Origin of the sequence: Serratia sp. CY31944 (assembly GCF_052169175.1) — a bacterium.
In the GTDB taxonomy this organism is placed as follows: Bacteria; Pseudomonadota; Gammaproteobacteria; order Enterobacterales; family Enterobacteriaceae; genus Serratia; species Serratia sarumanii.
This window is the reverse complement of the sequence record NZ_JBJNLG010000001.1, coordinates 223,227-335,905: the sequence shown is the minus strand read 5'-3', so window position 1 is coordinate 335,905 and position 112,679 is coordinate 223,227. Positions and strand designations below refer to the sequence as shown.

Annotated in this window: 107 protein-coding genes (1 of these 107 only partly in view); 70 read left to right on the top strand and 37 right to left on the bottom strand. The window is 60.7% G+C overall.

Annotation, left to right across the window (positions count from 1 at the left end; all coding sequences use genetic code 11):
• Nucleotides 1–46 precede the first annotated feature (46 nt).
• The 5 genes from ACJ8IN_RS01630 to flgA all read right to left on the bottom strand — a co-directional run bounded on the left by ACJ8IN_RS01630 (nt 47) and on the right by flgA (nt 2,517).
• Nucleotides 47–349: a helix-turn-helix domain-containing protein gene (locus ACJ8IN_RS01630; RefSeq protein WP_033653634.1), complete on the bottom strand. Its 303-nt coding sequence runs from the start codon at nt 347–349 to the stop codon at nt 47–49.
• Entirely contained in the window at nt 346–717 is a 372-nt protein-coding gene (locus tag ACJ8IN_RS01625; RefSeq protein WP_033647787.1) for a type II toxin-antitoxin system RelE/ParE family toxin, read from the bottom strand. The genes ACJ8IN_RS01630 and ACJ8IN_RS01625 overlap by 4 nt, the downstream gene beginning before the upstream one ends.
• Nucleotides 718–947: 230 nt before the next feature.
• Nucleotides 948–1,382, bottom strand: coding sequence for a flagella synthesis protein FlgN (locus ACJ8IN_RS01620; RefSeq protein ID WP_033634998.1), 435 nt, complete (start codon nt 1,380–1,382; stop codon nt 948–950).
• Between the two features lie 40 nt (nt 1,383–1,422).
• Entirely contained in the window at nt 1,423–1,734 is a 312-nt protein-coding gene (gene flgM, locus ACJ8IN_RS01615; protein WP_033653635.1) for a flagellar biosynthesis anti-sigma factor FlgM, read from the bottom strand.
• Nucleotides 1,735–1,863: 129 nt separating this feature from the next.
• Nucleotides 1,864–2,517, bottom strand: a complete 654-nt coding sequence (flgA, locus tag ACJ8IN_RS01610; protein WP_033634996.1) for a flagellar basal body P-ring formation chaperone FlgA — start codon at nt 2,515–2,517, stop codon at nt 1,864–1,866.
• 160 nt (nt 2,518–2,677) lie between these two features.
• On the opposite strand from flgA, the gene flgB reads away from it, so the two are divergent.
• The 9 genes from flgB (at nt 2,678) to flgJ (ending at nt 9,878) form a co-directional block, all read left to right on the top strand.
• A complete protein-coding gene (gene flgB / locus ACJ8IN_RS01605; RefSeq protein ID WP_033634995.1) occupies nt 2,678–3,091 on the top strand; it encodes a flagellar basal body rod protein FlgB in 414 nt (137 codons plus the stop codon).
• 5 nt (nt 3,092–3,096) lie between these two features.
• A complete protein-coding gene (gene flgC / locus ACJ8IN_RS01600) occupies nt 3,097–3,501 on the top strand; it encodes a flagellar basal body rod protein FlgC (RefSeq protein ID WP_004934826.1) in 405 nt (134 codons plus the stop codon).
• A gap of 12 nt (nt 3,502–3,513) precedes the next feature.
• Nucleotides 3,514–4,191, top strand: coding sequence for a flagellar hook assembly protein FlgD (gene flgD / locus ACJ8IN_RS01595; protein ID WP_033634994.1), 678 nt, complete (start codon nt 3,514–3,516; stop codon nt 4,189–4,191).
• A 54-nt stretch (nt 4,192–4,245) separates the two neighbouring features.
• Nucleotides 4,246–5,469, top strand: a complete 1,224-nt coding sequence (gene flgE / locus ACJ8IN_RS01590) for a flagellar hook protein FlgE (protein WP_033634993.1) — start codon at nt 4,246–4,248, stop codon at nt 5,467–5,469.
• A 12-nt stretch (nt 5,470–5,481) separates the two neighbouring features.
• The gene (locus ACJ8IN_RS01585) at nt 5,482–6,237 is read left to right on the top strand and encodes a flagellar basal body rod protein FlgF (RefSeq protein ID WP_033647783.1); all 756 of its coding nucleotides are present in this window, start codon (nt 5,482–5,484) and stop codon (nt 6,235–6,237) included.
• A gap of 18 nt (nt 6,238–6,255) precedes the next feature.
• Nucleotides 6,256–7,038 (top strand): flagellar basal-body rod protein FlgG, encoded by a 783-nt coding sequence (gene flgG, locus ACJ8IN_RS01580; protein ID WP_004934819.1) that lies wholly within the window; start codon nt 6,256–6,258, stop codon nt 7,036–7,038.
• Nucleotides 7,039–7,121: 83 nt separating this feature from the next.
• Nucleotides 7,122–7,823, top strand: a complete 702-nt coding sequence (gene flgH / locus ACJ8IN_RS01575; protein ID WP_004934817.1) for a flagellar basal body L-ring protein FlgH — start codon at nt 7,122–7,124, stop codon at nt 7,821–7,823.
• A gap of 10 nt (nt 7,824–7,833) precedes the next feature.
• On the top strand, nt 7,834–8,934 hold the full coding sequence (locus tag ACJ8IN_RS01570) for a flagellar basal body P-ring protein FlgI (protein ID WP_004934816.1): 1,101 nt from the start codon (nt 7,834–7,836) through the stop codon (nt 8,932–8,934).
• Nucleotides 8,934–9,878, top strand: coding sequence for a flagellar assembly peptidoglycan hydrolase FlgJ (gene flgJ, locus ACJ8IN_RS01565; protein ID WP_033634991.1), 945 nt, complete (start codon nt 8,934–8,936; stop codon nt 9,876–9,878). The genes ACJ8IN_RS01570 and flgJ overlap by 1 nt, the downstream gene beginning before the upstream one ends.
• Here flgJ and ACJ8IN_RS01560 read toward each other — a convergent pair.
• Nucleotides 9,875–10,093, bottom strand: coding sequence for a hypothetical protein (locus tag ACJ8IN_RS01560; RefSeq protein WP_308325831.1), 219 nt, complete (start codon nt 10,091–10,093; stop codon nt 9,875–9,877). The two genes, flgJ and ACJ8IN_RS01560, sit on opposite strands and share 4 nt — an antisense overlap.
• Here ACJ8IN_RS01560 and flgK point away from each other — a divergent pair.
• Together flgK and flgL are read left to right on the top strand one after the other, a co-directional pair.
• Nucleotides 10,086–11,735, top strand: coding sequence for a flagellar hook-associated protein FlgK (gene flgK / locus ACJ8IN_RS01555; protein ID WP_033634988.1), 1,650 nt, complete (start codon nt 10,086–10,088; stop codon nt 11,733–11,735). The two genes, ACJ8IN_RS01560 and flgK, sit on opposite strands and share 8 nt — an antisense overlap.
• Before the next feature lie 59 nt (nt 11,736–11,794).
• A complete protein-coding gene (flgL, locus tag ACJ8IN_RS01550; protein ID WP_041035613.1) occupies nt 11,795–12,754 on the top strand; it encodes a flagellar hook-associated protein FlgL in 960 nt (319 codons plus the stop codon).
• A 186-nt stretch (nt 12,755–12,940) separates the two neighbouring features.
• On the opposite strand, the gene ACJ8IN_RS01545 is transcribed toward flgL, so the two are convergent.
• From ACJ8IN_RS01545 to fliF, 16 genes are all read right to left on the bottom strand, one after another.
• Nucleotides 12,941–13,267 carry a hypothetical protein gene (locus ACJ8IN_RS01545; protein WP_049234836.1) on the bottom strand — a complete coding sequence of 109 codons (327 nt, stop codon included), beginning with the start codon at nt 13,265–13,267 and terminating at the stop codon, nt 12,941–12,943.
• Nucleotides 13,268–13,281: 14 nt separating this feature from the next.
• Nucleotides 13,282–13,548 carry a hypothetical protein gene (locus ACJ8IN_RS01540; protein ID WP_039565514.1) on the bottom strand — a complete coding sequence of 89 codons (267 nt, stop codon included), beginning with the start codon at nt 13,546–13,548 and terminating at the stop codon, nt 13,282–13,284.
• A gap of 358 nt (nt 13,549–13,906) precedes the next feature.
• A complete protein-coding gene (gene sra / locus ACJ8IN_RS01535) occupies nt 13,907–14,041 on the bottom strand; it encodes a stationary-phase-induced ribosome-associated protein (protein WP_086556932.1) in 135 nt (44 codons plus the stop codon).
• 361 nt (nt 14,042–14,402) lie between these two features.
• Complete coding sequence (fliR, locus tag ACJ8IN_RS01530; protein WP_033647774.1) at nt 14,403–15,185, bottom strand: flagellar biosynthetic protein FliR; 783 nt, start codon at nt 15,183–15,185, stop codon at nt 14,403–14,405.
• A 2-nt stretch (nt 15,186–15,187) separates the two neighbouring features.
• Entirely contained in the window at nt 15,188–15,457 is a 270-nt protein-coding gene (gene fliQ, locus ACJ8IN_RS01525; protein ID WP_004934803.1) for a flagellar biosynthesis protein FliQ, read from the bottom strand.
• Between the two features lie 21 nt (nt 15,458–15,478).
• Complete coding sequence (gene fliP, locus ACJ8IN_RS01520; RefSeq protein ID WP_025303257.1) at nt 15,479–16,240, bottom strand: flagellar type III secretion system pore protein FliP; 762 nt, start codon at nt 16,238–16,240, stop codon at nt 15,479–15,481.
• Nucleotides 16,237–16,641 (bottom strand): flagellar biosynthetic protein FliO, encoded by a 405-nt coding sequence (gene fliO, locus ACJ8IN_RS01515; protein ID WP_033647771.1) that lies wholly within the window; start codon nt 16,639–16,641, stop codon nt 16,237–16,239. The genes fliP and fliO overlap by 4 nt, the downstream gene beginning before the upstream one ends.
• On the bottom strand, nt 16,641–17,057 hold the full coding sequence (gene fliN / locus ACJ8IN_RS01510) for a flagellar motor switch protein FliN (RefSeq protein ID WP_004934799.1): 417 nt from the start codon (nt 17,055–17,057) through the stop codon (nt 16,641–16,643). Before fliN ends, fliO begins: the two co-directional genes overlap by 1 nt.
• Entirely contained in the window at nt 17,050–18,054 is a 1,005-nt protein-coding gene (gene fliM / locus ACJ8IN_RS01505; RefSeq protein WP_033634981.1) for a flagellar motor switch protein FliM, read from the bottom strand. Before fliM ends, fliN begins: the two co-directional genes overlap by 8 nt.
• Before the next feature lie 5 nt (nt 18,055–18,059).
• Nucleotides 18,060–18,545 carry a flagellar basal body-associated protein FliL gene (fliL, locus tag ACJ8IN_RS01500; protein WP_039565519.1) on the bottom strand — a complete coding sequence of 162 codons (486 nt, stop codon included), beginning with the start codon at nt 18,543–18,545 and terminating at the stop codon, nt 18,060–18,062.
• Nucleotides 18,546–18,710: 165 nt separating this feature from the next.
• Nucleotides 18,711–19,940, bottom strand: a complete 1,230-nt coding sequence (locus tag ACJ8IN_RS01495) for a flagellar hook-length control protein FliK (RefSeq protein ID WP_308325830.1) — start codon at nt 19,938–19,940, stop codon at nt 18,711–18,713.
• Entirely contained in the window at nt 19,937–20,383 is a 447-nt protein-coding gene (gene fliJ / locus ACJ8IN_RS01490) for a flagellar export protein FliJ (protein ID WP_047571550.1), read from the bottom strand. Before fliJ ends, ACJ8IN_RS01495 begins: the two co-directional genes overlap by 4 nt.
• Nucleotides 20,384–20,404: 21 nt before the next feature.
• Complete coding sequence (fliI, locus tag ACJ8IN_RS01485; protein WP_033634977.1) at nt 20,405–21,766, bottom strand: flagellar protein export ATPase FliI; 1,362 nt, start codon at nt 21,764–21,766, stop codon at nt 20,405–20,407.
• Nucleotides 21,766–22,470 carry a flagellar assembly protein FliH gene (fliH, locus tag ACJ8IN_RS01480; RefSeq protein ID WP_308325829.1) on the bottom strand — a complete coding sequence of 235 codons (705 nt, stop codon included), beginning with the start codon at nt 22,468–22,470 and terminating at the stop codon, nt 21,766–21,768. Before fliH ends, fliI begins: the two co-directional genes overlap by 1 nt.
• The gene (gene fliG / locus ACJ8IN_RS01475) at nt 22,463–23,455 is read right to left on the bottom strand and encodes a flagellar motor switch protein FliG (RefSeq protein ID WP_033634975.1); all 993 of its coding nucleotides are present in this window, start codon (nt 23,453–23,455) and stop codon (nt 22,463–22,465) included. Before fliG ends, fliH begins: the two co-directional genes overlap by 8 nt.
• A complete protein-coding gene (gene fliF / locus ACJ8IN_RS01470) occupies nt 23,452–25,158 on the bottom strand; it encodes a flagellar basal-body MS-ring/collar protein FliF (protein ID WP_060387917.1) in 1,707 nt (568 codons plus the stop codon). The genes fliG and fliF overlap by 4 nt, the downstream gene beginning before the upstream one ends.
• Nucleotides 25,159–25,472: 314 nt before the next feature.
• On the opposite strand from fliF, the gene fliE reads away from it, so the two are divergent.
• Entirely contained in the window at nt 25,473–25,787 is a 315-nt protein-coding gene (gene fliE, locus ACJ8IN_RS01465; RefSeq protein ID WP_033638515.1) for a flagellar hook-basal body complex protein FliE, read from the top strand.
• An 80-nt stretch (nt 25,788–25,867) separates the two neighbouring features.
• On the top strand, nt 25,868–26,068 hold the full coding sequence (locus ACJ8IN_RS01460; protein ID WP_039565525.1) for a hypothetical protein: 201 nt from the start codon (nt 25,868–25,870) through the stop codon (nt 26,066–26,068).
• A gap of 180 nt (nt 26,069–26,248) precedes the next feature.
• On the opposite strand, the gene ACJ8IN_RS01455 is transcribed toward ACJ8IN_RS01460, so the two are convergent.
• Complete coding sequence (locus tag ACJ8IN_RS01455) at nt 26,249–26,848, bottom strand: FMN-dependent NADH-azoreductase (RefSeq protein WP_197846278.1); 600 nt, start codon at nt 26,846–26,848, stop codon at nt 26,249–26,251.
• A 128-nt stretch (nt 26,849–26,976) separates the two neighbouring features.
• Between ACJ8IN_RS01455 and ACJ8IN_RS01450 the strand changes: the two genes are divergently transcribed.
• Nucleotides 26,977–27,897 (top strand): LysR family transcriptional regulator, encoded by a 921-nt coding sequence (locus ACJ8IN_RS01450; protein ID WP_060423666.1) that lies wholly within the window; start codon nt 26,977–26,979, stop codon nt 27,895–27,897.
• Nucleotides 27,898–28,378: 481 nt separating this feature from the next.
• On the opposite strand, the gene ACJ8IN_RS01445 is transcribed toward ACJ8IN_RS01450, so the two are convergent.
• The 4 genes from ACJ8IN_RS01445 to fliD all read right to left on the bottom strand — a co-directional run bounded on the left by ACJ8IN_RS01445 (nt 28,379) and on the right by fliD (nt 31,769).
• Nucleotides 28,379–29,233 (bottom strand): helix-turn-helix transcriptional regulator, encoded by an 855-nt coding sequence (locus tag ACJ8IN_RS01445; protein WP_060423663.1) that lies wholly within the window; start codon nt 29,231–29,233, stop codon nt 28,379–28,381.
• Nucleotides 29,234–29,541: 308 nt separating this feature from the next.
• Nucleotides 29,542–29,910, bottom strand: a complete 369-nt coding sequence (gene fliT, locus ACJ8IN_RS01440) for a flagella biosynthesis regulatory protein FliT (RefSeq protein ID WP_004934765.1) — start codon at nt 29,908–29,910, stop codon at nt 29,542–29,544.
• Entirely contained in the window at nt 29,910–30,320 is a 411-nt protein-coding gene (gene fliS / locus ACJ8IN_RS01435; protein ID WP_033634970.1) for a flagellar export chaperone FliS, read from the bottom strand. Before fliS ends, fliT begins: the two co-directional genes overlap by 1 nt.
• 33 nt (nt 30,321–30,353) lie before the next feature.
• Complete coding sequence (gene fliD / locus ACJ8IN_RS01430) at nt 30,354–31,769, bottom strand: flagellar filament capping protein FliD (RefSeq protein WP_033647758.1); 1,416 nt, start codon at nt 31,767–31,769, stop codon at nt 30,354–30,356.
• Between the two features lie 281 nt (nt 31,770–32,050).
• Between fliD and ACJ8IN_RS01425 the strand changes: the two genes are divergently transcribed.
• The 7 genes from ACJ8IN_RS01425 (at nt 32,051) to tcyN (ending at nt 38,206) form a co-directional block, all read left to right on the top strand.
• A complete protein-coding gene (locus ACJ8IN_RS01425; protein WP_047571555.1) occupies nt 32,051–33,286 on the top strand; it encodes a flagellin FliC in 1,236 nt (411 codons plus the stop codon).
• A 182-nt stretch (nt 33,287–33,468) separates the two neighbouring features.
• A complete protein-coding gene (locus ACJ8IN_RS01420; protein WP_004934752.1) occupies nt 33,469–34,191 on the top strand; it encodes an RNA polymerase sigma factor FliA in 723 nt (240 codons plus the stop codon).
• Nucleotides 34,192–34,246: 55 nt separating this feature from the next.
• The gene (fliZ, locus tag ACJ8IN_RS01415; protein WP_033647756.1) at nt 34,247–34,756 is read left to right on the top strand and encodes a flagella biosynthesis regulatory protein FliZ; all 510 of its coding nucleotides are present in this window, start codon (nt 34,247–34,249) and stop codon (nt 34,754–34,756) included.
• A 123-nt stretch (nt 34,757–34,879) separates the two neighbouring features.
• Nucleotides 34,880–35,872 carry a D-cysteine desulfhydrase gene (locus ACJ8IN_RS01410; protein ID WP_025303239.1) on the top strand — a complete coding sequence of 331 codons (993 nt, stop codon included), beginning with the start codon at nt 34,880–34,882 and terminating at the stop codon, nt 35,870–35,872.
• 115 nt (nt 35,873–35,987) lie between these two features.
• On the top strand, nt 35,988–36,788 hold the full coding sequence (gene tcyJ / locus ACJ8IN_RS01405; RefSeq protein WP_103772290.1) for a cystine ABC transporter substrate-binding protein: 801 nt from the start codon (nt 35,988–35,990) through the stop codon (nt 36,786–36,788).
• A complete protein-coding gene (tcyL, locus tag ACJ8IN_RS01400) occupies nt 36,788–37,450 on the top strand; it encodes a cystine ABC transporter permease (RefSeq protein ID WP_033634963.1) in 663 nt (220 codons plus the stop codon). The genes tcyJ and tcyL overlap by 1 nt, the downstream gene beginning before the upstream one ends.
• A 3-nt stretch (nt 37,451–37,453) precedes the next feature.
• Nucleotides 37,454–38,206 carry an L-cystine ABC transporter ATP-binding protein TcyN gene (gene tcyN, locus ACJ8IN_RS01395; RefSeq protein ID WP_033647754.1) on the top strand — a complete coding sequence of 251 codons (753 nt, stop codon included), beginning with the start codon at nt 37,454–37,456 and terminating at the stop codon, nt 38,204–38,206.
• A 318-nt stretch (nt 38,207–38,524) separates the two neighbouring features.
• Here the strand turns inward: tcyN and putA are convergent, their stop codons facing one another.
• A complete protein-coding gene (gene putA / locus ACJ8IN_RS01390) occupies nt 38,525–42,496 on the bottom strand; it encodes a trifunctional transcriptional regulator/proline dehydrogenase/L-glutamate gamma-semialdehyde dehydrogenase (protein WP_047571556.1) in 3,972 nt (1,323 codons plus the stop codon).
• 571 nt (nt 42,497–43,067) lie between these two features.
• Between putA and putP the strand changes: the two genes are divergently transcribed.
• The 6 genes from putP to lpxO all read left to right on the top strand — a co-directional run bounded on the left by putP (nt 43,068) and on the right by lpxO (nt 50,748).
• Nucleotides 43,068–44,552, top strand: a complete 1,485-nt coding sequence (gene putP / locus ACJ8IN_RS01385) for a sodium/proline symporter PutP (protein WP_033647752.1) — start codon at nt 43,068–43,070, stop codon at nt 44,550–44,552.
• A 237-nt stretch (nt 44,553–44,789) separates the two neighbouring features.
• Nucleotides 44,790–45,635 carry an iron uptake transporter permease EfeU gene (efeU, locus tag ACJ8IN_RS01380; RefSeq protein ID WP_060423658.1) on the top strand — a complete coding sequence of 282 codons (846 nt, stop codon included), beginning with the start codon at nt 44,790–44,792 and terminating at the stop codon, nt 45,633–45,635.
• Between the two features lie 20 nt (nt 45,636–45,655).
• Nucleotides 45,656–46,792: an iron uptake system protein EfeO gene (efeO, locus tag ACJ8IN_RS01375; protein ID WP_033647749.1), complete on the top strand. Its 1,137-nt coding sequence runs from the start codon at nt 45,656–45,658 to the stop codon at nt 46,790–46,792.
• Between the two features lie 11 nt (nt 46,793–46,803).
• On the top strand, nt 46,804–48,102 hold the full coding sequence (efeB, locus tag ACJ8IN_RS01370) for an iron uptake transporter deferrochelatase/peroxidase subunit (RefSeq protein ID WP_308325828.1): 1,299 nt from the start codon (nt 46,804–46,806) through the stop codon (nt 48,100–48,102).
• A 719-nt stretch (nt 48,103–48,821) separates the two neighbouring features.
• The gene (phoH, locus tag ACJ8IN_RS01365) at nt 48,822–49,610 is read left to right on the top strand and encodes a phosphate starvation-inducible protein PhoH (protein WP_015378226.1); all 789 of its coding nucleotides are present in this window, start codon (nt 48,822–48,824) and stop codon (nt 49,608–49,610) included.
• A gap of 235 nt (nt 49,611–49,845) precedes the next feature.
• Nucleotides 49,846–50,748, top strand: a complete 903-nt coding sequence (lpxO, locus tag ACJ8IN_RS01360) for a lipid A hydroxylase LpxO (protein ID WP_308325827.1) — start codon at nt 49,846–49,848, stop codon at nt 50,746–50,748.
• Between the two features lie 37 nt (nt 50,749–50,785).
• On the opposite strand, the gene chaA is transcribed toward lpxO, so the two are convergent.
• A complete protein-coding gene (gene chaA, locus ACJ8IN_RS01355; protein WP_033647747.1) occupies nt 50,786–51,889 on the bottom strand; it encodes a sodium-potassium/proton antiporter ChaA in 1,104 nt (367 codons plus the stop codon).
• A gap of 294 nt (nt 51,890–52,183) precedes the next feature.
• Nucleotides 52,184–53,002 carry a siderophore-interacting protein gene (locus tag ACJ8IN_RS01350; RefSeq protein ID WP_308325826.1) on the bottom strand — a complete coding sequence of 273 codons (819 nt, stop codon included), beginning with the start codon at nt 53,000–53,002 and terminating at the stop codon, nt 52,184–52,186.
• A gap of 130 nt (nt 53,003–53,132) precedes the next feature.
• Here ACJ8IN_RS01350 and chaB point away from each other — a divergent pair, with 130 nt between their 5' ends.
• The 9 genes from chaB (at nt 53,133) to ACJ8IN_RS01305 (ending at nt 62,437) form a co-directional block, all read left to right on the top strand.
• A complete protein-coding gene (gene chaB / locus ACJ8IN_RS01345) occupies nt 53,133–53,360 on the top strand; it encodes a putative cation transport regulator ChaB (RefSeq protein WP_033647745.1) in 228 nt (75 codons plus the stop codon).
• Nucleotides 53,361–53,613: 253 nt separating this feature from the next.
• On the top strand, nt 53,614–54,309 hold the full coding sequence (locus ACJ8IN_RS01340) for a gamma-glutamylcyclotransferase (protein WP_161764519.1): 696 nt from the start codon (nt 53,614–53,616) through the stop codon (nt 54,307–54,309).
• Nucleotides 54,310–54,611: 302 nt separating this feature from the next.
• On the top strand, nt 54,612–55,565 hold the full coding sequence (gene cbl, locus ACJ8IN_RS01335; RefSeq protein ID WP_033634950.1) for an HTH-type transcriptional regulator Cbl: 954 nt from the start codon (nt 54,612–54,614) through the stop codon (nt 55,563–55,565).
• A gap of 175 nt (nt 55,566–55,740) precedes the next feature.
• Nucleotides 55,741–57,309 carry an ABC transporter substrate-binding protein gene (locus tag ACJ8IN_RS01330; protein WP_308325824.1) on the top strand — a complete coding sequence of 523 codons (1,569 nt, stop codon included), beginning with the start codon at nt 55,741–55,743 and terminating at the stop codon, nt 57,307–57,309.
• A complete protein-coding gene (locus tag ACJ8IN_RS01325; protein WP_033647742.1) occupies nt 57,309–58,364 on the top strand; it encodes an ABC transporter permease in 1,056 nt (351 codons plus the stop codon). Before ACJ8IN_RS01330 ends, ACJ8IN_RS01325 begins: the two co-directional genes overlap by 1 nt.
• On the top strand, nt 58,361–59,230 hold the full coding sequence (locus ACJ8IN_RS01320; protein ID WP_060427404.1) for an ABC transporter permease: 870 nt from the start codon (nt 58,361–58,363) through the stop codon (nt 59,228–59,230). The genes ACJ8IN_RS01325 and ACJ8IN_RS01320 overlap by 4 nt, the downstream gene beginning before the upstream one ends.
• Complete coding sequence (locus ACJ8IN_RS01315; RefSeq protein WP_308325822.1) at nt 59,220–60,062, top strand: ABC transporter ATP-binding protein; 843 nt, start codon at nt 59,220–59,222, stop codon at nt 60,060–60,062. Before ACJ8IN_RS01320 ends, ACJ8IN_RS01315 begins: the two co-directional genes overlap by 11 nt.
• Complete coding sequence (locus ACJ8IN_RS01310; protein ID WP_308325821.1) at nt 60,059–60,730, top strand: ABC transporter ATP-binding protein; 672 nt, start codon at nt 60,059–60,061, stop codon at nt 60,728–60,730. Before ACJ8IN_RS01315 ends, ACJ8IN_RS01310 begins: the two co-directional genes overlap by 4 nt.
• Nucleotides 60,731–60,862: 132 nt before the next feature.
• On the top strand, nt 60,863–62,437 hold the full coding sequence (locus ACJ8IN_RS01305; RefSeq protein WP_308325820.1) for an ABC transporter substrate-binding protein: 1,575 nt from the start codon (nt 60,863–60,865) through the stop codon (nt 62,435–62,437).
• Nucleotides 62,438–62,749: 312 nt separating this feature from the next.
• Here ACJ8IN_RS01305 and ACJ8IN_RS01300 read toward each other — a convergent pair whose 3' ends face one another.
• Entirely contained in the window at nt 62,750–63,508 is a 759-nt protein-coding gene (locus ACJ8IN_RS01300; protein ID WP_308325819.1) for a prepilin peptidase, read from the bottom strand.
• Between the two features lie 429 nt (nt 63,509–63,937).
• Between ACJ8IN_RS01300 and ACJ8IN_RS01295 the strand changes: the two genes are divergently transcribed.
• Complete coding sequence (locus ACJ8IN_RS01295) at nt 63,938–65,449, top strand: YchO/YchP family invasin (protein WP_080377032.1); 1,512 nt, start codon at nt 63,938–63,940, stop codon at nt 65,447–65,449.
• Here ACJ8IN_RS01295 and narL read toward each other — a convergent pair.
• Nucleotides 65,446–66,096: a two-component system response regulator NarL gene (narL, locus tag ACJ8IN_RS01290; protein ID WP_016927346.1), complete on the bottom strand. Its 651-nt coding sequence runs from the start codon at nt 66,094–66,096 to the stop codon at nt 65,446–65,448. The genes ACJ8IN_RS01295 and narL overlap by 4 nt on opposite strands.
• Before the next feature lie 10 nt (nt 66,097–66,106).
• Nucleotides 66,107–67,891 (bottom strand): nitrate/nitrite two-component system sensor histidine kinase NarX, encoded by a 1,785-nt coding sequence (gene narX / locus ACJ8IN_RS01285; RefSeq protein WP_308325818.1) that lies wholly within the window; start codon nt 67,889–67,891, stop codon nt 66,107–66,109.
• Between the two features lie 351 nt (nt 67,892–68,242).
• On the opposite strand from narX, the gene ACJ8IN_RS01280 reads away from it, so the two are divergent.
• The 27 genes from ACJ8IN_RS01280 to ACJ8IN_RS01150 all read left to right on the top strand — a co-directional run bounded on the left by ACJ8IN_RS01280 (nt 68,243) and on the right by ACJ8IN_RS01150 (nt 100,811).
• Complete coding sequence (locus tag ACJ8IN_RS01280) at nt 68,243–69,637, top strand: NarK family nitrate/nitrite MFS transporter (protein ID WP_047571564.1); 1,395 nt, start codon at nt 68,243–68,245, stop codon at nt 69,635–69,637.
• Between the two features lie 771 nt (nt 69,638–70,408).
• On the top strand, nt 70,409–71,308 hold the full coding sequence (locus ACJ8IN_RS01275; protein WP_033653666.1) for a winged helix-turn-helix domain-containing protein: 900 nt from the start codon (nt 70,409–70,411) through the stop codon (nt 71,306–71,308).
• A gap of 180 nt (nt 71,309–71,488) precedes the next feature.
• On the top strand, nt 71,489–72,451 hold the full coding sequence (locus tag ACJ8IN_RS01270) for an NAD-dependent epimerase/dehydratase family protein (RefSeq protein ID WP_308325817.1): 963 nt from the start codon (nt 71,489–71,491) through the stop codon (nt 72,449–72,451).
• Between the two features lie 174 nt (nt 72,452–72,625).
• On the top strand, nt 72,626–73,675 hold the full coding sequence (wecA, locus tag ACJ8IN_RS01265; RefSeq protein WP_033647732.1) for a UDP-N-acetylglucosamine--undecaprenyl-phosphate N-acetylglucosaminephosphotransferase: 1,050 nt from the start codon (nt 72,626–72,628) through the stop codon (nt 73,673–73,675).
• A gap of 45 nt (nt 73,676–73,720) precedes the next feature.
• A complete protein-coding gene (locus ACJ8IN_RS01260; RefSeq protein ID WP_033647730.1) occupies nt 73,721–74,854 on the top strand; it encodes a polysaccharide export protein in 1,134 nt (377 codons plus the stop codon).
• A 27-nt stretch (nt 74,855–74,881) separates the two neighbouring features.
• A complete protein-coding gene (locus ACJ8IN_RS01255) occupies nt 74,882–77,062 on the top strand; it encodes a polysaccharide biosynthesis tyrosine autokinase (protein ID WP_308325816.1) in 2,181 nt (726 codons plus the stop codon).
• 4 nt (nt 77,063–77,066) lie between these two features.
• Nucleotides 77,067–78,365, top strand: a complete 1,299-nt coding sequence (locus ACJ8IN_RS01250; RefSeq protein ID WP_039565578.1) for a flippase — start codon at nt 77,067–77,069, stop codon at nt 78,363–78,365.
• Nucleotides 78,346–79,194, top strand: a complete 849-nt coding sequence (locus tag ACJ8IN_RS01245; RefSeq protein ID WP_033647726.1) for an ATP-grasp fold amidoligase family protein — start codon at nt 78,346–78,348, stop codon at nt 79,192–79,194. The genes ACJ8IN_RS01250 and ACJ8IN_RS01245 overlap by 20 nt, the downstream gene beginning before the upstream one ends.
• Before the next feature lie 6 nt (nt 79,195–79,200).
• Nucleotides 79,201–80,355 (top strand): hypothetical protein, encoded by a 1,155-nt coding sequence (locus ACJ8IN_RS01240; protein ID WP_049234809.1) that lies wholly within the window; start codon nt 79,201–79,203, stop codon nt 80,353–80,355.
• A 3-nt stretch (nt 80,356–80,358) separates the two neighbouring features.
• Nucleotides 80,359–81,264 carry a glycosyltransferase family 2 protein gene (locus ACJ8IN_RS01235; RefSeq protein ID WP_033647723.1) on the top strand — a complete coding sequence of 302 codons (906 nt, stop codon included), beginning with the start codon at nt 80,359–80,361 and terminating at the stop codon, nt 81,262–81,264.
• 1 nt (nt 81,265) lies between these two features.
• A complete protein-coding gene (locus ACJ8IN_RS01230) occupies nt 81,266–82,321 on the top strand; it encodes a glycosyltransferase family 4 protein (protein ID WP_308325814.1) in 1,056 nt (351 codons plus the stop codon).
• A 7-nt stretch (nt 82,322–82,328) separates the two neighbouring features.
• On the top strand, nt 82,329–83,072 hold the full coding sequence (locus ACJ8IN_RS01225) for a glycosyltransferase family 2 protein (protein ID WP_033634927.1): 744 nt from the start codon (nt 82,329–82,331) through the stop codon (nt 83,070–83,072).
• Nucleotides 83,073–83,083: 11 nt separating this feature from the next.
• Nucleotides 83,084–84,943 carry a carbohydrate-binding protein CenC gene (locus ACJ8IN_RS01220; RefSeq protein ID WP_373275764.1) on the top strand — a complete coding sequence of 620 codons (1,860 nt, stop codon included), beginning with the start codon at nt 83,084–83,086 and terminating at the stop codon, nt 84,941–84,943.
• A 292-nt stretch (nt 84,944–85,235) separates the two neighbouring features.
• Nucleotides 85,236–88,997, top strand: a complete 3,762-nt coding sequence (locus tag ACJ8IN_RS01215; protein ID WP_308325811.1) for a nitrate reductase subunit alpha — start codon at nt 85,236–85,238, stop codon at nt 88,995–88,997.
• Nucleotides 88,994–90,538 (top strand): nitrate reductase subunit beta, encoded by a 1,545-nt coding sequence (gene narH, locus ACJ8IN_RS01210; RefSeq protein WP_308325810.1) that lies wholly within the window; start codon nt 88,994–88,996, stop codon nt 90,536–90,538. The genes ACJ8IN_RS01215 and narH overlap by 4 nt, the downstream gene beginning before the upstream one ends.
• On the top strand, nt 90,535–91,257 hold the full coding sequence (gene narJ, locus ACJ8IN_RS01205; protein ID WP_033647718.1) for a nitrate reductase molybdenum cofactor assembly chaperone: 723 nt from the start codon (nt 90,535–90,537) through the stop codon (nt 91,255–91,257). The genes narH and narJ overlap by 4 nt, the downstream gene beginning before the upstream one ends.
• Nucleotides 91,258–91,259: 2 nt before the next feature.
• Nucleotides 91,260–91,937 (top strand): respiratory nitrate reductase subunit gamma, encoded by a 678-nt coding sequence (gene narI / locus ACJ8IN_RS01200; protein WP_308325809.1) that lies wholly within the window; start codon nt 91,260–91,262, stop codon nt 91,935–91,937.
• 276 nt (nt 91,938–92,213) lie between these two features.
• A complete protein-coding gene (locus ACJ8IN_RS01195) occupies nt 92,214–93,221 on the top strand; it encodes a 3-oxoacyl-[acyl-carrier-protein] synthase III C-terminal domain-containing protein (protein WP_308325808.1) in 1,008 nt (335 codons plus the stop codon).
• Nucleotides 93,218–94,234, top strand: coding sequence for an NAD-dependent epimerase/dehydratase family protein (locus ACJ8IN_RS01190; RefSeq protein WP_308325807.1), 1,017 nt, complete (start codon nt 93,218–93,220; stop codon nt 94,232–94,234). The genes ACJ8IN_RS01195 and ACJ8IN_RS01190 overlap by 4 nt, the downstream gene beginning before the upstream one ends.
• Complete coding sequence (locus tag ACJ8IN_RS01185) at nt 94,227–95,033, top strand: MBL fold metallo-hydrolase (RefSeq protein ID WP_308325806.1); 807 nt, start codon at nt 94,227–94,229, stop codon at nt 95,031–95,033. Before ACJ8IN_RS01190 ends, ACJ8IN_RS01185 begins: the two co-directional genes overlap by 8 nt.
• On the top strand, nt 95,030–96,316 hold the full coding sequence (locus tag ACJ8IN_RS01180; RefSeq protein WP_308325805.1) for a F390 synthetase-related protein: 1,287 nt from the start codon (nt 95,030–95,032) through the stop codon (nt 96,314–96,316). Before ACJ8IN_RS01185 ends, ACJ8IN_RS01180 begins: the two co-directional genes overlap by 4 nt.
• Complete coding sequence (locus ACJ8IN_RS01175) at nt 96,313–96,930, top strand: phosphatase PAP2 family protein (protein WP_060423497.1); 618 nt, start codon at nt 96,313–96,315, stop codon at nt 96,928–96,930. The genes ACJ8IN_RS01180 and ACJ8IN_RS01175 overlap by 4 nt, the downstream gene beginning before the upstream one ends.
• Complete coding sequence (locus ACJ8IN_RS01170) at nt 96,927–98,060, top strand: sterol desaturase family protein (RefSeq protein WP_308325804.1); 1,134 nt, start codon at nt 96,927–96,929, stop codon at nt 98,058–98,060. The genes ACJ8IN_RS01175 and ACJ8IN_RS01170 overlap by 4 nt, the downstream gene beginning before the upstream one ends.
• Nucleotides 98,053–99,135, top strand: coding sequence for a fatty acid desaturase family protein (locus ACJ8IN_RS01165; RefSeq protein WP_308325803.1), 1,083 nt, complete (start codon nt 98,053–98,055; stop codon nt 99,133–99,135). The genes ACJ8IN_RS01170 and ACJ8IN_RS01165 overlap by 8 nt, the downstream gene beginning before the upstream one ends.
• Nucleotides 99,132–100,217 (top strand): acyl-CoA desaturase, encoded by a 1,086-nt coding sequence (locus tag ACJ8IN_RS01160; protein ID WP_060424024.1) that lies wholly within the window; start codon nt 99,132–99,134, stop codon nt 100,215–100,217. Before ACJ8IN_RS01165 ends, ACJ8IN_RS01160 begins: the two co-directional genes overlap by 4 nt.
• A gap of 106 nt (nt 100,218–100,323) precedes the next feature.
• Nucleotides 100,324–100,548 (top strand): hypothetical protein, encoded by a 225-nt coding sequence (locus ACJ8IN_RS01155; RefSeq protein WP_004934623.1) that lies wholly within the window; start codon nt 100,324–100,326, stop codon nt 100,546–100,548.
• Nucleotides 100,545–100,811, top strand: coding sequence for a hypothetical protein (locus ACJ8IN_RS01150; protein ID WP_308325802.1), 267 nt, complete (start codon nt 100,545–100,547; stop codon nt 100,809–100,811). The genes ACJ8IN_RS01155 and ACJ8IN_RS01150 overlap by 4 nt, the downstream gene beginning before the upstream one ends.
• 9 nt (nt 100,812–100,820) lie before the next feature.
• Here ACJ8IN_RS01150 and ACJ8IN_RS01145 read toward each other — a convergent pair whose 3' ends face one another.
• The 3 genes from ACJ8IN_RS01145 to ACJ8IN_RS01135 are packed head-to-tail and all read right to left on the bottom strand — an operon-like array spanning nt 100,821 to nt 103,398.
• Nucleotides 100,821–100,973, bottom strand: a complete 153-nt coding sequence (locus tag ACJ8IN_RS01145) for a DUF2474 domain-containing protein (RefSeq protein WP_071605360.1) — start codon at nt 100,971–100,973, stop codon at nt 100,821–100,823.
• Between the two features lie 14 nt (nt 100,974–100,987).
• Nucleotides 100,988–101,995, bottom strand: a complete 1,008-nt coding sequence (gene cydB, locus ACJ8IN_RS01140; RefSeq protein WP_033634913.1) for a cytochrome d ubiquinol oxidase subunit II — start codon at nt 101,993–101,995, stop codon at nt 100,988–100,990.
• A 2-nt stretch (nt 101,996–101,997) separates the two neighbouring features.
• Complete coding sequence (locus ACJ8IN_RS01135) at nt 101,998–103,398, bottom strand: cytochrome ubiquinol oxidase subunit I (protein ID WP_033647706.1); 1,401 nt, start codon at nt 103,396–103,398, stop codon at nt 101,998–102,000.
• 144 nt (nt 103,399–103,542) lie between these two features.
• On the opposite strand from ACJ8IN_RS01135, the gene ACJ8IN_RS01130 reads away from it, so the two are divergent.
• Nucleotides 103,543–104,961, top strand: a complete 1,419-nt coding sequence (locus ACJ8IN_RS01130; RefSeq protein WP_033647705.1) for an aminotransferase-like domain-containing protein — start codon at nt 103,543–103,545, stop codon at nt 104,959–104,961.
• A gap of 15 nt (nt 104,962–104,976) precedes the next feature.
• On the opposite strand, the gene ACJ8IN_RS01125 is transcribed toward ACJ8IN_RS01130, so the two are convergent.
• A complete protein-coding gene (locus ACJ8IN_RS01125) occupies nt 104,977–105,951 on the bottom strand; it encodes an alpha/beta hydrolase (protein WP_043147591.1) in 975 nt (324 codons plus the stop codon).
• 655 nt (nt 105,952–106,606) lie between these two features.
• Here ACJ8IN_RS01125 and ACJ8IN_RS01120 point away from each other — a divergent pair.
• The 5 genes in view from ACJ8IN_RS01120 to astE are tightly spaced (at most 52 nt apart) and all read left to right on the top strand, a layout consistent with a single transcriptional unit that may run on beyond the window.
• Nucleotides 106,607–107,821 carry an aspartate aminotransferase family protein gene (locus ACJ8IN_RS01120; protein WP_033647702.1) on the top strand — a complete coding sequence of 405 codons (1,215 nt, stop codon included), beginning with the start codon at nt 106,607–106,609 and terminating at the stop codon, nt 107,819–107,821.
• A 52-nt stretch (nt 107,822–107,873) separates the two neighbouring features.
• Nucleotides 107,874–108,908: an arginine N-succinyltransferase gene (gene astA, locus ACJ8IN_RS01115; RefSeq protein WP_060423482.1), complete on the top strand. Its 1,035-nt coding sequence runs from the start codon at nt 107,874–107,876 to the stop codon at nt 108,906–108,908.
• A complete protein-coding gene (gene astD, locus ACJ8IN_RS01110) occupies nt 108,908–110,380 on the top strand; it encodes a succinylglutamate-semialdehyde dehydrogenase (RefSeq protein ID WP_060423778.1) in 1,473 nt (490 codons plus the stop codon). The genes astA and astD overlap by 1 nt, the downstream gene beginning before the upstream one ends.
• 52 nt (nt 110,381–110,432) lie before the next feature.
• Nucleotides 110,433–111,773 carry an N-succinylarginine dihydrolase gene (gene astB / locus ACJ8IN_RS01105; protein WP_101427031.1) on the top strand — a complete coding sequence of 447 codons (1,341 nt, stop codon included), beginning with the start codon at nt 110,433–110,435 and terminating at the stop codon, nt 111,771–111,773.
• 10 nt (nt 111,774–111,783) lie between these two features.
• Nucleotides 111,784–112,679, top strand: partial view of a succinylglutamate desuccinylase gene (gene astE, locus ACJ8IN_RS01100; protein ID WP_308325801.1) — the 5' portion only. It continues 88 nt past the right edge of the window; 896 of the gene's 984 nt are visible here — the first part of the coding sequence; its start codon is at nt 111,784–111,786; its stop codon lies off the right edge, out of view.

Sequence of the window (112,679 nt, the reverse complement as noted above, 5' to 3'; positions counted from 1 at the left end):
ACGGCTGCCGACCTCATCCGATGAGCGAAGTGGCGGGAGGGGCGCCTCAGGCCAGGATCGCCAGGCCGTTGCGTTCCACCAGCGTCAACAGCTTCATCGCGGCGGAGTTCGGTTGCGCTTCGCCGCGCTCCCATTTCTGCACCGCCTTTTTGCTGACGTTGAGATACAGTGCAAACACCGGCTGACTGACGTTTTCGCGTTCGCGCAATGCGCGGATCTCGGCCGGCCCGAACTGTTTTACCGGCCGCAGGCACAGCATGTCGAAGGTGCGCATGGTCACGTCGTCGACGAAACCGGCGCGGTGCAGGCCCTGAACTTCCTGGTGGATCGATTTCAGCATCTTGCTCATAGTTGTAACCTTATTAATTCCCCGCAGTTGACCAGCTGATACAGTCTGAATGGTGAATAATCCAGATACAGCGCCGCCAAATGCCGCCAGGAAATTAACTCATCCTGATTGATGTTGTCTCTTTCGTTTTTGGCAAAGCCATACATGAAAAAGATCCTGCCTTCATCTGCCGTTGCGATTAAGACCCGATACCCGCGCCGTTTTCCACTCCCCATCCGGGCGATGCGTTTTTTGTAAACGCAACCACCGAGATTGGCGTCGTACAACTGATTTTGCATCTCTCGCGCCGCTTTCACTATCGTGGCGTCACTGATGCGTTCGTCGCCGGCAAATGTCTGGAAGGCTTTTGTGAGATAAATGTCGGTCATTCACTCTCCGTGTGAAAATATACCCTTGATGGGTACAGATCAAGATGTTTAACGACCGAGCTAAGATGACGAAATAGGGAGTGATGGGGAACAGGAAAATATCCGTTCTGCGCAGCCTGGCGCATAGCGTTAAGGGAATTCAGAAAGCGGTAAGAAGAAAATGCGAGAGGCTGCGCATAACCGGGGAAACCCGCGCCCGGCGGTGCGTTCACCGGGCGAAATGAGTCAGGTCAGACGCCGATTTTTCTGCCGAGCAGGCTGCCGGCGTGCGACTGGCCGTCCGGGCCATACAGCGATTTATTGTTCTTGCTCAGGATCGCCAGCGCCTGAGCGTTATGGTCGATCTGCTGATTGAGCAGCAGGCCATTGTGCTGATTCTTTTCGCGCAGCGTTTGGCTCAGCAGTTGAACGCGTTGCCAGCGATCGGCCAGGGGCGCATGGCTGGCGTAGGGCGCGCGTTGCCCGCAGGCTTTTTCCTGCCCCAGGCGCTGTTGCTCGAGGTAGGCGACCGTCGCCAGCAGCTGGCTTTTGGCATCGGTGACGCGCTGCAGCGCCACGCCGGGCAACTGGCCGGAACACAGCAAGTCGTGCTCTTCTTCCAGCACGCCATTGAGCGCCTGCAGCGTTTCCAACAGTTTATCCAGCAGTTGTGCCAGGTTTTCCATAGTGATGACTTATCCTTTACCGCTACTCGCCGCCGCGCCGTCAGTCGCGCCCGGCGATCCATTGAATGTCGCTCTGCGCGTCTTGCAGCAGCGCGTCGGCGATTTTGCCGGCGTCCATCTTCAGTTCGCCGCTGCGGATCGCCTGCTTGATGGCCTCGACCCGGCCCATATCGATATCCTGGGTGCCCGGCTGCATCAGGCGCGCCTGCGCCTCGCTCAGCTTGACCTGCGTGCCGCTGACGGCCGTTTCGGCCACGGCGGCCTTACGCGGTTGGAGCGGGTTGTCGGCCGGGGTTTCACGCGGTTGCACAGTGGAAACCGGCTGTAACCGCTGGGTGCGATCGATACTCATGGTCCATCTCCGTTTACGCCGTGACCGCTCTCGGGCGACGACGCTGCAATGAAAGTGTTGCGGCCCTGCTGGCCGATAAAATGCTGCTTGATTTGTCTTATCGGCAAGGTTTGCGGAACCTTTACTTTTTTATAACGTAATGCGGATCGCGCCGTCGTCCCCGACCACGCCGCTGACGATCTGCCCGGACGCCATGCGCACCCGCACGCTGTCTTCGGCGGCGGCGTTGTTCATCGCCTTACCCGAACCGCTGATGTTGAATCCTTCGCCCTGCGCGTTGACCTGTACCGATTGCCCGGCCTTGATAATCCAGGCCCGGCGCAGCATGGCGAGGGTCAGCGGTTGGCCGGGGCTGATGTTGCGCAGGCTGACGGCGCCCAACGCTTTGCCCGCTTCGGTCAGCGCGCGCGGCGGCAGGGTATCGAGCCGGCCTTCTTTCAACGTCAGATCCGCCGCGGTCAACCGGCTGCCGGCGCTGATGCCGCGCGCCGAAACCAGATAGCGGCCGAACACCTGCACCTGCGTTTGGATAAAACGCCGCTCCTGGCCACAGCGCGCCGAAATGCTGACGTTGCCGCCGATCCGCGCGTTGGGCGGCAGCGACAGCTGCGGCAGTTCGCAGGCGGGCCATTGGGCCGGCGGCGTGCGCACCCGCACTTTCACCTGCACCGGTTCGCCGCTGAACTTGCCTTGGATGAAGCTTTCGATTTGCGTCGCCAGATCGTCGGCGCGCGCGTTCAGACTGCACAGCAGGCCGATAAGCAGCAGCATTTTACCTTTCATCGTCATCTTCTCAAGCCTCATCGGGATACGCGTAAGTGTACCCGCAGCGCGCGCAGGCTAAGCAGATAAATAGCGCCCCATTTTGCGTTTATTCCCGCGATAGGGTGGCGCAGCGGGCGTTTATGCTGTCGACTCCAAATTCTAACCTCGCGGAGGGAGCATGCTCGACAAACTGGACGCGGCTCTGCGCTTTGGCCAAGAGGCGCTGAACTTGCGCGCCCAGCGGCAGGAAATTCTGGCCGCCAACATCGCCAACGCAGACACACCGGGTTATCAGGCGCGGGATATCGATTTCGCCAGCCAATTGAACAAAGTGCTGGAACAAGGGCGCGTCAACGGCAACGGCATGTCGCTGAACCTGACGGCGGCGCGCCACATCCCGGCGCAGACCCTGCAGCCGCCGCAGCTCGATCTGTTGTACCGGGTGCCGGACCAGCCATCGATGGACGGCAACACGGTGGACATGGATCGCGAACGCACCAACTTTGCCGATAACAGCCTGAAATATCAGACCGACCTGACGCTGCTCAACGGGCAGATCAAAGGGATGATGTCCGTGCTGCAACAAGGATAAGGCGCATGTCTTTACTGAACATTTTTGATATCTCCGGCTCGGCGCTATCGGCGCAATCCCAGCGCATGAACGTCAGCGCCAGCAACATGGCCAACGCCGACAGTGTGACCGGCCCGGACGGCGAGCCTTACCGCGCCAAGCAGGTGGTGTTCCAGGTCGCGGCGGCGCCCGGGCAGCCGACCGGCGGCGTGCGCGTCGCCCAGGTGGTGGACGATCCGGCGCCCGAACGTCTGGTGTATCAGCCGGGCAACCCGCTGGCGGACGCCAAGGGCTACGTGCGCATGCCGAACGTCGACGTGGTGGGGGAAATGGTCAATACCATCTCTGCTTCCCGCAGCTACCAGGCCAACGTCGAGGTGCTCAACACCACCAAGTCGATGATGATGAAAACCCTGACGCTGGGTCAGTAACCGGAGGTTCCCATGGCTATCGCCGCAACCACCAACGAGTCGTTGGACAACACCGTCATCGGTAACAACAGCAAAAATACCAACAGCCAGGATCTGCACAACAGCTTCCTGACGCTGCTGGTGGCGCAGTTGAAAAACCAGGATCCGACCAATCCGATGCAGAACAACGAACTGACTTCGCAGCTGGCGCAGATCAACACCGTTCAGGGCATCGAAAAGCTCAACACCACGCTGGGGTCGATCTCCGGCCAGATCAACAGCAATCAGTCGCTGCAGGCGACTGCGCTGATCGGTCACGGCGTAATGGTGCCGGGCAACAATATTCTGGTCGGCAGCAAGGACGGCAAGGTCAGCACCACGCCGTTCGGCGTGGAACTGGAGCGCGCCGCCGATCAGGTGACCGCCACCATCACCAACGCCAGCGGGCAGGTGGTGCGCACCATCGAAATCGGCGGCCTGACCGCCGGCGTACACGCCTTCACCTGGGACGGTTCGCTGGATGACGGCACCACCGCGCCTGACGGCGCCTACAAAGTGGCGGTTAACGCCAAAGGCAACGGCGAGCAGCTGGTGGCGCGCAGCCTGCACTTCGGGCTGGTCAACGGCGTGATCCGCGACGGCAACGGCGCCAAATTGGATCTCGGCCTGGCGGGCAACGCCACCCTGGAAGACGTGCGACAGATCTTATAACCCTAAGCATCAGGCTCAATCGGACGATAGCCTGACCACTATTCGGAGAATAACATGGCCTTTTCTCAGGCAGTCAGCGGCTTGAACGCGGCAGCAACCAATCTGGACGTGATCGGTAACAACATCGCCAACTCCGCGACCGCGGGCTTCAAATCCGGCAGCGTCTCCTTCGCCGACATGTTCGCCGGTTCGCAGGTCGGGCTGGGCGTCAAGGTGTCCGGCATCACCCAGAACTTCAAGGGCGGCACCACCACCGGCACCAGCCGTGCGCTGGATATCGCCATCAACGGCAACGGCTTCTTCCGCATGCAGGATAAAGACGGCGGTATCTTCTATACCCGCAACGGCCAGTTCAAGCTGGACGAGAACCGTAACCTGACCAACATGCAGGGCCTGCAGCTGACCGGTTATCCGGCGGCCGGTTCCCCGCCGACCATCCAGCAGGGCGCCAACCCGGTGCCGCTGAGCATTCCTGAAGGCATGATGAACGCCAAGGCGTCCACTTCCGGCGAGATGGTGACCAACCTGAAGTCCACCCATAAGGTGCCGGAGAACAAGACCTTCGATCCGACCAAACAGGACAGCTACAACTACGTCAACACCATCACCGCTTACGACTCGCTGGGCAACGCGCACAACATCAACGCCTACTTCGTCAAGACCGACGACAACAAGTGGCAGGTCTATACCCAGGATGGCAGCGCCGCGCCAGTGAACGCCGGCACCATGGAGTTCAGCACCAGCGGCAACCTGGTGAAAACCACCAGCACCAACGGCGCGCCGGGCGAGTTCAGCATGGTGATCCCGATGACTGCCAAAGACGGCGCACCGGCGCAAAACTTCACCCTGAGCTTCGCCGGCAGCATGCAGCAGAACGTGGGCAGCGACTCGGTGAGCAAAGTGGCGCAGGACGGCTATGCCGCCGGTGAATACACCAACTTCCAGATCAACAACGACGGCACCGTCGTGGGCATCTACTCCAACCAGCAGACCCAGGTGCTGGGCCAGATCGTCATGGCCAACTTCTCCAACCCGGAAGGGCTGGCGTCGCAGGGCGATAACGTTTGGCAGGAAACCGGCGCGTCCGGTCAGCCGCGCGTCGGTCTGTCGGGCGGTGGCGGCTTCGGTAAGCTGACCAGCGGCGCGCTGGAATCTTCCAACGTCGATCTGAGCCAGGAACTGGTGAACATGATCGTCGCGCAGCGTAACTACCAGTCCAACGCCCAGACCATCAAGACGCAGGACTCCATCCTGCAGACGCTGGTTAGCCTGCGCTAATAGGGCCGAGTTATGGATCACGCGATTTATACCGCGATGGGCGCGGCGCGCCAAACGCTGGAGCAGCAGTCCATCACCGCCAACAACCTGGCCAACGCGTCGACGCCGGGCTTTCGCGCCCAGCTCGCCGCATTGCGCGCGGTGCCGGTCGACGGGCCGAGCCTGGCGACGCGCACCTTGGTGACCGCGTCGACGCCGGGCGCCGACATGAGCCAGGGGGCGCTGAACTACACCGCGCGTCCGCTGGATGTGGCGCTGCAGCAGGACGGTTTCCTGGCGGTGAGCCTGCCGGGCGGCGGTGAAGCCTATACCCGCAACGGCAACATTCAGATCTCCTCCACCGGGCAGTTGACGGTGCAGGGGCTGCCGGTGATGGGCGACGGCGGCCCGATCGAGGTGCCGCCGTCGGCGGAGATCACCATCGCGGCCGACGGCACCATTTCGGCGCTGAACGCCGGCGATCCGCCGAACACCATCGCGCAGATCGGCCGCCTGAAGCTGGTGAAGGCCGATGCGCGCGAAGTGATGCGCGGTGACGACGGGCTGTTCCGCCTGACGCCGGAAACCCAACAGCAGCGCGGCAATCAGTTGCAAAACGATCCGCAGGTGCGGGTGATGCCGGGCGTGCTGGAGGGCAGCAACGTCAAGCCGATGGAGACCATGGTCGACATGATCGCCAACGCCCGCCGTTTTGAAATGCAAATGAAGGTCATCCACAGCGTGGATGAAAACGAACAGCGTGCCAACTCACTGCTCTCATTGAGTTAAGCAGCAAGGAAATAACCGATGATTCCATCCTTATGGATTGCCAAAACCGGTCTGGACGCGCAGCAGACCAACATGGACGTGATCGCCAACAACCTGGCGAACGTCAGCACCAACGGCTTCAAACGCCAGCGTGCGGTATTTGAAGATCTGCTGTACCAGACCATGCGTCAGCCGGGGGCGCAGTCCTCCGAGCAGACCACGCTGCCTTCCGGCCTGCAGATCGGCACCGGCGTCCGTCCGGTGGCGACCGAGCGTTTGCACAGCCAGGGCAACCTGTCGCAGACCAACAACAGTAAAGACGTCGCCATCAAGGGGCAGGGTTTCTTCCAGGTGATGCTGCCGGACGGCACCCAGGCCTATACCCGCGACGGGTCGTTCCAGATCGATCAGAACGGCCAACTGGTGACCTCCAGCGGTTTCCAGGTGCAGCCGGCGATCACCATTCCGGCTAACGCGCTGTCCATCACCGTCGGCCGCGACGGCATCGTCAGCGTCACCCAGCAGGGGCAAACCGCCGCCCAGCAGGTGGGCCAACTGACGCTGACCACGTTCGTCAACGACAGTGGTCTGGAGAGCGTGGGCGAGAACCTGTACCAGGAAACCGAAAGCTCGGGTGCGCCGAACGAGAGCACCCCGGGGCTGAACGGCGCCGGTTTGCTGTATCAGGGTTACGTGGAAACCTCCAACGTCAACGTGGCGGAAGAGCTGGTCAACATGATCCAGACTCAGCGCGCGTACGAGATCAACAGCAAAGCGGTATCGACCTCCGATCAGATGCTGCAAAAGCTGACGCAACTGTAATCTGTCATTGACGGGTCCGGCTTGCCGCGCCCGTCATTCTCTTTCGTGAAACAAAGGCGATACCCGTGGTAACCACATATTCGATGGCAATCCTGCCGCGGCAGGGACAACGCTGGCTGGCGGGCATGGTGATGCTGACGCTGAGCGGCTGCGCCTATATCCCGCACAAACCGCTGGTGGACGGCGCGACCACGGCGCAACCGGCGCCGGCCAGCGCGCCGATGCCGAACGGCTCGATCTTCCAGACGGTGCAGCCGATGAACTACGGCTACCAGCCGCTGTTCGAAGACCGCCGTCCGCGCAACGTCGGCGACACCCTGACCATCGTGCTGCAGGAAAACGTCAGCGCCAGCAAAAGCTCCTCCGCCAACGCCAGCCGCAACGGCGCCAGCAAGTTCGGCGTCGCCACCTCGCCGCGTTACCTTGACGGCCTGCTGGGCAATGCGCGCGCCGATATGGACATTTCCGGCGACAGCACCTTCGGCGGCAAGGGCGGCGCCAATGCCAACAACACCTTCAACGGCACCATTACGGTGACGGTCAACCAGGTGCTGGCCAACGGCAACCTGCACGTGGTGGGGGAAAAGCAGATCGCCATCAACCAGGGCACCGAATTCATCCGTTTCTCCGGCGTCGTCAACCCGCGCACCATCAGCGGCAACAACTCGGTGACCTCGACGCAGGTGGCAGACGCGCGTATCGAATACGTCGGCAATGGCTATATCAACGAAGCGCAGACCATGGGCTGGCTGCAGCGCTTCTTCTTAAATGTTTCACCGTTCTAAGGATTGACTGATGCTGAAAAAATGGTTTATCGCGCTGTGCGTCGGGCTGGTGTGCTTGCCGGCGGCGGCGGAGCGCATCCGCGATCTGGTGACGGTGCAGGGCGTGCGAGACAACGCCCTGATCGGCTACGGCCTGGTGGTGGGGCTGGACGGCTCCGGCGACCAGACCATGCAGACGCCGTTCACCACCCAAAGCCTGAGCAACATGCTGTCGCAGCTGGGCATCACCGTGCCGCCGGGCACCAACATGCAGCTGAAAAACGTGGCGGCGGTGATGGTGACCGCCAAACTGCCGCCGTTCTCGCGCGCCGGGCAGAACATCGACGTGGTGGTTTCTTCGATGGGCAACGCCAAGAGCCTGCGTGGCGGCACCCTGCTGATGACGCCGCTCAAAGGCGTGGATAACCAGGTTTATGCGCTGGCGCAGGGCAACGTGCTGGTCGGCGGCGCGGGCGCGGCGGCCGGCGGCAGCAGCGTGCAGGTCAACCAGCTGGCGGGCGGGCGCATCAGCAACGGCGCCACCATCGAGCGTGAGCTGCCGACCACCTTCGGCAGCGGCGGCGTTCTCAACCTGCAGCTGAACGACGAAGATTTCACGCTGGCGCAGCAGATCAGCGACGCCATCAACCGCCAACGCGGCGGCGGCACCGCGACGCCGCTCGACGCCCGCACGATCCAGGTGCTGGTGCCGCAGGGCAACAGCTCTCAGGTGCGCTTCCTGGCGGAGATTCAAAACATTACCGTCAACGTCGGCGCGATGGACGCCAAAGTGATCATCAACTCGCGCACCGGTTCGGTGGTGATGAACCGCGATGTGATCCTCGACTCTTGCGCCGTCGCCCAGGGCAACCTGTCGGTGGTGGTCGATCGGCAGAACACCGTCAGCCAGCCGACGACGCCGTTCGGCGGCGGCCAGACGGTGGTGACGCCAAACACCCAGATCTCGGTGCAACAACAGGGCGGATCGCTGCAGAAGGTGAACGCCAGCGCCAACCTGAACAACGTGATCCGCGCGCTGAACGCGCTGGGTGCCACGCCGATCGATCTGATGTCGATCCTGCAGGCGATGCAGAGCGCCGGCTGCCTGCGCGCCAAGCTGGAAATCATCTGATGGCCGGCGATCTGATGGCGATGTCGGGCGCGGCCTATGACGCCCAGGCGCTGAACGGCCTCAAGCGCGACGCGGCGGCCGACCCGCAGGGCAACCTCAAGCAGGTGGCCCAGCAGGTGGAAGGCATGTTCGTGCAGATGATGCTGAAAAGCATGCGTTCCGCCTTGCCGCAGGACGGGGTATTGAGCAGCGATCAAACGCGGCTCTATACCTCGATGTACGACCAGCAAATCGCCCAGCAGATGTCGCAAAAAGGGCTGGGGCTGGCGGACATGATGGTCAAGCAGATGAGCAACGCCAACGCGGTGCCGAGCGAAACGGCGGGCCTGTCGCCGATGGCGCTGGACAACGAGGTGCTGCAAACGCTGCCGAACCAGGCGCTGGAGCAGATGGTGCGCCGCGCGATGCCGAAAGCCCCGCCGGCCGCTGCGCCGCTGTCGCTCAACAACGGCAACTTCGTCGCTCGTCTGTCGATTCCGGCGAAGGTGGCCAGCCAGCAGAGCGGCATTCCGCATCAGCTGATCGTCGCGCAGGCGGCGCTGGAGTCCGGCTGGGGGCAGCGCGAGATCCCGACCTCAGACGGCACGCCGAGCTACAACCTGTTCGGCATCAAGGCCGGCGGCAGCTGGAACGGGCCGGTGACGGAGATCACCACCACCGAGTTCGAACAGGGCGCGGCGAAGAAGGTGAAGGCGAAGTTCCGCGTTTACGGTTCGTATGTCGAAGCGATCGCTGATTACGTCAAACTGCTGACCAACAACCCGCGCTACGCCGACGTGGCCGCCGCGCGCAGCCCGGAGCAGGCGGCGCATGCGTTGCAGCGCGCCGGATACGCCACCGACCCGCAGTACGCCAGCAAACTGGTCAGCGTGATCCAGCAGATGAAGAGCGCGGGGGAACAGGCGGTCAAAGCCTATACCCACGATTTGAAAGAGTTGTTCTAAATCCCCGTCATGCTTGTCGCCTTGCTGCGGTGCCAATTATTGAGGGGATAGGCGGTAATGAAGGCTGGCTGGAGGCTGACCGCATTGCCGCTTTTTTTCCTCAAGTTCTTCTCATTTTTGCCGATAACCGAGACAGGCTGAGCGAACAGGCTCAGCAGCTCAATTTGAACCCTGTGGGCCACCGGCGCCGCAGCATAAGGAATTCCGATGTCCAATAGCTTAATCAATACCGCGATGAGCGGGCTGAATGCGGCTCAGGTGGCGCTCAGTACCGTCAGCAACAACATCTCCAACTACAACGTGGCGGGCTATAACCGCCAGACCGCGATCCTGGCGCAGAACGGCGGCATGGCCACCATGAGCGGCTTTATCGGCAACGGCGTCACCGTCACCAGCGTCAACCGCGAGTACAACCAGTTCATCACCAACCAGCTGCGCGGCGCACAGAGTTCGTTCGGGGCGCAAAACGCCTATTACGAGAAGATTTCGCAGATCGACAACCTGTTGGCGAGCAAAACCAACCCGCTGTCGACCAACATGCAGGATTTCTTCACCAACCTGCAGAACCTGGTGAGCAACGCCGGTGACGACGCCGCGCGCCAGACGGTGCTGGGCAAGGCCAACGGCCTGGTGAACCAGTTCAACAACACCGACAAATTCCTGCGCGACATGGACAGCGGCGTCAATCAGCAGATCAGCGATACGGCGCAGCAGATCAACAGCTACAGCCAACAGATCGCCAAACTGAACGACGAGATCACCCGCTTGCGCGGCAGCGCCGGCGGCGAGCCGAATGCGTTGCTGGATCAGCGCGATCAGCTGGTTACCGAGCTGAATCAGCTGGTGGGCGTACAGGTCACGCAGCAGGACGGCGACGCCTATACCGTCTCCTTCGCCAACGGTTTGACCCTGGTACAGGGCAGCAACACCTATCAGGTGGAAGCCGTGCCTTCCAGCAGCGATCCTTCCCGTCTGACCATCGGTTATAACCGCGGCAACGGCGCCAGCGAAGTGCCGGAAGGCCAGATCACCAGCGGCACGCTGAGCGGCGTGCTGAAATTCCGCAGCGAGACGCTGGACGGCGTGCGCAATCAGCTGGGCCAGTTGGCGTTGGCGATGGCGGACAGCTTCAACCAGCAGCATCGCGCCGGTTTCGACCTGAACGGCGACGCGGGCGGCGACTTCTTCAGCTTCAGCGGCGGCCGGGTGGTGGATAACACCCGCAACACCGGCGATGCGTCGCTGTCGGTCGCTTACACCGACACCGGCAAGGTGAAGGCCAACGATTATCGCGTCGAGTTCGACGGCAGCAACTGGCAGGTCAGCCGCCTGCCGGACAACGTGAAAGTCAACGCCACGCCGGGCACCAGCGCCGACGGCAAACCGACGCTGAACTTCGACGGGCTGGAAGTGAGCATCGACGGCAATGCGCAGGCCAAAGACAGCTTCACCGTGAAGCCGGTCAGCGACGTGGCGGGCAATCTGAAAGTGGCCATCACCGACTCGTCCAAGATCGCCGCCGCCGGTAAAGACGACAGCGGCCGCGGCGATAACGAAAACGCCAAGAAGCTGCTGGATCTGCAGACCAAAAACCTGGTGGACGGTAAGGCGACCCTGAGCGGCGCTTACGCCGGCATCGTCAGCGGCGTCGGCAACCAGACCGCTGCCGCCAAGGCCATCGCCACGTCGCAGGCCAAGATCGTGACGCAGCTGGGCGCGCAACAGCAGTCGATGTCCGGCGTCAACCTCGACGAAGAGTACGGTGAGCTGCTGCGTTTCCAGCAGTACTACATGGCCAACGCGCAGGTGATCCAGACCGCCAGCTCGCTGTTCGATGCGCTGCTGAATATTCGTTGATTTTATTGTTAACCGGCGCCGATAACGGCGCCGGCCGCTCAGAGTAAGGAACCCACAGCATGCGCATGAGCACCAGCATGATGTACCAACAGAACATGAACGGCATCACGGGCAACCAGTCGCTGTTCATGAAGGCCGCCGAGCAGCTTTCCTCGGGCAAGCGGGTGATCAACCCGTCCGACGATCCGCTGGCGGCGTCGCGCGCGGTGATGTTGTCGCAGTCGCAGGCGGAAAACAGCCAATACACGCTGGCGCGCACTTTCGCTCGCCAAAGCGTGTCGATGGAAGAAACGGTCTTGGCCGGCGCAACGTCCACCATCGCGGACATGAAGGCGCTGATCGTCAGCGCCGGCGGCACCGAAAGCGATAACGACCGTCAGTCGCTGGCCACCCAGCTGCAGGGGCTGAAAGATCAGCTGCTGAACCAGGCCAACAGCACCGACGGCAACGGCCGCTATATGTTCGGCGGATACGTGAACGACAAGGCGCCGTTCGTCGATAACGGCGGCACCGTCAGCTATCAGGGCGGCGACAAGACGGTTCAGCAGAAAGTGGACGCCAACCGCACCATGACCATCGGCCATACCGGCAACGCGGTGTTCATGTCATTGACCAGCAATCCCAAGCCTGAGCCGGACGGCAGCGCGCCGGTCAGCAATGTGTTCGAGAGTATCGATATCGCGCTGAACGCGCTGAAAACCCCGCTGCAGGGCGCCGATGAGGCCACCAGGCAGCAGGTGAACGATGCGCTGGCGAAAGCCAACCGCGGCCTGGACAACTCTTACAACAACGTGCTGAGCGTGCGCGCCGAGCTGGGCAGCCAGCTGCAGGAAATGGATCAGCTGGACAGCATCGGCAAAGAGCGCGACATGACCAACCAGGTCCAGATGAGCGCGTTGACGGATGCCGATCTGGCCGAGTCTATTTCGTCTTACTTTATGCAGCAGGCGGCGCTGCAGGCGTCGTATAAAACCTTCAGCGATATGCAGGGCATGTCGCTGTTCCAGATGAATCGTTAAGAGCAATACCCCGTTGCCTGACCGCGACGGGTTTCCCTTTAGTGCGCTTAGAAAATACCCTCTCCGCCCCGCGGGGAGGGAGGCTTCTTGAAACCGGGCGCACTCGTTTGGCGCGTCGCTTGTTCTCCCACTACTGACTGAGCGACGCGCCTTTTTTTGTCTGCGTGTTCCCATTCACCCTAAGCGTCAGCGGAAAGGCACGCCGCGATCGTTGCCGGACCCTTTAGTGCATTGACTGCCTATGTTGACAAAGGCTGAGGCCGCCGCCGTGCCAATCGCACTGCCGTTACGGCTGGCCAGTGCGCCAGCCATGGCAATGGCACCGGTAACCACAGCGCCGGTACAAGGATCCTGAAATAGCCCATAGCCTTTCGCCGCCCAATTAGGCTGGAAGCCGTTCGCCTGCGCACCGTAGGAGCTTCGGCTATAGTCGCGATCTCGGTCGCCGCCGTTATTGCCGTCGCCGGCGCCGCCCATCCGTTGCATTTCTTCTCTGGTCAGTTCTCTCAACATAGGTCGATCTCCTGTTAACGCGACTTCGCGCTATTTTTAGGGTTGTTGTTTTTGATTTGAGGCTTGGGGCTTGCATTGAGCAGCCACCGTATGGGTTTGCAGATATACTCGGCCAGTTTTAATGACCCGAACAAAGTAAACAGGATGATGACAAACCTATCGACGCCAGGCGGCAGAACAAACAAACCCCATGAAAAGCCCAACGTGTTTAAAATGGTGCTCATGATCAAGAGGGCAATGCCGGAGATAAATAAATCACTCAGCTGAAATTGTATCTTCATATTTACACCGATTATATTTTGGTGAGGTTTGCAGCGTGCTGTCTGCAAGGTCATTCTCAATATAACGCTGGTGGAATAAGGGGCGAAATCGATTTTTCTTGTCAGCGGATAAATAAGAGGTGTGAGTAAATCAAATTATTAATGCATTATCTCTAAATTTAGCGTGGCAGCGAGGGCGACGTGCTGCATTATTTCATTCCTGACAATGAAATGCACAGGATGTCGACATGGCTTGCCGACGGGTGATCAATGCCGGTTACGGCAGAAGCCGGGTTGCCGTCCCGGTGCAGCGTCGAATGGCGCAGCAGAGGCCGGATACGGGCGCAACCCGGAGTGTTTTGCTAAAAACCGTACGGTATTATTTCTTTTTCTTCACCACTTTCCATTTGCCGCCGTCGGCCGTCTCGGTAAAAGAAACTCTAAACTTGTTGCTTTTCCAGTGGGTCAAACCGAATAACCGGCGTGCCTTGCGGTTGCTTTTCGCTTTAATCATGATCTCGCTCCTGTGGTTAGCAAAGGTCGATGCTGCGCCCTGCAGCCGGCAGGCGCCGGACGCATTTATTCAGGGTGTCAGTTATCTGCCGCGCATTTAACAATGCGTGACGGAGTTGTTTTTATTTTTTTTCTCGAGATAAACGTATTTTATCGCCGCGGAAAATCAAGGTGATGCAAGGCGATATTTTTTTGTTACCGGGTCTATTCTAGGCCGGGGTTTTATTTATTCAAGCCGCCGGAGACATTTGAACCTTAATCCGGATAAAAGACGTTTCTCAGGCTTTTGTTCCAGGAAAGCGTTTTTATTGCCATTTTGTCTCAGAGGGAAGCGAGAGGGAAGGAAGGGGTGGAGCAGGGATTCAGAAGGTCATGCCGCCGATCACCGCCGCCAGCCGATCGAAGATTTCACCGAACAGATGTTCGCAGAACGGCGCCAGCATCGGCATCATCATGCCCAGCGTCATGATGCCGAAGGTCATGGTGACCGGGAAACCGATCACGAAGACCGACAGCTGCGGCGTCATGCGGTTGAGCAAGCCGAGCGCCATGTTCAGCGTCAATAGCAGGCAGATCAGCGGCAGCGCCAGCATCATGCCGTTGATGAAGATCAGCGAGCCGACCTGGGTCAGCACCAGGAAGCCGTTGCCGTTCAGCGGCTGCGTTTGGACAGGTAGGGTGTGGAAGCTGTCCGCCAGCAGCGAAATCAGCCACAGATGGCCGTCGAAGCTGAGGAACAGCAGCATCGCCAGCAGGTTGAGCAGGCGCGCCAGCACCGGCATGTTCGGGCCACCGCTGGGATCGAAGAAGGTGGCGAACGACAGGCCCATCTGCATGCCGATCACTTCGCCCGCCAGGCGCACCGCCGCGAAGGCGAACTGCATGGTCAATCCCAGCGCCACGCCGATCAGAATCTGTTGAATCGCCAGCCACAGGCCGGCGGCGGAGAAGATCGGGATATTACTGGCGGGCAGCGTCGGCGCGATCAGGATGACGATCAGCCCGCCAAGGCCGATTTTGACCTTTTTGCTGATTTGCTTTTCGCTGAATACCGGCGCGGTGCTTATCAGCGCCAGAATGCGCAGCAGCGGCCAAAAATAGTGGCTGAGCCAGACGGTGAGCTGCGCGCTGTCGAAGGTGAGCACGGTTAGCCGATCAGGGTGGGCAGGTTGCTGAACAGGGTGCGCATGTAGTCCAGCAGCAGGTTCAACATCCAGGGGCCGGCGATGATGATGGTGGCCACCACCGCCAGAATTTTGGGGATGAACGACAGCGTCATTTCGTTGATTTGGGTGGCGGCCTGCAGCAGGCTGACCACCAGGCCGCTGATCAGCGCCGCCAGCAGCAGCGGGGCGGCCAGCGCCAGCGCCACTTTCATCGCTTCGGTGCCGAGCGCCATAACCGATTCAGGTGTCATCTCGCGTTCTCCGGTCGGGGGTTACGAATAGAAACTCTGCGCCAGCGAGCCGAGCAGCAGCTGCCAGCCATCGACCAGCACGAACAGCATCAGCTTGAACGGCAGCGAGATGGTGGCCGGCGGCACCATCATCATCCCCAGCGCCATCAGCACGCTGGCGACCACCAGGTCGATAATCAGGAACGGAATGAACACCGTAAAGCCGATCTGGAAGGCGGTTTTCAGTTCGCTGGTGACGTAGGCGGGCAGCAGGATGCGCATCGGCACTGCTTCCGGGCCGGCCAGCGGCGGCTGATTGGCCAGCCTGGCGTACAGCGCCAGATCGGTTTCGCGCGTTTGGCGCAGCATGAATTCGCGCAGCGGCTGCGCGCCTTTATCCAGCGCGACCTCCAGCCCGATCTTGTCCTGGCTGAACGGCAGGTAGGCGTCCTGATAGACCTTATCGAACACCGGCGACATGATGAAGAAGGTCAGGAACAGCGCCAGCCCCAGCATCACCTGGTTCGGCGGCGCCGACGGGGTGCCCAGCGCGTTGCGCAGCAGCCCGAGCACGATGATGATGCGGGTAAAGCTGGTCATCATCAGCAGCATGGCGGGCAGGAAAGTCAGCGAGGTCAACAGCACCAGCGTCTGCACCGGCAGCGACCAGCTTTGGCCGCCGTTGGCCAGCGGCTGGCTGATCAGCCCCGGCAGTTGCGCCAAAGCCGCCGGGCTGATGAACAGCAGGGCGGCAGGGAGCCAAACCGCCGGACGGCGGACGAGGGTATGAAGAGTCGAGGTCATGCCGATTTTTCCGGGCGTTTCAGAACTTTTTGCATCAGTTGGCGGAAGTCCGCCGGCGTCGCCGCGTCGGCCGCGCCCTCGTCTTTCGGCGGGGCGGGCAGGGTGTGCAGCGGGGTGATCTGCTGGGCGGTGACGCCCAATACCAGCAAGGTATCGTCGACTTCCACCACCACCACGCGCTCGCGCTGCCCGACCTGGCAACTGGCGCGCAGGTTGAGCAGCTTGTTGTTGCGCGCCTGCGGGGCGAAGCCCAGCCGGCGGAACAGCCAACCGGCCAGCAGGATCAGCAGCAGAATGCCGCCGAGCGCGCTGCTGACCTGCATCAACACCGAACCGGCCGGCAAGGCCGGCGCGGCGGGTGGTTGGCTGCTTTGGACGGTAACGGGCGCCGCGACGGTCATCAGCGGCTCAGTCGGCGCATGCGTTCGGACGGGGTGATGATGTCGGTGATGCGCACGCCGAACTTGTCGGCCACCACCACCACTTCACCTTGTGCGATCAGGTAACCGTTGATCAGGATGTCCAGCGGCTCGCCGGCCAGGCCGTCCAGCGCTACCACCGAGCCTTGCGACAGGCGCAGCAGCTCTTTGATGGTCATCTTGGTGCGCCCCAGTTCCACGGTCAGCTTGACCGGAATATCCAGGATCAGGTCGATATCCTGCAGGCTGCCGAGCGCATCCTGAGCTTCCAGCGACTTGAACACCCCTTCGGTGCTCGCGCCGGACTTCTCTGAGGACTGCTGCTCGTTAAACGCATCAGCCCACAGATCGTCTACGGATTCCTTTCCTTCGCCAGACGGTTGCTTAGGATCACTCATTGGGCTGTTCCTCACTCAGAGCATTCAAAATAGGGTTAATCAAATGTTCAACACGCAGGGCATATTGCCCGTTCAACGTGCCGTATTGGCTGGTCAGCACCGGTACGCCGTCCACATGGGCAATCAGGCGTTCCGGCTTGTCTATCGGTAATACATCGCCCGGCTGCAGCTTCAGGACTTTCGACAGCCGCATCGGGATATCGACGAAGTTGGCGATCAGTTCCAGTTCGGAGTGTTGCACCTGCTTCACCAGGGTTTCGCGCCAATGGCTGTCTTCCTGCCGCGAGTTTTCCAGCGGCGGGTTGGTCAACAGCTCGCGCAGCGGCTCAATCATGGCGAACGGAATGCAGATGTTGAACTCGCCGGTCAGCGCGCCGATCTCCACCTGGAACGGCGTGGTGACCACGATATCGTTCGGCGAAGTGGTGATGTTGGTGAACTTCACCTGCATTTCGGCGCGCACGTACTCCACGTCGATCTTGTAGATGGCGCTCCAGGCATCGCCGTAGGCGTCCAGCGCCAGGCGCAGCATGCGCTTGATCACCCGCTGTTCGGTCGGGGTGAACTCGCGGCCTTCGACCTTGGTCGGGAAGCGGCCGTCGCCGCCGAACAGGTTATCGACGGCGATGAACACCAGGCTCGGCGCGAACACGAACAGGGCGGTGCCGCGCAGCGGGTTCAGATGCACCAGGTTCAGGTTGGTCGGCACCGGCAGGTTGCGGGCGAACTCGTGATACGGCTGGATTTTGATCGGGCCGACGGTAATGTCCGGGCTGCGGCGCAGCAGGTTGAACAACCCCATGCGGAACTGCCGGGCAAAACGTTCGTTGATGATTTCCAGCGCGTGCAGACGCTCGCGCACCACGCGGCGCTGGGTGGTCGGATCGTAAGGCTTGACCTCGCTCTCTTTGCCGACTATCGCTTCGGGTTCATCACCCGCGCTGTCGCCGTTGAGCAAGGCGTCGATCTCTGCCTGTGAAAGAATGCTGTCGCCCATAGTGATTACCGCAGTATGAAGGCGGTGAACAGCACATCGCTGACCACCTGCTTCGGTTGTCCCTTAACCAGCGGCGGGCTGAGCACGTCCTTAATCTGCGCCACCAACCGTTGCTTCCCTTGTTCATTGGCCAGCTGGCTCGCTTCCTGGCGGGAGAGCAGCATCAGCAGACGGCTGCGCACTTCCGGCAGAAAATCGTTCAGCTGACGGCGGGTACTTTCGTCCGGCAGACGCAGTGTGAGGCCGATGTACAGCACGCGATCCGGGTTGTTGTCCGGCGTCACCAGGTTGACGGTAAAGGTGTCGAGCGGCATGAACACCGGCGCGGCCGGCGGTTGCTGTTTGGCGGCGGCCGGTTCGGCGCCGTTTTTATGCTGTTGCAGCAGCCACCAGCTGTAGCCCGCGGCGCCACAGGCGACGACGCTGATCAACACCAGCAGGATGACCAGAAGGGGGCGTTTCGGTGCTGCGGGAAGGGTGTTCTGAGACATAGCCAAATCTAATTCCTGTTGTTCCACCCGCGGCCGGCGAGGCGGCGGGCATAGCGCGCGGCAAAGCCGCACGCATGACATGTAAAGGTATTATCGCGTCTATTGCGGTGTGCAATAGCCTGAATAGACGCGCAAATGGGTGCCAGCTTGGGCGTTTGCGGAGGCTCAGGCGAAAATATCGACGCCGTTGACCGCACTGGCCATGCGCTGCAGCGCCACCGGTGCGCTGACGCCCTCGGCGGCCGCAGCGTCACCGCCATGATGTTCCGCATAGCTGGCACGCCCCTGGCCGTTGGAAGCCTGCTGTTGCGCCTGCTGCTGCCATTGCGGCGTGGACTCGCCGCCCACGCTGCTTTGCCCCAGGTTGATACCGCTCTCCGCCAGCGCGTGCCGCAGCTGCGGCATCGCCGCTTCCACCGCCGCACGCACTTGGCCGTGAGCGGAGGCGATGTGCAGTTGCGCCTGCTGATCGTCCAGCTTCAGCGTGATCTGCAGGGCGCCCAGTTCCTGCGGGTGCAGGCGCAGCTCGGCGCTTTGCTGGCCGTTGCGGTGGAACATCAGCACCTGTTGGCTCAACGCCTGCTGCCACTCCGGGCTGCCCAGCTGCGCGTTGAGCTGCGGCGCAGGCGGCGCGGTCACCAGTGCGCTGGCCGGGGCGGCGGTTTGCGTCGGGCTGGCGGCGGCCAGGGCGACGGCGTGATTGAGCGGCGGCTGTGGCGTATCGCCCGCCTGTAGCGGTTGTGCGGTGCTTGCGCGTTCGCCGTTGGTCGGTTGCGGGAGCGCCGCCGTGGCATTGTCGCCGTCGGCGGCAGGCGTTTTCGCGCCCGTCGGCGACGGAGCAGGGGATGCCGATGAATGTGTGGCGGTTTTATCACCGGCCGCCGCGATGTTCAGCAGGCCGTTGCCGGGCTGCAACGCAGTCGCCTCGTCAGCGCTTTCCACCGGCAGCGAGCGTTGGCCTTCGGCTGGCTGAGTCTGGGCGACGATCGCGGCCGGCAGCATGGCGTACAGCGCCTGCAGCGTAGCGGCATCCAGCTCTTTGGCGGCGGCGATCGGCGGCTGCGCCGGTTTGTCGCCGGCGGCGGGCGCTTCGCCCTCGGCGCCCTCAGGCGAAAGCGCGTTGGCTACGGTTGTCGGGTTCTGCAGCAGGCCGCCGCGCTCGCCGAAGGTGGCCAGCAGCTGATTGAGCTGGTTGCGGCTCAGGGCCGGGGCGCGTTCTTCGTCCGCGCTCAGCGCGACCGGCGGCTGTTTGCCGTCGGCGGCGGGTGCGAAACGGGCGCCGAGCAGCTGGGCGAAAGCGGACGACAGCTGGCTTTCATCCAGCGCCGAGGTCAGTTCGGCCAGGCCGCCGGCGTCGCCGGGTAAGGCCAGGCCGGGCAGGGCGTTCAGATTCATGGGTTGATATTCCTTTGTGCACTGCGTTGAGCGAACTCATCCATCAGTTTTTGATCCCGTTTGTTCTCCTGCTGCTGCTCCGCCGTTATGGCGCGGGTATGCAGGGTCTCGAAAGCGTTCAACCGCTGTTGTTTGTCTTGCCATTGCTTCACCGCATGATCCACTTTCTGCCCCCACTGCAGCAGCTGCTGGCGGTGCTGGTCGATGGCCTGTTCCAGCGTGCCGATAAACTGCTGGTAGTTTTGCCAGCGTGAGCTGTCCATGCCGTCGCAGAGCGTATGATTCAGCTTCTGGCGGTATTCGTCCTGATAGTTGAGCAGCATCGACAGCTGTTGCTCCGCCGCCTGCTGCGCCTGCCGTACCTGGCCCAGCTGTTGCGCGGCCTGTTCCACCGCATCCTGCGCCAGATCGCGCAGGGTAATCAGGGGTGACTGTGATTTCATCGCTGTGCGCCTCTGGTGACGTTAAACAATCAACTGCTGCAGCTGTTGACAGGCTTCATCGTAGCCGCTGCGTTCAAAGATGCCCTGTTGCAGGTAAGCTTCCATTTGCGGATACAGCGTCATCGCTTTGTCCAGCAACGGATCGCTGCCCGCCGCGTAGGCGCCGACGCTGATCAGATCGCGGTTGCGCTGATAGCTGGCCAGCATCTGTTTGAAGGTGCGCACCCGGCGGTAATGCTCTTCGTCGATCAGCGACGTCATGGCGCGGCTGATTGACGCTTCGATGTCGATCGCCGGGTAGTGGCCGGCTTCCGCCAGGCGCCGGGACAGCACCACGTGACCATCGAGGATGGCGCGCGCCGAGTCGGCGATCGGGTCTTGCTGATCGTCCCCTTCGGTCAACACGGTGTAGAAGGCGGTGATGGAACCGCCGCCGCTGATGCCGTTGCCCGCGCGTTCCACCAGCGCAGGCAGCTTGGCGAAGACCGACGGCGGGTAGCCTTTGGTCGCCGGCGGCTCGCCGATGGCCAGGGCGATCTCACGCTGCGCCATGGCGTAGCGGGTGAGGGAATCCATGATCAGCAACACATGCTGCCCGCGATCGCGGAAATCTTCGGCGATGCGGGTGGCGTAGGCCGCCCCCTGCATGCGCAGCAGCGGCGAGACGTCCGCCGGCGCGGCGATCACCACCGATCGCGCCCGGCCTTCGGCGCCGAGAATGTTCTCGATAAAGTCTTTGACCTCGCGGCCACGCTCGCCGATCAGGCCAACGACGATCACATCCGCCTGGGTATAACGGGCCATCATGCCGAGCAGCACGCTCTTGCCGACGCCGGAGCCGGCGAACAGGCCCATGCGCTGGCCGCGGCCGACGGTCAGCAGGCCGTTGATGGTGCGCACCCCCACGTCCAGCACCTGCTCGATCGGCGTGCGCTGCAAGGGGTTGAACGGTGCGGTGATCAGCGGCGCGCGGTAACCGGTTTCCGGTGAAGGCAGGCCGTCGAGCGGTTTGGCGCTGCCGTCCAGCACCCGCCCCAACAGGGCCGGGCCGAGCGGCAGCTGTTTGCCGGCGCTTTGGCCTTCCGGCGCGATGCGAGCGTAAACCCGCGCGCCCGGCACGATGCCCTCCACCTCTTCCAGCGGCATCAGGAACAGCCGCTGGCCGTTGAAGCCGACCACTTCGCTTTCCACTTCCTGCACCTCACCGGCGTCGTGCCGTTCGATGAGGCAGGTCGCGCCGAGCGGCAGCTGCAGGCCGGTGGCTTCTAACACCAATCCGGTGGCGCGGGTCAGGCGACCGTAGCGGCGCACCATCGGCGCGCGCGCGATGCGTTTTTCCAGCGTATCCAGAGAGCTCAGCCAGCGGCCGAGACGCGCGGTCATCAGACTTCTCCCGGTGCCGCCAGGCGGCACAGTTCATGCCAGCGCGTCGCCAGGCTGGCGTCGAGATCGCCTTCCTCGGCGCTGACCTTGCAGCCGCCCGGATGCAGTTCGCCGTCCGCCAACAGGCGCCAGCCGTGCAGGCTGAGGGTGACCCCCAACTGCTGCTCGACCCGCGAGTAGTCGTCCGGGTGCACCCGCAGCTGCGGCTTGCCGTTGAACATCGGTTCCTGCTGGATCAGCTGTTGGATCTGCGCCAGCAGGGCGGTGCCGTCGCACACCGGCGGCTGGCCCAGCACCTGCTTGGCGGCGGTCAGCGCCAGTTGCATCAGCCGCGAAGCGATCACGCTGTCGAGCGCGTCCAGCGTGTGCTGGAATTCGGTGATCAGCTGCTGCCAGTGGGCGGTCAGCGGCTGTTGCTGCTGTTGCGCTTCCAGCAGCCCTTGCTGGCGGCCTTCCTCCAGTCCGGACTGAAAACCGGCCTCATAGCCTTTTTGCTGGCCGTCGGCATAGCCCAACTGCTGGCCCTGTTGCTCCGCCTGCAGGCGCAGCGTCGCCAACTGCTGCTGCAATTCGGTCTGTGCGTCCGGCGACGGATCGTCAAGTTCGAGATCCGGCAACTGCGGCAGTTCGATCGCCGGTTTCTGTTCGCCCAGATCGTTGAGCGACCAGGGCTGCCAGGGCAGGGTGTTAATGCGATCAGACATAGGTGTCCTCGCCGCCGCCGATGATCATTTCGCCGCTTTCCGCCAGGCGTCTCACCACCAGCAGGATGGCTTTCTGCTCGTTCTCCACCTGCGACATGCGCACCGGCCCACGGTTGGCCAGATCGTCGCGCAGGATGTCGGCGGCGCGTTGCGACATGTTCTTGAGGAACTTCTCGCGCAGCGGCTGCTCGGCGCCTTTCAAGGCGATCAGCAGCGACTCGCCTTCCACTTCCTGCAGCAGGCGTTGGATACTGCGATCGTCGACTTCCACCAGGTTTTCGAACAGGAACATCTCGTCGATGATCTTCTGCGCCAGCTCGCCGTCGTATTCGCGCATCGCGTCGATGACCGCTTCTTCCTGCTGGGTTTTCATCAGGTTGATGATCTCGGCGGCGGTGCGCACCCCGCCCATTTTGCTGCGTTTGAGGTTCTGGCCGTCGAGCAGGTTGTTCAGCACTTCGGTCAGCTCCGCCAGCGCCGCCGGCTGCACGCCGCCGAAGGTGGCGATACGCAGCATGACGTCGTTGCGCAGGCGTTCGTCGAACAGGGCCAGGATATCCGCCGCCTGGCCGCGTTTGAGGTGCACCAGGATGGTGGCGATGATCTGCGGGTGTTCGTCGCGGATCAGATCGGCGGCGCTCTGCGGCTCCATAAAGTTGAGCGTTTCCATGCCGGTGGTGGTCTCGCGCGATTCGAGAATGTCTTCCAGCAGGCTGGCGGCGCGCTCTTCGCCCAGCGCCTTGACCAGCACCGAACGCAGGTAGTCGCTGGCGTTGACGCTCAGCGCCGCGTATTGCTCGGCGTCGTCTTCGAACTCGGTCAGTATTTCGCCGAGCTGTTTGTGTGAAACCTGGCTCATGCCGGCCATGGTGCCGCTCAGCAGCTGTACTTCGCGCGAGGAGAGGTGTTTGAACACCTCCGCCGCGCGATCTTCACCCAGCGTCATCAGCAGGATGGCGCTTTTGTCGGTTCCGGTCAGGCTCATATCTCGTTACTCATCCATTGGCGGATTACCAGAGCGACCACGCGTGGGTCTTTGTCAGCCAGATCGCGGATCCGCTGGCTCTGGACTTCTGCGCTGACGCGCTGCTGCGATTTACGACGCTGCGCCAGCTCCTCGTTGCTCGGTTTGCTGCTGTCGACCGCTTTGGCGGCAGGGGCGTTGGCGGCGGCGACGGCGGCCTGTTGCGCCGCCTGGCGCTGTTGCAGCTGCGGCCGCACCAGTTTGCGCCACAGCAGCCAAGCCACCAGCAGCACCAGCAGATAGCGGCCCGCGTCGATCAGGCGATCGATAAACGACTGGCTTTGCCAGAACGGCAGTTCGCCACCGGTCACCTGAGTGTCGGTAAACGGCGTGTTGACCACGTTCAGGGTGTCGCCACGGCTGCTGGAGTAGCCCATCGCTTCACGCACCAGCGCTTCGATCTGCGCCAGCTGCTCTTTGCTCATCGGCTGCGGTTTGCCGTCTTTATCGGTGCCCAGATAGTTGACCACCACGGCGACCGACAGACGCTGCACGGTGCCTGCTTTTTGCTGGGTGTGACGAATGGTGCGGTCAAGCTCGTAGTTGGTGGTCGCGTCGCGACGGGTATTTTGCGGCACGCCGTTGGCCGCCGCGCTGCGGGTGGTCGCGGCGTTTTGTGCGGTCGCGTTGGCATTGGCATTGTTGCCTGCCGCGGTGGCCGGCTTGGCGGTCTCAATCGGCGCGGTGGCCGGCGCGCTCGGCTGATTGGACAGTGCGCCTGGCACGCCGCCCACCTGTGGCCCGCCGATCTGCTCGCTCAGGCTGGTTTGCTGAGAGCGGATAGCGGCTTTGTCCGGTTGCTGGTTCGGCTGGTACTGCTCATCGGTTTGTTCGCGAGTGGCGAAGTCGATCTGTGCCGTGACCTGCGCACGCACGTTGGCGCTGCCGACTACCGGGGCGAGGATCGCTTCGATGCGGCGCTGGAAGCCGTTTTCCACTTCGTTGGCGTATTTCAGCTGCGAGGCGTTGAGATCGCGCCCGGTGCCGTCGGACTGCGTCAGCAGGCGCCCGGCCTGATCGACCACGGTCACGTTGCCCGGCGGCAGGCCGGCGACGCTGCTCGACACCATATAAACGATGGCGTTGATCTGGCCGTCGTCCAGCGCACGGCCGGGTTGCAGGGTCAGCGTCACCGAGGCGGAAGGGGATTTCTGTTCGCGCACGAACAGCGAAGGTTTAGGCAGCGCCAGATGAACGCGGGCGTTTTGCACCGGCCCCAGCGATTCGATAGTGCGCGACAGCTCGCCCTCAAGGGCGCGCTGATAGTTGATCTGTTCGCTGAATTGGCTGATGCCGAATTTTTCCTGATCCAGCAGTTCGAAGCCGACGGCGCCGCCCTTCGGCAGCCCTTGCTGCGCGAGGCGCAGGCGGGTTTCATGCACCTTTTCCGCCGGGATCAGCAGCGCTGCGCCATTCTCGGCGAAGCGGTAAGGGATATTCATCTGCGTCAGCTGGGTGACGATGGCGCCACCGTCGCGGTCGTTCAGATTGCTGTACAGCACGCGGTAGTCAGGGCTTTTCACCCACAACAGCAGCGCGACAACGATGGCGATCGCGGCGGAGGCGGCGACCAGCAACGGAATTTTCGGGTTGGCGCGCAGACGATTCCAGGTGGCCTGCAGGCCGTTGTCGCGGCTTTCGCCGGCGGTTATCGAAGCACTCATTTTAGGTCTCGTCCTTCAATGGCGCTCACGATCCCGTATGGGCCGCTGAGCAGCTCCCTGCCAGGCTGATGAACGGTATGGTTAGCGTTGTGTGACAAAACAGACTCCCTGATACACATATCTTCTAAATAGCGGCGCTCCCATTTCTGGGCAGGCCATTATTCGCCTTATCAGACGATTCCGATTGCCCGATAAGCCGGGTTTTTTGCAGTTAATTAGCCGCTTTAGGTCTGAAAACGCTGTGCTAGGGTGTGCATCATTGGAGAAGTGCAGGGTGAAACGTCACCCGGCGAGACGAGATGATTGAGGACCAGATGGCGATTCAGGGCATTGAAGGGGTGCTGCAGCAGATGCAGACCATGGCGGTTCAGGCCGGCAAGATGGGGCAGAATACGGCGCCGCAGGGCGTCAGCTTCGCCAGCGAACTGACCGCGGCGCTCGGCAAGATCAGCGAGACCCAGCAAACGGCGCGCAAGCAGGCGCAGGATTTCGAACTGGGCGTGCCGGGCATCAGCCTGAACGATGTGATGGTCGATCTGCAGAAATCATCGGTCTCGCTGCAGCTGGGCGTGCAGGTGCGCAACAAGCTGGTCGCGGCCTACCAGGACATCATGAATATGCCGGTGTGATGAACGTGCCGGTCATTTTGCAGTGACATTGGGGTCGGCGCTGTTACCCTATAGCGACGGTTAATTATCAGGATAGGATGATGTGCAAATCGCTGTATCTTGCTGTGGGCATCATGGCGCTGTCCGGATGCGCCGGGCAAAACGATGACTATTCATCGGCCCAAAAAAACGCGGCTCATCAGGAAGCCGGCAAGGAATGGAAAGCGTTTGTCGCGCCGCTGTCCGTCAAAACGCAGTCGCCCGGCGAGCGAGAAATGAAACGCGCTGCCCGCCACGATTGAACCCGCGGCTCCGGTAGCATTTCATTATCGCAGGCAAAAAAAACCAGCTATCGGAATAGCTGGCTCAAAGTGCGATAAAACTTTATGTGATGTAGGAGCGTCGACACCTCATCGAGGTGGCGTCGACGTGGTCATCATATTTGTTATGTTATAACAAATCAATGCTACCGTGCGTTTGCTTCAGCCCACCAACGCCACGATCCGCTGGTGGGCATTCGCCAGCCCCTGAGTGAGGCCGTGCGGTTTCATATCCAGCCCTTCGGCATAGATAAACTGCACCTCACCGATCCCCATCAGCCCCAGTACCGAGCGCAGGTAGGGCGTCACGGCGTCGGTCGGCTGGCCGGCGTGTACGCCGCCGCGTGAACTGAACACCACTGCATTGACGCCTTCCACCAGCCCGACCGGGTAGGTGGTGGTATAGTTGAACGTCAGCCGGGCGCGGGCCACCAGATCGAACCAGTTTTTCAGCTGGGTCGGGACGTTGAGGTTGTACATCGGCGCGCCGATCAGCAGCAGATCGCTCCCTTTCAGTTCGGCGATCAACCGATCGGAAAGCGCCACCGCCGCTTTGGCGCGTGGGCTGATGTTATCTGCGCCGCGCAGCGCACTGAACAGCTCGCCATCCAATACCGGCAGATCCAACGCCGTCAGATCGTGTTCGACGATCTGATCTTCATATCCTTTGGCCCGACGTTCCGCCAGATAGCGGTCAATCAGGTTGTTGGTCTGCGAGTCGTTTCCCATAATGCTGGATTTGAGCACCAGTATTTTTTTCATGCTGTTGTCCTCAGACGGTAATTGGCGGTTTCACCGGGCATTCCGGAATGACTGCAGGTTATCATTGCTCGATCTTCACCAGTGGTGATAGGTTTTCACTTCATTGATTCCAATTTGGAAGCATTAAGATGAAAAGCGATCTCAGCGCGCTGCCGGCCTTTGTCGCCGTGGCGGAAGGCGGCAGTTTTGCCGCCGCCGCAGAAAAACTGCATCTGACGCGCTCCGCGGTCAGCAAAATCGTGTCGCGGCTCGAGGCGCGGCTTGGCGTGATGTTGTTTATGCGCACTACCCGCAGCCTGAGCCTGACGGATGAAGGGGCGCTGTACTATGAGCACTGTCGGCAGGCGTTGGCGAACGTTCAGGCGGCGGAAAACCAGCTGGACAGCGGCAAGATGCAGGTCAGCGGCCGGCTCAGGATCTCGATGCCGGTGTTGTTCGGCCATCTGTGCATTGCGCCCTTGATGACGGCGCTGGCGAATGAGCATCCGTTACTGTCGTTGGAAATTTCGTTCAGCGACCGCAGGATCGATCTGATCGACGAGGGGTTCGATCTGGCGGTTCGCATCGGCGAACTGGCGGACAGCGGCAGTCTGGTTGCCCGACGCCTGGGCGAACACGGCATGCTGCTGTGCGCTTCGCCCGACTACGTGCAGCGCTGCGGCGCACCGAATTCGGTGGAGGCGCTAAGCCGGCATCAGGCGGTGGGGTATCTGCACGCCGGCGCCGTGTTGCCCTGGCAGCTTCGCGGTGAAAACGGCGAGCTGCGGCCGTTCAGGCCACCGGCCAAGATGATGATGGATGACATGCAGGGGATCGTCGATGCCGTTTCCGCCGGCGCCGGTATTGCCTGGCTGCCGGAGTGGCTGGTACGCGATCGGCTGATGGCCGGGACGCTGGCGGAGATCATGCGCGGTGAGTCCAGCCTCAGTTTTCCGGTGAATGCAGTGTGGCCCTATATGCCTTACCAACCGCTCAAGGTGCGGCTGGCGGTGGACAAACTGGTGGCGGAGCTGCCGGGAAAATTGGCGTTTGCTGCGCCGCTCCGGTAATGGCCGGTGCGACAGCCGACAGGAAATGGGCGCTAATGTACCGAATAGAGGGACGAAAACGGCGCTGTCAGGCTTATTGGGTGCGCAGGCAGCCGTTTATTATGGCCTGATTAGTAGGGTTATTATTCGAGGCAGGTCAATGAGCACTAAAAGCGAATCCAGATGGCGTCTGATCAGTATTTTAATGCTGACGGTACTCGTCGTGTTAATTGGCGTTCTGGTTAAACTGGACTGAAGTCTGGCCAGGCGATAAAAAGCCTGGCCGTTTTATTGTGCGGTAAGCAAACGCACCCTCTCTTCTTCATACGGCAATACCAACAGCCACAGCACCAACAAACGTGATTGGCAGAGAAAAATAATCGCTTTTCATTACGCATCATTTAATTCGCTCTTCGGCGGATCGACGTTGCGTTGCATGTCGCAGCATTGTGACAATCGTTAGGGACCTGTGCCAAATAAAACCATTTTGTTACGCGTCTATTTAGGTTTCTCCGGTGGCCATCGTTTCGACTCCCTGGGAGGTTGGCTCCATAATCCTTTGGTGACCGCGAATGGCGGTCGGGGCGAAACCGAAGCGTTTGCGAAAACGTTCGGCGAAACGTGACGCGCTTTCATAGCCGACATGTTGCGCGATGGCGGAAATCGGCCAGTCGGTCGACTGCAGCAGGGCCAGTGCGCTACTCATGCGCACGTCGATCATCAGGTTGCGCAACGCGGTATTTTCCATCGACAGTTTGCGGCGCAACATCACTTCGCTCATCGACAGGCTTTCCGCCACTTTCGCCGCCGTCCAAATGCTGTGCGGGTCGGTCGCCAGGCAGCGGCGCACGCGCTGCGTCAGGTCTTTGGCTTCGTTGTGGATGAAGCGAATGCCAAACTGGGCCAGCCACAGCAGAATTTCCAGCATCTTGTGCCGCACGATGATGGTGGGAAAGCGCTGCCGGAGCGCCAGCGCCAGGCTGGTGGTCTCGAAACTGTGCTTCAGGGCGCAGGGCAGGCTGCGCAGCGCCAGGACGGCATCAAACGGCATCGGCGCGTCCTCGGCCGGAGGCTGAACGGTGAGCAGCAGTGGGTCGCAGGTCAGCAACTGGCAACTGAAAACGCCTTCTTCGGATGGGCCGTTAATAATATCCACCGTTTGCCCCCCGTCGATTATCAACAGCTCGCCGGCATGAGCCACCACCTCGCGTTGTTGCCAGCGTACGCGCTTATGGCCCTGTTGTATCAGATACAGATGTGGTTGCTCAAAATAGACTGAAGGGAATAATAATTCAGTATGCTGAATGATGTGCGCTGAGGCGCCAATTCCTGGACAGAGATTAATTGTACGTTCCATCGATATTCATTTCGCAGCCATTATCTGAGAATATCTTTACGCTTTGATCCGCGTTGGAGCAACATTTTTCCATGGGCCGTGAAACACAGCGGCGTGTTTTATCTATCAAAAATCAATTTCCTGCTGAACAGAAAACGTCCGTGTCGGGATAATGTTTATCCATTAAAGTGAGAGCCAGGCTCGAAGCGCGCATTTTACCAATTACCCATAAACTGAATAATTCAAATGCCATAGATTAATATCCTAACGTAACCCGAGAGTAATAGCGCATAGTGCTATTTAATCCATTTTCGTCAGTATTGTCGATCTTATCGGACCTGTGGCTCCCCCAGCAACAGCGCACGGTCATGAAACTGGCCGTAGGTATTGTTGACCACGTTCTGGCGCGTGGACTGTTCGATCAGCATTTTCAGCTCATCCATGCGCTGCTGTAACAGACGTTTGAGCTCGGTTTCGTTGTCGAGGATCTGTTGCAGCTTATTGCGCAGCATCTCCTGCAACGCCATTGACGGGCCGGCTTGCCCGGTAAAGGCGGCGGTTTTTTCCACCGCCGTTACGTAAGCGAATTCGAGCTCGACGAGCTCCTCCCAGCGCCCGGTTTGCGCCAGCGCGATCATCTGGCTGCTCAGGCTGTAAATTTGTTGATAAGCGGCTAACAGCTGCTGTTGACGTTCCATTACACGGCGTCCTGCGAAGGTTGGTAGTTGGGGCCGATCTGGCGCCAGGCATCGGCGATGTTTTCCAGCAGTTTGACCACTTCGGCGATCGCCGCTTCGTCGTTGTTCAGGTTGGCCTGCATCAGGCGCCGCTTCATATAGTCGTACAACGCCGCCAGGTTTTCGGCGATTTCGCCGCCCTGTTGAGGGTCCAGGCCGCCTTTCAGGCCGTTGTCGATGATGTTGATGGCTTTGGACAGCGCCATACCTTTGCCGGCGATATCGCCCTGGTTCATCAGGATGCGTGCGCGAAGCAGGGCGCTGAGCGCCCCGTCGAACAACATCACGATTAACTGGTGCGGGCTGGCGCTCATGGCGCCGCTTTCCAGACTGACCTGTGCATAGGCCTGAGTGCCGCTTCTGTTATACATGTTGTTTCTTTTACCTGTTACCTGGTTAAGGGATCACTTTGTCGAGAATTGCTGTTGTAAATAGTTACCCGTGCTGCTCAATTTGGACATCATGGTATCCAACTGAACGAACTGCTGCTTATAGCGGTCGATGGTGTTCTGAATGCTGGCCGTGACCGTGGTGATCTGAATGTTCAGGCGATCGAGGTTGGTGTTGATGCTCTTGGTCGAGTTCTCGATGATGCCGCCGGATTTGACGTAGTTCTGGATCTCGTTGTGGATTTCGGTGGCCATGCCGGTGTCTTTACCGTTGCCGGCGAAGAAGTTGGCAACCTGATCCGGTTTCTCGTCGATGGCTTTGTTCAGCTTGGTGCTGTCGATTTCCAGCTTACCGGTTTTGACGTTGGTGGTGATGCCGAGGTTGCCCAGGCCTTTCAACTCCGGGTTGTCCTGTGCCGAACTGAGGGCGCTCTTGATCGAAGACTGGATGCCGCGCAGGGTGTTGTCGCCCAGCAGCGCGCCGTTTTTGGCATTCTGCGCTTCACCGCTTTTAACCGGCGTGTATTTGGTCAGCGAATTGAAGGTGTCCAGCAGCGAGTTGTAGTTATCTACCCACTCTTTAATCTTGTCGGCGCTGCCGCTCTTGTCGATGCCGATCACCAGGTTTTGCGGTTCGCCGGGCTTGGTGGTGGTTTTCAGATCGAGCGTTACGCCCTGCAGAGCATCGGCGATCGAGTTGGTGCTGCGCTTGATTTTCGTGCCGTTGACGACGATTTCCGCATCCTGGCCGGGCACGGTTTGCTTCATCGCGGCGCTGCCATCTTTAGGCGGATTTTTAGGATCGTAGTTGAGGATGGCGCCGAGCTTGTCGTCGTTATTGACCTGCACCGAAATGGTGTTTTTTTCGCCTGGCGTGGTGGAGCTTAATGCCAGTTGATAGTCATTGTCGCCGACGCGCATGATGCTGGCGGTGACGCCGGATTTCGATTTATTGATGGCGTCGCGCATCTCGACCAGTGAGGTCTGATCGTCACCGAGCGGGATCTTGGTCTCTTTCGGCGGATTGCCTGCCGTAATAGAGATGGAACGATCGCTGCTGCCCGGCGTGCCCAGTTTGGCCTGCTGGTCGGCAATCGGCGTCTGAGTGGTCAGCGTTTGCGGCTGCGCGAGCTTCAACACCTCGATCGAGTAGTTGCCCGGCACCGATTTGTCGGTGGTGGTCACGGTAAACTGATCGTGCTTGGTGGCGGTAGTGTTGTTGAAAAACTCTGGCTTGGCCAGGTCTTTGCTCAGATTGTCAAACTTCTCCAGCGAGCTTTTCAGCGTACCGTAAGCGGTCAACTGGGCGTTATAGCTGGTCTGCTGGGTGGTGTACGGCGTCAGACGCTGTTGTTCCGCTTTGGTCAGCTTGTCCAGCAAACCGTTAAGGTCGAGTCCTGAGCCGATGCCTAATGAACTGATCGATGCCATTCGTGCTTCTCCTTGATAATGACTTTATTCGCTTTACGCGTTATCGGCCCAGCGGTGAAAAAGTTTACTGAAAAAAACAAAAAAACGATGGCGCAATAGAAGAGGGAAAAACCGCGTTATTTCTGCCATTGCCGGCGGCGCAAAAAATTTTAAAAAATTGCTAAAGGTTGTTAGGGGAGGGCCGATACCTGAGGGGACGGTGGTTGACGCCGTGGGCAAACAAGCCCGAACCTTTTAACTGTGTTGCGAAGAACGCAACTGACTCGTAAGGAAAGCAAACAATGGCACAAGTAATCAACACTAACAGCCTGTCGCTGATGGCGCAGAACAACCTGAACAAATCTCAGTCTTCTCTGGGCACTGCGATTGAGCGTCTGTCTTCCGGTCTGCGTATCAACAGCGCGAAAGACGATGCTGCGGGTCAGGCTATCTCCAACCGTTTCACTGCAAACATCAAAGGCCTGACTCAGGCTTCTCGCAACGCCAACGACGGTATCTCTCTGGCGCAGACCACTGAAGGCGCACTGAACGAAGTTAACGACAACCTGCAGAACATCCGTCGTCTGACCGTACAGTCTCAGAACGGTTCCAACTCTGCCAGCGACCTGCAGTCCATCCAGGACGAGATCTCTCAGCGTCTGTCTGAAATCAACCGCATCTCCGAGCAGACCGATTTCAACGGCGTGAAAGTGCTGAGCTCAGATCAGAAACTGACCATCCAGGTTGGCGCGAACGACGGCGAAACCATCGATATCGAACTGAAAGACATCAACGCTAAAACGCTGGGTCTGGAAAAGTTCAGCGTGGCTGATGGCATTGATAAATCCAAAGTAGCTGCAACCGCACCTGCTACCGTGAAAACCGGCACCAGCGTGGCTATCAACACCGGCACCGTTAAGGCTGATACTAAAGACATCACCGGCTACGAAAAAGTGGGTGACGATGTATTCGCTATCAACACGGATGGTGACTACTACAAAGCAACTTTCGATAAAGCGACCGGCGACCTGAAATCTGTTGCCACCAAAGAAGCCACTAAACCAACTGGCGGCACTGCGGTAACCAGCATTGAGAAAGAAGTGGCTCCTACTGGCCCTGATGCGGCTAACCTGCGCTCTTACGACAGCGGTAAATCTTACGTGATCCAGGAAGGTACCGGTGCCGATGCCAAATATTTCAAGGCGACCGTAGACGCTTCCGGTAAAGTGACCAAGGGCGCTGAGCAGTCCACCGAGCCAAAAACTGCCGACCCGCTGGCAACCCTGGACAAAGCGCTGTCTCAGGTTGACTCCCTGCGTTCTTCCCTGGGTGCGGTACAGAACCGTTTCGATTCTGTTATCAACAACCTGAACAGCACCGTTAACAACCTGTCCGCTTCTCAGTCCCGTATCCAGGATGCCGACTACGCGACCGAAGTGTCCAACATGAGCCGCGCCAACATCCTGCAACAGGCTGGCACCTCTGTTCTGGCACAGGCTAACCAGTCTACTCAGAACGTTCTGTCCCTGCTGCGTTAATCGTCTCTCCCGATTAACTGTCGCAAAGAAACCCCGCTTCGGCGGGGTTTTTTTATGCTCGCGCACCGCACGGTTATTACATGGCGCAAATAAAGCCCGTTTTGTGCGACTGTTCAGCCGATTGGCATTCCGCCCCCTACGCATAATAGCGCTGACTCTCTTATCCGCAGGTTTAAGACATAGTGAGCGATCTGTATACCGCCGAAGGCGTGATGGACAAAAATTCTCTCTGGCTGCGCTACGTCCCGTTAGTGCGCCACGAGGCGTTGCGCCTGCAGGTCAGGTTGCCCGCCAGCGTGGAGCTTGACGACCTGCTGCAGGCCGGGGGAATCGGGCTACTGAACGCCGTTGAGCGTTATGACGCCCTACAGGGAACCGCCTTTACCACCTATGCGGTGCAGCGCATTCGCGGCGCGATGCTCGACGAGCTGCGCAGCCGCGACTGGGTGCCGCGCAGCGTGCGGCGCCATGCGCGCGAGGTCGCGCAGGTGATGCGGCAGCTGGAACAGCGTTACGGCCGCCCGGCGAGCGAGACGGAAGTGGCGCAGACGCTGAATATCTCGCTGGATGAGTACCGTCAAATTCTGTTGGACACCAATAACAGCCAGCTTTTCTCCTACGACGAATGGCGCGAGGAGCATGGCGAGAACGCGGAACCGATGCTGGAAGGGCATGAAGAGGCCAACCCGCTGCATCACCTGTTGGAAGGCAGCCTGCGCCAGCGAGTGATCGACGCCATCGAGGCGTTGCCGGAGCGCGAAAAAATGGTGCTGACGCTGTATTACCAGGAAGAGTTGAATCTCAAGGAGATCGGCGCCGTGCTGGACGTCGGGGAATCCCGCGTCAGCCAACTGCACAGTCAGGCGATCAAGCGCCTACGCGCGCGGCTGGCGAACGATACCTGACGGCGGCCCGCCGCCCCTCAACTCGATGACTCATGCGACAATCGGACTGCCCCTTATGCCAGGAATACTGTTGAAGAAACGGCCGCTTAGCCGTTACCTGAAAGATTACAAGCACAGCCAGACGCATTGCTCCCAGTGCGGTAAGCTGTTGGACCGCATGGCGCTGGTGTTTCGCGGCAAAATCATCAATAAAGAAGCCATCGCGCGCATGGATCAGCCGATCGACGATGCGGTCTGGCAAAACGTGCAGCATGAGCTGACCGCACTGTGCCGCTTTTGCAGCGAGATTTCCTGCAACAGCCACCCGAGCTATTTCGACATCATGGCGTTCAAGCAATATCTGTTCGAACAGACCGAGATGAGCCACAGCACCATTCGCGAGTACGTGGTGCGGCTGCGCCGGCTGGATGAAATGCTGGTGGCGCGCAATTACCCGGCGGACAAATTCGCCAACTGCGCCAGCCATCAGCGCATTATTGACGATCTGCCTAGCGCGGCGCACAACAACTACCGCATTGCGCTGCGCAAATACGATCAGTATCTCGCCTGGCAGCGCAGCTACTGAGACTTTCCCCGGCCGCTGGCCGAGATCTGCGGCTCCCCCCGTGATAAAGGATGATTATTCAGTTCACATCTGCTAAATCTATCGGTTATCAGATGTCGATATTCGATTCCCTGGGGGGAAGTAGTGAACCTGCAACAACAACTGGCGCAATTTCCGCGTCTGGATCTGGTTGGCACCGCCACACCGCTGGAAAAACTGTCCCGTCTCTCCGATTACCTCGGCCGTGAAATTTACCTCAAACGTGACGATGTCACCCCTATGGCGATGGGCGGCAACAAGCTGAGAAAGCTGGAGTTTTTGGCCGCAGATGCGCTGCGTCAAGGCGCTGATACGCTGGTCACCGCCGGCGCCATTCAATCCAACCACGTGCGCCAGACGGCGGCGGTGGCGGCGAAACTGGGCCTGCACTGCGTCGCGCTGCTGGAAAATCCCATCGATACCCGTGCGGAAAACTACCTGACCAACGGCAACCGCCTGTTGCTCGGCCTGTTCAACGCCGAGGTGGTGATGTGCGAAGCGCTGCACGATCCGCAGCAGCAGTTGGCGGAACTGGCGACGCGCCTCGAGGCACAGGGCTTCCGGCCTTACGTGGTGCCGGTGGGCGGCTCCAATGCCCTGGGCGCGTTGGGATATGTGCAGTGCGCATTGGAAATCGCCGAACAGAGCCAACGCAGCAACGTGGCGTTCAGTTCGGTGGTGGTGGCGTCCGGCAGCGCCGGCACCCATGCCGGGCTGGCGGTGGGGCTGCAACAGCTGCTGCCCGAAACCGAGTTGATCGGCGTGACGGTCTCGCGCACCGTGATCGATCAGCTGCCGAAGGTGGAGCAGATCCAGAAAGCCCTGGCCTGTTCGCTGAATATCGACGAACTGGCGCCGATCGCGCTGTGGGACGATTACTTCGCGCCGCAGTACGGCATGCCGAACGAAGAGGGCATGGCGGCGGTGCAGCTGCTGGCGCAGCAAGAAGGCGTGTTGCTGGATCCGGTATACACCGGCAAAGCGATGGCCGGTTTGATCGACGGCATCGCCCAGCGGCGTTTCCGCGACGAAGGGCCTATCCTGTTCGTTCACACCGGCGGTGCGCCGGCGCTGTTCGCCTACCATCCGCAGGTGTAAATACCGCTTGTTATTCCATTTTGAACTATATTTATAAGGTTATATTCCTTTATGCGGGCGGTCGCACTGTTAAAGTGCTGATATCAAAAAAGATAAATAACACACAGGGGTGTTTATGATGTTTGCGAAAGTTCGTCGTCAATGGCTGTTGGGCGTGGTGGGCGTCGCGTTGGCCGCCGGTTTGGCAACTCAAGCCTACGCCGCCGACAATCTGCTGCAGCAGGTGAAACAGCGCGGCACGCTGATCGTCGGTCTGGAAGGCACCTATCCGCCGTTCAGCTTCCAGGGTGAAGACGGCAAATTGACCGGTTTCGAAGTGGATTTCGCCAACGCGCTGGCGGAACATTTGGGCGTGAAGGCCAAGCTGAACCCGACCAAGTGGGACGGCATGCTGGCTTCGCTGGAATCAAAACGCATCGATGTGGTGATCAACCAGGTGACCATTTCTGATGAGCGCAAGAAGAAATATGATTTCTCCACCCCTTACACCGTTTCCGGTATTCAGGCGCTGGTGAAAAAAGGCAACGAAGGCACCATCACCAAGCCGGAAGACCTGAAGGGCAAGAAGGTCGGCGTTGGTCTGGGCACCAACTATGAGCAATGGCTGCGCGAGAATGTGCAGGGCGTGGACGTGCGTACCTACGACGACGACCCGACCAAGTATCAGGATTTGCGCGTCGGCCGCATCAACGCCATTCTGGTGGATCGCCTGGCGGCGCTGGATCTGGTGAAGAAAACCGGCGATACGCTGGCGGTAGCCGGCCCGGCGTTCTCCCGCCAGGAGTCCGGCGTGGCGCTGCGCAAGAACAACCCGGAGCTGTTGGCCGCGATTGACCAGGCGATCGCCGAGATGCAAAAAGATGGCACGCTGGCGAAGATCTCCGAGAAATGGTTTGGCGCGGACGTAACTAAATAATGCACGAAAGTATTCAACTGGCGCTGGATTCAGCGCCATTTTTATTGAAGGGCGCAATACTGACGCTTCAGCTTAGCCTGGGCGGTATGGCGTTCGGCCTGTTGCTTGGTTTTCTGCTGGCGCTGATGCGCCTTTCGCCGCTTTGGCCGCTGGCGTGGCTGTCGCGCATTTACGTGTCGCTGTTCCGCGGCACGCCGTTGATCGCCCAGCTGTTTATGATCTATTACGGTCTGCCGCAGTTCGGCATCGAGTTCGATCCTTTCCCGGCGGCGCTGATTGGCCTGTCGCTCAATACCGCCGCCTACACCTCGGAAACGCTGCGCGCGGCGATTTCGTCGATCGACAAAGGGCAGTGGGAAGCCGCCGCCAGCATCGGCATGACCCGTTGGCAAACCCTGCGCCGGGTGATCCTGCCGCAGGCGGCGCGCACCGCCCTGCCGCCGCTGGGCAACAGCTTCATCGGCCTGGTGAAAGACACCTCGCTGGCCGCTACCATTCAGGTGCCGGAGCTGTTCCGCCAGGCGCAGCTGATCACCTCGCGCACGCTGGAAGTGTTCACCATGTACCTGGCGGCATCGCTGATTTACTGGGTGATGGCGACCCTGCTTTCCGCACTGCAAAACCGTCTGGAAGCCCACGTTAATCGCCAGGATCAGGAGTAGCGCATGAGTGCCATTGAAGTTAAGCAATTGACCAAGCAGTTCAAGGGTCAGACGGTGCTGCATGGGATCGATCTGGCGGTGGACGCCGGTGAAGTGGTGGCGATCATCGGCCCGAGCGGTTCGGGGAAAACCACCTTGTTGCGCTGCATCAACCTGCTGGAGGAGCCGGATTCCGGCACCATTCGCGTCGGCGACATCCTGATCGACGGCAGCAAGCCGTTGAGCAAACAGAAAAATCAGGTGCGCGCGCTGCGTCAGCAGGTCGGTTTCGTGTTCCAGAGCTTCAACCTGTTCCCGCATCGTTCGGTGCTGGAAAACATCATCGAAGGGCCGGTGGTCGTCAAGGGCGAGGCGAAAGCCAGCGCGGAACAGCGCGCCCGCGCGTTGCTGGCCAAGGTGGGGCTGAGCGGCAAGGAGCAGGCTTATCCGCGGCGGCTGTCCGGCGGCCAACAGCAGCGAGTGGCTATTGCGCGCGCGCTGGCGATGCAGCCGGAGGTGATTTTGTTCGATGAGCCGACGTCGGCGCTCGATCCTGAGCTGGTAGGGGAAGTGCTCAATACCATGCGCTCACTGGCGGAAGAGAAACGCACCATGGTGATCGTCACCCATGAGATGAGTTTCGCCCGCGACGTGGCCGACCGGGTTATCTTTATGGATCACGGCCGCATCGTCGAACAAGGCCCGGCCAAAGCGCTGTTCGCCAACCCGCAGCACCAGCGCACTCAGCAATTCCTCGACAAGTTCCGGAATCAATAAGGCGGCGGGGGGAGCTTCCCCCGCCCGCATTTACTCCGCTTTCAACAATTCGTTTCGCGCTGCAGCTGCCGTATCCCGGATGTTGCCGAACCCGAGAGTCAATGCGAATCGTAGCGGTCTGCTGCGGCTTTCAAGCAAACTAATCCGTTCTAAGCTCACCCTATTGTTACCGCCCATGAGGCGACACATCCTCATGCAAGGATAACAAGACGCTAACGGCTGGCCGGGCTGCGGGCAATAAAAAAACCCTGCACGAGTGCAGGGTTTGCGTAGCGGTGAGCCAATCAGGCGGCAATGTATGGCCGCCTTGACGATGCGTTAACCGATGGTCATCAGGCTGGCGTTACCGCCGGCGGCGGCGGTGTTGACGCTCAACGAACGTTCGATCAGCAGGCGCTCCAACAGGATGTTGGTTTCACCGTGGGCGAAGCCTTGCACCGAGACGATGGCGCCGCCGCGCTGCGCGATCTGCTCGCACAGGGTGCGCAGCTGGTCGGCATCGCCGTGGTAGATGGCGGCGTCGAACTCGACCTTGTCCTGCTGCCAGTCTTTGCTGAAGGCGATGCGCGCCTGCACATCGTTCGGCAGGCGGCGGAACAGATTGCGCTGCAGTTCCGCTTCCGGCCACAGCGCGCTGCTGCCGACCGCCAGCACGGCGGCCAACTGGATCAGTGCGTCGGCTTCGTTATCCGCCAGGCACAGCACGCGTTCACGCGGCAGCAGGGCATAGGTATTGCGCTCGCCGGTCGGGCCCGGCAGCGGGCGTACGGTGCCGCCCTGGCCCAGTTCCGCATAGCGCTGCGCCAGTGCCGCCAGTTCGCCTTGTTGGCTGGTGACCGCCCATTTCTCCAGCGATTGCAGCGCGCCCAGCAGCTGCGGCCGCGCGGTGGCTTCCATCGGGCGCTCTTCGTCCTGACGGTGCAGCGTACGTTGCAGCGCGTCGTCCGGGCGGTTGGCCAGCAGACGGTACAGGTACAGCGGGCCGCCGGCTTTCGGGCCGGTGCCCGACAGGCCTTCGCCGCCGAACGGCTGCACCCCGACCACCGCGCCAACCATGTTACGGTTGACGTACAGGTTGCCGACCTTGGCGCGTTCGGTCACCCGGGCGATGGTTTCATCGATACGGGTGTGAATGCCCAGCGTCAGGCCATAACCGGCGGCGTTGATCTGATCGACCAGCGCGTCCAGATTGTTGCGCTGGAAGCGCACCACGTGCAGCACCGGGCCGAAGATCTCTTTTTGCAGCTCGTCGAAGCTGTCGAGTTCGATCAGCGTCGGCTTGATGAAGGTGCCGCGCGCCCACTCTTTCTCATCCTGCGCGCTGCCTTTGGCGGCCTGGTACACCTTGCGGCCTTTGGCGCGCATCGCCTGGATGTGGCGTTCGATGCCGGTTTTGGCGTCGGCGTCGATCACTGGGCCCACGTCGGTGGACAGGCGCTCCGGGTTGCCCATGCGGCATTCGGCCATCGCGCCGCGCAGCATTTGCAGCGTGTGCTCGGCCACGTCTTCCTGAATGCACAGGATACGCAGCGCGGAACAGCGCTGGCCGGCGCTGTCGAAGGCGGAGGCCACCACGTCGGTCACCACCTGTTCGGTCAGGGCGGAAGAGTCGACGATCATGGCGTTCAGGCCACCGGTTTCGGCGATCAGCGGCGTCGGGCGGCCCTGCGGATCCAGGCGACCGGCGATGCTGCGCTGCAGAATACCGGCGACGTCGGTGGAGCCGGTAAACATCACGCCGCGTACGCGGGCGTCGTTGACCAGCGTTGAGCCGACGGTTTCACCCTGGCCCGGCAGCAGCTGCAGCACGCCTTGCGGAATGCCGGCTTCCAGCAGAATACGCACCGCCTGCGCGGCCACCAGCGGCGTTTGCTCGGCCGGTTTGGCCAGCACGCTGTTGCCGGCCGCCAGCGCGGCGGCGATTTGGCCGGTGAAGATCGCCAGCGGGAAGTTCCACGGGCTGATGCAGACCACCGGGCCCAGCGGGCGGTGGCTGTCGTTGGCGAAATCGTCGCGCACCTGGCCGGCGTAGTAGTGCAGGAAGTCGACCGCTTCGCGCACTTCGGCGATGGCGTTGTTGAAGGTTTTACCGGCTTCGCGCACCAGAATGCCCAGTAGGCTTTGCAGCTGGCTTTCCATCAGCTCGGCGGCGCGTTCGAGGATCGCGGCGCGCTCCGTCGGCGGTGTCGCGAACCAGATTGGGCCGGCGGCCGCGGCGGCGTCGAGCGCACGGCTGACTTCGTTTTCGGTGGCTTCACGCACGTAGCCGACCACATCGCCCGGCTCGGCCGGGTTGATCACCGGCTGTTCCACGCCCTGATCCAATTCGGCGTCGATGATAGGCTCCGCGCGCCACGGATGGCTGGCGCTGGTGAGCAGGGCGCTGGAGAGCGAAGCCAGACGCTGTTCGTTGGACAGATCCAGACCGCTGGAGTTGGTGCGCTTCTCGCCGTACAGCTCGCGCGGCAGCGGAATGCGCGGATGCGGCAGGCCAATCTGGCCTTCGCTGGCCGCCAGCGCTTCCACGGCGCTGACCGGATCGGCCACCAGCTCGTCGAGCGGCAGGGTGGCGTCGGCGATGCGGTTGACGAACGAGGTGTTGGCGCCGTTTTCCAGCAGGCGGCGCACCAGGTAAGCCAGCAGCGTTTCATGGGTGCCGACCGGCGCATAGATGCGGCAAGGGCGGTTCAGTTTGCCGTCGGCCACTTTACCCACCACCTGTTCGTACAGCGGTTCACCCATGCCGTGCAGGCACTGGAACTCATACTGGCCAGGGTAGTAGTTGTTGCCGGCCAGGTGATAGATGGCGCTCAGGGTATGGGCGTTGTGGGTGGCGAACTGCGGATAGATCAGGTTCGGCACCGACAGTAGCTTGCGGGCGCAGGCCAGGTAGGAAACGTCGGTATAGACCTTGCGGGTGTAGACCGGGTAGCCTTCCAGGCCGTCCATCTGGGCGCGTTTGATTTCGCTGTCCCAGTAGGCGCCCTTCACCAGACGGATCATCAGGCGACGGCGGCTGCGTTGCGCCATGTCGATCACCGCGTCGATGGCGAACGGACAACGTTTTTGGTAGGCCTGGATCACGAAGCCGATGCCGTTCCAGCCGGCCAACTGCGGCTCGAAGCACAGCTTCTCCAGCAGATCGAGCGAGATCTCCAGGCGGTCGGCCTCTTCGGCGTCGATGTTGATGCCGATATCGTACTGGCGTGCCTGCAGGGTCAGCGACAGCAGGCGCGGGTAGAGTTCTTCCATGACGCGTTCGTACTGCGCGCGGCTGTAGCGCGGGTGCAGGGCGGACAGCTTGATGGAGATGCCGGGGCCTTCATAGATGCCGCGGCCGTTGGAGGCTTTGCCGATGGCGTGGATCGCCTGCTGGTAGGAAACCAGGTAGGCCTGGGCGTCGGCCTCGGTCAGGGCGGCTTCGCCCAGCATGTCGTAGGAGTAGCGGAAGCCTTTATCTTCGAGCTTGCGCGCGTTGGCCAGCGCTTCGGCGATGGTTTCGCCGGTCACGAACTGTTCGCCCATCAGGCGCATCGCCATGTCCACGCCTTTGCGGATCAGCGGTTCGCCGCTCTTGCCGATAATGCGGTTCAGCGAACGGGACAGATTGGCTTCGTTATGCGTGGACACCAGTTTGCCGGTGAACAGCAGGCCCCAGGTAGCGGCGTTGACGAACAGCGACGGGCTGCGCCCGAGGTGCGAGTGCCAGTTGCCGTTGCTGATCTTGTCGCGGATCAGGGCATCACGGGTCGGTTTGTCCGGAATGCGCAGCAGCGCTTCCGCCAGGCACATCAGCGCCACCCCTTCCTGCGAGGAGAGGGAGAACTCTTGCAGCAGGCCTTGCACCATGCCGGCGCGGCCGTTTGCACTTTTTTGGTTACGCAACTTCTCGGCGATGCCATAGGCCATTTTGTGAGTGGCCTGTGCAAGATCGGCGGGTAATCGCGCCTGTTCGAGCAACATCGGCACCGCTTCGGTCTCCGGGCGACGATAGGCGGCGGTGATGGCGGCGCGGGTGACCGACTGCGGCAGAATTTGTTCGGCGAAATCGAGGAATGGCTGGTGTGACTCTTCCTGCGCTTGCGGCATAATGTCGTCCGCTTCAGGCTGGCCCGCAGCGGCCAGCGCTGGAATTTCAGGAATATCGGTACCGCTCTCGAGACGCTCGAGGTAATTAAAGATGGCCTGCTTGATGAGCCAGTGCGGCGTGCGATCGATGCGCTGCGCGGCGCTCTTGATCCGGTCGCGTGTTGCCTCGTCGAGTTTCACGCCCATTGTGGTAGTGCCCATGCCAATCCAACTCCTGTGTTTAGAACCTATCCCATCAGGCTAGACAAACAGCAGGCCGGAAAGCCTGTTGGGATAGGTTCGTGAGATGTGTGGGGTTAAGAATGCAGACAATATCCTGCATGTTGCAACTTTGTGCAACCTTGTTAAATCAGGCTGATGAGCGAAGTGTGAGTTTCATCGATTTTTTAACATCGGCAGTTGGCATGAATGTTGCGTTATTGAGCGAACGCGGCGGGGTTTATGCGGCCGCAGGCGTTTTACCTTGCGGTATATAAGGGTAATGAACGGGTGCAACTCATTTTGCTTGTCGTGAGTGCAACCTTTGAGCTCGGTAAATGTGACGCAGGGTAAACTTTGTGTAACTTTGTTGTTAAATATCTTGTTGGTTGATGAAAGGCTCATCTAGGATAACCGACGGTCAACAATTACGGGCAGAAACTATTTTACCTGCACTCGCTCGCAGGCTGCGCCACGTTCCGGCGCGGCGGCCAGTGAAATGCATTGCGCGTGGGTTTACCGGCGCCGGCGTGGCCGGAGCGAAACGCGAATAATAATGAAAGTGGAGAATTAAATGACAATGAGCACACCTATGCTGGTGACCTTCCTGGTGTACATTTTCGGGATGGTGCTGATCGGCCTGCTTGCCTACCGGGCAACCAACAACTTTGATGACTATATTCTCGGCGGCCGCAGTTTGGGCAGCGTGGTGACCGCGCTGTCCGCCGGCGCTTCCGACATGAGCGGCTGGCTGCTGATGGGCCTGCCGGGCGCCATCTTCCTCTCCGGCATCTCCGAAAGCTGGATCGCCATCGGCCTGACCATCGGCGCTTACCTGAACTGGAAGCTGGTGGCAGGAAGGCTGCGCGTGCATACCGAAGCCAACAACAACGCCCTGACGCTGCCGGACTATTTCACCAGCCGCTTTGAAGACAACAGCAAGCTGCTGCGGGTGATCTCGGCCATCGTCATCCTGGTGTTCTTCACCATTTACTGCGCCTCCGGCATCGTGGCCGGCGCGCGCCTGTTCGAAAGCACCTTCGGCATGAGCTACGAAACCGCCCTGTGGGCCGGCGCCGCGGCGACCATCCTGTATACCTTTATCGGCGGTTTCCTGGCGGTGAGCTGGACCGACACCGTGCAGGCCAGCCTGATGATTTTCGCGCTGATCCTGACGCCGGTGATCGTGATTTTCGCCGTCGGCGGCATCGATACCTCGATGCTGGTGATTCAGGCGCAGAACCCGGCCAACCTCGACATGCTGAAGGGGCTGAACTTCGTCGCCATCCTGTCGCTGCTGGGTTGGGGCCTGGGCTACTTCGGCCAGCCGCACATCCTGGCGCGTTTCATGGCGGCGGATTCTCACCGCACCATCCGCAGCGCGCGCCGCATCAGCATGACCTGGATGATCCTGTGCCTCGCCGGCACCATCGCCGTCGGTTTCTTCGGCATCGCTTACTTCGCCAATAACCCGGATCAAGCCGGCAACGTGTCGCAGAACGGTGAACGCGTGTTCATCGAGCTGGCGATGCTGCTGTTCAACCCATGGGTGGCGGGCGTGCTGCTGTCGGCGATTCTGGCGGCGGTCATGAGTACGCTGAGCTGCCAGCTGCTGGTGTGCTCCAGCGCGATCACCGAAGACCTGTATAAGGCGTTCCTGCGCAAAGGCGCCAGCCAGCGTGAGCTGGTGTGGGTCGGCCGCGTGATGGTGCTGGTGGTGGCGTTGATCGCCATCGCGCTGGCGGCCAACCCGGAGAACCGCGTGCTGGGCCTGGTGAGCTACGCCTGGGCCGGTTTCGGCGCCGCCTTCGGCCCGGTCGTGCTGATCTCGGTGCTGTGGTCGCGCATGACCCGCAATGGCGCGCTGGCCGGCATGCTGGTCGGCGCGGTGACGGTTATCGTCTGGAAACAGTACGAATGGCTGGGCCTGTATGAAATCATCCCGGGCTTTATTCTGGGCTGCCTCGCCATCGTGGTAGTGAGCCTGATGGGCCGCCGGCCATCCGCCACCATGACCGAGCGTTTCGATCAGGCGGAAGCCGAGTATAAAACGGTATAACGCCGTTCGATGTCAGTCAGCAAGGGGCGCGTAACGCGCCCTTTTTTTCGCCTGCCGATCGCCGTCATCCAACACCTGGTGACATTTGATTAGAAAAAATCACGCTGGCGCCTCTTGTATTTCTTCTTGGCAGAATGATAATCACTCTCGTTGCATTTTACGTTTCTTTACAGAGTTGCGCAGCGCATGTCGAGCCAGCTTTCTCTGCCGCCGCGGTCTTTTCAGGGGTGATTATTTATGTTCGTTCCCTTTCTTATCATGTTCCGTGAAGGGCTGGAGGCCGCGCTGATCGTCAGCCTGATCGCCAGCTACCTGAAACGCACGCAGCGCAGCCAATGGCTGGGCGCGGTGTGGATCGGCGTGATTGTCGCCGCGGCGCTGTGTCTGGCGCTCGGCATCTTCATCAATGAAACCACCGGCGAGTTCCCGCAGAAGCAGCAGGAGCTGTTCGAAGGCATCGTCGCGGTGGTGGCTGTGGTGATCCTCACCTATATGGTGTTCTGGATGCGCAAAGTGTCCAAGTCGGTCAAGGTGCATCTGGAAGGGGCGATCGATCAGGCGCTCAGCGCCGGCAAAGGGCAGGGTTGGGCGCTGGTGGCGATGGTGTTCTTCGCCGTGGCGCGCGAAGGGCTGGAGTCGGTGTTCTTCCTGCTGGCGGCTTTCCAGCAAGACGTGGGCGCCGCGGCGCCGATCGGCGCGGTGCTCGGCCTGGTGGCCGCCATCGTGCTGGGCATGATGATTTACTGGGGCGGGGTGAAGCTGCACCTGGCCAAATTCTTCAAATGGACCAGCCTGTTCATTCTGTTCGTCGCCGCCGGGCTGGCCGCGGGGGCGATCCGCGCCTTCCATGAGGCCGGTCTGTGGAACCACTTCCAGGACATCGCCTTCGATTTCAGCAGCACCCTGTCGACCCATTCGCTGTTCGGCACCCTGCTGGAAGGCATTCTCGGTTATCAGGAAGCGCCGACGGTCAGCGAAGTGGCGGTCTACTTCCTGTATCTGATCCCGGCGCTGATTTTCTTTTTCCTGCCGCAGCGCGCGGAGCCGGCAGCGGCTCCGGCGCAACGTAAAATCAATCATTAATGTTTAATAGGGAATCTCGTATGTCTACTCCGTTATTTCGCCGCAAGGCGTTGCACGCAGCATTACTGGCTATCCCGGCGTTTGCGCTGAGCATCGATGCGCTGGCGGCGGACGTGCCGCAGGTCAAAGTCACGGTCAACGACAAGCAGTGCGAACCGATGCAACTGACGGTGCCGGCCGGCAAGACGCAGTTTGTGGTGCATAACACCAGCCAGAAAAACGTCGAATGGGAAATCCTGAAAGGGGTGATGGTGGTGGAAGAGCGCGAGAACATCGCGCCGGGCTTCACCCAGAAAATGACCGCCACGCTGGAAGCGGGCGAATATGATATGACCTGCGGGCTGCTGAGCAATCCAAAAGGCAAACTGACCGTCACTGCGGCGGCCAACGGCGCCACCGACGGCAAGCCGAGCGCGCTGGATCTGGTTGGCCCGATCGCCGAATACAAAGTCTACGTCACCAAAGAAGTCGACGGGCTGGTGAAACAGACCAAGCTGTTCACCGACGCGGTGAAGGCCGGCAACGTGGAGCAAGCGCGCAAGCTGTATGCGCCGACCCGTCAGCACTATGAGCGCATCGAGCCGATCGCCGAGCTGTTCTCCGATCTGGACGGCAGCATCGACGCCCGTGAAGACGACTACGAGAAGAAATCGGCGGACCCTAACTTCACCGGTTTCCACCGTCTGGAGAAGGCGCTGTTTGCCGACAACTCGACCAAAGACATGGATAAATACGCCGATCGGCTGTATCAGGACACCGTTGAGCTGCAAAAACGCGTGGGTGAACTGACCTTCCCGCCGAGCAAGGTGGTGGGCGGCGCAGCCGGGCTGATCGAAGAAGTGGCGGCCAGCAAGATCAGCGGTGAAGAAGACCGCTATAGCCGCACCGACCTGTGGGATTTCCAGGCCAACGTCGACGGCGCGCAGAAGATCGTCAACCTGCTGCGCCCGCTGCTGGTCAAGGCCAACAAGCCGCTGCTGGACAAGATTGACGCCAACTTCAAAACCGTGGACACCATTTTGGCGAAGTACAAAACCAAAGAGGGCTATGAGTCCTACGAGAAGCTGAGCGAAGCCGATCGCAATGCGTTGAAAGGGCCGATCACCACGCTGGCGGAAGATCTTTCCCAGCTGCGCGGCGTATTGGGTCTGGACTGAGGCAGACGGTTATGAGCAACAAGGCAGGCCCGAATAACGGGCCGCATCCGCAATCGCAGGGGGCGGCATCGCCTTCGCGCCGCCGTTTGCTGCAAGGGCTGGGGCTGGGCGCGCTGGCGCTGGGCGGCAGCCGCCTGGCGCAGGCGGCGGGTAACGCGGCGGAGCCGTTGGCGACGCCGCAGGATGAGCGCTGGCAGAAACAGCCGTTTTATGGCCGCCATCAGGCCGGCGTGCTGACGCCGCAACAGGCGGCGATGATGCTGGTGGCGTTCGATGTGTTGGCGACCGACAAAGCGGGGCTGGAGCGCCTGTTCCGGCTGCTGACCGATCGCATCGCCTTCCTGACCCACGGCGGCAAGGCGCCGGAGGTGGACGCCAAGCTGCCGCCGCTCGATTCCGGCATCATGGGGCCGGAGATTTACCCGGACAACCTGACCATCACCGTCTCGGTCGGCGCATCGCTGTTTGACGAACGCTTTGGCCTGCAGGCGCAAAAACCGCTGCGGTTGCAGAAGATGACGCGCTTCCCCAACGATGCGCTGGACGCCGCGCTGTGCCACGGCGACCTGCTGCTGCAGATCTGCGCCAACACCAATGAAACCGCTCTCCACGCGCTGCGCGATATCATCAAGCATTCGCCGGATCTGCTCAGCGTGCGCTGGAAGCGGGAAGGGTTCATCTCGGCGCATGCGGCGCGCAGCAAAGGCAAAGAAACGCCGATTAACCTGCTGGGCTTCAAAGACGGCACCGCCAACCCGAAAACCGACGACACACCGCTGATGGATAAAGTGGTTTGGGTTGGCGACGGCGCCGGCGAGCCGGCGTGGACGGCGGGCGGCAGCTACCAGGCGGCGCGCATTATTCGCTTCCGCGTCGAGTTTTGGGATCGCACGCCGCTGCAGGAGCAGGAAACCATCTTTGGCCGCGAAAAGCACAGCGGCGCGCCGCTCGGCATGAAGCATGAACATGACGAGCCGAACTACGCGAACGATCCCGACGGCAAGGTGATACCGATGGACGCGCACATTCGGTTGGCTAACCCCCGCACGCCGGAAAGCCAAAGCAACCTGATGCTGCGGCGCGGCTACAGCTATTCCCTTGGCGTCTCCAATGCCGGGCAGCTGGAAATGGGGCTGCTGTTCGTCTGCTACCAGGCCGATCTGGAAAAAGGATTCCTGACGGTGCAAAAAAGGCTCAACGGCGAAGCGCTGGAGGAATACATCAAGCCGATCGGCGGCGGGTATTTCTTCGTATTGCCGGGCGTGAAAGAGGGCGGCGACTATCTGGCCAGCGGCTTGCTCAAGGCCTGAGTGCGCAATGACGAGGCGCGATCTTCCGCCTCGTTTTACTTTGTATTGCCTATTGCGCGGGACATTGCGCGACGAAGTTCAATTCGATGCTTTGGCTGCGGATTAAAAAAATCTGCACGGCTCACCGGCTTTGAATTGCGCAAAATTTAATCGAGAAACCAAAGTGTCATTTGCGTTTTCTAATTACAATTCATTGATATTGTTGTGGTAAAAATTTTTCTGGAATGACGTGTCGAGCGTGATATAGTGTTTTAGCGCTAACTGAAAACAAAAGATATTAAATTTTTTTACATTTTAGTAACGCGACGAGATTGAATGTCATTATACTGTAATCATCTGGCGGTAGTTTTCACACGGTGCACAGCTTGAAGCTGTAAATATCACTGCGGGGATCGCTAATGGTAAAGTCCTTGGTTGGGCTGGAAAGAAAAAATAACACATCTCCCCTGATTTCTCGTTGTAACGAGGGTTATCTCTCCGACTCTCTTTTACCGGCAACTCCGCACTCTTATCGCTACCGAATCTCATCACTTTTTACTCCACGTTTACAGATGCAGTCCGCGTTGTCCCGTGAAGACACGGCGCTTAAGCGTTGCCGTCAATTCACCTTGTCCCTTGGCTCTTATTGGCTCGGAGGAGGCCAAAACCTAATACGTGTGTGAAACATAATCGCGCGGCCAGGCCGTTGCGGTAGGTGAAACAAACTGTAAGGTGCCACTATGGGTAGACAGAAAGCAGTGATCAAAGCACGTCGTGAAGCGAAACGCGTTATTCGTCGTGACGCTCGTAGTCATCGCCAGCTGGAAGAAGAGTCTGTGACCTCGCTGGTGCAAATGGGGGGAGTCGAGTCTATCGGCATGGCGCGAGACAAGCGCGATAGCTCACCCATCGAGGCTAGAACCGAAGCTCAGGGTCATTACTTATCAGCCATAGAGAATAAGCAGCTGATCTTCGCCACCGGCGAAGCCGGCTGTGGCAAAACATTCATCAGCGCCGCCAAGGCGGCGGAGGCGCTGATTCATAAAGAGGTGGATCGGATTATCGTTACCCGTCCTGTTTTGCAGGCGGATGAAGACCTCGGTTTCTTGCCGGGGGATATCTCCGAGAAGTTCGCGCCTTATTTCCGCCCGGTGTATGACATTCTGGTACGTCGTTTAGGATCTTCCTTTATGCAGTACTGCCTGCGCCCGGAAATCGGCAAGGTAGAGATTGCGCCGTTCGCTTATATGCGCGGGCGCACCTTCGAAAATGCGGTCGTTATCCTGGATGAAGCCCAGAACGTGACCGCCAGCCAAATGAAAATGTTCCTGACCCGCCTGGGAGAAAACGTGACGGTTATCGTTAACGGCGACGTGACCCAGTGCGACTTGCCGCGCGGCGTGAAATCCGGCCTCAGCGATGCCCTGGAGCGCTTCGAAGAGGACGAGATGATCGGCGTTATCCGCTTTGAAAAACAGGACTGCGTGCGTTCCGCTTTGTGCCAGCGCACGCTCAACGCTTACAGTTAACCTATCCGCTAATGGAAAGGCCGCTTCGGCGGCCTTTTTTATCGCCCCTCATTTATCATTTCGTTTAACCTTTGTGTAAATTATTGTGGTTTTTTGTATAGATTTTCGTTGAGTTAGCGTCAATGATTAGTGAGTGCCAGATTGGCGCGCAATTTGCCTGTGCCGCCAAAAGGACATTATCTGGGGTGTGCGCCGTGCGGCGCATAGCGTGTAGGTTCCTTGATGCGATTCAAACATGAAATACATCGTTCTGATTTTGCTTATTTTATGCGTCGTCTATGTGCATTACCGCGGACGGGTGCGCTACAACGTGTGGCGGCAGCTGTCTGACCATTCCACCTTTACCGCACCATTGAACGTCTTCATGTATCTGTTTTCCCGCGTGCCGACCACGCCGTACCTGAAGCCGGAGCAGTTTCCTGAGCTGGCGGTGTTGAGAGATAACTGGGAAACCATCCGCGACGAAGGACAGAAGCTGATGGAGATCCAGCAGATCAAGGCGTCCGATCAATTCAACGACGCCGGTTTCAACTCGTTTTTCAAGACCGGTTGGAAGCGCTTTTATCTGAAATGGTATGAAGACAACCATCCTTCGGCCATGACCCTGTGCCCGCAGACCACGGAACTGCTGCGCAGCCTGCCTTCGGTCAAGGCGGCGATGTTCGCCGAACTGCCGGACGGCAGCCGTTTGCCGCGCCACCGCGACCCTTACGCCGGTTCGCTGCGTTATCACCTGGGGCTGATTACCCCCAACGATGACCGCTGCTTCATTGAGGTGGACGGCGAGCGCTACAGCTGGCGCGACGGGGAAGGCGTGATGTTCGATGAAACCTATCTGCACTACGCGGAAAACCAGAGCGGGCAGAACCGTCTGATCCTGTTCTGCGACATCGAACGGCCGATGCGCTACCGCTGGGCGCAGGCGGTGAACCACTGGCTGGGGCGCAATCTGATGAGCGCCGCCACCGCGCCGAATGAAGAGGGCGATCGCACCGGCGGCGTCAACAAGATGTTCAAATACATCTATGCGATACGCCGGGTGGGGAAACGCCTAAAGGCCTGGAATCGCACCGGTTACTACATCATCAAGTGGATTTTGTTCGGGGGGATCGCCGCGGCGATATTCTTCTCGGTATAAACGAAGGCGGGGGCGCACGGTGTGCGCCCCTTTTTGATCAGGCGAAGATAGTCATCATGTAGGCGGCGAACAGCGCCAGGTGGGCGGTGCCGTTCAGCACGTTGGTGCGGCCGGTCGAGAACGACAGCTGGCACAGCAGCAACACCGTCAGCATCACCACGATATGCGGCGTTTGCAGGCCGAAGATCAGCGTCTGCCCGGTCAGGGTGGCGATGATGGTGACCGCCGGCACGGTCAGGGAGATGGTCGCCAGCACCGAGCCGAAGAACAGGTTCATGGCGCGTTGCACCTGATTGTTCAACACGGCGCGCAGCGCGCCCAGCCCTTCAGGCGACAGGATCAGCAGCGCCACCAGGAAACCGGTGAACTGCGCCGGCGCGTTCATTTTGGTCAACAGACCTTCCAGCGGATTGGCGTTGAACTTGGTGACGGCGATAACCGCGATCAGGTGCACGATGAGCCAGGCGGCATGCCAGGCGCTGCTGTGGGAAGAAGGCTTGCCGTGATGCGGGTCGCCGTCGTCGTCTTCATGTTCGTACACGAACAGGCTCTGGTGGGTTTTGGTCTGGATCACCAGGAACACGCCATACATGGCGGCGGAGATCAGCGCTACCAACAGCGCTTGCCCGGTGCTGAAGTTGCCGCCCGGCAGCGCGCTCGGGAATACCAGCACGATCACCGCCAGCGGGAAAATCGCCATCAGGTACTGTTTGATGCCGCCCAGATTGACGTACTGGGTGGCGAATTTGCGCCCGCCGAGCAGCAGCGCGAAGCCGACCAGGCCGGCGGAAACGATCATGATGATGGAGTACAGCGTGTCGCGCATCAGCGCCGGCGCGGCGTCGCCGGTGGCCATCAGCGCCGAGATCAGGCTGACCTCGAGGATCACCACCGACAGGCTGAGGATCAGCGAGCCGTAGGGTTCGCCCAACCGATGAGCCAGCACGTCGGCGTGGCGCACCACGCTGAAGGCGCTGCTGAGGATCCCCACCAGCGCGAGAATATTGATCCCGACGATCAGCGGAAAGTTAGCGGTGCTGCTCCACAGGTTCAACACCACCAGCGCGGCGATGGGGAAGATCAGCGAGTATTCGGTGTGGCGAGATTTGGTGGATCGGCCAGGATCGTGTTGCGACTTCATGAGGGTGGCACTCCTTCTCAAACAGCGTAGCCCGTCGGCGCCGGTCGCCGTGGCACGGCAACTCTGCGTTTCCAGTAGGTATTTTATATTAGGATACACCCGCGGCGCCGGTGTGATGTTGTTTTTATCTGAGAAAGCAATTGCTTGCTTTATGTGATCAGGGTAACAAAAAAACCGCACGGGGTGCGGTTTTATTTACTTACTTTTACGCAGTAACGCCAATTTTTAACGTTAGATTTGAGAAAAGTCGTGTTTACTCATTTACCGCTTGGTTAATCAAGGAAAACGAGATCGTCAGTCATCAATATTATCCATGATTTCATGCCGTTTATTGTGGTAACCCTCTTCATTTAGCCCCTCACGCCAGTAAGGTACGGCATAAAGACGATTGCGATCGCATTGGCGTTCACGGCGCAGGTAGCGGCGCAACCCCACCACCAGGCGATCTTCACCGGCGAGCCAGAAGTGCGCTTCGCCCTGCGGCAGGGACTGCGCGCGGAACTGAGCGATCAGTTCGTCGGTTTTCTCCGTGCCGCCGACGATCCAATTGACTTCAACATCAGCGGGTTTTTTCAGGTCAATCATGTCAGCGGTGCTGTCGACGCGGACGAAAGCGCGCCCGGCGCTGTGCTGCGGCAGGTTTTCCAGCAGCGCGGCCAGCGCAGGCAGCGAGGAAGGATCGCCCGCCAGGCAGTAGAAATCGGCCGCCGGCAGCATCGGTTTGGGGCCGCCCGGGTTGCTGATACCGATTTTATCGCCGATTTTCGCTTGGCGCGCAAAGTCGACCGCTGGGCCTCGGTGATCGTGAATCGCAAATTCGATGTCCACTTCCGCCTGTTCCGGGCGCACGGCGCGAATGGAATAGGTGCGCACGATCGGGCGCACGGCGTCCGCGGCCCAGCGCGGGCCGTTTTCGGTCAGCGTCGGCAGATCCGGCTGAGTTTGGTCGGCGAGCGGCAAAAAGACTTTGATGTGCGCAGCGGCGGCCTTGGCCGGGTAGTAGCGCAGATCGGGCGCGGTAAAAGTGATGCGGCGCAGGTGCGGCGTAATGTCCTGCACGGCGCTGACGGCGATCAGGTAGGGGGCGCGTGAGCGAGGGGCTTCGGTAGTCACGGGGATCTCCTTATAGTTCGTTTGGCGGTGAGTATACCATGCCGTTTGATAATGAGAATTGTTTGCTCATTGAGGCGCAATCGCCTGTGAGCTAGGCTTAAGGTTCACGCAATACGCACGGGAGGACGTGATGCCATACCAAGACACGAACGACTTGCCGGACAATGTGAAGCATGTGCTGCCGGCCCATGCGCAGGCGATCTATAAAGAAGCGTTCAACAGCGCCTGGCAACAATACCGGGATCCTGAAGACCGACGCGGTGACGCCGGCCGGGAAGAGACGGCGCACAAGGTGGCCTGGGCAGCGGTCAAACAAAGCTATCGCAAGGGTGACGATGAGCGCTGGCACAAAAAGTAACGCCTTTCATGCCCCGGTAAAAATCGCGCAGACGTTATGCTGACCTCGGCAATTAATATTATTGCTGCTCAGTACAAATACTTTTCCACGTTAACGCCGCTTTGCAACTTGATTGCGCGGCGGGAAAAGAATATGGTCATTATTAATCGGAGCGGTTATTGAATTAATAAAATTCCGCACTAAAAAATAAAATTGCAAAGGTTCAGTAGTGGCGAGGGAGGACGAGAAATCGTATTCCCGGGAGGTTGTAACAGTGTTAACGCGAGATTTTCTGCAAAAAGCGGATTGCAAAACCGCCTTTGGCGCTATTGAGGAGTCGCTGTTGCTGACGCCTGAACAGCGCGCAGCCTCGTTGGCGTGCACATTATCGCGCCGGCCGGATCACAGCCCGGTATGGGTATTCGGTTACGGTTCGCTGATGTGGAATCCGGTTTTCGAATCGGAAGAAGTGCGGCCAGCCATACTGCAGGGCTGGCATCGGGCGTTCTGCATGCGTTTGACCGCCGGGCGCGGCACGCTTCATCAGCCGGGGCGCATGCTGGCGCTGAAAGAGGGTGGCCAGACCACCGGATTGGCGTTTCGTCTGCCGGAGAGCAAGCTGCGCGAAGAGCTGGAGCTGCTGTGGAAGCGCGAGATGATCACCGATTGCTACGTGCCGACCTGGTGTGAGCTGCAGCTGGAGGGCGGTGAGGCCGTCACGGCGCTGGTGTTCGTGATGAACCCGCAGCATCCGCTGTTTGAAGCAGACACCAGCCACCAGGTGATCGCGCCATTGATCGCCAGCGCCAGCGGCCCGCTAGGCACCAACGCGCAATACCTGTTTGCGCTGGATAACGAGCTGAAGCACCACGGCATGCAGGATGATTGCATCGGCGATCTGGTGCGTTACGTGCAGCAATGGTTGCAGCAGAACCGCCCCGGCGCTTTCGGGACCGAGGCCACGGCCTGAGGCGTTGGCGGGGCGGCAGACAGTAAAGGGCTCAGCGTGCGGAGCCCTTTTTCATATATCTAATACCTCTATTTAATAACTTTATTCTGCATGATTATTTAAGCCAGTCACTTTGTGTGGTTATTTATCTCGTTATTTTTAAAGCCATTCATCATTTTCCTCCGTCTTCACACCCCGAGAGTCACGATAAATAATTCACTTAGTATTAAATTGCATAACTAAAGGCTATTTCTTATTTGTTCAGCCCCGCAGGACTCCGTATCAATATGGCAGACGCTACCGCAAGAAACAGGGAGACGGGGATGAACTTTCAACAATTAAAAATTATTCGCGAATCGGCGCGCTGCAACTACAACCTGACCGAGGTCGCCAATACCTTATTTACTTCGCAGTCCGGCGTCAGCCGGCATATTCGCGAGCTGGAAGAAGAGCTGGGCATTGAAATATTCATTCGCCGCGGCAAACGGCTGCTGGGCATGACCGAGCCCGGCAAAGAGCTGCTGGTGGTGGCGGAACGCATTCTCAACGACGCCAACAACATCCGTCGCCTGGCGGACGTCTTCAGCAGCAACGATTCGGGGCAGCTGCATATCGCGACGACGCACACCCAGGCGCGCTACAGCCTGCCGGGGGTGATCAAAGAGTTTCGCGCGCTTTATCCACGGGTGCGGGTGGTGCTCAATCAGGGCAGCCCAGAAGAGATCGTCTCGATGCTGGCCGCCGGCGAAGCCGATATCGGCATCGCCAGCGAGCGGCTGATGAGCGACGAGTCGCTGGCGGCGTTCCCGTACTACCGCTGGCATCACACCATTTTGGTGCCGGAAGGGCACGAGTTGACGCGCCAGCCGCAGGTGACGCTGGAGATGCTCAGCACCTTGCCGCTGATCACTTACCGCCAGGGCATTACCGGGCGCGCGAAGCTGGATGCGGCGTTCAAAGCGGCGGGCCTGACGCCGGACATCGCGCTCAGCGCGCAGGATTCCGACGTAATTAAAACCTACGTCGAACTGGGATTGGGCGTGGGCGTGCTGGCGGACATGTCGTATGAAAAAGAGCGCGATCGCGGGTTGGTGAGCCTCAACGCCGAGCACCTGTTTGAACCCAATACGGTATGGCTGGGCCTCAAGCGCAGCCAGTTGCAGCGCAACTATGCCTGGCGCTTTATCCAACTGTGCAACCCGACGCTGTCGCTGACCGAAATCAAGGACAAGGTTTTCTCGTCGCAGCTGGATGCGGTGATTGACTACCAGATTTAATCGATAAGCGGCAGGCAACCCCTGCCGCGCATTCCGCATCGCTCCCCTAATAATCAAAACCCCATCTATATACATAAAAAGAATATCTATAGTGATTTAAGTACCTTCAGCTGCCGATCGTGCTCGCATACACTCGCGAAATTATTATAAATTCCATCCGCTTGGAGAGTTTCAGATGAAAGCGCTCGTTCCTTCTTTGCTGTTTTTAGCCGTGGCGGCCAGCGTTAACGCGCAGGCGGCGACGCCGGCCAACACGCTGGTGATCGCGCAGTCTATCGATGACGTGGTCAGCTTTGACCCGGCCCAGGGATTTGAGTTAACCACGGTGCAGTCGTTCAACAGCCTGTATCAGCGTCTGATCCAGTCCGATCCGCACAACCCTATCGATCTCAAGCCAACCCTGGCCAGCAGCTGGCAGGCCGGCGCCGACAATCGCAGCCTGACTTTCAGCCTGCGCCCGGACGCCAGGTTCACCAGCGGCAATCCGCTGCGGCCGGAAGACGTGATCTTCTCGCTTTCACGGGTGGTAAAACTCAATCTGGAGCCGTCGTTTATCCTGACGCAGCTGGGTTGGAACGCGAAGAACGTGGAGCAACACCTGAGCAAGGTGGATGACCACCAGGTAAAAATCAGCTGGAGTGAAAACGTCAGCCCAGCCTTCGTGCTCAGCCTGCTGTCGGCGCCGGTATCGTCGATCGTCGACGCCAAAGAGGCGCTGGCGCACCAGCAGGGCGACGATCTGGGGCACCAATGGTTGAACAGCCACTCCGCCGGCAGCGGCCCTTACAAAATCCGCACCTATGTGCCGCACGAGGTGGTGGTGCTGGACGCCAACCCAGGCTCGCCGGAAGGGGCGCCGACGCTGAAAACCATCCTGATCAAAAACGTGCCCGATCCGGCCGCGCGCCGTTTGCTGATCGAGCAGGGCGATGCCGATATCGCGCGCAACCTGGGGGCAGACCAGATGGCGGCCCTGAAGGGCAAGCCGGGCGTCAAACCGTTGGCCATTCCTTACGCCTCGCTTTATTTCCTGCAGTTCAACGCCAAGGCGTCGCCGGCGCTCGGCAATCCGGCGTTCTGGGAGGCGGCGCGCTGGCTGTTCGATTACCAAGGCATCGCCGACGATCTGCTGAAAGGGCAGTTCCAGAGCCATCAGGCATTCCTGCCGGACGGTTATCTGGGCGCGCTTAAGGATCAGCCGTACAGCTTCAACCCGCAAAAAGCCAAAGAAATACTGGCCAAAGCGGGGCTCAGCAACGTCAGTTTCCGTCTGGACGTCAACAACCAGCCGCCGTATCTGGATATCGCCCAGGCGTTGCAGGCCAGTTTTGCCCAGGGCGGCGTGAAGGTGGAGCTGGTGCCGGGCATCAGCTCGCAGGTCTCCACCAAGGTGAAAGCGCTTAACTACGATGCGACGCTGACTTCCTGGGGGCCGGATTATTTCGACCCTAACACCAACGCCGCAGCCTTCGCCTACAACCCGGAAGACGGCAGCAAGACGCTGGCCTGGCGCGCCAACTGGCAGATCCCGGCGCTGAGCAAGCTGACGCTGGCCGCCACCGCGGAAAACGACACCGCCAAACGGGTGGCCGACTACCAGCAACTGCAAAAACAGGTGCAGCAAAGCTCGCCGTTCGTCATCGGCCTGCAGGCGCGCAGCCTGATTGCGGTGCGCGACAACCTCAAGGGCTATGTGCAGGGCATCAACCCTGACATGGTGTTCTACAGCAAGGTCAGCAAGTAATGGCCGCTGAACTGTCCGCCTCCGCCGGGGCGGCCCGGCGGTATTGGCGCTGGGGCGGGCGGCTGCTCGGCGGCGCGCTGTCGCTGGCGTTGACGTTGCTTGGCCTGCTGCTGTTCACCTTCATGCTGTCGCACCTGGCGCCGATCGATCCGGCGCTGCAGGTGGCGGGCGATCATGCCAGCGAAGCCACCTACGCACAGGTGCGGCATGAGTTGGGGTTGGATCAGCCGTTGCCGGTGCAGTTTTGGCGTTATCTGGTGCACCTGGCGCACGGCGATTTGGGCATTTCGCGCATCACCGCCCAGCCGGTGTTGAGCGATCTGCTGCGTACCTTCCCGGCGACGGTGGAGCTGGCCACCTGCGCCATTATCCTCGGCGCCCTCGGCGGCATTACGCTGGCGTTTCTGGCGGTGCTCAAACCGGGCAGCTGGCTGGATAATGCGGCGCGTTTGCTGTCGCTGATCGGTTATTCGGTGCCGATTTTCTGGCTGAGCCTGCTCGGGCTGCTGCTGTTCTACGCCACGCTGCACTGGTCGGCGGGGCCGGGGCGGCTGGACGACATCTACCTGTACAGCATGGAGCCGCGCAGCGGTTTCGTGTTGATCGACAGCTGGCTGTCCGGCGATCGCGACATGTTCTACAACGCCATCGGCCACCTGTGGTTGCCGGTAGTGGCGTTGGCGCTGCTGTCGATGGCGGGCATTACTCGGTTGCTGCGGGCGGCGATGCTGGAAGAGTGCAACAAGGAATACGTGACGCTGGCGCGTTCCAAGGGGGCCGGGCGCCTGCGCATTCTGCTGCGCCATGTGTTTCCCAACGTGCTGGGCACGCTGATCACCGTACTGTCTCTCTCTTACGCCAGCCTGCTGGAGGGCGCGGTATTGACCGAAACGGTGTTCGCCTGGCCCGGTGTCGGGCGTTACCTGACCTCGGCGCTGTTTGCCGCTGACACGCCGGCGATCCTTGGCGCCACGCTGCTGATCGGCACCTGTTTCGTGCTGTTGAATGCGCTGGCTGACGCCTTGACCTATTTAGTGGATCCGCGAACCCGATGAGCCAATATCTCTCTGAACACGAACCGCAAAGCGAGCCGGCCGTCGGTTACCGCACCGGTCGGCGCCTGACCACGCTGACGCTGGGCGCGGCGCTGGTGGCGATTTTGATCGTCACCGCGCTGCTGGCCCCGTGGCTGGCGCCTTTCGATCCCAATCTGCAGCATATCGAGCTGCGGTTATTGCCGCCTTCCGCCGCACATTGGCTGGGCACCGATGGCTTTGGCCGCGACTTGCTCTCCCGCGTGATTTACGGCGCGCGGCCGACGCTGATTCTGGTGTCGCTGATTCTGGTGTTGACCATTCCCATCGGCCTGCTGGTCGGCATTGGCGCCGGTTACCTCGGCGGCTGGGTAGAGCGCATTTTGATGCGCCTGACCGACATTTTTCTGTCGCTGCCGAGCCTGGTGATCGCGCTGGCGTTCGTGGCGGTCATGGGGCCGGGGTTGATGAACGGCGCGCTGGCGCTGGCATTGACCAGTTGGCCGGCCTTTGCCCGCCAGGCGCGGGCCGAAACCCTGGCGCTGCGCCGCAGCGATTACCTGGCGGCGGCGCGCATGCAGGGCATCAACGGGCTGCGGCTGATGGTCGGCCATATTTTGCCTTTATGCCTGCCGAGCGCGGTGGTGCGCGCGGCGCTCAGCCTGGGCGGCATCATCCTGTCCGCCGCCGGTCTGGGGTTCCTCGGCATGGGCGTCGCGCCGCCGACCGCCGAATGGGGCTCGATGGTGGCCGAAGGCAGTAAAGTGATTTTCGACCAATGGTGGGTCGCCGCCGCGCCGGGCGGGGCGATCCTGTTCGCCAGCCTGGCGTTTAACCTGCTGGGCGATGGCCTGCGCGACAAAATGGATCCTCGTCATGGGCACTGATAACACCTTATTGAGCGTCGAACGGTTGGCGATCGGCGTGCCGGGGCCACAGCCGGTGGCGCTGGTGAAGCATATTTCGTTCAGCATGGGGCGGGAGCGGCTGGCGCTGGTCGGTGAGTCCGGCTCCGGCAAATCGTTGACCGCGCGTGCGCTGATGGGGCTATTGCCGCCGCCGTTGCAGCTGCAGGCGCAGCGTCTGACGCTGGGCGATGAAGACTTGACGCGCCTGAGCGAGCGGCAGTGGAGCCGGCTGCGCGGCGACCGGGTGGCGATGGTGATGCAAGATCCCAAGCATGCGCTGAATCCCAATCAGCCGATCGGCCGTCAGGTGGAGGAGCCGCTGGTGCTGCATGCGAAGCTGAGCCGCGCCGAGCGGCGTGAAAAAGTATTGGAGATGCTGGCGGCGGTGGGCTTGCCCGATCCGGCTGCGCTGTGCCGCCGCTATCCGCATCAGCTCTCCGGCGGCATGGGGCAGCGGGTGATGCTGGCCATTGCGTTGATCAACGATCCACAGCTGTTGATTGCCGACGAACCGACTTCGGCGCTGGATCACCAGATGCGCGATCAGGTGCTGCAGCTGATAGAAAACCTGGTGGCGCAACGCAATATGGGGTTGATCCTGATCAGCCACGATTTGCAGCAGGTGGCGCACCACTGCGAGCGGGTGCTGGTGATGTACAAAGGCGAGCTGTTGGATCAGCTGCCGGCAGCAGAGCTGGCGCAGGCCACGCATCCTTATACCCGCACGCTGTGGGCGTGCCGGCCGAGCCGCGAGACGCGCGGCAAACCGCTGCCGGTGCTGGATCGCGCGCTGTTGGAGACGTTGAAATGAGCGTGATCGCACTGGAGAACCTGAGCGTCAGTCACCGCCAAGGCTACGAACTGCGCACCGTGGTGCATGAGGTTAACCTGCGCATCGAGCCGGGCGAGTGTTTCGGGCTGGTGGGGCCTTCCGGCTGCGGCAAGTCCTCGTTGCTGTGGGTGCTGGCCGGGCTGAATGGCAGCTGGCAGGGCGGCTTTGAGTTGCTGGGGCGGCACCTGCAGCCGGGCCAGGCGTTTACCGGCGAACTGCGGCGCGAGGTGCAGATGGTGTTTCAGGATCCCTATGCTTCGCTACACCCCAAGCACCGGCTTTTGCGTACGCTGTCGGAGCCGCTCAAACTGCTGCAGGAAAGCGACATCGAACGTAAAATCAGCGCGGGCTTTCGCCAGGTGGGGTTGGATCCGCGCCTGCTGGAGCGCTACCCGCATCAGCTGTCGGGCGGCCAGCGTCAGCGTGTGGCGATCGTGCGCGCATTGTTGCTGCGGCCGAAGCTGCTGTTGCTGGATGAACCGACCTCGGCGTTGGACATGTCGGTGCAGGCGGAGATCCTCAACCTGCTCAACGAGCTGAAACAGGCGGGCGAGCTGACGATGGTGCTGGTCAGCCACGATGCGGACGTGATTGACCACATGTGCGATCGTTCGGTGGCGATGGCGCACGGCCGCATCATCGTTTGACCCTATGCCCGCCAACGCGGCGGGCATATCCATCCTGGTAATAAATAAAGCAATTTATCGTCGTTCTTCCGTTAATTCTTACCCCCTACACTCGAAAAACAGCGCAACCGCGTGATAGTGGAGAGTGTATCGATGAAACGGTTAATCCCAACCTTATTGTATGGCGCGCTGGTGGCCGCGTTCGGTGCGCAGGCCGCCACCCCGCAGGACACCTTGGTGGTGGTCAGTTCGCTGGAGGGCATTATCAGCCTCGATCCGGCGGAGAGTTTTGAAACCGTCAGCTCGGCCAATCTGGTCAACCTCTATCAGCGCCTGGTGGCGCCGGATCGCGTTGCGCCGCAAACGCTGGCGCCGGACGCCGCCGCCAGTTGGCAAGCGGGCGCCGATGGCCACAGCCTGATCTTTACCCTGAAACCGCAGCAGCGCTTCGCTTCCGGCAATCCCCTGCGGCCCGAAGACGTGATTTTCTCGCTGGTTCGCGCGGTGAAGCTGAACAAGGCGCCGTCGTTTATTCTCGGTGAGTTTGGCTGGACGCCGGATAACGTTGAGCAGCATTTGAAGAAGGTGGGGGATAACCAGGTGCAACTCAGTTGGCCCGCCAACATCGGCAGCGAGCTGGCGTTGCGGCTGCTGACGGCGAATGTGGCCTCGATCGTGGATGAAAAGCTGCTGAACGAGCACGCGCAGCAGGGGGATTACGGCAATGCCTGGCTGCGCGGCCATTCCGCCGGCGGCGGCCCGTATCGGGTGAGTAACTATGTGCCGCACGAAGCGCTGCTGTTTGGCCGCAACGACTATGCGCCGTCGCCGGTCCGGCTGAAAACGGTGTTGTTCAAGAACGTCAGCGACGCCGGCACCCGCCGTTTGCTGTTGCTGAAAGGGGATGCCGACGTGGCCTACGATCTGGGCGCCGATCAGTTCGACTCGCTGCGCAACGCGTCTGGCGTGCGCATCGAGCAGGCCGATGCGCCCCGGGTCTATTACCTCGGTTTCAACACCGGCAGCAAAGACAACCCGGCGCTGGGCAATCCGGCGCTGTGGCGGGCGGCGCGCTGGCTGGTGGATTATCAAAGCATCGCCGAGCAGCTGCTGAAAGGGCAATATCGCGTGCATCAGGCCTTCTTGCCGCAGGGATTGGATGGGGCGCTCGACGATCGGCCGTTTACGCTCGACGTGGGCAAAGCCAAACAGATCCTGCGCGATGCCGGTATTGCCGAAGGTACGCGCCTCGATCTTATCGTCATCAATCAGCCGCCGTACACTGACATCGCACAGGCGCTGCAGGCCAGCTTCGCGCAGGCCGGGCTGCGGCTGGATATCCATCCGGTGGTGGAGAGCGACCTGTGGGGCAAGATGCGCGGCCGCGATTTTCAGGCGATCTTCACCTACTGGGGCGCCGACTACCTGGATCCGAACACCAACGCCAGCGCCTTTGCCTACAACGTGCCCGGTGGGCCGAAAACCCTGGCCTGGCGCACCCAGTGGGGCATTCCCGCCATCAGCGCGGAAACGCGTGCCGCGGCCGCAGAGGGCAACAGCGCCGCGCGCCGCGCACGTTATGCCGCGCTGCAACGGGAACTGCAGGCCAGCTCGCCCTATGTAGTGGCGCTGCAGGGGCAAACGCTGGTGGCATTGCGCGACAACGTCAAAGGTGCCCGGTTGGATATCGCCAACAGCATGCTGTATCTGGATCGGGTCAGCAAGTAGCGCCAACGCCGCGCGCCTGGCCGAGCTTTCTATCGCACCAAAGGTCGCCCGTGCGTGAAATCGCTTGCTGCTGCAACCTGGAATCGTGAGAGGTTTTGTCAGGATGAAATAAAATGAAATTTCATAACGTGCTCACATGGCGCTGATAAATTGGCGCTGAAAGGCGGTGTTGTTTACGTCTTTCACCGCGGTTGTCCGCAATGAGGCGGACACATCACCTCAGGAGATATTATGGACAATAACGGAAACGCTTCAGTGGAGCGCGCGGCAACCTGGCTCGCCGCCGGTGAGGTTGTGACGCCGGAACAGTTTTTATGGTTTCCAGCCACTGGCCAATCCGGCAACGGCCAGCACGGCAGAAGTGGCCGGATTGCTCAATCGGCTGAGCGAGACACTGAAGAACTCACCGAACAACGCCGGCGCGTTCTGGCCTGTGTCCAGCAAGAGCAACAGCCAGCCGGCGGCCGCCAAGGCGATGCCGAAAGGTTGCGGCGTTCGCCAGGCGCGACGGTTGCGCAGGCCGCGCGCCAATGCCATGCCTAATCCGAACATTGCCGCCAAGCAGACCAGCAGCGGCAGCATCGTCCAACCGAGCCAGGCGCCCAGCGCCGCCAGCAGTTTGAAGTCGCCCTGGCCGATGCCGTTACGCCGCCGCAGCTGTCGATAAAGCGCGTTGAGCAGCCACAACGCCCCGTAGCCGGCGGCGGCGCCGATAACCGCATCGTTCAGCGGCGCCCAGCGAGCGTCGAGATTGCACAGCAGCCCGCCCCACAGCAGCGGCTGGGTCAGCCGGTCCGGCAGCCAGCGGTGGCGCCAGTCCAGCCAGGCCAGGGCGATCAGCAGCGCCGCGGCCGGCGGTAACCACAACCGGTGTGCTGCTGGCGGGTCGAAAGGCAGCGTCGCCAACGCCACACCCAAGGCCGTCAGCAGCAGGCTGCGGCGGCGCAATCTCGGCGGGCTGGCGCGCACGGCCGCCGTTCGCTCCAGCCGGGTGATGAGCGCGAAGGCGACCATTCCTGCCGACAGCAGCGCGCTAAAAAACAGCGCGTGCCACAGTGAGAAAAGAAACATCAAGGCTCCGTCAGTCGTGAAACAGATGTTTAAAATAACGGCAAAATGCGTATTTCATCGGAGTGAAATGCGGTGGATTGTGAGAAATGCGCAGTCGTGCGCATCGCCACTTTAGGTATTGCAGAGTGATACAATGCCATGCGCGGTGGCGCGCAGCAGTGGGTTGCTGCGCTTTTTATCGGCAAAATCGGCGCTAAAAGGGTGTGAATTCACCTGGCGGCCGGAATGGAGCGGCCAATGGCGTAAGTGACGGCGTCACTGAGAGGTGATTGGGGTTTATCCTATTGTTTCTGCTCGTCAAGCCGTTAGGCTTTAAGGGAGAGGCGCCCCGACAGGCCGGGACGTAAGGTTTTTCAGATCTGCCGCGGGAAAGGCGGCAGCAAAGTAGTGGGTTGGCATGCTCCAGGAGGGAGGGAGGCCAACGGTGTCATGAAAGACGAAATTCAGGCTGGACTCATCAAAATCAAAAAACGACTCTGGCGCCGCCGCCGGGCGGCCTGGCTGGCCGGGCCGCTGGTGTGGCTGGCCGGCGCGGCGCCCGTGTGCGCCGAATCCCCGCCGGCGCCGGACGCCGTTATTTCTTCCGAACGGCAAGCCGCGGATCCGGCCGAGAGTTTGCCGGAGCTGGGCGGTGCGCCCGACGATGCCGCGCGCGAGAAGCAGTGGGCCGAGATGGCCAAGCAGTTTGGCGAAAAAGATCTGAATAACGTTTCCCGTCAGCAGATGCGCAGCCGCGCCGAGGATTACCTGCTCGGCCAGGCGGCCGACACGCTGCAGCAACAAGCGCAGGAGCTGTTGTCGCCGCTGGGCACCGCCCGGCTATCGCTGAAAATGACCGGTGAGGGGGACTTTACCGGCAGCAACGGGCAGTTATTCAGCCCGCTGTACGACGTCGACGGATTGCTGACCTACAGCCAGATCGGCTGGCTGCAGCAAAGCGCCGGGGCGCTCGGCAATTTTGCGCTGGGGCAGCGCTGGATCGTCGGCGACTGGCTGCTGGGTTACAACACGGCGCTCGACAGCGATTTCGCCCGGCAGCGCAATCGCGGCAGCGTCGGCGCGGAAGCCTGGGGAGACTACCTGCGTTTCTCCACCAACTATTACTACCCGCTGTCGGCGCTGGCGCAACAGCCCGGCGATGGCGTGTTTTTCAGCCGTCCGGCGCGCGGTTACGACATCACGACGCAAGGCTATCTGCCGTTTTATCGCCAGATCGGCGGTTCGCTCAGCTATGAGCAGTATCTGGGCGATAATGTCGATCTGTTTGGCAGCGGCAAAAAACAAAACGATCCGCGCGCGATGCAGCTGGGGCTCAATTACACGCCGGTACCGCTGGTGACGATGAAGGCGCTGCATAAGATTGGCGCGGGCGGGCAGAGCCAGGATCAGGTCGAACTGGCGCTGAGTTATCGGCTCGGGGTGCCGCTGGCGAAGCAGATTTCGCCGGAGTATGTGGCGCAGGCCAAGTCGCTGCGCGGCAGCCGCTACGATCCAATCGAACGCAAGAACGTGCCGGTGCTGGAGTTCCGCCAGCGCAAAACGCTGCAGGTGTTCCTGGCCACGCCGCCGTGGAGTCTGCAGGCCGGGGAAACCGTGCCGCTGGTGCTGGAAATCAAGGCGTTGAACGGCATCGCTCACGTCAGTTGGCAGGGGGATACGCAGGCGCTGAGCCTGACGCCGCCGCACAACGCCAACGATCCGCAGGGCTGGACGGCGATCGTGCCGCCGTGGGACGACGCGCCGGGCGCTGCCAACAGCTACCGGCTGTCGGTCACGCTGGAGGACGAAAAGCAGCAGCGCGTGACGTCCAACTGGATAGAGCTGAAAGTGGCGCCGCCGCTGACGGCGACCGCCGGCGATGACGCGGGCCTGCTGCCGATCAAAACCCTGACGCCGCCGCCGATCCCGGCGCAAACCGGGCCGCTGTACGGCGGCGATTAACCGTTTTTACCCTGCAGCACCCACACCGCGGCCTCGACGCGGGATTTTAGCTTCATCTTTTTCAGCAAGTGTTTGACGTGCACCTTGACGGTGCTCTCGGTGATGGTCAGGCGGCGGGCGATCAGCTTGTTCGGCAGCCCCTGGGCGATCAGCTTCAGGATATCCCGCTCGCGCGGCGTCAATTGCTGAATATCGCGATCGGCGCTGGGGCGGTTTTCCCGCAGGCTGGCGGCGAGGATCGGCGTCAGCGTTTCGCTCAGCACCATCTGCCCGGCCGCCGCCTGATGCAGCGCCTTCAGCAGATCCTCCGGCTCCATGTCTTTCAACAGATAGCCGTCGGCGCCGCGTTTGAGCGCGCTGACGACGTCGTCTTCATGGTTGGACACGCTGAACACCACGACGCGCCCCGAGAGGTCGGTCTGGCGCAGGCGATCCAGCGTTTCCAGCCCGTTGATGCCGGGCATGTTCAGGTCGAGCAGGATCAGATCCGGATCGTGCTGCTCCGCCAGCGTGACCCCTTGTTCACCGTTGCTGGCTTCGGCGATGACCTGCAGGCGGGCGTCCATGCCAATCAGCTGTTTTACGCCGTTGCGCAGCATCGGGTGGTCGTCTATCAGTAAGATTGTGGCGGCGGTTTCTGTCGTCATGGTGTCTCCGTTAGTCGATGGCGTGGTTATCCGGCGTGAATCTGACCCGCACCTCGGTGCCGCCGCCGCTGCGCGGTAAAATATCGCAGCGGCCATGCAGGCTCTTGGCGCGATCGCGCATGATGATCAAGCCGTAATGGTCGGGGCGAGACGTCTCGGCCGGCAGGCCGCGTCCGTTGTCGCATACGCTCAGGGTCACTTCGCCCCGCTTGTTGATGACCTGAATGCTCACCTCGCTGGCGGCGGCATGCTTAAGGATGTTGCTGAGCGCCTCGCGGGCGATCTGCAGCAGGTGAATGGCCTGGTAAGCCGGCACCGTGCGTGGCCCCAGTTGGTAATCGAGGCTGATGGTCAGGCCCAGTTTGGGATTGAACTCCGCCACCGTCGATTGCAGCGCCGCCAGCAGGCCCGGTTCGGTCAGTTGCAGGCGGAAGGTGGTCAGCAGCTCGCGCAGCTGGCGATAAGCGCCGTTCAGCTCTTCGCGCATCTGCTGCACCAGCGCCTGGCTGGCGGAAGAGAGCGTTTCGCCCTGCATCTGCAGGCAGGCGATTTGCATTTTCAGACAGGAAAGCGATTGGGCGATGGAGTCGTGCAGCTCGCGGGCGATCGCTGCCCGTTCTTCCATCAGCATCAGCTGCTGCTGATGGTCGACCTGACGCTCGATGGCCAGCACGCTGGTCAGCTGCTCCACCAGGGTGTTGATCAGCTGGCGGTGCTCATCGTTCAGCGGCTGTTGCGGCGCATGCTGCGCCACGATCACGCCGTAGTCGCCGAGCTTGTCGCTCAGGCTCCAGCTCAGCGACGGATTGTCGGGATGCTGGCGGTCGCTGTCGTTCAGGCAGGCGCTGCACACCGGGTTATGGCAATGCTCCGGCCGCAGCGGCTGGTTGCCGCTCAGTTGCAGCAGCGGTTCCCGGCTGTCGTTCTCATACAGTCGCACCTGAATGGCGCGCAGCGGCGTCAGGGTTTGCAGCTGGTTGAGCAGCGGCGTCAGGCGGCTGCACAGCGGCTCGCTGGCGTGCAGCAGGCGGCTGGCGCGATAAAGGAAGCTCAGCACCTGATTCTTTTGCTGCAGGTCCGCGGTCTTCTCGGCCACGCGCTGCTCCAGCCCGCTGTAGGTGGCCGACAGTTCGTCAGACATGGTGTTCAACGCGCCGCCGAGCGACGCCATTTCATCCTGGTGCCCGCGCTGCGCGAAGCGGCGGCTAAAATCGCCGCGGCCCACCGCCAACGCCATCTCCACCAGCTGTCGCCACGGATGCAGCAACCGGCGGCGCAGGTAGCAGGTGGTGCCGATCAGCAGCAGCAGGGTCAGCGCGATGAAGCCGGCCTGCACCAGCGTCACCATCAGCAGGCGGCGCTCGGTTTGCCTGTCGATATCCGACACCAGCTTATCCAGCAGCTGCACGAAGTGCGCCACTTGCGGCGCGGCGTCGGCCGGGCGCTGCGCGCTGCGCAGGCGTGGTTGCAGGGTCTGTTGCCAGTAGTCGCGCAAGGCGTCGAAAGGTTGCGTCAACCCTTCCTGCTCCACCGAGCGCTGCAGGTCGGGGCTGTTTTCGTCGCGCTCCAGTTCGCGAATCAACGCTTCATGCCGTTCATCCAGCGGCACCTGCGCCAGCAAGCGGTAGCTTTGCATACGCAGTGAGCCGGCCTTGTTGATGGCGTGCGCATTGCCCTGAATGCTTTGCGACATCCAGGCGGAAATCCCCATGCCGGCCACGCCCAGAATGCCCGACAGCAACATCAGCAGGGCGACCTGATTCACGATCGAAAGCGGGGCCAACAGGCGTTTCATAAGCGCGGGTTCCTGGCATTTGGCGCCGCTGAAACTCAGGGGGAGAAGGCGGCGACGGGGTAAACAAGTCACGATTCAGCCGTATTTTTGATTATCCCTGAGCATAACCCCATACCTCGAATGAAGTACCCATTAGTTTCCGGCGGGACGGTGAAGCGGTGAGAGTAGCGGTGTGATTTTTTCTAATTCGTTGATTTAAATTGATTTAATTTTTATTCGGGGCGTACCCCTAAGGGGATGAAGGCGCTATTTATGCCGCCAACTACTTGCATTCGGGTTGATATACATCAACTTTGCCGCCGGGGCCGCCCCCTAGGGTGTGCAGAATGATCCCCCGTGTCTGAGGTTTTTATGTCGCAACTTGCAACGCCTTCATCAAAGAAAACCGGTGCGCTGATTCAGGACTGGCGTCCTGAAGACAGCGCCTTTTGGCAGCAGCGTGGCCATCGCATCGCCACCCGCAACCTGTGGATTTCCATTCCCTGCCTGCTGCTGGCCTTCTGCGTCTGGATGCTGTTCAGCGCCGTCGCGGTCAACCTGAACAAGGTGGGCTTCAACTTCACCACCGACCAACTGTTCCTCCTGACGGCGCTGCCGTCGGTGTCGGGCGCTATTTTACGCGTGCCGTATTCATTCGTGATCCCGCTGTTTGGCGGCCGTCGCTGGACCGCCATCAGCACCTGCTTCCTGCTGGTGCCGTGCTTGTGGCTGGGGTTCGCGGTGCAAGACAGCAGCACGCCGTACAGCGTGTTCGTCATCATTTCCCTGCTGTGCGGCTTCGCCGGCGCCAACTTTGCCTCCAGCATGGCCAACATCAGCTTCTTCTTCCCGAAAGCGCGTCAGGGCGGCGCGTTAGGGCTCAACGGCGGGTTGGGAAATCTGGGCGTCAGCGTCATGCAGCTGGTCGCGCCGCTGGCAATTTCTTTCAGCCTGTTCGGCCTGTTTGGCGGCACGGCGCAAAATCAGGCGGAGGGGGGGCAGCTGTGGCTGGAAAACGCCGCTTGGGTCTGGGTGCCTTTCCTGCTGGTTGCCACCCTGGCGGCTTGGTTCGGCATGAACGATCTGGCGGCGGCCAAGGCCTCGCTGCGCCAGCAACTGCCGGTGCTCAAACGTGGGCATTTGTGGATGCTGAGTTTGCTGTATCTTGCGACCTTCGGTTCTTTCATCGGTTTCTCCGCCGGTTTCGCCATGCTGTCGAAGACGCAATTCCCGGACATCGTGATCCTGCATTACGCATTCTTCGGCCCGTTCCTCGGTGCGCTGGCGCGGCCGGTCGGCGGCGCGCTGTCTGACCGTTTCGGCGGCGTGCGGGTGACGCTGATCAACTTTGTGGTGATGGCCGTATTCGCCGCGCTGCTGTTCCTGACCTTGCCGACGGCGGGTGAGGGCGGTTCGTTCATCGCCTTCTACGGCATCTTTATGGTGCTGTTCCTCACTGCGGGGCTGGGCAGCGGGTCGACTTTCCAAATGATCGCCGTCATTTTCCGTAAAATCACTGTCGATCGTGTGAAAGCGGCCGGCGGCAGCGACGAGAGCGCGCAGCGTGAAGCGGTGACGGACTCCGCCGCCGCATTGGGCTTTATCTCGGCGATCGGCGCCGCCGGCGGCTTCTTCATTCCCCAGGCATTCGGCACCTCGCTGGCGTTGACCGGTTCGCCGGCGGGGGCAATGAAAGTATTCCTGGTGTTCTATATCTTGTGCGTGGTGATCACCTGGGCGGTGTATGGCCGCAAGAAAAAATCCTGAGTATCAAACGTCTTTCTCAATCCCTCCCGGCAGGGGAGGGATATTTCGCTCATTCCGAGTCATCTCTCCTCGCCTCCTCAGTGAAATTTTCTGTCTTTAGGTAAAATTCTCATCTCCGCTTGCCGTTTTTTTCTTTTTTTATAGCACTATCTCTCAATGTGGGAATATTTTCGCCAAAACGGATTATATTATTTGTACGTTTTTTCCGTTTTATTGAGAGTATTCTTACATTAAGGCGTTAATATCTTTCCGCAGATTAAATGAAATTTCCGGGACGGTAAGGCATAATTAGTGCGATTGTTATAAAATCAGTAATAGGATTTTGTCATAGATGCTGCACGCACTGAGTGGAATGTGTAACGGGGTTAAATCAGATAACTCTCATTCTGTTTCTTCCGGCTTTTTGTAGTCTATCTGACAATCAGATTAGGTGGAAAAACACAATGAATTCACGGGTAAGAATGAAATTTCACAATTTTATTCGATTAACAATCTAACAACACCGCTAGTTTTTTCTTTTTAAATCAATGAGGTGATCATTTGAATTTTACGGTAGCCATGAAAGAAATCCATGTTGCCAGCAGGGAAAAAGAGTCATTTGGGTAAACGGAACATCCTTAATAAGGCCTAATGTAAAAAATGAAATCAGAAAATTTTTATAAAGGCCAATATCCGATGAATGCAACCTGTTGAGTTTACATTTAATTTCTTGAACATTTTTTGATATTTCTATACAAAGTGTGCAGGACAGGCACGCTAAGGAAATTAAAAGTGAATCTTGATAAAAGAATAAAGATTAGGAATCTCGATGTTCTGACTCCTGCCGGGGAGAAATTTCGTCTGCGTTGGAAGGAGTATCAAATTCTTTCGCTGCTTGTCGCCAGATCGCCAGAGCTGGTTACACGAACGGAAATTATAGAAAATATCTGGAAAGGAACTTACTGCTCAGATTCAACGATAAATCAAACAATTAAATCTATTCGCCAAAAAATTAGCGACACGGAACATACGCTTATCAGAACCATTCCCCGTTTGGGTTACAAGGTGGAAAATCAAGCGGCTTTTCACTTTATATCCGAGGATGAGGGCTACGCTGATGATGATATATTAAATGGCGATGAAAATATTGGCGTTGATATTCAAGCGGAACTTTCTGAAAATGAAAGTGAGTCGTCTGAAACAAACGATGAAAAAATAGATAAGCCGCGTAAATCGACGCTGGTTGCTGCGCCTGTTGCAACGGTAGAGTCAGCCCACGAACCCACGCGTGAAAAAAAGTCGACGACGGTGCGGCGCTTTTTCAGCATGCCCGCCAGCCGCGTAGTGAAATATCTGACGGTATTCGCTTCGTTGCTGGTTATTTCACATTTTTCATATGTGCTCGGCAACCAAACTCGTCCACCGGTGATCAATGATATTCAGAACAACACGCGCGTGGTGTTGACGCTGACGCTGAATAATCCCCATACCAACAGCCCGCAAACCCTGCTCTGCCTGTACCAGGGCGAGAGCATGGAGCAGGCGACCATCGAATGTGTCGACCCCAAGCAAGGGCAGCTTAAGTTGCCGGTAAAATATGAGACTTCTTCTACGCCGGGTAAAGGTCGGATTAATCTCATATTGCCGAACAAAACCTTGCAATATCAAGTTGCTTACGATGTTAAAAATTAGCGCTGAATGATGTTTTATCTTTAGCGATAATTTTACATTTGATGAAATCTTTTATTTCATTATTTGTTATTTGAAAGCCAGGTTCGATTTGTCCAGTCTGGAACTCATTACCTAACGCATATTAGCGTCCTGTTTCCATCGAGGTGACAGGAATAATGAGAACCTGCTGAGTGACAAATTATGGATAAGCGTAAAGTAGCTATTATCGGGGGTTCCGGTTTTATCGGAACACGCCTGGCAAAACGTCTCAGTGCGCGCGATGATCTGACGTTGGTCATCGTTGACAAGCAACCCAGCGCGCATTTTCCGGCGCTCTATCAGTATGGCGACGTGACGCAGCCCCAGACCCTGCAAGAACCGCTGGCGGGCTGTGAAGCCATCATTAATCTGGCGGCGGAGCATCAGGACAACGTCGATCCTATTTCGCTCTATTATCAGGTCAATGTCGAAGGCGCACGCCATGTCTGCATGACCGCCTCCGCCTTGAATATCCGCCAAATCATTTTCACTTCCTCGGTGGCCGTTTACGGGTTCGTCGAGCAGGAAACCGATGAAGGGGGACGTTTCGATCCCTTCAACCATTACGGCAAGTCCAAGCTCGAAGCGGAATACGTTTATGAAGCGTGGCGCAAGGCGGATAGCGCAAACAAATTGACCATCATCCGCCCGACGGTGGTATTCGGTGAAGGCAACCGCGGCAATGTGTATAACCTGTTCCGCCAGATCGCCAGCGGCCGATTCGTGATGATTGGCAGCGGCAATAATATGAAGTCGATGGCTTACGTTGAGAATATTGCCGCGCGGCTGGAACATGCGTTGGACCAGCAGTCAAGTTATCAGGTCAGCAACTACGTCGATAAACCGGACTTTACGATGAATCAATTGGTCGACGTTATTTCCTCCTCGCTGGGCAGAGAAAATAAGACGATTCGCATTCCTTATGTGGTGGGCATATGCGGGGCGACCGCATTGGATGTCGTGAGTAAAATAAGTCGTAAAAAATTCCCAATCAGCCGCGTCAGAGTGCAGAAATTCTGCGCCAGAACGCAATTTAAAAGTAATGTGCAAAATAATTTCGTGGCGCCGGTTGAACTTGATTCGGCAATCGAAAGAACCATTAAACATGAGTTTTCTGATAGATAACTTAACCGCACGCTGACGTTATTTACGTATTTCCGCCGACAAGCGGATAAATCTGTATTTTTCAGGATTAACTCATGCTGACTTATATCCTGGCCGGATCAATTTTGTTTTTGTTAATAGCGCATTGGGAGCTGTAACTCAAGGGCGGTAGCGTGCTTATTCGCTGGAGGAACGATGTTATATCAACTGAGCGTGATATTTGTGCTGGCGGTCGCCTGGGTGCTTATTGCCCGCCGGGCCGCCTTGACGGTGGGATTGGTGGATAAGCCCAATGCGCGCAAGCAACATCTGGGACATATTCCGCTGGTCGGCGGCATCGCCGTATACCTGACGCTGATGCTGATGACGCTGTGGCAACCCGCCTGGCTGCCCGACAGCACCGTCTATCTGCTGTGCATTACGGCGCTGGTGGTATTGGGCGTGCTGGATGACCGCTTTGATCTGCCCGTGGCGCCGCGCGTCATGGTGCAGGGAGGGATCGCGCTGGCGATGATGCTGGCGGCAGGGATGCAGCTTTCCTCATTGGGCTATGTCTGGGGGCATCAGGAAGTGATGCTCGGCTATGGCGCGTTGCTGCTTACGCCGCTGGCGGTATGGGGAGCGATCAACGCCTACAACATGGTGGATGGCATCGACGGGCAACTGGGCGCTTTGTCCTGCGTTACCTTCGTTGCATTGGCCATCGTGTTCGGATTGGGCGGCCGGGAAGATCTGGCGCTGTGGTGCCTGGGCCTGATCGCTGCGCTGGCGGCTTATCTGCTGTTCAACCTGAGCCTGTTCGGCGCGCGCAACAAGATCTTTATGGGGGACGCCGGCAGCATGGTGATCGGCTTCAGCGTGCTGTGGCTGGTGTTGCTGGCGACTCAGGGGCCGCAGGCGGTAATGCGCCCGGTCACCGCGCTGTGGCTGATCGCCATTCCGCTGATGGACATGGTGACCGTGATGGTGCGCCGCCTGTTGCGCCGCCAAAGCCCCTTCAAAGCGGGCCGCGATCATTTGCACCACATTCTGATGCGTCGCGGGCTCAATGCGCGCCAGGCGCTGGCGATGAGCACCATGCTGGCGGTGACGCTGGCCTGCGTCGGCATTTGCAGCGAAGTGCTGCAGCTGCAGGAAAGCCTGATGCTGGTGGCGTTTCTGTTTTGTTTCTGCGGTTATTTCGCCATGTTGCGCGAACCGCGTCAGGCGACGGTGTTCAGCGATAATCCGACCGTCGGCCGTTAATCCCCTCACGGGCTGCGGCAGCAGCCCGCTTATCACGGTACTTCCATGAATTTTCATTTGCCTCTTTTGATGCCGTTGGCCTTCACCTCCGCGTTGTTGAGCGGGTGTACGGTGGTCCCCGGCTCACATTTACCGACCAGCGGAAAAGCCATCGTCGTGCAGCAGGACGACGATTTCGATTTGAATGACCAGGTGCAGGTTTACCGCATGTCGCCGATGCTGCTGCAGAAAATGCGGCGCGTAGAACCGGTCGCCCGGCCGAATCCGGCGCTGGATCAGCGGTTGCAGAACTATCAATACCGCATCGGCGTCGGCGACGTGTTGAACGTCACCGTCTGGGATCACCCCGAGTTGACCACGCCGGCCGGGCAGTACCGCAGCGCCAGCGATACCGGCAACTGGGTGCATGCAGATGGCACGATCTTTTATCCCTATATCGGGCGAGTGGCGGTGGTGGGCAAGACCGTCACCGAAGTGCGCAGCCTGATCGCCGGCCGTTTGGCGCAGTACGTGGAAAGCCCGCAGGTGGACGTCAGCATCGCCGCTTTTCGTTCGCAGAAGGCCTACGTGACCGGCGAAGTGAAAACCTCCGGCCAACAGGCGATCACCAACGTGCCGTTGACCATTCTGGACGCGATCAACGCCGCCGGCGGCCTGACGGACAACGCCGACTGGCGCAACGTGGTGCTGACCCATCAGGGCAAAGAGCGGGCTATTTCGCTGCAGGCGCTGATGCAGCGTGGCGACATCAGCCAGAACGCGCTGCTGCAGCCGGGCGACATCCTCTACATCCCGCGCAATGACGAATTGAAAGTGTTCGTGATGGGCGAGGTGGGCAAGCAAGCGACGCTGAAGATGGATCGCAGCGGCATGACCCTGACCGAAGCCCTCGGATCTTCCGAAGGGATCAGCCAGACGGTGGCGGATGCGACCGGGGTGTTCGTGATCCGGCCGAGCGGCGGTAAAACGCCGCAGCGGCTGGCGACGCTGTATCAGTTCGATCTCTCCGACGCCAGCGCGCTGGCGATGGGCGCTGAATTTCAGCTGCAACCTTACGACGTCGTGTACGTCACTGCGGCGCCGATCGCGCGCTGGAACCGTTTGATCAGCCAGCTGGTGCCGACCATCAGCAGCTTTAACGATCTCAGCGAGGCTACCTTGCGCGTGCGCAACTGGTAACTCCGCAGGGTGAATAAGGAACAGAAGATGAAAAACAATGCGCTGTCCGTGATGGTGGCCGAACAAGATGAAAAGCTGGAGTGGGAGCGGCTGATCGGGCCGCTGTGGGATAACCGTTGGCGGATCGCCGTCGTGACCGGTTTGGCCGGCGTACTGGGCGTCGCCTACGCCCTGTTGGCCACCCCGGTGTATCAGGCCACGGCGGTGGTGCAGGTGGAGAAGCAGCTGTCCGGCGATTCGCTGCTGCGTGAAACGCTGGACAGCACGATGGGGCAAAGCTCGGCGACGCAGGATGAGGTGACGCTGGCCAAGTCACGCTACGTGCTCGGCAAAACGGTGGACGCCCTCGGCCTGACGGTGCGCGTCAGCCCGGACTATTTCCCGGTGTTCGGCAAAGGCCTTGCCCGGCTGAGCGGTGAAAAGCCGCCGGTGCTGAACATCACCACGCTGACGACGCCGTCGGACATGCAGGGCGAAGCGCTGACGCTGACGGTGCGCGACGGGCAGCATTACGAATTGAGCCATGACGGCGACAAACTGTTCAGCGGCGTGGTCGGGCAGCCGGTGGCGCAGGGCGGTTGGAACATGACCGTCTCGGCGCTGGACGCGGCGCCGGGCGCCAGCTTTACCGTGGTCAAAGTCGCGCGTCAAGAAGCGGTGGACGATCTGCGCAAATACCTGGACGTGGTACCGGGCGGCAAGGACAGCGGCATCATGGCCTTTACGCTGCCGAGCGAAGATCCGCAGAGCGCCGAGGCGATGCTGAAGAACATCACCGACAACTACCTGCAACAGAACGTGGATCGCAAAACGGAAGAGGCGCAGCGCATGCTGGCGTTCCTGCAAGAGCAATTGCCGCAAACGCAAACCTCGCTGAACAATGCCGAAACCCAGCTCAATCAGTTCCGCCAGCAAAACGACTCGGTGGATCTGTCGCTGGAAGCCAAATCGGTGCTGGATACTCAGGTGCAGCTCGAAGCCCAGCTCAATGAGCTGACCTTCAAGGAAGCGGAGATCTCCAAGCTCTATACCCGCGCGCACCCGGCTTACCGGGCGCTGCTGGAAAAGCGCGCCACGCTGGAGGCGGAAAAGGCGCGGCTGGGTAAACAGGTGCAGACGCTGCCGAAAATGCAGCAGGAGATCCTGCGCCTCACCCGCGACGTGCAGGTGGATCAGCAGGTTTACATGCAGCTGATGAACAAGCAGCAGGAGCTGAGCATCAGCAAGGCCGGCACGGTGGGCAACGTTCGCATCATCGACGAAGCGGAAACCGCTATCCGGCCGATTAAGCCGCAGAAGATGCTGATCGTCTTGTTGGCGCTGCTGCTGGGGGCGGGAGGCGCCGCCTCGGTGGTGCTGCTGCGCGCGGCTTTCCATCGCGGCATCAATGATATCGATACCCTGGAGAAGCGGGGCATCAACGTCTACGCCACGGTGCCGCTGTCGCCGTGGCAGGTCAAGCGCAACCGCGAGCAGCGTCATTTGCTGCCCAAATCCGGCGGCCGGCGCTTGCCGATCCTGGCGGTGGCCGAACCGACGGATCTGTCGGTGGAAGCGATCCGCAGCCTGCGCACCAGCCTGCATTTCGCCATGATGGAGGCCAAAAACAACATTCTGATGGTCTCCGGCGCCAGCCCGGAAAGCGGCAAGAGCTTTACCAGCACCAACCTGGCGGTGGTGGTGGCGCAGGCCGGGCAGCGGGTGCTGTTGATCGACGCCGATATGCGCAAAGGCTTCCTGCACCGCTGGTTGGCGGATGATGGGCATCAGGGCCTGTCCGACATGCTGGTGGGCAACGTGACGGCGGAACAGGCGGTGCGGAAAACCGCCATCGCCAACCTGGACTTCGTGCCGCGCGGCCAGGTGCCGCCGAACCCGTCCGAACTGCTGATGCACCGCCGTTTCGCCGATTTTCTGCGCTGGGCCGGGCAAAACTACGATCTGGTGCTGATCGACACGCCGCCGATTCTGGCGGTGACGGACGCGGCGATCGTCGGCAATCACGCGGGCACCTCGCTGCTGGTGGTGCGCTTTGAGGTGAATACCGTCAAGCAGATCGAAACCAGCATGCGCCGCTTCGAACAGAATGGGGTGACGATCAAGGGCGTGATCCTCAACGGCATGGTGAAGAAGGCGGCAACCGACATGAGCTATTACAACTTCGCCTACCCAAGCCATCGGGAAGAGCTCCCGCAGGCAGGGGAGTAAGCGGGTGAAGGCCATTATCACCAATGCCCTGTGGCTGATGCTCGAACGCGTTTCGCTCAGCCTGTCCGGCATCTTCGTCTCCATTTACGTTGCGCGCTATCTGGGGCCCGCGCAGTTTGGCGCGCTCAACTATCTGTTGGCGACGATCGCCATCGTGGTGCCACTGGTGCAGTTGGGCGCCGACAGCATCATTTTCAACCGCGTCGCCCGCCGACAGCCGAGCGGCATTCGCCTGATGCTGGCGTCAATACGCCTGCGCCGCCGGCTGTTCCTGGTGGTGGCGCTGCCGATACTGATATGGAGCTATTTCAGCCAAACGCCCGCCAGCCAACTGATGACGCTGTTGCTGCTTGTCAGCGCCTATTTCTCGATTCAGGACGTGTACAAGATTTATTACGATGCCCGCCTGCAGTCGAAACGCAATACGCTGATCAACAACCTGGCGCTGCTGCTGTCGATCGGGCTGCGGCTGGCGCTGGTGAGCGCCGCGCTGCCGCTGGTGTGGTTCGCGGTACCCTACATCCTCAGCAGCGCCGTGCCTTACCTGGTGCGCCTCTGGTTATTCCGTGGGGAAGCTGCGGCCTCGCCGCGGGTTACGCCGCGCCAGGCCAGGCGCTACGGCCGTTACTTGCTAAAGGTGGGGCTGCCGTTGGCCATCTCCAGCCTGTCGATAGTGATCTATACCCGCATCGATCAAATCATGCTGGGCAATCTGGTCGGCGAGCAGGCGGTAGGCTGGTTCAGCGCCGCCACCACCCTTAGCCAAGGCTGGGTTTTCGTGCCGATGGCGCTGATCACCTCGTTGATGCCGGGCATTGCCAGCTGCCGCGATCCGTTGGAGCAGGAGTACCGTATCCGGGTGCTATATCTGGTGGTCCTGGGCCTGTCGTTGCCGGTGTTGCTGGGCCTGTGGTGGTTCGCCCACCCGGCCATTGCGCTGCTGTACGGCGCCGCTTTCCAACCGGCCGCCAGCATCCTGGCTATCTGTACGCTGACCTCGCTGTTTTCGGTCATGGGGACGGTTTCGTACCGCAGCATCGTGCTGTTCGCCGGCTATCGCTTTATCGCCATCAAGATGCCGTTGGTGGCTGTGGCGAACGTGGTGATGAATCTGCTGCTAATCCCGCGCTATGGCCTGATCGGCGCGGCGGTGTCTACGCTGCTGGCGGAATTCATTTCGTTCTTCGTGCTGAACAGTTTATTCCGTGGCGGAAAAATTACCCGACTGCAGCTGACCTGTTTTTACTGCCTGCCGCGTCTTGTCAGCAAATTAAGGAGAGAGCATGTTAAACATCCTGGTTAAAAACATTTCCAAGCGCCTGCCCGATGCCTGGCACCATCAGGTTAAATACGCGCTCTATTTCAAGAAGCTGCCGCACCTGTCAAAACCGACCGGCTTCAGCGAAAAGATCATGCGCCGCAAAATTTACCCGCGCAGCATCTACACCACCTTGTCGGACAAGTTCAAGGTACGTGAATTTATCGCCGGTCTGTGGGGCGAGGAGTACCTGGTGGAGCTGTATGCGCATGGCACTGAACTCAGCTACGACATGTTCAGGCAATTGCCCAACGCCTTTGTGCTGAAGGCCAACCACGGCAGCGGTTATAACCGGTTGGTGTTCGACAAGCGGCAGGTTAGCTACGCGGAGTTGTACGATCTCAGCAACGCGTGGATGCGCAGCAACTTTTATGAGCAGAGTCGCGAAAAGCATTATCTGGATATCGAACCCTGCATCATGGTGGAGCGCATGTTGCTGGATGGCGAACAGGTGCCGAACGATATCAAGTTTCATTGTTTCAACGACAATCATGAAATTCGCATGTTCATCCAGGTGGATTATCAGCGCTTCGGCACCCATCGGCGCGATATTTTTGATGTCGACTGGAACCGCACCGAAATCCGTATCAGCTTGCCCAATGCCGACGAACCGATGCCGCGCCCTACGCGGCTGGATGAAATGATACGTTTGGCTCGCCAGACGGCGCAGCAGTTCTCTTATGTGCGCGTGGATTTCTACCAGGTCGGCGAGAAGGTGTATTTCGGTGAGTTGACATTTACGCCTGGCGCGGGGCTAAGCAAGCTGATGCCGAAAAACATTGAGCAGGAATGGGGCAGTTATTTTACTGAGTAAACGCTTATGCAAAGAGTCGCCTCCAATTTTCAAATGCATGCCAATGCCGGTTATAATCAGTCGCGGGATTTGATCAATCAATCCATCGTATTGACCTTCCTGCTGATGTTTTTCGTGAAAACCTTCCTGACCTCGGGATCGTTCAACAGCGAGCTGATTAATAAAGCCGTGCTGGGGCTGAATGGCCTGATGTTGCTCTATGTCGGTTATGCATTTTTTATCGCTACGCTGGCGGAAAAGGCGGTTGCGGGTTTTTTGGTTCTGCTGTTTCTTATGAATATTGCCACCGGGCATGGTGATTATCTGTTTGGTGCGGTATTCAGCACGGCGGTGATAATTTTATTTCGTCGTATCGAAATGGGGCGTGGCGCTGAAATGTTTGCCATCACCTTTGTGGTGGCAGGGTTGCTGGTGGTTATTCCCTATACCTTTTACACTGATGGGTTTGTTTACCTTGATGAACGTTATGGCAACAGATTAACGCTGGGGTTCGATAACCCGAATACCCTGGCGTATTATTCTTTTGCCTTGTTCGCCACACTGCTGTGCCTGATCGACCATGCGAAATTAACGCGTGGAATGAAAAATATCGCTTCGTTGGCGGTATCGGCGTTAATTCTCCCGGTGCTGATGTATTCCTATTCTCGCACCTGTTTTATGCTGGCGTTGTTGATGCTGCTGCTGTTTTGGCTGGCGCCGCTGCTGCGTGTCGCCCCCAACAGAAAAGTCTGCATCGCGCTGACGTTGGTCATTGTCGGCTTTCAATTCGCCAGCGTTATACGCTGGGGGAACAATCCGGCATTGGACGTGATCTTGAACCAGGCGCTGACCGGCCGGATCTGGTTCTCCTGGCAGATGTTTCAGGCGGTGGGGCTACCCAATCCGCTGTTCGGCATGAATATAGAGCCGTATAAGCCAGTCGATTTCTTCTTCATCGCCATGTTTTATTCGGCCGGTGGCATCGCCTCTGTCGTCATGCTTTTTTGTTATTTTCACTTGTTGGGCAATATGCGCAGGCTGAGTCGATTCATGCGCTGGGTGGTGGTGGTTTTCCTGTTAACAACCTTGACGGAAACCTATTTTTTGGTCCCGGTATTTAACGTGTCGTTATTGTTGCTTTGCCGTGGAAAAGAAATAATAAATTCTAAGCTGGAGGGTTAAGAAATGGATTTCTCTATCGTGATCCCTATTTATAATAGTTCGCGCTACCTGCCTAAAACGCTGAAGCGAATTTTCAACGCTTGCCAAGGGTTCGACTATCAGGTGATTTTGGTTGATGATTGCTCTGACGAGGATGACATCAAATCTATCCGCCAGATAGCGGCGACCAATAGCAATGTGATGCTGCATGAGAAAAAACAGAAGAGCAATGCGGCGGTATCGCGCAACTTAGGCACCAAGTTAGCGCAATCGGAGATCGTGTTTTTCCTCGACTCCGATGACTACTTCACGACCAACTATATTATTCGCCGCATGAAGAAGCATGAAGATCGCCAGATTGACATTATCTTCGGCAACTATGCGGAGGTGAGCGGCGATTCGGTACGCGACTTCAACTTCCACTACAAATCCGGTTCTTCCGGCGAAGATTTTCTTTTTCTGGAAATGGGCGATATTCGGTCATCCACCATCAGCATGCGTAAAAAAAGCGATCGCCGCTTTTTATTTCCCGAGTTTCTCAATAAGCATCAGGATTGGGGCTTTCTGGTCAACGCCACCAATTTGGGCGCGCAAGTGGCGCATGACGCCGGCGGCGGGGTGTTTCTCGACGTGGGGCGCTACGGGCGCATGACGGCGAAGCTTAATCTGGAGGCCAGCGACCGCTTTATCAATACCTTCCTCAGCCCCAGCGATCGCCATATCAGCGGATTCGCCTGTAAGCATCTGCTGGCCTCGCTGTATTCGGAAAACGCCCAGGCGTTCAATTATTACTCGTCGCGCATCGTGCGGCACAGCCTGAGCGGCAAGTTCAAGATGATCAAATGGTATGGCGATTGTCTGGCGCGGTTGGGGTTGTTCTCGGTTGGCGGCCGGCTGCTGCGCAACGTGCGCCAGGGATTCAGGAGATGACATGCAACCACGCAAGATAATCATCGTTATCGAAAATATGGCGGGCAAGGGCGGTACTGAACGGGTCGCCAGCGGTTTGGCCAATGCGCTGGCGCGTTTGCCGGGTTACGAGGTCGCGGTGTTTTCGCTGTTTGGCGAGCGGAGCTTCTTTCCGCTGGCGAGCGACGTCCGGTTGCGCTGCGGCGGTGGCGATTCGCTGTTCTGGCCGTGGCGGCTGGCGTTCGCGCTGCGGCGTGAACGCGCGGACGTGATCATTACCGTTTCCATGGGGAAACTGTCGGTGGTGATGACGCCTTTCCTGCGTTTGTTCTGTGCCCGCAGCCGGCTGCTGTTGAGTGAGCACGTCAGCTTTCACCAGTATCCGCGCGTATTTAAGTGGCTGAAGTTGCTGGTTTACCGGCTGAGCGATCGCGTGGTTTTCCTGACGCGGCAAGATAGCGACGCCATCGCTCGCTGGGTGGGGGCCGGGAAATGTCGGGTGATCGAGAACGTTTCGCCGTTCCGCGCACAGGCGCCAACGCCGGCGCTGCAGCAAAAGGTGGCGCTGGCGGTGGGGCGCTTGAGCAATCAGAAGGGCTTCGATCGTCTGATCGCGCTGTGGCGAGGGGTGGCGGCGCAGGTGCCGGATTGGCGGCTGCTGATTATTGGCGACGGCCCGGAGCGCGATGCGCTGCTGCGGCAGATTGAAGACGCCGGGCTGGCGCGGCAGGTGAGTCTGCTGCCGGCCACCGCCGACGTGGCGGACTATTATCGCCAGGCCAGCCTGTATTTGATGACCTCTCGCTATGAGGGATTGCCGATGGTGCTGATCGAAGCTATGAGTTTCGGCCTGCCGCTGGTGGCCTACGACTGCAAGACCGGCCCGGCCGAGTTGATAGACGACGGCGTCAACGGCTATCTGGTGCCCGATGACGACGCCGCCGCCTTCAGCGAAGGGGTGATCAAACTGATGCTCGATCCGGGTTTGCGCGAGCACTTTTCTGTCGCCGCGTTAGAGAAGTCTCGCCGTTTTTCTCCCGAACGTATTTATCCCCAGTGGCAACAGCTCACCGAGTGAGGACAAAATGGAAAAGATATCCGTAATCATGCCGGCCTACAATGCCGCGAACTCTATCAAAGAGTCGATTCTAGGCGTGCTGAACCAGCGATTTACCGATTATCACCTGTATGTGATCGATGATGCGTCCACCGACGATACTGCCGAGGTGGTGCGGCCGTTTATCCACGATCGCCTCACCTATATACGCAATGAGCATAATCAGGGCGTGGCGGAAACGCGCAACATCGGCATTGAGGCGGCGAACGGCGACTATATCGCCTTCTGCGACAGCGATGACGTATGGCTCCCCAACAAGCTGTCGCGCCAGGCGAGCATTTTGCAAACCCGCCGCTACGACGTGGTGTGTTCCCATTACTACACCTTCGAAGACGACCTGAAATTGATCAAAAACACCCGTGGCGCGGAAGAGCTTATCGGCTATCAGGACATGTTGAAAAGCAACTGGATCGGCAATCTCACCGGCATCTACAACCAAAAGCGCATCGGCAAGGTGTATCAGCAAAAAGTGGGCCATGAGGACTATTTGATGTGGCTGGCGGTGCTGCAGAAGGCGCGTAACGGCCTGGCCTACTGCATTCCTGAACCGCTGGCCTGTTACCGATTGTCTACCCATTCGCTGTCGGGCAACAAAATCCGCGCCGCTGACTGGCAATGGCGGATTTACCGTCAGCATTTGGGGCTGTCTTATCAGAAATCCTGCTATCTGTTCGCCACCTATCTGTTCAATGCCGTGGTGAAAAGGAAATGACCATGAGGGGGATGTATCAGAGGGTGGTTCTGGGCTGTTGCGCCTTGTGGGGCGCTTCGGCTCTGGCGCAGAGCTGCCAACCCAATCTGTTGGCCAACCCCGGCTTTGAGCAGGGTCTCGGCGGCTGGCGAGCGCAGGGCGCGCAGGCCGACGGCGATACGCACAGCGGCAATGGCAGTTTGCGCTATGACAATGCAGATGCCGCGCAGTACCGCACCTTCAACCAGGCGCTGCAGGTTGCGCCCGGACAGACGATCGATTTTGGCGTCTGGCTCAAGACCCGCGGCGTACGCGGGCAAAGCCGCGACGGCGGCGCCGGGGTTTATCTGCAGAGCTTTGATGCGCAGGGGCGCTTTCTGGAAGGCAGCTATCCGGCTGGGGTGACCGGCGACAGCGGCTGGCGGCAGGTGAACGCCAGCTATACCGTGCCGCCGCAGGCGGCGCGAATCACGTTTGGCGTTTATCTGCGCAAGGGGAGCACCGGTACCGCCTGGTTTGACGACGCCTATGCGTGTGCTCGAGCGTCTATGCCGGCGTTGTATCAGCTCGGCGCGTCGGCGCAGGGGAAGGTCGACACGCTGGTCGTCACTTCGCAGCCGCAGCGTTTGCAGGTCGACAGCGAATTGCTCAATGCCGAGGGGCAGGTTGTTCACCGTAGCCGCGACCGTTATCAGGTTGAAGGGCAGCGCCGTATCGAATACCAACCGCCGACCGGCCTGGCCCAGGGCGAATACCGCCTGCGTCAGCAGGTCACCGGGCAGCAATCCCGGCCGGCACCGGACAGCGAGCTGTCTTTTCGCGTCGGGCAGCCTGCGGCCAAAGTGGCGATCGACAGCGAAGGCTTTACCCTGCGCGACGGTCAACGGCTTTTCCCGTTGGGCATTTACGCCAACGTGGCGACCGATGAGCATTTGGCGCGCATCGCATCGGCGGGATTCAACACGGTGCTGAATTATGATTATGGGGAGAAGAAAGACCCTTACGCCTTTTTCCGCAACGCACGCCAGCGCGGGCTGCTGGTCATTTACTCTGTCAAAGATCAGTACCGCGGCAGCCGCTTCGCGCCGGCCGTGCGCGGCGGCGATTATGCGGCGCTGACGGCCTGGTACGTGCAGCGCTTGCGCTCTCAGCCCAACCTGCTCGCCTGGTACATCAACGATGAGCTGGGGCCGGAATATCTCGATAAGATCGAGGAAAAAAACCTGCAAATAAAGCGGCTTGACGGCGATCATCCTACCTTCCAGGTGTTGAACAAAACCGGGGAGTTGGACGCTCACTTCAACAGCAGCGACATTTTGGCGACCGACCCTTACCCGGTGGGGAACGATAGCGATCTGACGCGCACCACGCGTTATACCGAACTGACGGTGCAGGCCGCCCGCCAGGCGCGCGGGGCCTGGGTGGTGATGCAAATCATGGATCATGCCGCTTATGACGCCCGCCGCAAGCCACATCCGCCGTCAGAGGCGGAAATCCGCAATCAGGCCTGGCAGGCGCTGATCGGCGGCGCCAAGGGGCTGTTGTTTTATTCTTATACCGATCTGTTTTACAAGCGCAAAACCGGCCGCTTCGACCAACGGGAGTTTGACGCCACCTGGCGCGGTGTGGCCGCCGTGTCGCAGCAAATCGCCGCCTTCACCCCTTATCTGCTGACGGGAAAATCGACGCCGCTGGCGGGAAGCAACCCTCAAATGCCGGCGCGGATGTTTGTTCTGGGCGATCGCGCCTTGCTGCTGGTAGCCAACCCTTACTATCGAGAGGAAAGCACCCGATTGCGCCTTCCGGCGGGCTGGCGGCAGCAGGAAGGGGGGGCGGAGATCCAGCTGGCGTTGCCCGCCGTGGGCACCGCGACGCTGTGGCTCCAACGCTGAAAGCGTCGAGTTAGCGTTACGCGGGAGGTTTCTCCCGCGTCCTACCCCCAAATACCCCATCTTGCCTCTCGCCCGTCAGCCTCTGTCTTCCACTCCTGATTTATTCATTTAAATTCAACATATTAATCTCGTTTGTCGCACCTATACTTTGGTGGTATTTCTCACCCGGCGCGTGTATCGCCTCCCGCTTTCTCTTGATCGCAATCAATTTGCCGCCGATTGGCCGTCAGTAGGCTGGCGGCAGATTGAGCATGTCTTCTTATAACGACAAGAGCCTTCAGGAGCATTCCGGATGAGCAAATTTTTAGACCGTTTCCGCTATTTCAAGCAGTTGGCGGAGCCTTTTTCTGGCGATCACGGCCAGACCTTGAACACCAACCGCGACTGGGAAGACGGCTACCGCAGCCGTTGGCAGCACGACAAAGTGGTGCGTTCCACCCACGGCGTGAACTGCACCGGTTCCTGCAGTTGGAAGATCTACGTGAAGAATGGCCTGGTGACCTGGGAAACCCAGCAAACCGATTACCCGCGCACCCGCCCCGATCTGCCCAACCATGAACCGCGCGGCTGCCCGCGCGGCGCCAGCTACTCCTGGTACCTGTACAGCGCCAACCGGCTGAAATACCCGCTGATGCGCAAGCGTCTGCTCAAGCTGTGGCGCGAGGCGAAAGCGCAGCACAGCGATCCGGTCGCGGCCTGGGGCTCTATCGTCGGCGATGCGGAAAAAGCCAAAAGCTACAAGGTGGCGCGCGGCCGCGGCGGTTTCGTCCGCTCCAGCTGGCAGGAGGTCAATGAACTGATCGCCGCCGCCAACGTCTATACCGCCAAAACCTTCGGCCCGGACCGTATCATCGGCTTCTCGCCGATCCCGGCGATGTCGATGGTGTCCTACGCCGCCGGCGCCCGCTACCTGTCGCTGATCGGCGGCGCCTGCCTGAGCTTCTACGACTGGTATTGCGATCTGCCGCCGGCCTCGCCGATGACCTGGGGCGAGCAGACCGACGTGCCGGAATCCGCCGATTGGTACAACTCCTCTTACATTATCGCCTGGGGCTCCAACGTGCCGCAGACGCGCACCCCGGACGCCCACTTCTTTACCGAAGTACGTTACAAGGGCACCAAAACCGTGGCGGTGACGCCGGACTATGCCGAAGTCGCCAAGCTGTGCGACCACTGGCTGAATCCGAAGCAGGGCACCGACAGCGCGATGGCGCTGGCGATGGGCCACGTAATGCTGAAAGAGTTCCATCTCGATCGCGAAGTCGGCTACTTCCGCGACTACGTGCGCCGCTATACCGACATGCCGATGCTGGTGCTGCTGGAAGCGCGTGAAGGCGGCCATTACGCCGCCGGCCGCCTGCTGCGCGCCGCCGATCTGGTGGACGGGCTGGGCCAGGAAAACAACCCCGAGTGGAAAACCGTCGCTATCGACAGCCGCAGCGGCGATCTGGTGGCGCCGCAGGGCTCCATCGGCTTCCGCTGGGGCGAGAAGGGCAAGTGGAACCTGGAACAGCGTGAGGGCAAGTCGCAACAGGAAGTCGAGCTGCAGCTCAGCCTGTTGGGCATGCATGACGACGTTGCCGAGGTGGGCTTCCCATACTTCGGCGGCGCCGACAGCGAGCATTTCAACAGCGTGGCGCTGAACGAGATCCTGCTGCACAAACTGCCGGTGAAACGCCTGCAGCTGGCGGACGGCAGCGAAGCGCTGGTGACCAGCGTGTACGACCTGACGCTTGCCAACTACGGCCTCGAGCGCGGGCTGGGCGACGCCAACTGCGCCGCCGACTATGACGAGGTCAAGGCCTACAGCCCGGCCTGGGCCGAGCAGATCACCGGCGTGTCGCGCCACAACATTATCCGCATTGCCCGCGAGTTCGCGGAAAACGCCGAGAAGACCCACGGCCGTTCGATGATCATCGTCGGCGCCGGCGTCAACCACTGGTATCACATGGACATGACCTACCGTGGCCTGATCAATATGCTGATCTTCTGCGGTTGCGTCGGCCAGAGCGGCGGCGGCTGGGCGCACTACGTCGGCCAGGAAAAACTGCGGCCGCAAACCGGCTGGCTGCCGCTGGCGTTCGGCCTCGACTGGCAGCGCCCGCCGCGCCACATGAACAGCACCTCGTTCTTCTACAACCATTCCAGCCAATGGCGCTATGAAACCGTTGGCACCGACGAGCTGCTGTCGCCGCTGGCGGACAAATCGCGCTTCGGCGGCAGCCTGATCGACTTCAACGTGCGCGCCGAGCGCATGGGCTGGCTGCCGTCGGCGCCGCAGCTGGGCACCAACCCGCTGCGCCTGGCGGAGCAGGCCCGCGCGGCCGGTCAGTCGCCGGTCGAGTTCACCGTCGACAGCCTGAAAAACGGCTCGCTGGGCTTCGCCGCCGAGCAGCCGGACAATCCGCAGAACTTCCCGCGCAACCTTTTCGTCTGGCGCTCCAACCTGCTGGGCTCCTCCGGCAAGGGCCATGAGTACATGCTCAAATACCTGTTGGGCACCGAAAACGGCATTCAGGGGAAAGATCTCGGCCAGCAGGGCGGCGTGATGCCGCAGGAAGTGGAATGGCGCGAGCAGGGCGGCGAAGGCAAGCTGGATCTGGTGGTGACGCTCGATTTCCGCATGTCGAGCACCTGCCTGTACTCCGACGTGGTGTTGCCGACCGCCACCTGGTACGAAAAAGACGACATGAACACCTCCGACATGCACCCGTTCATCCATCCGCTGTCGGCGGCGGTCGATCCGGCCTGGGATTCGAAGAGCGACTGGGAGATCTACAAGGGCATCGCCAAGGCCTTCTCCGAGGTGTGCGTTGGCCATCTGGGCCAGGAAACCGACGTGGTGACCCTGCCTATCCAGCACGATTCCGCCGCCGAACTGGCGCAGCCTTACGGCGTGCAGGACTGGAAGAAAGGCGAATGCGATCTGATCCCGGGCAAAACTGCGCCGCACATCATCGCGGTGGAGCGCGATTACCCGGCCACCTACGAGCGCTTCACCTCGCTGGGGCCGCTGCTGGACAAATTGGGCAACGGCGGCAAGGGCATCAGCTGGAACACCCAAACCGAGGTCGATTTCCTCAAGCAGCTTAACTACGTCAAGGCCGACGGCCCGGCGGCGGGGCGGCCGAAGATCGAGAGCGCGATAGACGCGGCGGAAGTGATCCTGTCGCTGGCGCCGGAAACCAACGGCCAGGTGGCGGTAAAAGCCTGGGAGGCTCTGAGCAACGTCACCGGCCGCGATCACCGCCATCTGGCGCTGAACAAGGAAGACGAGAAAATTCGCTTCCGCGACATTCAGGCGCAGCCGCGCAAAATCATCTCCAGCCCGACCTGGTCCGGTCTGGAAGACGAACACGTTTCCTACAACGCCTGCTACACCAACGTGCACGAGCTGATCCCGTGGCGCACCCTCAGCGGCCGTCAACAGCTGTATCAGGATCACGAGTGGATGCGTGCCTTCGGTGAAAGCCTGCTGGTATACCGGCCGCCGATCGACACCCGCGCCGCGCAGCCGTTGCTCAACAGCAAACCGAACGGCAACAAGGAGAAGGCGCTGAACTTCCTGACGCCGCACCAGAAGTGGGGCATTCACTCCACCTACAGCGACAACCTGTTGATGCTGACGCTGTCGCGCGGCGGCCCGATCGTCTGGCTGAGCGAAGACGACGCCAAAGATCTGGGCATTGCGGACAACGACTGGATCGAGGCCTTTAACGCCAACGGCGCGCTGACGGCGCGCGCGGTGGTCAGCCAACGTATCCCGGCCGGCATGACCATGATGTACCACGCGCAGGAGCGCATCGTGAACCTGCCGGGCTCGGAGATCACCAGCCAGCGTGGCGGCATCCACAACTCGGTGACCCGCGCCTGTCCGAAGCCGACCCACATGATCGGCGGCTATGCGCAGCTGGCCTACGGCTTCAACTACTACGGCACCGTCGGCTCCAACCGCGACGAGTTCGTGGTGGTGCGCAAGATGAACCGCATTGATTGGTTGGATGACGAAGGCAACGACTACGCGCAGGGCAGTCAGCAGGAGAACAGCAAATGAAAATTCGTTCGCAAGTCGGCATGGTGCTGAATCTGGACAAGTGCATCGGTTGCCACACCTGTTCGGTCACCTGCAAGAACGTCTGGACCAGCCGTGAAGGTATGGAATACGCCTGGTTCAATAACGTGGAAAGCAAGCCCGGCGTCGGGTATCCGCACGCCTGGGAAGATCAGGAAAAATGGAAGGGCGGCTGGATCCGTAAAATCAACGGCAAGCTGGAACCGCGCATGGGCAACCGCGTCGGCGTGCTGGCGAAAATCTTCGCCAACCCGGACGTGCCGGCGCTGGACGACTACTACGAGCCGTTCGATTACGACTACCAGCATCTGCACACCGCCAAACAGGGCAAGCACCAGCCGGTGGCCCGCCCGCGCTCGCTGATTACCGGCCAGCGCATGAACAAGATCGAAAGCGGCCCGAACTGGGAGGAGATCCTCGGCGGGGAATTCGAAAAACGCTCGCAGGACAAGAATTTCGACAACCTGCAGAAGGCGATGTACGGCCAGTTCGAAAACACCTTCATGATGTACCTGCCGCGCCTGTGCGAGCACTGCCTCAACCCGGCCTGCGTCGCCACCTGCCCGAGCGGGGCGATCTACAAGCGCGGCGAAGACGGCATCGTGCTGATCGACCAGGACAAGTGCCGCGGCTGGCGCATGTGCCTGACCGGCTGTCCGTACAAGAAAATCTACTTCAACTGGAAGAGCGGCAAGTCCGAGAAGTGCATCTTCTGCTACCCGCGCATCGAAGCCGGGCAGCCGACGGTGTGTTCGGAGACCTGCGTGGGCCGCATTCGCTACCTCGGCGTGCTGCTGTACGATGCCGACCGCATCGAGCAGGCGGCGGCGGTGGCGAACGACAAGGATCTGTACCAGAGCCAGCTCGACATCTTCCTCGATCCGCATGACCCGAAGGTGATTGCTCAGGCGCTGGCGGACGGCGTGCCGCAGGGGGTCATTGAAGCTGCCCAGCAGTCGCCGGTGTACAAAATGGCGATGGACTGGAAGCTGGCGCTGCCGCTGCACCCGGAATACCGCACGCTGCCGATGGTCTGGTACGTGCCGCCGTTGTCGCCGATTCAGTCCGCCGCCGACGCCGGCGAGCTGGCGCACAGCGGCGTGCTGCCGGACGTCGAGAGCCTGCGCATTCCGGTGCAGTATCTGGCGAACCTGCTGACCGCCGGCGATACCGAACCGGTGCTGCTGGCGCTGAAGCGCATGCTGGCGATGCGCCACTACAAGCGGGCGGAAACCGTCGACGGCGTGGTGGACACCAGCGCGCTGGAGCAGGTCGGGTTGAGCGAAGCGCAGGCGCAGGAGATGTATCGCTACCTGGCGATCGCCAACTATGAAGATCGCTTCGTGGTGCCGTCGAGCCACCGCGAGCTGGCGCGCGAAGCCTTCCCGGAAAGCAAAGGCTGCGGTTTCAGCTTCGGCGACGGCTGCCACGGCAGCGACGGCAAGTTCAACCTGTTCAACAGCCGCCGCATCGACGCCATCGACGTGACCGCGAAAACCGCGCGGCCGGAGGATGCCTCATGATCAGCCTGAAAGTGATCGCCCGCCTGCTGGATTACCCGGAGCAGGTCCTGTTTGACCATCAGCAGGCGCTGATTGAGGCGCTGGAGCCGGCCAGCGAGCTGGATCTGCACCACAGCGCGCAGCTGATTCTGTTTATCCGCCGCCTGTGCGCCCGCCCGCTGCTGGACGCGCAGGCCGACTATTGCGAGCTGTTCGATCGCGGCCGCGCCACCTCGCTGCTGCTGTTTGAGCACGTGCACGGCGAGTCGCGCGATCGCGGCCAGGCGATGGTCGATCTGATGGCGCAGTACCGCGCCGCCGGGCTGGAGATCGACAGCCGCGAGCTGCCGGATTTCCTGCCGCTGTATCTGGAGTATCTGGCCAGCCGCAGCGCGGCGCAGGCGCGGGAAGGGCTGCAGGACATCGCGCCGATCCTGGCGCTGCTGGGCGCGCGCCTGCAACAGCGCGAAAGCCCGTATGCGGTGCTGTTCGATCTGCTGCTATTGCTGTCCGGCAGCGAGGTGCAGGCCCAGACGCTGGAAACCCAGGTGGCGCAAGAGGCGCGTGACGATACGCCGCAGGCGCTGGATGCGGTGTGGGAAGAGGAGCAGGTCAAGTTTCTCGGCGAACAGGGCTGCGCCTCCGCCCAGCAGACGGCGCACCAGCGGCGCTTCGCCGGCGCGGTGGCGCCACAGTATCTGGACCTGACGGATGCGTTAACCGGAACCAAAGGACGCTAATCATGCAATTTTTGAATCAGTTCTTCTTCGATATTTACCCTTATCTGGCCGGCGCGGTATTCCTGATCGGCAGCTGGTTGCGTTACGACTACGGGCAGTACAGCTGGCGCGCCGGCTCCAGCCAGATGCTGGATAAAAAGGGCATGCGGCTGGCGTCCAACCTGTTTCACATCGGCATTATCGGCATCTTCGCAGGTCACTTCCTCGGCATGCTGACGCCGCACTGGATGTATGAGGCCTTCCTGCCGATCGACGTGAAGCAGAAGCTGGCGATGATCGCCGGCGGCGCCTGCGGCCTGATGACGTTGATCGGCGGTGCGCTGTTGCTGAAGCGCCGGTTGACCAATCCGCGGGTGCGCGCCACCAGCAGCTTCGCCGACATCATGATCCTGACGTTGCTGGTGGTGCAGGTGTGCCTCGGCCTGCTGACCATTCCGTTCTCCGCCCAGCATATGGACGGCAGCGAAATGATGAAGCTGGTGGCCTGGGCGCAGGCGGTGGTGACCTTCCACGCCGGCGCCTCTGAGCACCTGGAAGGCGTGGCGATTATCTTCAAACTGCACATGGTGCTGGGCATGACGCTGTTCGTGCTGTTCCCGTTCTGCCGCCTGGTGCATATCTGGAGTGCGCCGGTAGAGTATCTGACCCGCCGTTACCAGTTGGTGCGCAACCGCCGCTGAGCCTGACCCCGCCGCCGCCGCCGATCGCCAGCGGCGGCGCTATTCCGATAATTCCCCTGCCGTCTGCCCATTCTCGCCGCCTTGTCGTAAACTAACTATCTCAGTCATGTTACGCTTATGCTTGCGCCGACGGAGGTCGGCCCGTGGTAGCCGATAACAAGAGATAGCGCCTTGATGAAAGGCCTTTTGGGACATAAAAACCGGGGATGATCCGCATGGCCTTCGCGCCGCGCGGGAGAATCGCTTTATGGATAGTCAGGTTAATCAATAACAATAATGACCACACAATGTCGCTCACCCGAGCTGTTGCCTCTGAAAATCATCGCCACCGGGGCCGCGTTGCCGCCCAACCGCGTGGCCTCCTCTACGCTCGATGCCCGCCTGGGGAAACCGGCCGGCTACGTTGAAAAGCGCTCGGGCATCGTTTACCGCTATCACGCCGACGACGACGCCAGCCAGGCCGAGCTCGCCGCCGCCGCACTGCAAGACACGCTGGCCCGCAGCACTATTCCGGCCGCTTCGATTGACCTGCTGATCTCCGCCTCGGCGATAGCGGTACAGGCGCTGCCGTGCTCTGCCGCGCATATTCTCAAGATCGCCGGATTGGCGCCGGGTACGCCGGGCTTCGACATCAACAGCAGCTGCGTCAGCTTTATCTCTGCGCTGCAGGTGGCGGCGGGGCTGTTGAACGCCGGGACGTATCGGCGTATCGCCATCGTCTCGGCGGATCTCGCTTCGCGCGGCATCGACTGGCAGCACGAAGAGTCGTCGCTGATCTTCGGCGACGGCGCCGCCTGCGCCATCGTGGAGCGCGGCGACGGCACAGGCGGCATCCTCGCCAGCCTGGTGGAAACCTATCCCGCCGGCAGCGAACTGTGCGAGATCCGCGCCGGCGGCACGCGCCGCAACCCGCGTGCCGGGATGTGCGAGCAGGACTTCCTGTTTCATATGCAGGGCAAACCGCTGTTCCGTCAGGCATCGGCGCTGATTGAGGACTACCTCGACCGGCTGCTGAGCGCCAGCGGCTTGACCCTGGGGCAGATCGCCACCGTGGTGCCGCACCAGGCCAGCCATTTGTCGCTCGAACATATGCGCAAACGGCTGCACGTCTCCAGCGAGGCGCTGGTGGATATCTACCGCCATCACGGCAACCAGGTGGCGGCCTCTATCCCGACCGCGCTGCATGCCGCCGTGACCACTGGGCGCTTCAACCCCGGCCAGCCGGTGATGCTGATCGGCACCGCCGCCGGGCTGGCGCTGGCCGGCATGGTGTTGCTGCCATGAGGGTGCTGGTGACCGGGGCGACCAGCGGGCTGGGGCGCAACGCGGCGCAGTGGTTGCTGGAGGCCGGGCATCAGGTGCGCGCCACCGGCCGCGATGAGCGGGCCGGCGAAGCGTTGCGGCAGATGGGCGCTGAATTTTACTCGCGCGATCTGGCGCAGGCCACGCCGCAGCAGTGCCGGGAGCTGGTGACCGACTGCGAGTGGGTATGGCACTGTGCGGCCAAGTCTTCGCCCTGGGGCAGCAAAGCGGAATTTCACCGCATCAACGCCGCGGCGACGGAGAAACTGGCGGAGGCGGCCGGGCGCTGCGGCGTGCGGCGCTTCGTGCATATCTCCACGCCGGCAATCTACTTCGATTTTCAGCCGCATTACGATCTTGATGAGGGTTATCGCGCCCGGCGCTTCGCCAATCACTATGCCGCCAGCAAGCACGCCGCCGAGCAGCGGCTGTTGGCGCAGGCGAAAATCTACCCGCAAACCACCTATATTATGCTGCGGCCGCGCGGCCTGTTTGGCCCGCACGATCGGGTGATCGTACCGCGGCTGTTGCAACAGCTCGAACGCGATCGCGGCGTGCTGCGGTTGCCCGGCGGCGGGCAAGCGCTGCTGGATCTGACCTTTGCTCCCAACGTGGTGCACGCCATGGAGCTGGCCAGCCGGCAGCGCGGATTGCCGTCCGGCGCCGTGTACAACATCACCAACCACCAACCGCAGCGGCTGGCGGAGATGCTGGATGCGCTGCTGCGCCAGGAGCTGGGGCTGCGTTACCGGCTGCAGGCCGTGCCTTATCCGCTGCTGCATACGCTGGCCGGCGGCATGGAGCTGTGGGCAACGCTGAGCGGCAAAGAACCGCCGCTGACGCGCTACAGCGTGGCGGCGGTGCATTTCGACATGACCCTGAGCCAGACGCGCGCGATCGAAGAGCTGGGCTATCGGCCGCGTTACTCGATGGAGGAGGGGATCCGCCTGACCGGCGAGTGGCTGCGGCAGCAAGGAGGCATACAGCATGGCTAAGGTCACCGTATTTGAAGTGGGCTATTGCACGCATATCGGCTGCATGGCGCTGCGCGGCGCCGGGTTCCGGGTGTGTAAATTCCCGGCGCGCGCCTATCTGCTGGAGGTGGGAGAGCGCCGCTGGCTGTGGGATACCGGCTACGCGCCTTATTTTCAGCAGCACACGCAGTCGGGGGTATTCAGCCTTTACCGCCGCATGACGCCGGTCTACTTCGACCCCGCCGAGTCGTTGGCGCACCAGCTGCGCGAAGCCGGTTACGCCGAAGGCGACATCCAGGCGCTGATCGTCTCGCACTTTCACGCGGATCACATCGCCGGGCTGCAGGATTTCAGCCGCCTCGATTTTATTTGCTGCGGCGAAGGCTGGCAGCAAACCCGCGGGCTGCGCGGTTTCGCGGCGCTCAAGCGCGCCTTTATTCCCGGCCTGATTCCGGCGGATTTCGAGAGCCGCCTGCAGTTTATGGAGTCTTTTCCCTCGGTGGCGTTGCCCGCACTGCTGGCGCCGTTCGATCGCGGTTACGCGCTGCCGGGCAGTGAAGGGCAGATCGTGCTGGTGCCGCTGCCGGGGCATGCGGCCGGCCATATCGGCGCCTTTATCCTCACCGACGCCGGCTGGACGCTGTTGGCCAGCGACGCCGCCTGGTCGCCGCAGAGCTACCAGACGCTGCGCGGGCCTTCGCGCTTGGCCAATCTGGTGATGGACGACGCGGTGGCGTACACCCGCACGCTGGAACGGCTTAACCAACTGTGGGCGGGCGGCCAGGTCAACATTTTGCTGTGCCACGAGGGGGACCTGTGATCCCTTTCATGACCCTGTGGCACTACGTCCGCGCCCGGCGCCTGCGCTTTGGCGATCGTGCGGCGCTGGAGGCGCATCAGGCTCGGCAGCTCGCGGGCTTTGCCCGTCGGGTGCTGAGCAAGAGCCCCTATTTTCAGCGCTTCAGCCGCCGGCCGTTCGCCGAATGGCCGCAGATGGACAAGGCGCTGATGATGGCGCAGTTCGACCGGATGAATACTGCCGGGCTGAGCCGGGAGGCGGTGCTGGCCTGCGCGCAGCGCAGCGAGGCGGATCGCGATTTCACGCCAAAGATCGGCCGCTACAGCGTCGGATTGTCGTCCGGCACCTCCGGGCAGCGCGGCGTGTTTGTCGTCAGCCCGCGCGAACAGCAGGTGTGGGCCGGCGGCATGCTGGCGAAGATGCTGCCGGACGGGCTGCTGGCCGGTGAGCGTGTCGCGCTGTTTCTGAGGGCGGACAATAACCTCTATCACAGCGTAAACAACCGTTGGCTGAGCCTGGCGTTTTACGATTTGCTGGCGCCGTTCAGCGAGCATCTGCCCGCGCTGGAACGGCAGGCGCCCAGCATCATCGTGGCGCCGGCGCAGGTGCTGCGCGCCCTGGCGCTGGCGGTGCTGGCCGGGCAGGTGAAGCTGCCGGTCAAAAAAGTGATTTCGGTCGCCGAGGTATTGGAAGAACAGGATCGCCGCCTGCTGATGCAGGTGTTTCCGGCGGTTGGCGAAGTGTATCAGGCTACCGAGGGGTTCCTGGCCGCGACCTGCGCGCACGGCACCCTGCATCTGAACGAAGAGTTTTTGCATATTGAACCGCAGTGGATCGACGAACTGCGTTTCACGCCGCTGATCACTGATTTCACCCGCAGCACGCAGCCGATCGTGCGTTATCGGCTGGACGATGTGCTGGTGCTGCGCAAGGAACCCTGCCCGTGCGGGCAGCCGACGCGCGCGATCGCGCGTATCGAAGGGCGGCGCGACGATCAGCTGATGCTGCCCGATGCGCAGCGGCAACCGCAGGCGGTGTTCGCAGATGCCTGCAGCCGGACGATCGCCAATGCGCTGCCGCTGACCAGCGATTACTGCCTGATCCAGCGCGGCGAGCAGCGGCTGGAGTTGATCGCCGATTGCAGCCCGGCGGCGTTGGCGCACTGCCAGGCGCAGCTGATCGCGCTGTTCGCTCGCCAGGGCATCGCCACCGATCGGCTCGAATGGCGGTTGACGGCGCAGGCGGTGTTGCCGCAGTTCGATCGCAAGCGGCGGCGCATCGTGCGCCAGGCGGAGGAAGCATGAAAAATACGCTGTTCAGGCTAGGGCACATGTTGCTCGGCTGGGGGACGGTCGGGGTGGTGTATAGCCTGACCGATCGCCTGCAGGGGACGGGAACTTTGTTGCCGCCGTCGGCGCTTGATCGGGCGATCCCGTTTAGCCCGGCGGCCATTTGGCTTTACCTGTCGTTCTTCCTCATCGTCCCGGCGGGCTATTTGCTGGCGCCGCTGCAGCGAATCAAATGGCTGACGCTGGCGATGCAGCTGACGGCGCTGGGCGCCGGAGCGGTTTACCTGCTGTGGCCGACCACCATGGCCTATCCGCAGAACGATGGCGTTGGGATCAGCGCGCAGCTGCTGGCGGCGTTAACCCAGGTGGATTCGCCGCAGAACTGCCTGCCTTCGTTGCATATGGCGCTGACGGTGCTGGCGGTGTGGGCGTTGAGCGACGGCGAGCGCAAAGTGCGAACGGCGCTGTGGATGCTGTGGGGCGTGGCGATCGCGTTCTCCATTCTGCAACTGCGCCGCCATTTGTTTGTCGATCTGGCCGGTGGTGCGCTGCTGGCGCTGTGCGCCGGCGGGTTGGCCCTGCGCATCAAGACCCTGCGCCGGCGCGTGGTTAAAGGAGAAATGGGATGAGCGAACTGGCGTTGCCGATAGTGTTCATGCTGTTCATCGTGGTGGCCGAGGCGGTGGCGCTGCAGTGGGGGCGCCGTGAGCCGGTCAACTGGCACGATCTGGTGTTTAACCTGAACTCCGGCCATATCATGCTGTGGCTGTTCCGCGGGCTGGAGATCACCTGCTACGGCTACGTGGCCGCGCATTTCAGTCTGGGGCTGCTGGACGCCTGGCCGCCGCTGCTGATGTGGCTGTTCGCCCTGCTGGCGTGGGACTTCGGTTTCTACTGGCTGCACCGTCTGCATCACCGTTTCCGCGTGCTGTGGGCGGTACACGTGGTGCACCACCAGGGGGAGCACTTCAACCTGTCGCTGGGGGTGCGCAACTCCTGGTATTCGTCGTTGACGTCGATCCCGTTCTTTTTGCTGCTGGCGCTGGCGGGCGTGCCGCTGTCGGTGTTCGTCACGGTGTCGATTTTTCACTACAGCATTCAGCTGTTTAACCACAATGCGCTGACGCTGAAGCTGGGCGTGCTGGAAAAAATCCTGGTCACGCCGGCGCACCACCGGGTGCACCACGTCAAGGACATGGCGTATTCCAATAAGAACTTCGGCGGCAGCTTTATCTTCTGGGACAAGCTGTTCGGCACGTTCTGCCCGGCGTTGCCGACCACGCCGTTCAGCTACGGCGTCGGCGGCGACCGGCCGTCCGCCAACCCGTTCTGGGCGAGCAATCTGCCGTTTCTGCGCTATTTCCGCCTGGCATGGCGCCCGGCGCCGGGCCGGCCGCGCGACCGCCGTTCGGCGCTCAGCGTCTTCAGCGGCGCCATGCTGCTGTTCTCGTTGGTGGTCGGTTACGTCTACCAATACGGTTACGGCTACGGCGACATCAGCTGGCCGCAAATGGCGCTGCTGCTGCTGCTGGCGTTGGGCTCGGTAGCGCTGGGTGGCATGACGGAAGGGCGGCGGTGGGCGAGCGCCGTCTGGCTGCTGATCGCGCTGGGCATGCCGCTGCTGTTTATCGGCTATCTTGGCTGGCCGCAACGCTATTGGCATATCGCCATGGCCGCCGTGGCGCTGCATGCCCTGTGCGTGGCGCTGGGCTGGGGGCGAGTGGCCGCGCCGGCCGCCGTGGAGGAACCGCATGGCTGACTCATTACCGCCGCTGCGTTTCCCTGCCGATGGTGAGCAGGCGTTTCACCGCGATCTCAAGCGCGCGGCGCACGCCTGCCTGGCGGGCGATCATCGCTATGCCGATACCGTGCGGCTGGCCAAGGCCGCGCTGTTGCTGGCGCTGTGCGTCGGGTTTTATGCCCTGAGCCTGCTGCAGCATCAGCCCTGGGCGTTTTTCCTCTGCTATTTCCTGTTCGTGGCCATGGGCATGCTGCTCAACGTCAACGTCAACCACGATGCTTCGCATAACGCCTTCTTGCGCGCGCCCTGGGCCAATCGCCTGGTGGGGCGGCTGGTGACGCTGCCGCTGGGCGTCGATCCGGACTATTGGCGCACGCGGCACGTGGATTACCACCACGTTTACGCCAACGTCGAACACTACGATCTGGACACCGAAGAGAACGGCTTTTTCCGCCAGACGCCGTTCCAGCGCTGGCGGCCGCATATGCGCTATCAGCATCTGTACTGGCCGCTGATCGCCGCGCTCTCGCTGCCCTACATCGCGTGGATTTTCGATTGGTCCGATCGGCTCGATAAAACGCCGCTGCGGGAAAAACGCGTGCTGGCGGGGCGCGGCGGTTGGACGCTGTTCGTGCTGTGCAAATTGCTTCATGTGGCGCTGGTGCTGGTGGTGCCGCTGATCGTGGGCCAACTGCACGGCATCGGTTGGGGCTGGGTGCTGTTGGCTTACGCGCTCAGCCAGATGTTTGCCTCACTGCTGGTGGTGTTCCTGCTGCTGGGCACCCACTGGGCGCAGGCCGAGTTTTACCCGGCGCCGGCGGGCGACAGCATGCCGCACGGTTGGTACCGGCACAATTTCGCCACCGCCTGCGACTGGCAGCCCGAGCCGCGCTGGCTGGAGCACCTGACCGGCGGGCTGAACTATCACCTGACCCACCACCTGTTTCCCGGCTGGAATCACCGCCACTATCCGGCGCTGGCCGCCGCGCTGGCGGAAGTGGCGCAGCGGCACGGCTTGGCGTATCGCTGCATCGGCTATCGCGAACTGCTGGCGCAGCAACAGCGCTTCTTGCGCCTTATGGGGCAGCCATGAAACCGCTGCGCCCGTTAGCCTATCGGCGCGACGACGGCGGGTTGCATCGCGCGCTGATGCAGGCCGCCCAGCATTATCTGGCGGCCAACGGCGATCACCGCTTCGCCGACGGCGGCATGCTGGCGAAGGTGGCGCTGCTGCTGGCGCTGTGCGGCCTGTGTTACGGGCTGAGCCTGCAGCAGCAAAACGGCTGGGCGTTTTTCGCTTGCTACTTCGGTTTTATCTTTATCGGCATGTTCCTGACGGTGAACGTGGTGCACGATGCCTCGCATAACGCGTTTTTCCGTCGGCCCTGGGCCAACCGCTGGCTGAACGCCCTGGTGAGCGTGCCGCTGGGGCTGGATCCCGACTGCTGGCGCGTGCGGCACGTGCTCTTCCACCATGCCCATAACAATATCGAACATTACGACCCCGACATCGACGCCAACGGCGTGCTGCGGCAAACGCCGTTCCAGCGCTGGCGGCCCTTTATGCGCGCCCAGCGCTACTATTGGCCGCTGGTGGCGGCGCTGACGTTCCCCTACTACATCTGGCTGTTCGACTGGCTGGACAGGGCGGGCCGCACCCGCGTGGCGGCCCGTATGGCGCAGCAGGGCGTGCGCGGCTGGTGCGGATTTCTGGCGGGCAAGGCGGCGCACCTGCTGCTGGCGCTGGCGATCCCGTGCTGGCTGCTGCCGCCGGCCATCGGCATCGGGCAAATTCTGCTGGTCTATTTGCTGAGCCAGATGCTTTCTTCATTGCTGTTCGTGATGTTGATCATCGGCACCCACTGGGCCAAGGCCAATTTTTACCAGGCCCCGGCGCAGGGCGCGATGCCGCACGGCTGGTATCACCATGTGTTCGCCACCACCTTCGACTGGCTGACCCGGCCGCGTTGGCTGGGATACTGGCTCGGCGGGGCGAACCTGCATTTGACGCATCATCTGTTCCCGCACTGGAGCCACCGCCATTACCCGGCGCTGAGCCGCATCATCGGCGAGGTAGCGCCGCGTTTCGGCATCGACTACCGCCTGCTGGAATTGGAGGAGCTGTTGCGCCTGCAGCAGCGCTTCCTCAGCGCGATGGGGCGCAAACCACATTAGCGTTGCATGCGGATTGTGCGAGGCGTTACGCAGTTCACTAATTGAACGATAGTTGCCCTTCCAGTAGACTTTCCTCCTGTGAATCAACGGCCACAGGAGGTGGACTATGCGCAGCTTGCCGATTCGGTTATCCAATGAAATCGACGACAGTTTGAACGATATTGCCCGGCGTCACGGGATGGCCAAAACCGACGTCATACGGCTGGCGTTTGCTTTAATGACGATTGCCGACCGTGAGTGGATGAAACAGGATGGTTCCCGCCTCGGTATCGTGCGTGAAAGCGACGAGGGGCTGGAGGCAGTCGCCGTGGTGGTGGGGATTTTTCCATGAAGCCGCAAAATGAGCGCCCGCAGCTCGATGCTGAAAGGTTGTATTTGGATCCTTCACTGGTCTTCGACGAAATGGAGCGGCTGCGCCTGGCGCGCCAGGTATTGTGCGGGATATTCGCGGTCAGCGTGGGCGTATTCGCCGCCCACGCGTATTGGGACAAAAATGAAGTGCTCGGACAAACGTTCGAACTGGTGAAGATCGGCGCCTTGCCGCTGGTTACGCTGGTGGTTTCCTTCTACTTTCCCACCAGCGCGGCCAGATAAGGCGCCGCGTCAATGCGACTTCATGCCCGCCGCGGTCATCAGCAGGCGGAACAGCGAGGCGACCACGAACAGCCCCAGCACGCTGGCGCTCCAGATGATCACCAGCCAGCCGATGCGTTTCCACCAGGGCGCCGGCGCGGCGGTTGCCGTTTTATCTTGCATAGCGTCCTCCCTTCTCAGTGATAGCCGTGTTCATGGCTGATCTTGCCGCGGAACACGTAGTAGCTCCAGAAGGTGTAGACCAGAATGATCGGGATGATGAACAGCGCGCCCACCAGCATAAAGCCGAGGCTCTGCGGCGGGGCGGCGGCGTCCCAAAGGCTGATGGCCGGCGGGATCAGGTGCGGCCAGATGCTGATGCCAAGCCCGCTCAGGCCGAGGAACACCAGCAGCAGCGTCAGCATGAACGGCGAGTAGTGCGCGCCGCGTTTCACCCCGCGCTGAATTCCCCAGGCGCTGAGCAGCACCAGCACCGGCACCGGCAGCAGCCAGAACAGATTCGGCAGCGTAAACCAGCGGGCGGCGATTTCAGGATGCGCGATCGGCGTCCAGATACTGACCGCGGCCAGCACCAGCAACAGGATCGCCAGCAGCGGCGTCGCCAGATGATACATGCGCGCCTGCAGATCACCGGCGGTTTTCATCACCAGCCAGGTGCAGCCTAGCAGGGCGTAGGTCACCACCAGCCCCAGCCCGCAGAACAACGCGAACGGCGTCAGCCAGTCCAGTGCGCCGCCGGCGTAGGTGCGGCCTTCGACCGGGAAGCCGTTGATCACGGCGCCCACCACCACACCCTGGCTGAAGGTGGCGAAGATTGAGCCCCAGATGAATGCCTTGTCCCAGATATGGCGTTTCTCCGGCGTCGCCTTGAAGCGAAACTCGAAGGCCACGCCGCGGAAAATCAGCCCGATCAGCATCAGCGTCAGCGGGATCGCCAGCGCGTCGAGGATCACCGAGTAGGCCAGCGGGAAGGCGCCGAACAGCGCGGCGCCGCCCAGCACCAGCCAGGTCTCATTGCCGTCCCACACTGGGGCGACGGTGTTCATCATCAGATCGCGGTCGCCGCTCTCTTTCACCCACGGAAACAGGATGCCGATGCCCAGGTCGAAACCGTCCATCACCACGTACATCATGGTGCTGAACACGATGATCACAAACCAAATCAGCGGAAGATCGATGCCCATGTTCAGCTCCTGTCGTCCAGAGTGTCGTTGACCGCGGACAGCGGACGCGCCGGCCGGCCCTCGGTATTGTCTTCTTGGTGTTCATGCGGCTGCGGCCCTTTGCGGATCAGGCGCATCATGTAGGAATAGCCCACGCCGAACACCGAGCAGTAGACGATGATGAACGCCAGCAGGCTGATGCTCATGTGCAGATCGCCGTGCGCGGAGACCGCGTCCTTGGTGCGCAGCAGGCCGTACACCACCCACGGCTGGCGGCCGATCTCGGTGGTGAACCAGCCCGCCAGCAGCGCCAGCAGCCCGGAAGGGCCCATCCACAGGATGAAGTACAGGAACGGACGCGACTGATACAGCCCGCCGCGCCAGCGCAGCCACAGGCTCCACACCCCGGCCAGGATCATCAGCATGCCCAGCCCGACCATGATGCGGAACGACCAGAACACCACGGTGGAGTTGGGGCGATCTTCCGGCGGGAAGGATTTGAGCGCCGGCACCTGTTCGGTCAGGCTGTGGGTCAGGATCAGGCTGCCGAGGTACGGTACTTCCAGCTTGAAGCGGGTCTCTTCGCGCTCCATGTCCGGCCAGCCGACCAGGATCAGCGGCGTGGCTTCGCCCGGCGGGTTTTCCCAATGGCCTTCGATGGCGGCGATCTTCGCCGGCTGGTGTTTCAGCGTATTCAGGCCATGCGCATCGCCGATCAGCGCCTGCACCGGCGCGACGATCAGCGCCATCCACATCGCCATCGACAGCATTTTGCGCATCGCCGGTGTATCGCGGCCGCGCAGCAGGTGCCAGGCGGCGGAGGCGCCGACGAAGAACGCCGAGGAGAGGAAGGCGGCGGTGGACATGTGCAGCAGGCGGTACGGGAAGGACGGGTTGAAGATCACCTTCAGCCAGTCGACCGGTACCACCTGGCCGTTGATGATTTCATGCCCCTGTGGCGTCTGCATCCAGCTGTTGGAGGCCAGGATCCAGAAGGTGGAGATCAGCGTGCCGAGCGCCACCATGCAGGTGGCGAAGAAGTGCAGGCCGGGGCCGACGCGGTTCCAGCCGAACAGCATTACGCCGAGGAAACCGGCTTCGAGGAAGAAGGCGGTCAGCACTTCATAGGTCAGCAGCGGCCCGGTAATGCTGCCGGCGAACTCGGAGAAGAAGCTCCAGTTGGTGCCGAACTGATAGGCCATCACCAGCCCGGACACCACGCCCATGCCGAAGTTGACGGCGAAAATCTTTGACCAGAAGTGGTAAAGCTCACGGTAGGCTTCATTGTGCGTTTTCAACCATAACCCTTCCAGCACCGCCAGATAGCTGGCTAAACCGATGGTGATGGCGGGGAAGATGATATGGAAAGACACGGTGAAGGCGAACTGTATTCTGGCGAGTTCCAGTGCATCAAGACCCAGCATGGCGCCTCCTAGGGTTGAACATAAATTAACCTCTTGAGTATAGCTGTCATTTTTATGTGAAATACTTGGCGTTAAGTTAAGCACGGAGTACAGTGACTATAATAGTGACAGTTATTTTACTTTTTCATATAACAGTTAATGGTTATGACCCGATACGAGCAGCTTGCGCAGCAGATTAGAGAACAGATCCAGAACCGGGTGTGGCGGGCGGGCGACAAACTGCCTTCGCTGCGCGAGAGCGGCAAACGCGCCGGATTGAGCCTGATGACGGTAGTGCAGTCTTACCAACTGCTGGAGAGCCAGGGGTGGATCGTCGCCCGCCCGCAGTCGGGCTACTACGTGGCGGCGCGCCCGCAGCCGCTGCCCCAGCCTTCGCGCGGCGAGAAGCTGTTGCTGAGCGAGCAGGTGGACATCAACGCCTTTATTTTCGACGTGCTGCAGGCCTGCAAGGATCCGGATATCGTGCCTTTCGGTTCGGCCTTTCCCGACGCCACGCTGTTCGCCCAGCCGAAGCTGGCGCGCGCGCTGAGCAGCGTGGCGCGCAAGTTCACGCCGCACAGTTCGCTGGCCAACCTGCCGCCGGGCAACGACGCGCTGCGGCGGCACATCGCCCAACGCTATGCGCTGAGCGGCATGCAGGTCGCGCCGGACGAAATCGTCATCACCGCCGGGGCGATGGAGTCGCTCAGCCTCAGCCTGCAGGCGGTGACCCAGCCGGGCGACTATGTGGCGATCGAATCGCCGGCGTTTTACGGCGCGCTGCAGGCGCTGGAACGGCTGCGGTTAAAGGCGGTGGCGATCGCTACGCATCCGCAGGACGGCATCGATCTGGACGCGCTGCAGCAGGCGGTGGACCAGTATCCGATCAAAGCCTGCTGGTTGATGACCCATTTCCAGAACCCGCAGGGCGCCACCCTGCCGGAGGCCAACAAGCAGCGTCTGGTGACGCTGCTGCGCGAACGGCAGATCTCGCTGATTGAAGACGACGTCTACGGCGAACTGTACTTCAGCGCGGAACGGCCGCTGCCGGCCAAGGCGCTCGACAGCGGCGGCCAGATCCTGCACTGCTCGTCGTTTTCCAAATGCCTGGCGCCGGGCTTTCGCGTCGGCTGGGTGGCGGCGGGGCGTTATGCGCAGCAGATCCAGCGTTTGCAGCTGATGAGCACCGTTTCCACCAGCGTGCCGACCCAGATGGCGCTGGCGGATTATCTGCTGCACGGCGGCTACGATACCCATCTGCGGCGGCTGCGGCGCCTGCTGGCCCAGCGCCAAAGCGCGATGCGTCAGGCGATCGCCCACCATTTCCCGCCGACGGTGAAGGTCAGCCAGCCCGACGGCGGCTACTTCCTGTGGCTGGAGCTGGATCCGGCGCTGTCGTCGATGGAGCTCTACCGGCGCGCGCTTTCCCGGGGCATCAGCATCGCGCCGGGGCGCATGTTTACCACCGGCGACCATTTCAACCACTGCTTCCGTCTCAACGCCTCTTTTGAATGGAACGATCGGTTTGAAGAGGCGATCAAAACCTTAGCCAAGCTTATCCGGGGGCTGGCGGCGGCAGGCTGAACGGCACACCTGGCGTCAGGACAGATAGTGCTTCAACGCGCGCCCGGCCTGGTGGATCGCCGAATGCACCGCCGGGACGTGGGCGAGCGGATTCAACAGGCCGTAGTCGTGGATCAGCCCGTTATAGCGGGTGGAGGTGACCTCGACGCCGGCGGCATCGAGCAGACGCGCGTAGGCTTCGCCCTCATCGCGCAGCACGTCCAGCTCGGCGGTTTGCACCAGCGCCGGCGGCAACCCCCGCAGCTGGTCCGGCGTGGCGTTGAGCGGCGAGGCGTAGATGTCTTTGCGCTGCGCCTTATCGGGCGCGTAACTGTCCCAAAACCACTTCATCATGTTGCGGGTCAGGAAATGGCCTTCGGCAAACTGATGATAGGAATCGGTATCAAACTGGGCGCGGGTGACGGGCCACAGCAGGATCTGGCAGCGCAGCGCCGGTATGCCTTTCTGTTTGGCCATCAGGCTGACCACCGCCGCCATATTGCCGCCGGCGCTGTTGCCGACCACCGCCAGCCGCGAGCCGTCGACGTTGATCTTCTCGCCGTACTCGGCCACCCATTCGGTGGCGGCGTAAGCCAGGTTGATCGCCTCAGGGTAGCGCACCTCCGGTGAGCGGGGATAATTGACGAACACCGCCGCCGCACCTGAGCTGTGCACCAGATCGCGCACCAGCCGTTCATGGGTGGGAAAATCGCCCAGCACCCAGCCACCGCCGTGGAAGAACATGAATACCGGCAGCGCCTCTTTGACCCTGGCCGGCCGCACCAGCTGCAGCAGAATATCCTGACCTTCTACGTGAATGGTTTTCTCGCTGATCTCGACCTCGCGCAGCGGCACCTCGACGCTGCGTTGCGCGTCCTCCAACACCCTGCGCGCCTCTTTGGGCTTCATCTGTTCCATAGGTTTACCGCCGCCGGCATTCAGCGCGTCGAGAAACGCGCGGATGTCGTGTTGGGCGTGCGGCTGGCTGAGATCGACGGTTTTCTTGGGCATGGGGACTCCTTGTGCGCAAAAGAGAAGGGGCGGTCAGGATCACAGTGTAGTCGCTGGCGCACAAAGCAGGAGCCGCGGCCAGCGTGGCCCCTTTTGGCCGGTGGGGTCTCGCGTCGCTGCCGCGATGCACCATTCTGGCGCACTGCTGCACCCGCTGGGGGCAAAAAGTGTGATAGCGAGCAAATCGGACGAAATTATTTTTGCGAGCCCGATCAGAAATCCTGAAGTTTTTCGCAATTGAATAGGATTTCGCGCGCAATGATGATTTTAGGCCTTATTTTTTAATTTATGCATTACCAATGCATAGAAAATGAATAACTATGCAATATAAGCCGTTGTTTTAACGTCAAAAATAGCAAAATCCGGTAAAAATCCCGTTTTGGCACGATAGCTGCTCTACACTCTTTATCAAACGACATGTATTTTAACTGCTCGTTAACATTTACTCCCCGCTCAGGGACCGGATATACGCCATAAATAGTGAAAAACCGATTTTATGTAACAGATTTGTTTCTAAATCAGCGGTAAGGGGCAGCATTTTCTCCGCCGTGAAAGTCGGTTTTGAACAACGGTTTTTTTGCAATGTGGCGGCCTAGCCGGGCCTGAGCGGCCCTTACAGTCAAAATTCAGCCTTTGCTGAGATTATGAGGTCACTATGGAACAGCCAATCGCAGTTACCCGCCAGTCTTTCGATGACTGGATGGTCCCGGTTTATGCCCCTGCCGATTTTATTCTGGTGCGGGGAGAAGGCTCGCAGGTGTGGGATCAGCAGGGTAAGTCTTACATCGACTTCGCCGGCGGCATCGCGGTTAACGCGTTGGGGCATGCGCACCCGGCGGTCAAGGCGGCGCTGGTGGAGCAGGCGGGCAAACTGTGGCATCTGGGCAATGGCTATACCAACGAACCGGTACTGCGCCTGGCCAAAAAATTGATCGACGCCACCTTCGCCGACAAGGTGTTCTTCTGCAACTCGGGCGCCGAAGCCAACGAAGCGGCGCTGAAACTGGCGCGCAAGCATGCGCACGACCAGCACGGCGCCGGTAAAGATCAGATTGTGGCGTTCAACAACGCGTTCCACGGCCGCACGCTGTTTACCGTGTCCGCCGGCGGCCAGCCAAAATACTCGCAGGACTTTGCGCCGCTGCCGGGCGGCATCACCCATACGCCGTACAACGATCTGGCCGCGGCGGCCGAGCTTATCAACGATCGCACCTGCGCGGTGATCGTCGAGCCGATCCAGGGCGAAGGCGGCGTGCTGCCGGCGGAAGCCAGTTTCCTGCAGGGGCTGCGTGAGCTGTGCGATCGTCATAATGCGCTGCTGATCTTCGACGAAGTGCAGACCGGCGTCGGCCGCACCGGCCATCTGTATGCCTACATGCAGTACGGCGTGGTGCCGGACGTGCTGACCACCGCCAAAGCGCTGGGCGGCGGCTTCCCTATCGGCGCCATGCTGACCACCGATGCGCTGGCGAAAACGCTGGGCGTCGGCACCCACGGCACCACCTACGGCGGCAACCCGCTGGCGACGGCGGTGGCGGGGACGGTGTTCTCCATCATCAACACCCCGGAAGTGCTGGAGGGCGTCAAACAGCGTCACCAGTGGTTTATCGACGGGTTGAACGACATCAACCGTCAGTACCCGATCTTCGCCGACATTCGCGGCGGCGGTTTGCTGATCGGCTGCCAATTGACGAAAGACTATGCAGGCAAAGCGAAGCAGATCACCCAACTGGCCAACGAAGAAGGCGTTATCGCGCTGATCGCCGGCCCGGACGTGGTGCGTTTCACGCCGTCGCTGATCATCCCTGAGCAGGATGTGAAAGAGGGGCTGGCGCGATTCGCGCGCGCCGTGGCGCGCATTTGCAGCTAATCAGCGGGCTGCGCCTTCACCGGCGCAGCCTGATTCAGAAGAGGTTCGCATTATGATGATTATTCGCCCTATAGAGCGTCGCGATCTGGCGGATTTATTGACGCTGGCCGGTAAATCCGGCATCGGTCTCACTTCACTGCCGCAAAATGAAGATACCCTGTCGGCACGCATTGAGCGGGCGTTAAAAACCTGGCAAGGCGAACTTCCGCAAAGTGACCAGTGTTATCTGTTCGTGTTGGAAGACAGCGAGCGCCGTCAGGTGGTCGGGGTCTGCGCGATCGAAGTGGCCGTCGGCCTGGCGGAACCCTGGTACAGCTTCCGCGTCGGCACGCAGGTGCACGCTTCCAAACAGCTGAACGTCTATAAATCGGTGCCGACGCTGTTCCTCAGCAACGACCATACCGGCCATTCGGAGCTGTGCACGCTGTTCCTCGATCCGGATTATCGTCACGGCGAGAACGGCAAGCTGCTGTCGAAGGTGCGTTTCCTGTTTATTGCCGCGTTCCGCGAACGTTTCTCCCGGCGCCTGATCGCCGAGATGCGCGGTTTCTCCGATGAAAACGGCCGATCGCCGTTCTGGGAGAGCGTCGGGCGCCATTTCTTTTCCATCGAGTTCGCCAAGGCGGACTACCTGAGCGGCACCGGGCAAAAGGCGTTTATCGCCGAACTGATGCCGAAACACCCGTTGTATGTCGATTTCCTGGCCGAAGACGCGCAGAAAGTGATCGGCGAAGTGCATCCGCAAACCCTGCCGGCGCGCCGATTGCTGGAGACGGAAGGCCTGAGCTATCAGGGCTACGTCGATATCTTCGACGGCGGCCCGACGCTGGAAGCCGAGATCGACCACATCCGCGCGGTGAAGCAGAGCCGCTTGGTGAAAGTGGTGCTGGATGACACGCCGATGCGCGCCGATGCGCCGGTGCATCTGGTGGCCAACGACAACTATCAGCACTACCGCGCACTGTTGGTCAATGCCGAACTGTATGACGACCGCCTGCATCTCAACGCCGCCACCGCGGCGGCGCTGGGCGTCGAGCAGGGCAGCCCGGTGCGGGTGCTCCCCCTTATTGCACAGGAGAAAGCATGATGTCTCATCCTGCACTGTTGATTAACGGCGTCTGGCGGCAGGGCCGCGGCGCCGAGTTCGGCAAGGCCGATCCGGTCGGCAACCAGCCGCTGTGGCGCGCCAACGCCGCCGATACCGACGACGTCGCCGCCGCCTGCGAGGCCGCGCGCGCCGCGTTCCCGGCCTGGGCGCGTACGCCGTTCGAGCAGCGCGAACAGCTGGTAAAACGCTTCGCCGCCTTGCTGGAAGAACACAAGCAGTCGCTGGCGGAAACCATCAGCCGCGAGACCGGCAAACCGCGCTGGGAAACGCTGACCGAAATTCAGGCGATGATCGGCAAGGTGGGCATTTCGCTGCAGGCCTATCAGACGCGCACCGGCTTTAGCCAGACGGCGATGGCCGACGGCGCTTCGGTGCTGCGCCATCGTCCGCACGGCGTGCTGGCGGTGTTCGGGCCTTACAACTTCCCCGGCCATCTGCCGAACGGCCATATCGTGCCGGCGCTGTTGGCCGGCAACTGCGTGGTATTCAAACCGAGCGAGCTGACGCCGCTGACCGCCGAGGAGACCCTGAAGCTGTGGCTGCAGGCGGGTCTGCCGGACGGGGTGATCAACCTGGTGCAAGGCGGCCGCGAGACCGGCGAAGCGCTGGCGGCCAGTGCGGATATCGATGGCCTGCTGTTTACCGGCAGCGCCGGCACCGGCTATCACCTGCATCGCCAATTGGCGGGGCAGCCGGAGAAGATCCTGGCGCTGGAGATGGGCGGCAACAACGCGCTGATCGTCGACGGTTTTGACGATCGCGATGCGGCGGTCAACCTGGCTATCCAATCGGCGTTTATCTCCGCCGGCCAACGCTGCACCTGTTCACGCCGTATTCTGGTGAAGCAGGGGGCGGAAGGCGATGCCTTTATCGAACGTTTGGTCCAGGTGGCGGGCGAACTGCGCGTCGGCCGCTGGGATGCCGAACCGCAGCCGTTCATGGGCGGGGTGGTGTCGGCAGCCGCGGCGGAAAACATGCTGAACGCGCAGCAGCGCTTGCTGGCGCTGGGCGGCAAATCGCTGCTGAGCATGCGCCTGCTGGAACCGGGCAGTTCGCTGCTCAGCCCGGGCATCGTCGATCTGACCGGCGTGGCCGGCGTACCAGACGAAGAGTATTTCGGCCCCTTGACCACCATCGTGCGTTACCGCGATTTCGACGAGGCGCTGCAGCTGGCCAACCGGACGCGCTACGGCCTGTCGGTGGGGCTGGTATCGCCGCAGCGCGCGCTGTTCGAGCGGCTGCTGCTGGAAGCGCGCGCCGGCATCGTCAACTGGAACAAGCCGCTGACCGGGGCGTCCAGCGCGGCGCCGTTCGGTGGCGTGGGGGCCTCCGGCAACCATCGCCCAAGCGCCTTCTATGCGGCGGACTATTGCGCCTGGCCGATGGCTTCGCTGGAAAGCGAAAGCCTGTCGCTGCCGGCGACGCTCTCGCCGGGCTTGTCGTTCCGTTAATCGTCTGCGGCGGCTCGATGGCGCCGCCGCAGGCCATCCCCAGGGGATAGCCATGTCAGGATATGAAGTCAATTTCGACGGTTTGGTGGGGCCGACGCACCACTATGCCGGGCTGTCGTTCGGCAATGAGGCCTCGACGCAGCACCAAAACAGCGTATCGAACCCGAAGCTGGCGGCGAAACAAGGTTTGCTGAAAATGAAGGCGCTGGCCGATCTCGGTTTCCAGCAAGGAGTATTGCCGCCGCAGGAGCGGCCGCACTTGCCGATGCTGCGGCGCCTGGGTTTCAGCGGCAGCGATGAGGCGGTGCTGGCGCAGGCGATGCGCCAGTCGCCGCGCCTGCTGTCGGCGCTCAGCTCGGCATCTTGCATGTGGACCGCCAATGCGGCCACCGTGTCGCCTTCGGCGGACAGCGCCGACGGCAAGGTGCATTTCACCGCCGCCAACCTGAACAACAAATTCCACCGCGCCATCGAAGCGGAAACCACCACCGCCGTATTGCGGGCGATGTTCAGCGACGATCGGCATTTCGCCCACCATGAGGCGTTGCCGCAGGTGGCGTTGTTCGGCGACGAAGGGGCCGCCAACCACAACCGTTTGGGCGGCGACTACGCCAGGCGCAGCGTGCAGGTGTTCGTCTACGGTCGGCAGGAGTTCGGCGGCGAAACGGCGCCGGCGCGTTATCCGGCGCGCCAGACGCGCGAAGCCGGTGAGGCGATCGCTCGCCTGCATCAGCTGGACGAGCAGCATACGGTCTTCGTGCAGCAAAACCCGGCGGTGATCGATCAGGGCGTGTTCCATAACGACGTGATTGCGGTCAGCAACCAAAATGTACTGTTCCACCACCAGCAGGCGTTTCACCGCCAGCAGCAGGCGCTGGATGAAGTGCGCCGCAAGATGGCGTCGCTGGACAGCGAGCTGGTGGCGATCGAGGTGCCGACCGAGCGCGTTTCGGTGGCGGACGCGGTGGCGACCTACTTGTTCAACAGCCAAATTCTTACCAAACCGAACGGCAGGATGATGATCGTGGTGCCGGAAGAGTCGCGTCAGCACGCCGGCGTGTGGCGTTATCTGAACGACATGGTCGGCAGCGGCGGCCCGATCGATGAAATCCGCGTGTTCGACCTGCGCGAAAGCATGCGCAACGGCGGCGGCCCGGCCTGCCTGCGGCTGCGGGTGGCGCTCAACGAACAAGAGTTGAGAGCGGTCAATCCGCGCGTGATGATGAACGAGCGGCTGTTTGCGACGCTGAACGAATGGGTGGATCGTCATTACCGCGATCGCCTGACGCAGGATGACCTGGCCGATCCGCTGCTGCTGCGCGAAGGGCGCGAGGCGCTGGATTCGCTGACGTCGATCCTCGGCCTCGGTTCCATCTATCCATTCCAACGCTAAGGGAGGCGGCATGATCGATCTACTGCCCCTGACGCTGGAAGGGAACGAACCCGTCGAATGGCAGGGTGAAACACCACAGCTGCGCTGGCGCTGGCAGGGGGAAGGGGTGCTGGAGCTCACGCCGCGGCAGCCTTACCGCCAGGCGATGGTGATGTCGGCGGGCGTGCACGGCAACGAAACCGCGCCGATTGAACTGCTCAATCAGCTGGTCGGCGATCTGCTGGCCGGCCGGTTGCCGCTGAAGGTGCGGCTGTTGGTGGTGCTGGGTAACCCGGCGGCGATGCGGGCCGGCAAGCGTTATCTGCACAGCGATATGAACCGCATGTTCGGCGGCCGCTACCGCAACTTCGCCGCCAGCGGCGAAACCGTGCGCGCGCAGCAGTTGGAGCGTGCGCTCGCCGCCTTTTTCGATGGCGAGCAGGCGGCGCGTTTCCACTACGATTTGCACACCGCCATCCGTGAATCGCGTTTGCCGCGCTTCGGCATTCTGCCCTTCCAGAAACGCCCGTACAGCGAGCCGATGTTGCAGCTGCTGGATGCCGCCGATCTGGATGCGCTGGTGGTGCACAGCGCGCCGGGCGGTACCTTTAGCCACTACTCCAGCGAACATCTCAATGCGGCGAGCTGTACGCTCGAGTTGGGCAAGGCGCGGCCGTTCGGCAGTAACGATCTGCAGCAATTCGCCGCCATCGATCGCGCGCTGCGGGCGGCGGTCAGCGAAGGGCCCCTGCCGATGCGTGCGGGCGCCGAGATTCGGGTTTTCCGTGTGATGCACTCGTTGATCAAGCACAGCGAAGATTTCAAGCTGCACCTGGACGATGACACGGCCAACTTCACCGAGCTGAAACCGGGGATGTTGCTGTGCGAGCAGCCGCAGGAGGAGTATCGCGTGGGCCAGGAGGGGGC

Excerpts from the sequence above, each read along its gene's own strand:
- astD (WP_060423778.1), top strand. The coding sequence starts at position 108,908 with ATGTCTCATCCTGCACTGTTGATTAACGGCGTCTGGCGGCAGGGCCGC.
- ACJ8IN_RS01325 (WP_033647742.1), top strand. The coding sequence starts at position 57,309 with ATGGCCGCTGAACTGTCCGCCTCCGCCGGGGCGGCCCGGCGGTATTGG.
- flgG (WP_004934819.1), top strand. The coding sequence starts at position 6,256 with ATGATTCCATCCTTATGGATTGCCAAAACCGGTCTGGACGCGCAGCAG.
- fliH (WP_308325829.1), bottom strand. The coding sequence starts at position 22,470 with ATGTCTGATCGCATTAACACCCTGCCCTGGCAGCCCTGGTCGCTCAAC.
- flgA (WP_033634996.1), bottom strand. The coding sequence starts at position 2,517 with ATGAAAGGTAAAATGCTGCTGCTTATCGGCCTGCTGTGCAGTCTGAAC.
- ACJ8IN_RS01130 (WP_033647705.1), top strand. The coding sequence starts at position 103,543 with ATGACCCGATACGAGCAGCTTGCGCAGCAGATTAGAGAACAGATCCAG.
- phoH (WP_015378226.1), top strand. The coding sequence starts at position 48,822 with ATGGGTAGACAGAAAGCAGTGATCAAAGCACGTCGTGAAGCGAAACGC.
- ACJ8IN_RS01270 (WP_308325817.1), top strand. The coding sequence starts at position 71,489 with ATGGATAAGCGTAAAGTAGCTATTATCGGGGGTTCCGGTTTTATCGGA.
- ACJ8IN_RS01570 (WP_004934816.1), top strand. The coding sequence starts at position 7,834 with ATGCTGAAAAAATGGTTTATCGCGCTGTGCGTCGGGCTGGTGTGCTTG.
- flgB (WP_033634995.1), top strand. The coding sequence starts at position 2,678 with ATGCTCGACAAACTGGACGCGGCTCTGCGCTTTGGCCAAGAGGCGCTG.
- ACJ8IN_RS01425 (WP_047571555.1), top strand. The coding sequence starts at position 32,051 with ATGGCACAAGTAATCAACACTAACAGCCTGTCGCTGATGGCGCAGAAC.
- ACJ8IN_RS01445 (WP_060423663.1), bottom strand. The coding sequence starts at position 29,233 with ATGGAACGTACAATTAATCTCTGTCCAGGAATTGGCGCCTCAGCGCAC.
- ACJ8IN_RS01545 (WP_049234836.1), bottom strand. The coding sequence starts at position 13,267 with ATGTTGAGAGAACTGACCAGAGAAGAAATGCAACGGATGGGCGGCGCC.
- tcyL (WP_033634963.1), top strand. The coding sequence starts at position 36,788 with ATGCACGAAAGTATTCAACTGGCGCTGGATTCAGCGCCATTTTTATTG.
- ACJ8IN_RS01150 (WP_308325802.1), top strand. The coding sequence starts at position 100,545 with ATGAAGCCGCAAAATGAGCGCCCGCAGCTCGATGCTGAAAGGTTGTAT.
- fliT (WP_004934765.1), bottom strand. The coding sequence starts at position 29,910 with ATGGAACGTCAACAGCAGCTGTTAGCCGCTTATCAACAAATTTACAGC.
- ACJ8IN_RS01155 (WP_004934623.1), top strand. The coding sequence starts at position 100,324 with ATGCGCAGCTTGCCGATTCGGTTATCCAATGAAATCGACGACAGTTTG.
- cbl (WP_033634950.1), top strand. The coding sequence starts at position 54,612 with ATGAACTTTCAACAATTAAAAATTATTCGCGAATCGGCGCGCTGCAAC.
- ACJ8IN_RS01120 (WP_033647702.1), top strand. The coding sequence starts at position 106,607 with ATGGAACAGCCAATCGCAGTTACCCGCCAGTCTTTCGATGACTGGATG.
- narH (WP_308325810.1), top strand. The coding sequence starts at position 88,994 with ATGAAAATTCGTTCGCAAGTCGGCATGGTGCTGAATCTGGACAAGTGC.
- fliD (WP_033647758.1), bottom strand. The coding sequence starts at position 31,769 with ATGGCATCGATCAGTTCATTAGGCATCGGCTCAGGACTCGACCTTAAC.
- tcyN (WP_033647754.1), top strand. The coding sequence starts at position 37,454 with ATGAGTGCCATTGAAGTTAAGCAATTGACCAAGCAGTTCAAGGGTCAG.
- fliO (WP_033647771.1), bottom strand. The coding sequence starts at position 16,641 with ATGACCGTCGCGGCGCCCGTTACCGTCCAAAGCAGCCAACCACCCGCC.
- narJ (WP_033647718.1), top strand. The coding sequence starts at position 90,535 with ATGATCAGCCTGAAAGTGATCGCCCGCCTGCTGGATTACCCGGAGCAG.
- narI (WP_308325809.1), top strand. The coding sequence starts at position 91,260 with ATGCAATTTTTGAATCAGTTCTTCTTCGATATTTACCCTTATCTGGCC.
- fliQ (WP_004934803.1), bottom strand. The coding sequence starts at position 15,457 with ATGACACCTGAATCGGTTATGGCGCTCGGCACCGAAGCGATGAAAGTG.
- fliM (WP_033634981.1), bottom strand. The coding sequence starts at position 18,054 with ATGGGCGACAGCATTCTTTCACAGGCAGAGATCGACGCCTTGCTCAAC.
- ACJ8IN_RS01540 (WP_039565514.1), bottom strand. The coding sequence starts at position 13,548 with ATGAAGATACAATTTCAGCTGAGTGATTTATTTATCTCCGGCATTGCC.
- fliZ (WP_033647756.1), top strand. The coding sequence starts at position 34,247 with ATGCCAGGAATACTGTTGAAGAAACGGCCGCTTAGCCGTTACCTGAAA.
- fliE (WP_033638515.1), top strand. The coding sequence starts at position 25,473 with ATGGCGATTCAGGGCATTGAAGGGGTGCTGCAGCAGATGCAGACCATG.
- ACJ8IN_RS01135 (WP_033647706.1), bottom strand. The coding sequence starts at position 103,398 with ATGCTGGGTCTTGATGCACTGGAACTCGCCAGAATACAGTTCGCCTTC.
- tcyJ (WP_103772290.1), top strand. The coding sequence starts at position 35,988 with ATGATGTTTGCGAAAGTTCGTCGTCAATGGCTGTTGGGCGTGGTGGGC.
- ACJ8IN_RS01220 (WP_373275764.1), top strand. The coding sequence starts at position 83,084 with ATGTATCAGAGGGTGGTTCTGGGCTGTTGCGCCTTGTGGGGCGCTTCG.
- efeO (WP_033647749.1), top strand. The coding sequence starts at position 45,656 with ATGTCTACTCCGTTATTTCGCCGCAAGGCGTTGCACGCAGCATTACTG.
- ACJ8IN_RS01125 (WP_043147591.1), bottom strand. The coding sequence starts at position 105,951 with ATGCCCAAGAAAACCGTCGATCTCAGCCAGCCGCACGCCCAACACGAC.
- ACJ8IN_RS01165 (WP_308325803.1), top strand. The coding sequence starts at position 98,053 with ATGGCTGACTCATTACCGCCGCTGCGTTTCCCTGCCGATGGTGAGCAG.
- ACJ8IN_RS01300 (WP_308325819.1), bottom strand. The coding sequence starts at position 63,508 with ATGTTTCTTTTCTCACTGTGGCACGCGCTGTTTTTTAGCGCGCTGCTG.
- chaB (WP_033647745.1), top strand. The coding sequence starts at position 53,133 with ATGCCATACCAAGACACGAACGACTTGCCGGACAATGTGAAGCATGTG.
- efeB (WP_308325828.1), top strand. The coding sequence starts at position 46,804 with ATGAGCAACAAGGCAGGCCCGAATAACGGGCCGCATCCGCAATCGCAG.
- fliJ (WP_047571550.1), bottom strand. The coding sequence starts at position 20,383 with ATGAAATCACAGTCACCCCTGATTACCCTGCGCGATCTGGCGCAGGAT.
- ACJ8IN_RS01280 (WP_047571564.1), top strand. The coding sequence starts at position 68,243 with ATGTCGCAACTTGCAACGCCTTCATCAAAGAAAACCGGTGCGCTGATT.
- ACJ8IN_RS01175 (WP_060423497.1), top strand. The coding sequence starts at position 96,313 with ATGAAAAATACGCTGTTCAGGCTAGGGCACATGTTGCTCGGCTGGGGG.
- flgE (WP_033634993.1), top strand. The coding sequence starts at position 4,246 with ATGGCCTTTTCTCAGGCAGTCAGCGGCTTGAACGCGGCAGCAACCAAT.
- ACJ8IN_RS01295 (WP_080377032.1), top strand. The coding sequence starts at position 63,938 with ATGAAAGACGAAATTCAGGCTGGACTCATCAAAATCAAAAAACGACTC.
- ACJ8IN_RS01230 (WP_308325814.1), top strand. The coding sequence starts at position 81,266 with ATGCAACCACGCAAGATAATCATCGTTATCGAAAATATGGCGGGCAAG.
- fliP (WP_025303257.1), bottom strand. The coding sequence starts at position 16,240 with ATGACCTCGACTCTTCATACCCTCGTCCGCCGTCCGGCGGTTTGGCTC.
- ACJ8IN_RS01305 (WP_308325820.1), top strand. The coding sequence starts at position 60,863 with ATGAAACGGTTAATCCCAACCTTATTGTATGGCGCGCTGGTGGCCGCG.
- flgH (WP_004934817.1), top strand. The coding sequence starts at position 7,122 with ATGGCAATCCTGCCGCGGCAGGGACAACGCTGGCTGGCGGGCATGGTG.
- putP (WP_033647752.1), top strand. The coding sequence starts at position 43,068 with ATGACAATGAGCACACCTATGCTGGTGACCTTCCTGGTGTACATTTTC.
- ACJ8IN_RS01630 (WP_033653634.1), bottom strand. The coding sequence starts at position 349 with ATGAGCAAGATGCTGAAATCGATCCACCAGGAAGTTCAGGGCCTGCAC.
- flgL (WP_041035613.1), top strand. The coding sequence starts at position 11,795 with ATGCGCATGAGCACCAGCATGATGTACCAACAGAACATGAACGGCATC.
- ACJ8IN_RS01450 (WP_060423666.1), top strand. The coding sequence starts at position 26,977 with ATGAAAAGCGATCTCAGCGCGCTGCCGGCCTTTGTCGCCGTGGCGGAA.
- flgM (WP_033653635.1), bottom strand. The coding sequence starts at position 1,734 with ATGAGTATCGATCGCACCCAGCGGTTACAGCCGGTTTCCACTGTGCAA.
- lpxO (WP_308325827.1), top strand. The coding sequence starts at position 49,846 with ATGAAATACATCGTTCTGATTTTGCTTATTTTATGCGTCGTCTATGTG.
- narX (WP_308325818.1), bottom strand. The coding sequence starts at position 67,891 with ATGAAACGCCTGTTGGCCCCGCTTTCGATCGTGAATCAGGTCGCCCTG.
- flgK (WP_033634988.1), top strand. The coding sequence starts at position 10,086 with ATGTCCAATAGCTTAATCAATACCGCGATGAGCGGGCTGAATGCGGCT.
- fliL (WP_039565519.1), bottom strand. The coding sequence starts at position 18,545 with ATGTCTCAGAACACCCTTCCCGCAGCACCGAAACGCCCCCTTCTGGTC.
- sra (WP_086556932.1), bottom strand. The coding sequence starts at position 14,041 with ATGATTAAAGCGAAAAGCAACCGCAAGGCACGCCGGTTATTCGGTTTG.
- ACJ8IN_RS01170 (WP_308325804.1), top strand. The coding sequence starts at position 96,927 with ATGAGCGAACTGGCGTTGCCGATAGTGTTCATGCTGTTCATCGTGGTG.
- ACJ8IN_RS01330 (WP_308325824.1), top strand. The coding sequence starts at position 55,741 with ATGAAAGCGCTCGTTCCTTCTTTGCTGTTTTTAGCCGTGGCGGCCAGC.
- putA (WP_047571556.1), bottom strand. The coding sequence starts at position 42,496 with ATGGGCACTACCACAATGGGCGTGAAACTCGACGAGGCAACACGCGAC.
- flgJ (WP_033634991.1), top strand. The coding sequence starts at position 8,934 with ATGGCCGGCGATCTGATGGCGATGTCGGGCGCGGCCTATGACGCCCAG.
- ACJ8IN_RS01145 (WP_071605360.1), bottom strand. The coding sequence starts at position 100,973 with ATGCAAGATAAAACGGCAACCGCCGCGCCGGCGCCCTGGTGGAAACGC.
- fliS (WP_033634970.1), bottom strand. The coding sequence starts at position 30,320 with ATGTATAACAGAAGCGGCACTCAGGCCTATGCACAGGTCAGTCTGGAA.
- fliG (WP_033634975.1), bottom strand. The coding sequence starts at position 23,455 with ATGAGCCTGACCGGAACCGACAAAAGCGCCATCCTGCTGATGACGCTG.
- ACJ8IN_RS01160 (WP_060424024.1), top strand. The coding sequence starts at position 99,132 with ATGAAACCGCTGCGCCCGTTAGCCTATCGGCGCGACGACGGCGGGTTG.
- ACJ8IN_RS01460 (WP_039565525.1), top strand. The coding sequence starts at position 25,868 with ATGTGCAAATCGCTGTATCTTGCTGTGGGCATCATGGCGCTGTCCGGA.
- ACJ8IN_RS01245 (WP_033647726.1), top strand. The coding sequence starts at position 78,346 with ATGTTAAACATCCTGGTTAAAAACATTTCCAAGCGCCTGCCCGATGCC.
- narL (WP_016927346.1), bottom strand. The coding sequence starts at position 66,096 with ATGACGACAGAAACCGCCGCCACAATCTTACTGATAGACGACCACCCG.
- ACJ8IN_RS01310 (WP_308325821.1), top strand. The coding sequence starts at position 60,059 with ATGAGCGTGATCGCACTGGAGAACCTGAGCGTCAGTCACCGCCAAGGC.
- ACJ8IN_RS01585 (WP_033647783.1), top strand. The coding sequence starts at position 5,482 with ATGGATCACGCGATTTATACCGCGATGGGCGCGGCGCGCCAAACGCTG.
- ACJ8IN_RS01455 (WP_197846278.1), bottom strand. The coding sequence starts at position 26,848 with ATGAAAAAAATACTGGTGCTCAAATCCAGCATTATGGGAAACGACTCG.
- ACJ8IN_RS01235 (WP_033647723.1), top strand. The coding sequence starts at position 80,359 with ATGGATTTCTCTATCGTGATCCCTATTTATAATAGTTCGCGCTACCTG.
- ACJ8IN_RS01495 (WP_308325830.1), bottom strand. The coding sequence starts at position 19,940 with ATGAATCTGAACGCCCTGCCCGGCCTGGCCTTACCCGGCGACGCCGGC.
- ACJ8IN_RS01315 (WP_308325822.1), top strand. The coding sequence starts at position 59,220 with ATGGGCACTGATAACACCTTATTGAGCGTCGAACGGTTGGCGATCGGC.
- fliF (WP_060387917.1), bottom strand. The coding sequence starts at position 25,158 with ATGAGTGCTTCGATAACCGCCGGCGAAAGCCGCGACAACGGCCTGCAG.
- cydB (WP_033634913.1), bottom strand. The coding sequence starts at position 101,995 with ATGGGCATCGATCTTCCGCTGATTTGGTTTGTGATCATCGTGTTCAGC.
- ACJ8IN_RS01190 (WP_308325807.1), top strand. The coding sequence starts at position 93,218 with ATGAGGGTGCTGGTGACCGGGGCGACCAGCGGGCTGGGGCGCAACGCG.
- astB (WP_101427031.1), top strand. The coding sequence starts at position 110,433 with ATGTCAGGATATGAAGTCAATTTCGACGGTTTGGTGGGGCCGACGCAC.
- astA (WP_060423482.1), top strand. The coding sequence starts at position 107,874 with ATGATGATTATTCGCCCTATAGAGCGTCGCGATCTGGCGGATTTATTG.
- ACJ8IN_RS01260 (WP_033647730.1), top strand. The coding sequence starts at position 73,721 with ATGAATTTTCATTTGCCTCTTTTGATGCCGTTGGCCTTCACCTCCGCG.
- flgC (WP_004934826.1), top strand. The coding sequence starts at position 3,097 with ATGTCTTTACTGAACATTTTTGATATCTCCGGCTCGGCGCTATCGGCG.
- efeU (WP_060423658.1), top strand. The coding sequence starts at position 44,790 with ATGTTCGTTCCCTTTCTTATCATGTTCCGTGAAGGGCTGGAGGCCGCG.
- ACJ8IN_RS01195 (WP_308325808.1), top strand. The coding sequence starts at position 92,214 with ATGACCACACAATGTCGCTCACCCGAGCTGTTGCCTCTGAAAATCATC.
- ACJ8IN_RS01225 (WP_033634927.1), top strand. The coding sequence starts at position 82,329 with ATGGAAAAGATATCCGTAATCATGCCGGCCTACAATGCCGCGAACTCT.
- ACJ8IN_RS01240 (WP_049234809.1), top strand. The coding sequence starts at position 79,201 with ATGCAAAGAGTCGCCTCCAATTTTCAAATGCATGCCAATGCCGGTTAT.
- ACJ8IN_RS01620 (WP_033634998.1), bottom strand. The coding sequence starts at position 1,382 with ATGGAAAACCTGGCACAACTGCTGGATAAACTGTTGGAAACGCTGCAG.
- ACJ8IN_RS01215 (WP_308325811.1), top strand. The coding sequence starts at position 85,236 with ATGAGCAAATTTTTAGACCGTTTCCGCTATTTCAAGCAGTTGGCGGAG.
- ACJ8IN_RS01320 (WP_060427404.1), top strand. The coding sequence starts at position 58,361 with ATGAGCCAATATCTCTCTGAACACGAACCGCAAAGCGAGCCGGCCGTC.
- chaA (WP_033647747.1), bottom strand. The coding sequence starts at position 51,889 with ATGAAGTCGCAACACGATCCTGGCCGATCCACCAAATCTCGCCACACC.
- ACJ8IN_RS01185 (WP_308325806.1), top strand. The coding sequence starts at position 94,227 with ATGGCTAAGGTCACCGTATTTGAAGTGGGCTATTGCACGCATATCGGC.
- fliN (WP_004934799.1), bottom strand. The coding sequence starts at position 17,057 with ATGAGTGATCCTAAGCAACCGTCTGGCGAAGGAAAGGAATCCGTAGAC.
- flgD (WP_033634994.1), top strand. The coding sequence starts at position 3,514 with ATGGCTATCGCCGCAACCACCAACGAGTCGTTGGACAACACCGTCATC.
- ACJ8IN_RS01625 (WP_033647787.1), bottom strand. The coding sequence starts at position 717 with ATGACCGACATTTATCTCACAAAAGCCTTCCAGACATTTGCCGGCGAC.
- wecA (WP_033647732.1), top strand. The coding sequence starts at position 72,626 with ATGTTATATCAACTGAGCGTGATATTTGTGCTGGCGGTCGCCTGGGTG.
- fliI (WP_033634977.1), bottom strand. The coding sequence starts at position 21,766 with ATGACCGCGCGTCTCGGCCGCTGGCTGAGCTCTCTGGATACGCTGGAA.
- ACJ8IN_RS01255 (WP_308325816.1), top strand. The coding sequence starts at position 74,882 with ATGAAAAACAATGCGCTGTCCGTGATGGTGGCCGAACAAGATGAAAAG.